Origin of the sequence: Pseudoxanthomonas sp. Root630 (genome assembly GCF_001427585.1) — a bacterium.
GTDB lineage: Bacteria > Pseudomonadota > Gammaproteobacteria > Xanthomonadales > Xanthomonadaceae > Pseudoxanthomonas_A.
The window spans coordinates 1-114,151 of record NZ_LMGY01000002.1 but is presented as its reverse complement, the minus strand read 5'-3'; the positions used below and the strand labels follow the sequence as shown (position 1 = coordinate 114,151).

101 protein-coding genes, 1 tRNA gene and 3 pseudogenes (1 of these 105 cut by a window edge) are annotated in these 114,151 nt (G+C 66.9%); 52 read left to right on the top strand and 53 right to left on the bottom strand.

From position 1 onward, the window contains the following. Positions 1-279, bottom strand: the start of a protein-coding gene (locus ASD72_RS03465) for a hypothetical protein (protein WP_081420111.1). Its footprint begins 390 nt before the window's first position; the window shows 279 of its 669 coding nt (coding positions 1-279); the start codon lies at positions 277-279; its stop codon lies beyond the left edge, outside the window. A 126-nt stretch (positions 280-405) separates the two neighbouring features. Here ASD72_RS03465 and ASD72_RS03460 point away from each other — a divergent pair, with 126 nt between their 5' ends. The 4 genes from ASD72_RS03460 to ASD72_RS21275 all read left to right on the top strand — a co-directional run bounded on the left by ASD72_RS03460 (position 406) and on the right by ASD72_RS21275 (position 6,036). Further along, complete coding sequence (locus tag ASD72_RS03460) at positions 406-966, top strand: sigma-70 family RNA polymerase sigma factor (protein ID WP_056878585.1); 561 nt, start codon at positions 406-408, stop codon at positions 964-966. After that, complete coding sequence (locus ASD72_RS03455; RefSeq protein ID WP_056878584.1) at positions 950-2,008, top strand: hypothetical protein; 1,059 nt, start codon at positions 950-952, stop codon at positions 2,006-2,008. Before ASD72_RS03460 ends, ASD72_RS03455 begins: the two co-directional genes overlap by 17 nt. Next, positions 2,005-2,586 carry an isoprenylcysteine carboxylmethyltransferase family protein gene (locus ASD72_RS03450; RefSeq protein ID WP_056878583.1) on the top strand — a complete coding sequence of 194 codons (582 nt, stop codon included), beginning with the start codon at positions 2,005-2,007 and terminating at the stop codon, positions 2,584-2,586. Before ASD72_RS03455 ends, ASD72_RS03450 begins: the two co-directional genes overlap by 4 nt. A gap of 252 nt (positions 2,587-2,838) precedes the next feature. Then, positions 2,839-6,036, top strand: a complete 3,198-nt coding sequence (locus tag ASD72_RS21275; protein WP_056878582.1) for a hypothetical protein — start codon at positions 2,839-2,841, stop codon at positions 6,034-6,036. Positions 6,037-6,239: 203 nt separating this feature from the next. Here ASD72_RS21275 and ASD72_RS21380 read toward each other — a convergent pair whose 3' ends face one another. Continuing rightward, positions 6,240-6,431, bottom strand: coding sequence for a hypothetical protein (locus tag ASD72_RS21380; RefSeq protein ID WP_056878581.1), 192 nt, complete (start codon positions 6,429-6,431; stop codon positions 6,240-6,242). A gap of 798 nt (positions 6,432-7,229) precedes the next feature. On the opposite strand from ASD72_RS21380, the gene ASD72_RS20815 reads away from it, so the two are divergent. Further along, positions 7,230-8,960, top strand: a complete 1,731-nt coding sequence (locus ASD72_RS20815; RefSeq protein ID WP_155944442.1) for a hypothetical protein — start codon at positions 7,230-7,232, stop codon at positions 8,958-8,960. A 115-nt stretch (positions 8,961-9,075) separates the two neighbouring features. On the opposite strand, the gene ASD72_RS03435 is transcribed toward ASD72_RS20815, so the two are convergent. Continuing rightward, positions 9,076-10,374: a tetratricopeptide repeat protein gene (locus ASD72_RS03435; protein ID WP_056878580.1), complete on the bottom strand. Its 1,299-nt coding sequence runs from the start codon at positions 10,372-10,374 to the stop codon at positions 9,076-9,078. Between the two features lie 124 nt (positions 10,375-10,498). Between ASD72_RS03435 and ASD72_RS03430 the strand changes: the two genes are divergently transcribed. Continuing rightward, positions 10,499-11,977 carry a S41 family peptidase gene (locus ASD72_RS03430; protein WP_056878579.1) on the top strand — a complete coding sequence of 493 codons (1,479 nt, stop codon included), beginning with the start codon at positions 10,499-10,501 and terminating at the stop codon, positions 11,975-11,977. A 180-nt stretch (positions 11,978-12,157) separates the two neighbouring features. Here the strand turns inward: ASD72_RS03430 and ASD72_RS20810 are convergent, their stop codons facing one another. From ASD72_RS20810 to ASD72_RS03400, 8 genes are all read right to left on the bottom strand, one after another. Then, positions 12,158-12,376, bottom strand: a complete 219-nt coding sequence (locus tag ASD72_RS20810; protein ID WP_155944441.1) for a hypothetical protein — start codon at positions 12,374-12,376, stop codon at positions 12,158-12,160. A 164-nt stretch (positions 12,377-12,540) separates the two neighbouring features. Beyond that, positions 12,541-13,758, bottom strand: a complete 1,218-nt coding sequence (gene chrA, locus ASD72_RS03425; RefSeq protein WP_155944440.1) for a chromate efflux transporter — start codon at positions 13,756-13,758, stop codon at positions 12,541-12,543. 109 nt (positions 13,759-13,867) lie between these two features. After that, positions 13,868-14,599 (bottom strand): arsenical resistance protein ArsH, encoded by a 732-nt coding sequence (arsH, locus tag ASD72_RS03420; protein ID WP_056878578.1) that lies wholly within the window; start codon positions 14,597-14,599, stop codon positions 13,868-13,870. Beyond that, positions 14,592-15,239, bottom strand: coding sequence for an MIP/aquaporin family protein (locus ASD72_RS03415; protein ID WP_056878577.1), 648 nt, complete (start codon positions 15,237-15,239; stop codon positions 14,592-14,594). Before ASD72_RS03415 ends, arsH begins: the two co-directional genes overlap by 8 nt. Beyond that, a complete protein-coding gene (locus ASD72_RS03410; protein ID WP_056878576.1) occupies positions 15,236-15,739 on the bottom strand; it encodes an arsenate reductase ArsC in 504 nt (167 codons plus the stop codon). The genes ASD72_RS03415 and ASD72_RS03410 overlap by 4 nt, the downstream gene beginning before the upstream one ends. A 21-nt stretch (positions 15,740-15,760) precedes the next feature. Further along, positions 15,761-16,081 carry a metalloregulator ArsR/SmtB family transcription factor gene (locus tag ASD72_RS03405; RefSeq protein WP_056878575.1) on the bottom strand — a complete coding sequence of 107 codons (321 nt, stop codon included), beginning with the start codon at positions 16,079-16,081 and terminating at the stop codon, positions 15,761-15,763. A gap of 197 nt (positions 16,082-16,278) precedes the next feature. Continuing rightward, positions 16,279-16,551, bottom strand: coding sequence for a hypothetical protein (locus ASD72_RS20805; RefSeq protein WP_155944439.1), 273 nt, complete (start codon positions 16,549-16,551; stop codon positions 16,279-16,281). A gap of 59 nt (positions 16,552-16,610) precedes the next feature. Continuing rightward, complete coding sequence (locus ASD72_RS03400; protein WP_056878574.1) at positions 16,611-17,087, bottom strand: Hsp20/alpha crystallin family protein; 477 nt, start codon at positions 17,085-17,087, stop codon at positions 16,611-16,613. Positions 17,088-17,446: 359 nt separating this feature from the next. On the opposite strand from ASD72_RS03400, the gene ASD72_RS03395 reads away from it, so the two are divergent. From ASD72_RS03395 to ASD72_RS03385, 3 genes are all read left to right on the top strand, one after another. Further along, positions 17,447-18,073 (top strand): tyrosine-type recombinase/integrase, encoded by a 627-nt coding sequence (locus ASD72_RS03395; protein ID WP_056878573.1) that lies wholly within the window; start codon positions 17,447-17,449, stop codon positions 18,071-18,073. An 86-nt stretch (positions 18,074-18,159) separates the two neighbouring features. Further along, complete coding sequence (locus ASD72_RS03390) at positions 18,160-18,501, top strand: cupin domain-containing protein (RefSeq protein ID WP_056878572.1); 342 nt, start codon at positions 18,160-18,162, stop codon at positions 18,499-18,501. Positions 18,502-18,529: 28 nt separating this feature from the next. Beyond that, positions 18,530-19,012, top strand: coding sequence for a YetF domain-containing protein (locus ASD72_RS03385; protein WP_155944452.1), 483 nt, complete (start codon positions 18,530-18,532; stop codon positions 19,010-19,012). 39 nt (positions 19,013-19,051) lie between these two features. On the opposite strand, the gene ASD72_RS03380 is transcribed toward ASD72_RS03385, so the two are convergent. Further along, positions 19,052-19,672: a hypothetical protein gene (locus ASD72_RS03380; RefSeq protein ID WP_056878570.1), complete on the bottom strand. Its 621-nt coding sequence runs from the start codon at positions 19,670-19,672 to the stop codon at positions 19,052-19,054. Positions 19,673-20,085: 413 nt separating this feature from the next. Here ASD72_RS03380 and ASD72_RS20800 point away from each other — a divergent pair, with 413 nt between their 5' ends. The 6 genes and pseudogenes from ASD72_RS20800 to ASD72_RS03355 all read left to right on the top strand — a co-directional run bounded on the left by ASD72_RS20800 (position 20,086) and on the right by ASD72_RS03355 (position 24,398). Continuing rightward, positions 20,086-20,250, top strand: coding sequence for a hypothetical protein (locus tag ASD72_RS20800; protein ID WP_155944438.1), 165 nt, complete (start codon positions 20,086-20,088; stop codon positions 20,248-20,250). A 166-nt stretch (positions 20,251-20,416) separates the two neighbouring features. After that, positions 20,417-21,168: pseudogene (locus tag ASD72_RS03375) on the top strand (hypothetical protein). Positions 21,169-21,231: 63 nt separating this feature from the next. Next, on the top strand, positions 21,232-21,633 hold the full coding sequence (locus ASD72_RS03370) for a host attachment family protein (RefSeq protein WP_056878569.1): 402 nt from the start codon (positions 21,232-21,234) through the stop codon (positions 21,631-21,633). After that, positions 21,630-21,977 carry a thioredoxin family protein gene (locus tag ASD72_RS03365; protein WP_056878568.1) on the top strand — a complete coding sequence of 116 codons (348 nt, stop codon included), beginning with the start codon at positions 21,630-21,632 and terminating at the stop codon, positions 21,975-21,977. The genes ASD72_RS03370 and ASD72_RS03365 overlap by 4 nt, the downstream gene beginning before the upstream one ends. Before the next feature lie 12 nt (positions 21,978-21,989). Then, entirely contained in the window at positions 21,990-24,086 is a 2,097-nt protein-coding gene (locus ASD72_RS03360; protein WP_056878567.1) for a catalase, read from the top strand. 54 nt (positions 24,087-24,140) lie between these two features. Beyond that, entirely contained in the window at positions 24,141-24,398 is a 258-nt protein-coding gene (locus tag ASD72_RS03355) for a hypothetical protein (protein ID WP_056878566.1), read from the top strand. Positions 24,399-24,411: 13 nt separating this feature from the next. Here the strand turns inward: ASD72_RS03355 and ASD72_RS03350 are convergent, their stop codons facing one another. Then, entirely contained in the window at positions 24,412-24,594 is a 183-nt protein-coding gene (locus ASD72_RS03350) for a hypothetical protein (RefSeq protein ID WP_056878565.1), read from the bottom strand. Positions 24,595-24,710: 116 nt separating this feature from the next. On the opposite strand from ASD72_RS03350, the gene ASD72_RS03345 reads away from it, so the two are divergent. After that, positions 24,711-26,411, top strand: coding sequence for an AarF/UbiB family protein (locus tag ASD72_RS03345; protein WP_056878564.1), 1,701 nt, complete (start codon positions 24,711-24,713; stop codon positions 26,409-26,411). A gap of 19 nt (positions 26,412-26,430) precedes the next feature. On the opposite strand, the gene ASD72_RS03340 is transcribed toward ASD72_RS03345, so the two are convergent. Further along, entirely contained in the window at positions 26,431-27,477 is a 1,047-nt protein-coding gene (locus tag ASD72_RS03340) for an SDR family oxidoreductase (RefSeq protein ID WP_155944451.1), read from the bottom strand. A 989-nt stretch (positions 27,478-28,466) separates the two neighbouring features. On the opposite strand from ASD72_RS03340, the gene ASD72_RS03335 reads away from it, so the two are divergent. Then, a complete protein-coding gene (locus ASD72_RS03335) occupies positions 28,467-31,352 on the top strand; it encodes an EAL domain-containing protein (protein WP_056878562.1) in 2,886 nt (961 codons plus the stop codon). A gap of 238 nt (positions 31,353-31,590) precedes the next feature. Here the strand turns inward: ASD72_RS03335 and ASD72_RS03330 are convergent, their stop codons facing one another. After that, on the bottom strand, positions 31,591-32,847 hold the full coding sequence (locus tag ASD72_RS03330) for an integrase arm-type DNA-binding domain-containing protein (protein ID WP_056878561.1): 1,257 nt from the start codon (positions 32,845-32,847) through the stop codon (positions 31,591-31,593). Positions 32,848-33,023: 176 nt separating this feature from the next. Continuing rightward, a tRNA-Met gene (locus ASD72_RS03325) sits at positions 33,024-33,100 on the bottom strand. Positions 33,101-33,216: 116 nt separating this feature from the next. Between ASD72_RS03325 and ASD72_RS03320 the strand changes: the two are divergent. The 3 genes and pseudogenes from ASD72_RS03320 to bfr all read left to right on the top strand — a co-directional run. After that, positions 33,217-33,696 (top strand): annotated as a pseudogene (locus tag ASD72_RS03320) (RNA pyrophosphohydrolase); the annotation flags it as partial. Positions 33,697-33,879: 183 nt separating this feature from the next. Then, positions 33,880-34,092 carry a (2Fe-2S)-binding protein gene (locus tag ASD72_RS03315; RefSeq protein ID WP_056878621.1) on the top strand — a complete coding sequence of 71 codons (213 nt, stop codon included), beginning with the start codon at positions 33,880-33,882 and terminating at the stop codon, positions 34,090-34,092. 119 nt (positions 34,093-34,211) lie between these two features. Continuing rightward, positions 34,212-34,688, top strand: a complete 477-nt coding sequence (gene bfr, locus ASD72_RS03310; RefSeq protein ID WP_056878620.1) for a bacterioferritin — start codon at positions 34,212-34,214, stop codon at positions 34,686-34,688. Here bfr and ASD72_RS03305 read toward each other — a convergent pair. From ASD72_RS03305 to ASD72_RS03295, 3 genes are all read right to left on the bottom strand, one after another. Then, on the bottom strand, positions 34,655-37,132 hold the full coding sequence (locus ASD72_RS03305; protein ID WP_081420107.1) for a hybrid sensor histidine kinase/response regulator: 2,478 nt from the start codon (positions 37,130-37,132) through the stop codon (positions 34,655-34,657). The two genes, bfr and ASD72_RS03305, sit on opposite strands and share 34 nt — an antisense overlap. 2 nt (positions 37,133-37,134) lie before the next feature. After that, entirely contained in the window at positions 37,135-39,015 is a 1,881-nt protein-coding gene (locus ASD72_RS03300; protein ID WP_056878559.1) for an EAL domain-containing protein, read from the bottom strand. An 82-nt stretch (positions 39,016-39,097) separates the two neighbouring features. Next, complete coding sequence (locus tag ASD72_RS03295) at positions 39,098-39,718, bottom strand: DUF4126 domain-containing protein (RefSeq protein WP_056878558.1); 621 nt, start codon at positions 39,716-39,718, stop codon at positions 39,098-39,100. Positions 39,719-39,816: 98 nt separating this feature from the next. Here ASD72_RS03295 and ASD72_RS03290 point away from each other — a divergent pair, with 98 nt between their 5' ends. From ASD72_RS03290 to ASD72_RS03265, 6 genes and pseudogenes are all read left to right on the top strand, one after another. Next, complete coding sequence (locus ASD72_RS03290) at positions 39,817-40,551, top strand: DUF6776 family protein (RefSeq protein WP_056878557.1); 735 nt, start codon at positions 39,817-39,819, stop codon at positions 40,549-40,551. Position 40,552: 1 nt separating this feature from the next. Further along, positions 40,553-40,906 (top strand): annotated as a pseudogene (locus tag ASD72_RS03285) (polymer-forming cytoskeletal protein); the annotation flags it as partial. Positions 40,907-41,022: 116 nt separating this feature from the next. Further along, on the top strand, positions 41,023-41,748 hold the full coding sequence (locus ASD72_RS03280; RefSeq protein ID WP_056878555.1) for a DUF6776 family protein: 726 nt from the start codon (positions 41,023-41,025) through the stop codon (positions 41,746-41,748). Positions 41,749-41,785: 37 nt separating this feature from the next. Next, positions 41,786-42,172 carry an iron-sulfur cluster insertion protein ErpA gene (erpA, locus tag ASD72_RS03275; protein ID WP_056878554.1) on the top strand — a complete coding sequence of 129 codons (387 nt, stop codon included), beginning with the start codon at positions 41,786-41,788 and terminating at the stop codon, positions 42,170-42,172. Between the two features lie 20 nt (positions 42,173-42,192). After that, positions 42,193-43,113, top strand: a complete 921-nt coding sequence (nudC, locus tag ASD72_RS03270; protein WP_056878619.1) for an NAD(+) diphosphatase — start codon at positions 42,193-42,195, stop codon at positions 43,111-43,113. Between the two features lie 66 nt (positions 43,114-43,179). Then, on the top strand, positions 43,180-44,070 hold the full coding sequence (locus ASD72_RS03265; RefSeq protein ID WP_056878553.1) for a cobalamin biosynthesis protein: 891 nt from the start codon (positions 43,180-43,182) through the stop codon (positions 44,068-44,070). Positions 44,071-44,088: 18 nt separating this feature from the next. Here ASD72_RS03265 and ASD72_RS03260 read toward each other — a convergent pair whose 3' ends face one another. The 3 genes from ASD72_RS03260 to ASD72_RS03250 all read right to left on the bottom strand — a co-directional run bounded on the left by ASD72_RS03260 (position 44,089) and on the right by ASD72_RS03250 (position 46,865). Continuing rightward, on the bottom strand, positions 44,089-44,493 hold the full coding sequence (locus ASD72_RS03260) for a DUF2752 domain-containing protein (protein WP_056878618.1): 405 nt from the start codon (positions 44,491-44,493) through the stop codon (positions 44,089-44,091). A gap of 5 nt (positions 44,494-44,498) precedes the next feature. Next, positions 44,499-44,834 (bottom strand): CD225/dispanin family protein, encoded by a 336-nt coding sequence (locus ASD72_RS03255; RefSeq protein ID WP_056878552.1) that lies wholly within the window; start codon positions 44,832-44,834, stop codon positions 44,499-44,501. Positions 44,835-44,969: 135 nt separating this feature from the next. Further along, a complete protein-coding gene (locus tag ASD72_RS03250; RefSeq protein ID WP_056878551.1) occupies positions 44,970-46,865 on the bottom strand; it encodes an MFS transporter in 1,896 nt (631 codons plus the stop codon). A gap of 142 nt (positions 46,866-47,007) precedes the next feature. Between ASD72_RS03250 and ASD72_RS03245 the strand changes: the two genes are divergently transcribed. Then, on the top strand, positions 47,008-48,114 hold the full coding sequence (locus tag ASD72_RS03245; protein ID WP_056878550.1) for an NADH:flavin oxidoreductase/NADH oxidase: 1,107 nt from the start codon (positions 47,008-47,010) through the stop codon (positions 48,112-48,114). A 1-nt stretch (position 48,115) separates the two neighbouring features. On the opposite strand, the gene purD is transcribed toward ASD72_RS03245, so the two are convergent. From purD to prmA, 6 genes are all read right to left on the bottom strand, one after another. Beyond that, positions 48,116-49,408, bottom strand: coding sequence for a phosphoribosylamine--glycine ligase (purD, locus tag ASD72_RS03240; protein ID WP_056878549.1), 1,293 nt, complete (start codon positions 49,406-49,408; stop codon positions 48,116-48,118). A 29-nt stretch (positions 49,409-49,437) separates the two neighbouring features. Further along, a complete protein-coding gene (locus ASD72_RS03235; protein WP_056878548.1) occupies positions 49,438-49,857 on the bottom strand; it encodes a hypothetical protein in 420 nt (139 codons plus the stop codon). Positions 49,858-49,862: 5 nt separating this feature from the next. Next, positions 49,863-51,449, bottom strand: coding sequence for a bifunctional phosphoribosylaminoimidazolecarboxamide formyltransferase/IMP cyclohydrolase (gene purH, locus ASD72_RS03230; RefSeq protein WP_056878547.1), 1,587 nt, complete (start codon positions 51,447-51,449; stop codon positions 49,863-49,865). Between the two features lie 64 nt (positions 51,450-51,513). Beyond that, complete coding sequence (gene fis / locus ASD72_RS03225; protein ID WP_056878546.1) at positions 51,514-51,786, bottom strand: DNA-binding transcriptional regulator Fis; 273 nt, start codon at positions 51,784-51,786, stop codon at positions 51,514-51,516. A 121-nt stretch (positions 51,787-51,907) separates the two neighbouring features. After that, the gene (locus ASD72_RS20400) at positions 51,908-52,933 is read right to left on the bottom strand and encodes a DUF3426 domain-containing protein (protein WP_081420106.1); all 1,026 of its coding nucleotides are present in this window, start codon (positions 52,931-52,933) and stop codon (positions 51,908-51,910) included. Positions 52,934-52,984: 51 nt separating this feature from the next. Continuing rightward, entirely contained in the window at positions 52,985-53,902 is a 918-nt protein-coding gene (prmA, locus tag ASD72_RS03215) for a 50S ribosomal protein L11 methyltransferase (protein WP_056878545.1), read from the bottom strand. A 139-nt stretch (positions 53,903-54,041) separates the two neighbouring features. Here prmA and ASD72_RS03210 point away from each other — a divergent pair, with 139 nt between their 5' ends. Together ASD72_RS03210 and ASD72_RS03205 are read left to right on the top strand one after the other, a co-directional pair. Further along, entirely contained in the window at positions 54,042-54,977 is a 936-nt protein-coding gene (locus tag ASD72_RS03210; RefSeq protein WP_235577922.1) for a hypothetical protein, read from the top strand. Then, on the top strand, positions 54,974-55,330 hold the full coding sequence (locus ASD72_RS03205) for a hypothetical protein (RefSeq protein ID WP_056878544.1): 357 nt from the start codon (positions 54,974-54,976) through the stop codon (positions 55,328-55,330). The genes ASD72_RS03210 and ASD72_RS03205 overlap by 4 nt, the downstream gene beginning before the upstream one ends. 89 nt (positions 55,331-55,419) lie before the next feature. On the opposite strand, the gene ASD72_RS03200 is transcribed toward ASD72_RS03205, so the two are convergent. The 7 genes from ASD72_RS03200 to cutA form a co-directional block, all read right to left on the bottom strand. Next, positions 55,420-56,649 (bottom strand): hypothetical protein, encoded by a 1,230-nt coding sequence (locus ASD72_RS03200; protein WP_056878543.1) that lies wholly within the window; start codon positions 56,647-56,649, stop codon positions 55,420-55,422. Positions 56,650-56,767: 118 nt separating this feature from the next. Beyond that, positions 56,768-58,135, bottom strand: a complete 1,368-nt coding sequence (accC, locus tag ASD72_RS03195) for an acetyl-CoA carboxylase biotin carboxylase subunit (RefSeq protein ID WP_056878542.1) — start codon at positions 58,133-58,135, stop codon at positions 56,768-56,770. Between the two features lie 10 nt (positions 58,136-58,145). Beyond that, a complete protein-coding gene (gene accB / locus ASD72_RS03190) occupies positions 58,146-58,628 on the bottom strand; it encodes an acetyl-CoA carboxylase biotin carboxyl carrier protein (protein WP_056878541.1) in 483 nt (160 codons plus the stop codon). A 49-nt stretch (positions 58,629-58,677) separates the two neighbouring features. Then, positions 58,678-59,118 (bottom strand): type II 3-dehydroquinate dehydratase, encoded by a 441-nt coding sequence (aroQ, locus tag ASD72_RS03185; protein ID WP_056878540.1) that lies wholly within the window; start codon positions 59,116-59,118, stop codon positions 58,678-58,680. Positions 59,119-59,332: 214 nt separating this feature from the next. Next, entirely contained in the window at positions 59,333-59,926 is a 594-nt protein-coding gene (locus ASD72_RS03180; protein WP_056878539.1) for a TlpA disulfide reductase family protein, read from the bottom strand. Further along, positions 59,923-62,205, bottom strand: coding sequence for a protein-disulfide reductase DsbD (locus tag ASD72_RS03175; protein WP_056878538.1), 2,283 nt, complete (start codon positions 62,203-62,205; stop codon positions 59,923-59,925). The genes ASD72_RS03180 and ASD72_RS03175 overlap by 4 nt, the downstream gene beginning before the upstream one ends. Before the next feature lie 4 nt (positions 62,206-62,209). Further along, entirely contained in the window at positions 62,210-62,542 is a 333-nt protein-coding gene (gene cutA / locus ASD72_RS03170) for a divalent-cation tolerance protein CutA (RefSeq protein WP_056878537.1), read from the bottom strand. A 204-nt stretch (positions 62,543-62,746) separates the two neighbouring features. Here cutA and ASD72_RS03165 point away from each other — a divergent pair, with 204 nt between their 5' ends. Together ASD72_RS03165 and groL are read left to right on the top strand one after the other, a co-directional pair. Continuing rightward, positions 62,747-63,040, top strand: coding sequence for a co-chaperone GroES (locus ASD72_RS03165; protein ID WP_056878536.1), 294 nt, complete (start codon positions 62,747-62,749; stop codon positions 63,038-63,040). A 104-nt stretch (positions 63,041-63,144) separates the two neighbouring features. Next, positions 63,145-64,782, top strand: coding sequence for a chaperonin GroEL (groL, locus tag ASD72_RS03160; RefSeq protein ID WP_056878535.1), 1,638 nt, complete (start codon positions 63,145-63,147; stop codon positions 64,780-64,782). 93 nt (positions 64,783-64,875) lie between these two features. On the opposite strand, the gene ASD72_RS03155 is transcribed toward groL, so the two are convergent. From ASD72_RS03155 to ASD72_RS03140, 4 genes are all read right to left on the bottom strand, one after another. Then, positions 64,876-65,727: an alpha/beta hydrolase gene (locus tag ASD72_RS03155; protein WP_162250337.1), complete on the bottom strand. Its 852-nt coding sequence runs from the start codon at positions 65,725-65,727 to the stop codon at positions 64,876-64,878. Between the two features lie 202 nt (positions 65,728-65,929). After that, complete coding sequence (locus ASD72_RS03150) at positions 65,930-68,569, bottom strand: serine/threonine-protein kinase (protein WP_056878533.1); 2,640 nt, start codon at positions 68,567-68,569, stop codon at positions 65,930-65,932. A gap of 70 nt (positions 68,570-68,639) precedes the next feature. Continuing rightward, positions 68,640-69,164 (bottom strand): ECF-type sigma factor, encoded by a 525-nt coding sequence (locus ASD72_RS03145; RefSeq protein ID WP_162250336.1) that lies wholly within the window; start codon positions 69,162-69,164, stop codon positions 68,640-68,642. A gap of 121 nt (positions 69,165-69,285) precedes the next feature. Continuing rightward, on the bottom strand, positions 69,286-70,599 hold the full coding sequence (locus tag ASD72_RS03140; RefSeq protein WP_200948818.1) for an aminotransferase class V-fold PLP-dependent enzyme: 1,314 nt from the start codon (positions 70,597-70,599) through the stop codon (positions 69,286-69,288). Positions 70,600-70,736: 137 nt separating this feature from the next. Here ASD72_RS03140 and ASD72_RS03135 point away from each other — a divergent pair, with 137 nt between their 5' ends. The 11 genes from ASD72_RS03135 to rarD all read left to right on the top strand — a co-directional run bounded on the left by ASD72_RS03135 (position 70,737) and on the right by rarD (position 86,410). Beyond that, the gene (locus ASD72_RS03135) at positions 70,737-71,348 is read left to right on the top strand and encodes a DUF6445 family protein (RefSeq protein ID WP_056878531.1); all 612 of its coding nucleotides are present in this window, start codon (positions 70,737-70,739) and stop codon (positions 71,346-71,348) included. A 219-nt stretch (positions 71,349-71,567) separates the two neighbouring features. Then, positions 71,568-72,632 (top strand): 3-deoxy-7-phosphoheptulonate synthase, encoded by a 1,065-nt coding sequence (locus tag ASD72_RS03130; RefSeq protein WP_056878530.1) that lies wholly within the window; start codon positions 71,568-71,570, stop codon positions 72,630-72,632. 124 nt (positions 72,633-72,756) lie between these two features. Beyond that, a complete protein-coding gene (locus tag ASD72_RS03125; protein WP_056878529.1) occupies positions 72,757-75,111 on the top strand; it encodes a bifunctional diguanylate cyclase/phosphodiesterase in 2,355 nt (784 codons plus the stop codon). Positions 75,112-75,207: 96 nt separating this feature from the next. Then, a complete protein-coding gene (locus tag ASD72_RS03120; protein ID WP_056878528.1) occupies positions 75,208-75,633 on the top strand; it encodes a DUF2141 domain-containing protein in 426 nt (141 codons plus the stop codon). Between the two features lie 10 nt (positions 75,634-75,643). Next, on the top strand, positions 75,644-77,161 hold the full coding sequence (locus ASD72_RS03115; RefSeq protein WP_056878527.1) for a carotenoid oxygenase family protein: 1,518 nt from the start codon (positions 75,644-75,646) through the stop codon (positions 77,159-77,161). A gap of 50 nt (positions 77,162-77,211) precedes the next feature. Beyond that, complete coding sequence (locus ASD72_RS03110) at positions 77,212-79,389, top strand: hypothetical protein (RefSeq protein WP_056878526.1); 2,178 nt, start codon at positions 77,212-77,214, stop codon at positions 79,387-79,389. A 475-nt stretch (positions 79,390-79,864) separates the two neighbouring features. After that, entirely contained in the window at positions 79,865-80,881 is a 1,017-nt protein-coding gene (lipA, locus tag ASD72_RS03105) for a lipoyl synthase (protein ID WP_056878525.1), read from the top strand. A gap of 206 nt (positions 80,882-81,087) precedes the next feature. After that, positions 81,088-83,268 (top strand): carboxy terminal-processing peptidase, encoded by a 2,181-nt coding sequence (locus ASD72_RS03100; RefSeq protein ID WP_056878524.1) that lies wholly within the window; start codon positions 81,088-81,090, stop codon positions 83,266-83,268. 181 nt (positions 83,269-83,449) lie between these two features. Then, on the top strand, positions 83,450-84,292 hold the full coding sequence (locus ASD72_RS03095) for a methylated-DNA--[protein]-cysteine S-methyltransferase (RefSeq protein ID WP_056878523.1): 843 nt from the start codon (positions 83,450-83,452) through the stop codon (positions 84,290-84,292). A gap of 292 nt (positions 84,293-84,584) precedes the next feature. Beyond that, complete coding sequence (gene yedA, locus ASD72_RS03090; RefSeq protein WP_056878522.1) at positions 84,585-85,493, top strand: drug/metabolite exporter YedA; 909 nt, start codon at positions 84,585-84,587, stop codon at positions 85,491-85,493. Further along, complete coding sequence (gene rarD / locus ASD72_RS03085; RefSeq protein WP_056878521.1) at positions 85,490-86,410, top strand: EamA family transporter RarD; 921 nt, start codon at positions 85,490-85,492, stop codon at positions 86,408-86,410. Before yedA ends, rarD begins: the two co-directional genes overlap by 4 nt. A 6-nt stretch (positions 86,411-86,416) precedes the next feature. Here the strand turns inward: rarD and ASD72_RS03080 are convergent, their stop codons facing one another. From ASD72_RS03080 to ASD72_RS03070, 3 genes are read right to left on the bottom strand one after another with little or no spacing between them, the layout of a single operon-like run. Then, positions 86,417-87,016 (bottom strand): hypothetical protein, encoded by a 600-nt coding sequence (locus tag ASD72_RS03080; protein ID WP_056878520.1) that lies wholly within the window; start codon positions 87,014-87,016, stop codon positions 86,417-86,419. Positions 87,017-87,024: 8 nt separating this feature from the next. Next, entirely contained in the window at positions 87,025-89,217 is a 2,193-nt protein-coding gene (locus ASD72_RS03075) for a xanthine dehydrogenase family protein molybdopterin-binding subunit (RefSeq protein ID WP_056878519.1), read from the bottom strand. 55 nt (positions 89,218-89,272) lie between these two features. Beyond that, positions 89,273-89,728 carry a (2Fe-2S)-binding protein gene (locus ASD72_RS03070; protein ID WP_056878518.1) on the bottom strand — a complete coding sequence of 152 codons (456 nt, stop codon included), beginning with the start codon at positions 89,726-89,728 and terminating at the stop codon, positions 89,273-89,275. Between the two features lie 169 nt (positions 89,729-89,897). On the opposite strand from ASD72_RS03070, the gene ASD72_RS21375 reads away from it, so the two are divergent. Beyond that, positions 89,898-90,857: an XdhC/CoxI family protein gene (locus ASD72_RS21375; RefSeq protein WP_056878517.1), complete on the top strand. Its 960-nt coding sequence runs from the start codon at positions 89,898-89,900 to the stop codon at positions 90,855-90,857. After that, entirely contained in the window at positions 90,854-91,459 is a 606-nt protein-coding gene (locus ASD72_RS21370; RefSeq protein ID WP_235577921.1) for a nucleotidyltransferase family protein, read from the top strand. The genes ASD72_RS21375 and ASD72_RS21370 overlap by 4 nt, the downstream gene beginning before the upstream one ends. A 39-nt stretch (positions 91,460-91,498) precedes the next feature. Here the strand turns inward: ASD72_RS21370 and ASD72_RS03055 are convergent, their stop codons facing one another. From ASD72_RS03055 to ASD72_RS03040, 4 genes are all read right to left on the bottom strand, one after another. Beyond that, complete coding sequence (locus ASD72_RS03055; protein WP_235577920.1) at positions 91,499-93,043, bottom strand: ABC transporter permease; 1,545 nt, start codon at positions 93,041-93,043, stop codon at positions 91,499-91,501. Positions 93,044-93,056: 13 nt separating this feature from the next. Beyond that, positions 93,057-94,217, bottom strand: coding sequence for an FtsX-like permease family protein (locus ASD72_RS03050; protein ID WP_056878515.1), 1,161 nt, complete (start codon positions 94,215-94,217; stop codon positions 93,057-93,059). 13 nt (positions 94,218-94,230) lie between these two features. Then, positions 94,231-94,923: an ABC transporter ATP-binding protein gene (locus ASD72_RS03045; protein WP_056878514.1), complete on the bottom strand. Its 693-nt coding sequence runs from the start codon at positions 94,921-94,923 to the stop codon at positions 94,231-94,233. A 198-nt stretch (positions 94,924-95,121) separates the two neighbouring features. Continuing rightward, positions 95,122-96,363, bottom strand: coding sequence for an efflux RND transporter periplasmic adaptor subunit (locus tag ASD72_RS03040; RefSeq protein ID WP_056878513.1), 1,242 nt, complete (start codon positions 96,361-96,363; stop codon positions 95,122-95,124). A 245-nt stretch (positions 96,364-96,608) separates the two neighbouring features. On the opposite strand from ASD72_RS03040, the gene ASD72_RS03035 reads away from it, so the two are divergent. The 5 genes from ASD72_RS03035 to ASD72_RS03015 all read left to right on the top strand — a co-directional run bounded on the left by ASD72_RS03035 (position 96,609) and on the right by ASD72_RS03015 (position 102,142). After that, positions 96,609-97,541, top strand: a complete 933-nt coding sequence (locus ASD72_RS03035; protein ID WP_155944435.1) for an ABC transporter ATP-binding protein — start codon at positions 96,609-96,611, stop codon at positions 97,539-97,541. Next, entirely contained in the window at positions 97,541-98,299 is a 759-nt protein-coding gene (locus ASD72_RS03030) for an ABC transporter permease (protein ID WP_056878512.1), read from the top strand. Before ASD72_RS03035 ends, ASD72_RS03030 begins: the two co-directional genes overlap by 1 nt. Before the next feature lie 28 nt (positions 98,300-98,327). Further along, complete coding sequence (locus tag ASD72_RS03025) at positions 98,328-99,518, top strand: sensor histidine kinase (RefSeq protein ID WP_056878511.1); 1,191 nt, start codon at positions 98,328-98,330, stop codon at positions 99,516-99,518. Positions 99,519-99,721: 203 nt separating this feature from the next. After that, positions 99,722-100,324 (top strand): response regulator transcription factor, encoded by a 603-nt coding sequence (locus tag ASD72_RS03020; RefSeq protein ID WP_056878510.1) that lies wholly within the window; start codon positions 99,722-99,724, stop codon positions 100,322-100,324. A 102-nt stretch (positions 100,325-100,426) separates the two neighbouring features. Then, the gene (locus ASD72_RS03015; protein WP_056878509.1) at positions 100,427-102,142 is read left to right on the top strand and encodes a diguanylate cyclase; all 1,716 of its coding nucleotides are present in this window, start codon (positions 100,427-100,429) and stop codon (positions 102,140-102,142) included. Here ASD72_RS03015 and ASD72_RS03010 read toward each other — a convergent pair. The 7 genes from ASD72_RS03010 to ASD72_RS02980 form a co-directional block, all read right to left on the bottom strand. After that, positions 102,124-103,500 (bottom strand): leucyl aminopeptidase family protein, encoded by a 1,377-nt coding sequence (locus ASD72_RS03010; RefSeq protein WP_056878508.1) that lies wholly within the window; start codon positions 103,498-103,500, stop codon positions 102,124-102,126. The two genes, ASD72_RS03015 and ASD72_RS03010, sit on opposite strands and share 19 nt — an antisense overlap. Further along, positions 103,497-104,237 carry an HAD-IA family hydrolase gene (locus ASD72_RS03005; protein ID WP_056878507.1) on the bottom strand — a complete coding sequence of 247 codons (741 nt, stop codon included), beginning with the start codon at positions 104,235-104,237 and terminating at the stop codon, positions 103,497-103,499. The genes ASD72_RS03010 and ASD72_RS03005 overlap by 4 nt, the downstream gene beginning before the upstream one ends. A gap of 1,066 nt (positions 104,238-105,303) precedes the next feature. Continuing rightward, complete coding sequence (locus ASD72_RS03000) at positions 105,304-106,401, bottom strand: AI-2E family transporter (RefSeq protein WP_056878506.1); 1,098 nt, start codon at positions 106,399-106,401, stop codon at positions 105,304-105,306. A gap of 140 nt (positions 106,402-106,541) precedes the next feature. After that, the gene (locus ASD72_RS02995) at positions 106,542-106,961 is read right to left on the bottom strand and encodes a hypothetical protein (RefSeq protein ID WP_056878505.1); all 420 of its coding nucleotides are present in this window, start codon (positions 106,959-106,961) and stop codon (positions 106,542-106,544) included. Further along, complete coding sequence (locus ASD72_RS02990) at positions 106,961-107,452, bottom strand: hypothetical protein (RefSeq protein WP_056878504.1); 492 nt, start codon at positions 107,450-107,452, stop codon at positions 106,961-106,963. Before ASD72_RS02990 ends, ASD72_RS02995 begins: the two co-directional genes overlap by 1 nt. A 9-nt stretch (positions 107,453-107,461) precedes the next feature. Next, positions 107,462-107,824, bottom strand: a complete 363-nt coding sequence (locus tag ASD72_RS02985) for a hypothetical protein (protein WP_056878612.1) — start codon at positions 107,822-107,824, stop codon at positions 107,462-107,464. 88 nt (positions 107,825-107,912) lie between these two features. Continuing rightward, positions 107,913-109,376 carry a Do family serine endopeptidase gene (locus ASD72_RS02980; RefSeq protein WP_056878611.1) on the bottom strand — a complete coding sequence of 488 codons (1,464 nt, stop codon included), beginning with the start codon at positions 109,374-109,376 and terminating at the stop codon, positions 107,913-107,915. Positions 109,377-109,933: 557 nt separating this feature from the next. Here ASD72_RS02980 and ASD72_RS02975 point away from each other — a divergent pair. The 3 genes from ASD72_RS02975 (at position 109,934) to ASD72_RS02965 (ending at position 113,887) form a co-directional block, all read left to right on the top strand. Next, the gene (locus ASD72_RS02975; protein WP_056878503.1) at positions 109,934-112,084 is read left to right on the top strand and encodes an adenosylcobalamin-dependent ribonucleoside-diphosphate reductase; all 2,151 of its coding nucleotides are present in this window, start codon (positions 109,934-109,936) and stop codon (positions 112,082-112,084) included. A gap of 266 nt (positions 112,085-112,350) precedes the next feature. Beyond that, positions 112,351-112,926 carry a hypothetical protein gene (locus tag ASD72_RS21175; RefSeq protein WP_056878610.1) on the top strand — a complete coding sequence of 192 codons (576 nt, stop codon included), beginning with the start codon at positions 112,351-112,353 and terminating at the stop codon, positions 112,924-112,926. A gap of 124 nt (positions 112,927-113,050) precedes the next feature. Next, entirely contained in the window at positions 113,051-113,887 is an 837-nt protein-coding gene (locus ASD72_RS02965; protein WP_056878502.1) for an NrdJb, read from the top strand. Positions 113,888-114,151 lie beyond the last annotated feature (264 nt).

The window sequence follows — 114,151 nt, the reverse complement described above, 5'->3', positions numbered from 1 at the left end:
CGCGTATACAACCACGCCGCGGCGCGGCCTGCCTTGCGCGTCGGTCACGCGTCCGGTCAGACGCAGGCGCTCGCCGGGTTCGTCATCGGGCGCCAGGCGGACAAGGGCGGGAGGATCGGCGGGCAGCCCGATCAGGGGCACGTCGCAGTCCTCGCAGGGCAACCCGACGACGGGCGTGGCGGCGGCGCCCGGCGCTGAGCAAGCGGCGAGCAGCGACGCGAGGAGCACGCGCGCAACACGGACAGCGAAGGGTCGAAACGAGGGCGTGGGATGGGGCATGGGCGGTCTCCGGAGGGTCCACAAGGGAAGAGCCGGCGTCGCCACGCTGCGTTAACCGCGTCCGGCGTGTTAACACTTCCGCTCGGACTGCCCTCTACTTCCAGGCCACCCCGGACCCCATGGGCCATGAAGGCCACGATCGATCCCGCTGACATCGCCAGGCAGGTGCAGGACGCGCGGCGTGGATCGCAGTCGGCGTTCGCGTGGCTCTACCGCAGCTTCGTGCCGCTGGTGCATGCCATCCACCTGGGCGTGGCGTCGCGCGCGCGGGCAGAAGAACTGACACAGGAAACCTTCGTCGTCGCGTTCGAGCGATTGGCGCAATTGCGCGAGCCTGCGTCCTTCGGCCCGTGGATCGCGATGATCGCCCGCAGGAAGCGCCCGGTTTCAATGGTCGAGGAACGGGACCTCGCAGAGGTCGACGATCCCGCGTGGCGTGGCGCGGGTCCCGATGCGGCCGCCCAGGCCAGTGAAGCGTTGCGTGCGATCCGGCGCTTGCCCGAAGCCTATCGCGAAACTCTGATGCTGCGCCTGGTCGAAGGCCTGAGCGGTCCGGAGATCGCGAACCTGACCGGACTGACACCGGAGTCGGTCCGCGTGAACCTTCATCGCGGCATGGCCCGGCTGCGCGATGCGCTGGGCATCGTCACGCAACACGAAGAGAAGGGTGATGATCGAACGACCTGATCCGCTGTGGGATCCGCAGCAACCCGGCGACGAGACGCTGGCGCATCTCGCGTCGTTGCTGGGCCGGTACCGGCATGTTCCGCCACCCGAGCGGGTGTGGTCGGCGGGGCCGCCGGCCGTTCCGCGCAGGCGCGCGCGGCGCGGCTTGCTTGCCGCCGCCGTCGCGCTTGCGGCGTGCCTAGCCGGCGTCGCCGTCTGGGTGCCCTGGCGCCTGCACTGGGAGGAGCGCCGGCAATGGGCGGTCGATGCCGACGCCGATCCGGCGCCGGCATCGCTGGGTGTCGGCGGTACGCTGACGACCCGTGCCGGAGAGTCGGCCACCGTCCGGGTGGCGCGCATCGGCCGCATGGACGTGCTGCCGGGAACGCGGATCCGGCTGCTGGACACGCGTGGTGGTCATCATCGTCTGGAACTGCTGGAAGGGCGCGTGCGTGCGCGCATCTGGGCGCCTCCCGGATACTTCGGCATCGCGGCGGGTACCAGCGAAACCGTCGACCTAGGCTGCGAATTCGAGATGAGCCGCAACCTGCGGGGTGAGGGGACGATTGACGTCACCAACGGCTGGATCATGCATCGCGTCAACGGACAGGAGACGCTGGTGCCGGCGGGATCGGGCCTCGACTTCGATGCGACGCGCAGTGGCATTCCCCTCGCGACCACGTCGAGCGCCGCGTTCCGCGCGGCCGTCCGCCACCTCGATCTGGCGATGGCGGAAGGAGGGCGCCCGCCGGGCGGCGAAGAGGCCGTCGTCCGCGAGGCGACGCCAGCGGACAGCTTTGCCCTGCTCAGTCTGCTAACACGTTATCCAGCACTGGCCAACGGGCCGGTCTATTCGAAGCTGGCGGCGCTGCTCGGCGTGCCGACGGATGCCAAGCACCAAGAGGCGTGGTCACGTGGCAGCATGCATGCGATGAATCTGTGGTGGGAGCGTATGCCGCGCCCCCCCAAGGCGTGGTGGCTCAACTGGCGGGATGCATTCCTCTGGACGGAGTCTGCGAATCAGAAGGCCGCCGTCTCGGTCACTAAACGGGAGACTCCATGACGCAGTACCTCATATCCATCGCGTTCAAGATCATCTGGGGGTCTGTCGGACTTTTCTGGCTGTGGAGCGCGCGCAACGTGAAGCGCTCCAGCCGCACTGAACCCGTGTTGCTTCAGCTTTTCGTCTACTGGACGCCATTGGTTGTCGCCTTTGTCCTGCTGGGCCCAGGCGATTGGTTCGAGGGTAGCTTCCTCAGGGAACGTTTCGTTCCCAAAGCGGTATGGGTCAAAGGGCTCGGCCTGGCGCTCGCCGTTTCAGGTGCAGGTCTGGCTTGCTGGTCGCGGCATCTTCTTGGACGCAACTGGAGCAGTGTCGTCCAGCTCAAGCACGATCATGAGCTTGTCGACGTCGGGCCCTATCGCTACGTTCGCCATCCCATCTACACGGGCCTGCTGCTCGCCTTCCTTGGCACGGCGCTGAAGGTGGGAGACTGGCGAGGTCTTGTTGCCGTAGCCATCGTACTGGCCTCATTCTGGCGCAAGCTCGGGGTGGAGGAGCGGTGGCTCAGCGAGAAGTTCGGTCACGTCTATACGGCATACAAGCGACGCACCAAGGCGCTAATTCCCGGCGTGGTCTAGATTGCTAATGCCTGATCTGAGCAGCCCTACCTCAATCCATTCAACGTATGCTTCCGACCCAAAGCGGACGCGCCAGCACCCTACGCTTCGCCTCGCGGAATTCCATGCCAATATTAGTCAGCGATCATGCACTGCGAAGGCGTTTCGAACGGGTCGAGGGACGGCTCAAGATCCTAGAGAGCCAGGCCATTCCCGTGGGAGCCACGCCGGGCCAGCCAGACTGGCATTCTTGATTCGTTCACCGGTGGAAGGATGCAGATGCAGGATCCCGCTAATCGCCCCACGCCGTCGCAATTCATGCGCACGTTGCGACCGGAGCTGTACTCGGACTCGGCGTCGCGGAGCCGGTACCGCCTCAACGCGGAGGTACTTTCGCACCACCTGGAAACCATCACGGAGCGAAACCAGACGCACGAATTCGAGCTGTTCTGCCGCAAGCTGTGCGAGCGAACCATTTGCCCCAATTTGCGCCCCGCAACGGGTCCTGAAGGCGGCGGTGACAGCAAGGCTGATACCGAAACGACACCAGTTGCGGAAGAAATCAGCAAGCTCACCTACGTTGGCACGGCCAACAGCGGAAGCGAACGCTGGGCATTCGCGTTCAGCGCGAAGAAGAAGTGGGCCGAAAAAGTCCGATCCGATGTGGCCGGCATCGCCGCCACCAATCGCTGCTACACGCGGATCATCTTCGTGACCTCCCGCGCGGCCCGGGCCAAGGGCCGAGCCGCGCTGGAAGACGCCCTCTCCAACGAATACGGTATCCCCGTGACGATCCACGACCGCTCCTGGATCGTCGAGGAAGTCGTCGATAAGGACCGTCGCGACCTGGCGTTCCACTATCTGGGGATCGGCGAGGAAACCAGCGACAAGGACCTGGGGCCGTCGGATTACTCGCGCTCCCGCCAGCTGGACGAGATCGAGCGGGAACTCGCGGACCCTACGGCGTTTGTCGGCATGCCCATGCAGCGAGCCACCGACGCCTTGGTGGCTGCCAAGCTGGCGCGAGGCGTGGAGTTGCCCCGCCCCGACGTCGAGGGTCGATTCTTGCGGGCGATCCGACTGGCCGATGATGGCGGTACGCATCGCCAGCGGCTGGCAGCCCGCTATGAGGCGCTCTGGACCGGGGTTTGGTGGTACGACGATATACCCTCCCTGCTTTCGGGCTATGACGCGTTCGAGGCCCTGGCGCTCGATGACACACAAGCGTCCAATCTGGAACTGCTTTGCAATCTGGCGCAGGTGCTTTTCACCACGGTGATCACCGGCCAGATGACACCAGAGCAAGTGCAGCTGGAGCCGCGAATCGGGCGGTTGTCCTCCAGGCTGGATGCCCTGTCAAAGGACGCGGAGCGACCGAACAACGCCCTCGAGGCGACTACCTCGCTGTTGGTCGTCCGGGTCAATCTGGCGCTGCTCGCGCAGGATCGGACGACGCTCGCGTCGCTGTGGCCCCAGTTCGGTGATGTACTTCTAAAGGCGGAAGGTCTGGGCGAATTCGACGCCGCACGCCTGTCGCAGTTGATCGAGCGGTTCGGCGACGTCGCGGGCGACGATCGAGGCTATCGCGATCTGGTGGACCAGTTGGCCGACTTCACCACCAAGCGCACGGGCGAGAGCGAAGGCGCGTTGGTCCTGCTGCGCCGCGCCCGGCAGCTCGACTTCGACCAGAACATGGAGATGATCCGATTGCTGGGTCGTGCGGCGCGGCTGCTCTCCAAGAAGGAGCATGCGCACGAGCAGGTGCGGGCGCTGGCGGAACTCTCCGTGGCATACAAGAGCGCCGGGTTGGCGTGGGCCGCCCGGGCGAGCGCGACATCCGCGGCCGTGACGATGTTCGTGGACGCGGATGATGGGAGCGAGCTCCCCGCCAGCGTCTTCCCGATCCTCATGAACGTCGCGTGGATGGCGTTAGCGTTGAAGTACCTGCCCGAGGTGCTCGACACCATTCAGGTAGCTCGCGGCTGTCTGGCCGGACTCCCGTTCGACCAGGAGTCCGCGGAGCGCGCCCGCGAACAGCTGCAGGAGTTCGATCTGGTGTTGGCCTGTCAGCTGGTCACGCTGTCGGAGGCGGAACTGTCGTGCTTGCAGTCGGTGCCGGACGTGCTTCGTGGTTTGGGCCTGCACCACAGTTGGTCCGCCTTGATGTACCGACTGGGCTACGAGGATCAGCTCCGGACGGACGGGTGGATTCCCGCCAGTGAATCGGCAGATGACGTCGCCAACCTCTTTGCGCAGATGGCCGGGCAGCCCACGGGCGTAGCCCGCTGGCGGCCAGCGGTGTTCAACGGCGAGACGACACAGACGTGTGCCACGGCCGTCTTGGGCGTGCGAATCAATGTGTCACACGAGCCCACCGACACCGCCATTATTGTCGCTGAAGCCATCGCGGGCTCGATCGAGGCGTTCTTTGCGACCGCCTTCGAGTTGGAGGCTTTCGGCCACGTCGAGCGATTCGATGTGCGCGTGGTGGAATCGGACACCAGCACATTCGTCGTCGAGACCGATCTCGACCACATGCGGATGACCGTGCAATGCTCCCAAGGGGTGTTCCCCGGGTCACCCGGCGCTTATGCAGACTTCCAGCTCATGTTGTTCGAAGTGGCAACGAGAATTTTCTGGGCGACCTGCCACACCAAGAGCCACGGCGATGCCGCGGATCGTCTCCTGGGGCCCGATGCGGCCGCCGACCGGCTCGCCATGATTGGGTCCTTATGCTTGAGCCGGCATCGCATGTTTGGCGGTGTCGCGCGGCTGAGCGAGTGGGATCAGCACGCTCCGCAGAAGTACGCATTGCGTTTTGATCGTCCCACGGTGATAGCGCGGCCCCGGGCCACGCGCCAGATCGAGCAGGACGACACCGACGAGGGCACGCCCCCGAAGGTCACGAACCATGATGCTGTCGTGGTGCGATCGGTAATCGACCTGCACCTGTGGGATCAGGCCGGCTGGACAGGCACGGCGTTCGGCAGCTTCGGCGACGCGGCGCCGCCATTCCTTGCCCTGATGTTCAAGAACCAAGTCGCCGCGATCAAGCTCTTCGAGCGCTGGCGGGAGCGATTCGGGAGCAGGGACAATGCCGAGGAGATCTACATCGGCGTCATCCGACAGTACTCAGCCGAGCATCCGGCGCACTACGGCCTGGTAGTGACGTCTCGGCTCCCGGACGATGGCGACTCACGGGCGCAATTCTCCACCCTCGTCTCGCGATCGCTGTCGATGGAGCCGGACGATGACGTCAACCTCAGCCGGTTCCTGAAGGACTACGAGCGCGTCGGTGCTTACTTACTGATGCCGATGGTGCTGGAGGAGGGTCAAGCGCAACCAACGCTCCTCAAGGATCTGTATGTTCTCAAGCGCATGCTCCATGTAAAGCGGGCCGCCGACGTGGGACCCTTCGACCCCGAGAATCTGTTTCTGGGGCCGCGGGGTCTGGGTCCACTGAAGCCTTGAACCGCGTGTCGCGCCAACAGGCCATCCCGGTATCAGCGGGTAGCAGCTCGAAACGCCGACATAACGGATTTCCAGCCCCCCGAACATGAAGTCCTCACCGGGCTTCGTCCGGTGCGTTTCCCCATTAGCAGCAATTTCGGTCCAGGTCCCATCGACTTGCCATTTCTGCATATGTCCGCTCCTGGCCGGAACCAGGCAAATAGTCATGAAGCTTGCCCTTGATTGCCGTCCAAGTGAGCAGGCAAAGGCAATTGCCGAAACTGTTCATCGGACATCTCAGCTAGATCAAAGCGAAGATCGTTCTCAACTTCGGACTTCAGTCGACCGACCAGCTCTTGAACAGTGGACAATAGCTCTGCAAAGTCCATAGCCTCCAGCTGCCCAAGTGCGAACATGGGGATTGGCTCGCAGCGGACGTGTAGAGCGTTGCTCGGATCTAGCAGCGCTTCGATTCTGTATGTACGTTCAATCCCACCAGGGTGGCTGACGAGGGTGTCTCTCAGACGCCTGAAGTGACGGTGTCGGGCAAGGAGTATGTCGGTTAAACCTACCAGTACCCTAGATGCACCCCATGCGGGTGCGCCCTTACCAAAGCACCGTCCATAGCGGACAAGCGCGTCCATCCAAGCCAACTCCAGTTCCTCCTTGGGGCCGCCCCCAAGAACTCGATCAATGCTGACAACCGATCGATCTAGATCATCCGAAATCCCCGTCAACAGCTCCAGCCGCCGCGCGTGGCCACCATCCAACAGTCTAATGTCAGCCACGTACCACCTCTCTGGAACTCACTCAGGCGAGCACTTTGCAGGTTCTAGCGGCCATCCTGAGTGAAATAGGTAGCCGCACATCGGAATATTTCAGTAAACGTAAGTAGTGAGCCTTATAGAGGCACGTGCGCAAGACAGGTATCGGCGGATAGACGTCAGCTCTCGGCCAGAAGCGGATGTCAGATTCATATGCTTCAAGGGAAGGACTATCGTGAAATTGGGAGGCCTTCCTGGCCGGAGCAGACGGAGAAGGACGTTCGTGGATATGGTTAGATGCGCCGTGGCGGTGCGCTTCCACTAGTTTTGGTCTCACTCGGCGTTGATTGACATAGGGAGATTGCTGGGCTTCAGAGGCCATGACTCTTCCTGCGGTGCCAGCAAAATTTTCACGTTTAGACGATTGTAGTGATCCGGCAGGAGGACATCTTGACCACCACGGCACCCCGGGATTGGCCCGTCGTCATCTCCCTACATGGAATTCGAACAACGGGTCGATGGCAGAAGGAGCTCACTGACGAGCTCGTACAGCGCGGGTTCCGTCATATTGCGCTGGACTACGGCTACTTTCCGGCTATCTCGCTCATCCTTCCCTGGACCCGTCGTCGCAAGATTCGCTGGCTGCTTGATCAGTACGACAAGGAGATGCTGGACCTGACAGCGCCGCCGTCGTTCATTGCGCACAGCTACGGCACGTATCTCCTAACTGAAGCGATGTCATCGAACAGCCTCATGCGTTTCGATAGATTGATACTCTGCGGATCGATCGTCCGGCGCGAGTTTCCATGGTCGACCATCTTGATCGACAGGCGTCAGGCAAACCTCGTCCTTCACGAAACTGGTGGCCGCGACTTCTGGTCAAAGGTCGTAGCATGGCTTGTTTCTGATGCCGGATCGTCTGGCGTAGATGGATTCAAGGACATCGCAAAAGCTGAAGTTCTTCCAGGCCGCGAGACGGAGCTGGTGCACGAGATCAAACATGCAAGGCACAAGCACAGCGATTACTTTTTTCGACAGAACTATCGAGAACGCTGGATACCGTTTCTGGAGGGTCGCATACCTGCCAAAGAAGTGCCGCTCAGGGCTGCGAAGACAAACTGGAAGTTTGCGACGATTGCAGGGGTTCTGTTCGGGACATTGGTTGGCGCCAGCGCTTTATACATGACGCATACACCACCTCGACCGGACCTTGAGCCAAGCGCTGACAGCAGCGAGTCGAGGTCTCAATCGAAGCCTTATGACTCCAAGAATTCACCGCTGATTTATGGCCGGGAGACCGAGCCTCAGGCAAATCAAGCAACCCCGCCCGAAGCCATTAGTCCAGTTCATGAAGACAAAGCCCGCAACGCATCGCAGGGTTCCCAGCCTGCGAACCCGGTTCTCCAACCGAAGCCTACGACACTGTCAACGTTAGTAGCTGTGGTTAACAGGTCGTGCGAATTGACATTCGATGACGAGAACGAAAGCCACTTATTGCATGCGGAGAATGGCACCTCGTTCGAGCTCAGCGCAGGTAGTCATACCTTGGTCTGCGAAGATGGAGCCTATTCAGCGTCAGCCGAGGTCGAGCTAAAGGCAGCAGAAGAGCAGCACGTCCAACTGACCCTTGAACTGTCAGAAGACGCTTTATTTATGCAGCAGTCTTTTGCCACTTTACGTGGCACATGGAGAGCGACCTGGAGCAAAGAATCAACTCCCTTTGCTCGTTGCTCGTTGCAGATGAGAGCGGAGTCGATCGTTAGGATAATCGAGTTTGATGATAGGAACAGTGTCATAGTTGGCGCATGGGAGAGTAGCGCACCAGTTGAAGCTGTGTTCGAACCTCGATCCAATCCGACTCAGATTGATCTAATGAGCGAAGAATTTGAGCGAAATAGATGCGAGAAACCGGACCAATGGGGTTTTTGGCTCAGTACTAGAGTTCCTTTGAGTGCGGAAGGTCGGGTCGTCTTGAGTCATGCTGATAGGGGTATTGCGTTCGAACTATCGATATCAGAATGTAGAGCCCACTCTGGCGGCGATTGTGAAAGTCAAATGATCGGAAAGAATGCAGATCAAATCTATCTCACTAAGCAAGGCTATGGGTCTACAGCGTTTGTGATCGAGCGAGTTACGGAGAACGTACTGAAAGTCGGTGATTTAGTGTTTTATAGGCAGTAGATTTCAACATGCAAGGACTGGGTATCGACACATTTGAGATGCGTGAAATGCGCGCCGAGCGAGGTTGAAAAGTGTCCGCTTCGGGTCGGAAGTAGACGTCACACCTCAGCCTTCACTATCGGCCTTGTGTTCCCGCCTGGCACGACTCGCTCTCGCCCACGCGACTGGCAAGTTCTGCGCATAGGCGGTCGGCCTGGGCGTCGTCCCCTCCCGCCCGCAAAAGGCGGGCGAGCCCGCGGGTTGATTCCGGATGCAAGGGCGAGTGCGCCAAGACCCGGCGATACCAGGCCTCTGCACGCGACGGCTCGCCCCGGCCGGCGTAGCGCCGCGCAATCAATGCGCCTAGCTGCGCATGCCATGGCCTGATCTGCACGCGGTTTTTCGCGTAACCGCGCTCCATCGCCTCATAGGCCTGCTCGAAATACGGCAGCGCCTCCCGTGTGCGGCCGCTGATCTCCAATACGTCTCCGATGTTGATCAAAGACCCCCAGGCATCCGCATCCAGCTGGACGGCCCGCTGATACGAAGCCAGCGCCGCGTCGAAGCGTCCTTGGGCGCTGGCGACGAAACCTGTCGCTTTGTGTGCAGCCGCAGACTCGGGATCCAGCGCGACCGCGCGCTCGGCAAGGAGGCGTGCGCGTTCCAACTGTTGTGAGGCCGGGGGACGTGCGAGATGCCCGTGCGCCAGCGCGTCACCTAGCCTGCTGAACTGCAGCCCTTGCTGCCCGGCCAGCGCAGGCCAGCGGACCGAACGCTGCACCAAGGCGTTCGCCAGACCGGCCAGCGCGGGCACATTGTCGGGCTCAAGACCCAGCACGCGCTGGTAAAGTTCGATCGCGGACTCATTGTCCCCGCGGGAGAACTGGAAGTAGAAGTCATCCGCCTGGGCGATCAGGCCTCCAGAGTCACTCTCGTGGGAGTCCGTCGTATGCGACCACCGCCCGCTCCACCACCAGGCGCCCCCGACGACCAATACCCCGACCATGATCGCCAGGGCGCCCCACATCCCCCGTCGACGCACCGCATTTGTTCGCAGCGCCGGCGCAGACACCCCGTCGGACGTGGCAAGATCCTCCACTGGGGTCGGCTCAGCCATGAGCCTGTAGCCGCGCTTGGAAAGCGTTTCGATGTACCGCGGTGATTTGGCATCGTCCCCCAGCGCCTGCCGGAGTTTGAAGACCGCCCTCGCCAGACTGTCCTCGCCCACCACCTGGCCCGGCCACAGCGCGTCCATGATCTCCTCACGCGTCACGGGCTGGCCGCGTCGCGCGGCGAGCAGGAACAGCAGATCCGCGACCTTCGGTTCCAGACGGCTTGCGCCCTGCGTGCCAATGAGTTCACCCGTCGCGCGGATGACCTGCCACTCACCAACCCGGACGGCATCTGGATAAGCCTTTGATTTCAATGTGGTCATGAAGCGGAGAGTGGGCGTCAGAAAAGCAGGAGGAAACCGTCATGGCGCCCACAGCATTGCCGCGTTCGTAATGCACGGCAACCGGCAGACAAGCCCCGGCCTCCGAAAAGACACAAGGATCGATATGCCCCCCATTCTCAAGCGCCCGCTCGTGCTCGTCCTGCTAGTCCTGGCGATGCTGCCGACGGCATGTGCGGCGCCTCCCCTGCCGCCCACCGATGCGCCATTAAGCCAATCCCAGGCGCGCAAGGAACTGGAGCACCTGTACGCAACGTTGCAGGCCTCTCATTACGACCTGTTCGCTCGCCGCCCACGCGCGGAGTACGACGCCCTGTACCACCAGACCTGGGAGGGATTTGACGGTCCAAGGCATTCGGACGCACTGCGGCGCGAGTTCCAGCGTTTCGTCGCATACGGCAATGTCGCCCATGCCCGCATCGATCCGCCCATGGCCGAGTGGGAGGCGCACCGGGCATCGGGAGGGCGCGCGTTCCCCCTCTATCTTCGTGTCATCGATGGGCGAGTGTTTGTCCAGGATGACTACAGCGGCGTGGCGGACATCGCACCGGGCGACGAGGTGCTGTCGGTGGCTGGCGTTCCTGCGCTGCAATGGATGAACCGCGTCCGCACCCTGGTTTCGGCCGACAACGATTACCTCGCCTACACGCAGATGGAGACCCAACTGCCTGTGCTCATATGGTGGTACGGCGAGCGCGCATCGAAGTGGGACATCGCGATAGCGAAGCCGGCTGGACAACGCAGAACGCTCGTTATACCCGCCCGAAGTCGCTCCGAGTTCGAGGCCACCGCCGCTGCCCGGCCCTCAGGGTTCGAGCTCGACTGGAATGCACGCACTTGGCGCATTGCCGACGGCGGGATCGGCTACCTGCGCCCCGGCCCGTTCTACGACAATCGACCGGATGCATCGGACCCTTGGGACCCCTCCGCGTTTCGCACGTTCATTGATGAGGCCTTCGCGAACTTCATCGATGCAGGCACCCGGGCGGTGCTGATCGACCTGCGCAACAACCCGGGGGGCGATAACTCCTTTTCCGACCCGATGATCGCGTGGTTCGCCGACAAGCCCTTCAACTTCAGTTTGCAATTCGATATCCGCGTGAGCGAAGCCGCCATCAGGTCCAACGCAGAGCGCCTGCTCGCGGCTGGAAACGACCCTGACACCACGTCGGCAAGATTGGCTGCGGCATACGCGGAAAAGCCCGTGGGTAGCCGCGTCCACTTCTCGATCCCGCTGGTACACCCGCGTAATGGAACTCGCTATGCGAAGCCGGTCTATCTGCTGATCAACCGACACTCGTACTCCAATACCGTGTTGGTGGCCGCAATTTCCCAAGACTATGGGTTCGCAACGGTGCTTGGTGAGGAAACTGCCGACCTCGCCAGCACATATGGCGCTGCGGAGAAGTTCAGGCTGCCGGCCACTGGTCTCGAGGTCAGCTTTCCGAAAGCCCGAATCCTCCGGCCCAACGGTGACGGAAGAGCAAGAGGAGTCATCCCCGACAAGCTCATACCAACGTCCGCGTTCGCTACAGGAACGGATGAGGTGCTGGTAGAGGCGCTACGCATCGTGACCGAGGAATAATGTGCCGAACCCGGCTTCTGAAGGGCAACGCGTCCGCGCCGGATGCACAACCAATGACAGCTGGCTGCCCCGCTATTTCCCAGGCGTCCGCTTCGGGTCGATAGCAGACGTCCTCGGTTCTAGGTCAGCTATCGACTTAGAACGGAGCATTGCGGTACCACTTCGAGATTCTGGATGCGATCAGACCCAGCCCTGCTTTCGTGCAATTCTGACAATTGCGAGTTCAGCAGACTCAAGAGTCTGGTGCGCCTCACGAGTTGCGATGTGGATAGTGCAGGGTGCTTGGGTACTTCGAAAGCTGGCTCTTGCTTGGAAATATGCGGAACCTGATGCTGTTCTTCGCTCGTAAAAAGCGATATGAAGCGCCACGCCGGCTTCGTAGACTTTCTTGGATTCCATGATTGGCGCTCGTAGCGCCAAGGGTGTGCGCAAGCACGTTGTACGCCCCGCATCCGCATTCCGCAAGGGCCGTCAGATCGACAGGAGCCTGTATGAGAGTCGCCTGCGGCCTTCTAGTCAGCAGTGTGGCCATTGGCCAATAAGATCGGCGACGTTTGTTAGGACTATCTGAAGAAGCTCACCACGATAGACGCCGTTACACACCAGAGCACGACCCACAGAGCGGAAACTCGCATGGATGCCAGCAGCGCGAAGCCAATCACAGCAGTGGCGAAGTCGGCTGAGTCGCGTATCCCTTCAGTCAAAATTGGGTCGTAGAACGCGGCAACTAGTAGTCCCACGACGGCGGCATTGATGCCGGTCATCGTGCTAGTGGCCCAACGTCTTTGCGAGAGGCGCTCCCACATCGGGAGCACCGCCAACAGCAACAGGAAGCCTGGCAGAAACACGGCTACCAAACCGATCGTCGCGCCCAGCGCAGCCGGAAAGCCCAAGGGCACCTCGGCGCCAAGGAAAGCTGCCAGGGAGAACATCGGCCCCGGCATTGCCTGTGCCGCACCGTAGCCGGCAAGGAATTCATCCTGACTCACCCAGCCAGTGTCAACTACAGCGTGCTGCAGCAGTGGAAGCACGACGTGGCCGCCGCCAAACACCAGTGCGCCCGCTTTGTAGAACGCGGCCCACAGCCCCCCGGCGGTGGGCGCATTCGTGAGCGGAAACATCAGAGAGCCAGCCAAGCCAATCAGGAAAACGGCCAGGAACGCGGCTCCGCCTTGATGACCGTAGCGTACGGGGAAGGTCGCAGTTGCCGGCGCTGTCACATGGCGGCAAAGCCAGGCTCCGAGCATCCCGCCTAGTGCAATCGCGATTAGTTGCGCCCAAGCATTGCCGGTCAGCACGATCAGCGCGACCGCGCCCGACGCAATCAGGGCACGTGGTGCATCCGGTGCCAGTGTCCGCACCATGCCAAGCAGGCCGTGAGCAACCACGACAACCGCGACCAGCTTCAGGCCGTGCACGGCGGCCGCACCAAGGTCTTGCCCAAGATGCGGCGCCAACTCGGCGAAGGCGAACATCAGAAGTGCCGACGGCAGTGTGAATGCAACGAAGGCGGCCAGCGCTCCCAGCCAGCCGCCACGGAAAAAGCCAATCGCGAAGCCCATCTGACTGCTAGCCGGTCCTGGCAGAAACTGGCACACGGACAGCAACTGCGCGAAGTGAGCGTCGTCCAGCCAACCGCGCCGCGAGACGAACTCCTCGCGAAAATAGGCCAGATGGGCGATGGGACCACCGAACGATGTCAGCCCCAAGCGCAGGAAGACGCGGAACACTTCGCTCGCGCTACCCTGTGCCAGCGGAGCCTGTGGGGATATGGTGGACACAGCGACTCGCTTGAGCTGCCAATGTTGCGAAATGCTATCAGCGCGCCTGTGCGCATGACAGGTCCAGCGCTCCGGCTCGATCGGCCTATGCCGAACTAACCACTAAGGATCAGAAGCGGACATGGGCAGAGAGGGGCGGCACATCACTTCCACGCCTAGATGGCGCGGAGGCTGACCCGCTTGGCAAGCTGACCAGGTAGGGCGAGACATCCCGCGTCAGTAGCGTGAATTTCACTAGCTCTTCCATGACGTCCACGACGCGGTCATAGAACGCGGAGGGTTTCATGCGTCCATCCTCGTCGAACTCGTTGAATGCCTTTGCGACGGATGACTGGTTGGGGATCGTGATCATGCGCATCCAACGTCCAAGCACACGGAGCTGATTCACCGCATTGAAGGACTGCGAGCCGCCAGAGACTTGCATGACGGCCAACGTCTTGCCTTGAGTTGGCCGTACGGCGCCTTGAGATAGCGGAATCCAATCGATCTGCGCCTTCATGATGCCGCTCATGGAGCCGTGCCGCTCGGGCGAGCTCCAGACCATGCCCTCCGACCACTGCACCAGTTGCCGCAGTTCCTGCACCTTCGGATGCGTGTCGGGCTCTGCATCCGGAAGCGGCAGGCCAGTCGGATCGAAAAGCCGGGTCTCGGCCCCCATCGCCTGCAGTAGTCTTGCGGCCTCCAGCGCGAGCAACTTGCTGTATGACCTCTTTCTCAGCGATCCGTAGAGCAGAAGGATCCGCGGGGCGTGCATAGCGCGCGGCGTCGGGGATAAGCGGTCGACCTCGGGCAGATGGAACAGTTCGGCCGAGATGTTGGGCAGATCTCCGGGATTAGACATGAGGCTTTCCAAGTAGCTGGTGGATCATGGCGCCCAGAGCAGCCCCAATGACCTGCGCCACAACGAAGGCGGGCACGTCGCCAGGCGAGATGCCGGCGAAGCTGTCACTGAACATGCGACCGAAGGCTGCTGCGGGATTCGCGAACGAGGTCGATGAAGTGAACCAGTAGGCGGCACCGATGTACGCAGCCACTATCACAGCTACACGGGACGCGGGTGCCCGCAGCACCACCAGCAGCAAGCCCGCTGTTGCAACCACCTCGCCCAGCCATTGGCCTGCGCCAGTTCGCACTTTCGTGGAGAGCTCCAGCATCGGAAGATCGAACATGGCGTTCGCTAAGAGAGCACCGCATACCGCGCCCGTGAGCTGGGCCAGGATGTATGCCGGCAGCAGGGCCTTGGGCAGTTCGCCACGCGCAGCCATCACGGCGCTGACTGCAGGATTCATGTGCGCACCACTGATCTGGCCAAACACCTCAATGAGAACGTAGAGTCCGCCAACGGTCGCCAGGGTATTTGCCAGCAAGGCGACGGCGTCGTTTCCGTCGGAGAGGCGCTCGGCCATGATCCCGGAGCCCACCACCGTCACCAGCAGCAGGCCCGTCGCCAAGAACTCGGCAAAGAGACGCTGGCGGATCATTCAGCGCCGACGCGTCCGATCTCGCCAAGCTTTGCTTGTGCTGCCAACCGGTCGAGGCTTTGCAGCGGCAGGGACAGCAGTAGCTCAATACGGCGGCGCAGTGTTGCGAACGCTGCCGTATAGGCTCGACGGCGATCTTCTTCGTCGCCCGTCGCGGCTACCGGGTCGGGCACACCCCAGTGCGCGAGTGCAGGATGGCCCAGCCATACCGGGCACGCCTCTCCAGCGGCGTTGTCGCAAACCGTGATGACGATGTCCATCTCGGGCGCACCCTCCACCGCGAACTCGTCCCAGTTCTTGCTGCGCACCTGGCTGGCGTCATAGCCGATCGCCTCGGCAAGCTCACGCGCCATCGGCTGGACTTGTCCGCTGGGATGACTGCCGGCGCTATAGGCCTTGAACCGGCCGTGGCCCAGCACGTTGAGGATCGCCTCGGCCATGATGCTGCGCGCAGAGTTGCCGGTGCATAGGAACAGTACGTTGTAGGTCTTGTCGGTCATGTCGTACCTCTGGAATGCGGATCAACGGAGCTTCTTCTTGACTGCCGGTGCGCAGGATTTCCCTCCGCAGCAGTTCTCCGTCAGGAAGCCGATCAGACCGTTCATGCGGTCGTAGTCGGCACGTATCCGGATGACCCGTCCTTCCCGCTCGTCAGTAACAAGCCCTGCGGCGCGCAACTGGTTCAGATGCGCCGTAAGGGTGGCAGGCGGCAAATCGAGTTGATCGCGTAGCTCGCCAACGGACATCCCGCCTGGGCCGGCTTGTACGAGAGCGCGGTAGGCGGCAAGCCGGTGGTCGTGCGCGAGCGCACGAAGCGCTTGAACGGTCTGGGGCGTATCCATACTTCTATATTTCCGGAATATTAGAAGTATTGCAACCCATTATTGCAGGCAGATGTCAGCTTTGGGTCGTAAGCGGCCTCGGGAGCCGAGCCCAAAGGCCGCCTGGGAGCCGTTTGCTACCTAGGCCTCCGTCTGCTCGGCCATCTCCTACGCGAAGGAGATCGACCAATTGCCTCAGCCCCCTGCGTCACGAGGAGTTAATTGGTTGTTCCGTGTCGCGGCACGGCCAGGTCGGCCAACTCCGCTGTCCAATCCTCGGCAAATGCCTCGCACCGCTCGGCAAGATATTCGCTGCGACGCGCATAGGCAGGCACTACCGGGCCTAAGGAGGCAATCTCCAATGCTTCGCGCCAACTCGCCAGCAGTGTCTTTGAATCTCCATGAGCGCGGGCTAAGGCCTGCAAGGCAACCCGCAGCACATAGACCTGCGCTTGCAGGTCGCAAATGACCTCTTCATTCTCTCTGTCCACGACCGTTCCTCCTCGACGAGCTCGCTGCCCGGGCCAAGCCCGGGCAACGAAAGTCGGCATCACGAGTTGTATACCGCGCCCACCTGAATGCGCCGAGGCGTGGTTTCCGGGCGCTTGGGAATGACGATCTGCAACACGCCATTGTGACCAGAGGCAGTGATGCCATCGGGATCGGCGCTGTCGGGCAAGGCGAACCGGCGGTAGAAACTGCCGTGGCGGCGCTCAATGCGCGAGAAGCTATCTGTCTCGAGCCTCTCTTCGCTACGTCGCTCGCCTTTAATCGTCAGCATGCCTTTTTCCATTTGCACATCGATCTCCTGAGGATCGACGCCGGGCAAATCGGCAAAGAGCACGAAACGATCAGTTTCTTCCTTGATGTCTACACGGGGCACCCATTGGCTGGTGACCACTGAGGACTCATCCGTAGAGTCGTTTTGGAACAGGCTCCCTTCGAAAAGTCGGTCGAGTACTTGCTTGATCGGGTCATGCGCAACACCTTGGCCAGCCCATGGGGAAGAGCGAACTAAATTCTTCATGGCAGGGGTCTCCTATTAGCGTATGAGGGCAGCCGATACGCCGCCCATTCCGCAGATAGAATCGACCCCATATTTTTCAAGAATCGAAAAACGCTACGAGCTCGATATTAAGTATTTATTCAGGCATGCAAAGACAGCGTTAGACATGCCTCACAGCTGCCTAGCAGGCAGGAAAGTCGAAGTGCGGCTCGCGTCTGGTTTAAGCGAAAAGGAGCCGGTACCCAAGTCTGGCTGGACATGGGCAGCAATGACTGCCATGGGTCGGAAGCTGCCACGGCTGACCACCCCGCGGGTTCATAACGACTACAACACATAGGCAACTTGAGCCTCTCCTTCCCATCCGGGAATAGGAGACAGCTATGAAGGGCTTCACCAATCACTCTCCGGCTCGGCCGGCTTGGAACCTTGGCAAGATCGTCGGCCAGAAGGCGCCACTCAAGCTTAAGGAAATCTGGTCAGTCAGGGTCCGGCTTCAGCTGAAGGGGGATAAGCGTCAGCTGGCACTCTTTGATCTCGCAATCGATAGCAAGCTTCGGGCGTGCGATCTGGTTGGACTACGCGTCCGTGACGTTGCACATGGCTCCCACATTGGTACTCGAGGATGCGTCATCCAACGGAAGACGAAGCATCCCGTACAGTTCGAGATCACTCAACAGACCAGAGAGGCCTTGGCTACATGGATCGATAGCCAAAAGCTCGGGCTAGACGATCACCTCTTTCCAGGCGGTCAGCGTGGCTCTCCTCATCTGTCTACGCGCCAGTACGCCCGTCTAGTGAAGGCCTGGGTCTCAAGCATCGATCTGGATCCCGTGAACTACGGCACGCACTCCATGCGTCGCACCAAGGCATCACTCATCTATCAACGGACCAAGAACCTGCGTGCTGTCCAACTGTTGCTTGGGCACAGCAAGATTGAGAGTACCGTCCGCTACCTTGGCGTGGAGGTGGACGACGCCCTGCTGCTCGCTGAGCAAACCGAAGCATAGTTCGTCCAAAGAAAGCGCCCTCGCGCTCACAGGATCCTGACGCAATCCGTCGCAAGCTTGAACTGCATCCGTCCTGACGTGAGCCAATGAAATCCCGACATCTCCGCATGGGCAAGGGCTTCCTGCCCATCTTCACATGCCATGGCGTCCAGGCCGCGCAAATGGTGATCCCGCCGGGCGGCCGCGAGGGCGGGCCGCACAACTGTCACCGGGGTGCAGACCAGTGGTTGTTCGTGATGGCGGGCAATGGCCTCGCCATCGTGGAGGGCGCGCGACGGGTCCTCAAACCCGGCAGTCTGCTGCTGATCGAGCGGGGCGAAGTGCACGAGATCAGGGCGACCGGGCGCACGCCGCTTAAGACGGTCAACTTCTACGCTCCGCCTGCCTACACGGTCGCCGGCAACGAACGCGCCGCGGGCCGGCCGTGAAGAAAGGTGCGGCGACATGACCGGCGTAGTGCGAAGCCTGTTCGAACTCGGCATGCCATGGTGGGAATTCGTCCTCAGGGCGGTCGCGGTGTATGTCGCGGTGCTGCTGATGGTTCGCGTCACCGGAAAGCGTACCATCGGACAGTTCACGCCCTTCGACCTGCTGGTCGTGGTGCTGCTGGGCACGGCGGTACAGAACTCCCTCATCGGCAGCGACACCTCGCTGCTCGGTGGGCTGATCCTCGCCGCGACCCTGTTGGCGATGAACTGGGCGGTAGGGCGGCTTTCCGCCAGAAGCCGGCGCTTCGACCGCTGGGTGGAAGGTCGGCCGGTCATCCTGGTGCGGCACGGCGAGCTGTTCCGCGACGAGTTGCAGCGACAGGCGGTGAGCGAACAGGATTTCGCCATCGCGCGACGGTCTGCCGGTTACGCGACGCTCGCCGATGTGGAGCTGGCGGTCCTGGAAACCTCGGGCGAGATCACCTTCATCGGCAGCAAGGGCGATCGCTGACCGCCCCCGCGCCGGATCAATGCCGGTCGCCCGGCAGCTTCAATGCTTGCGACCCAGCATCTCGTCGCGGCTCTGCTCGGCACGCGACGCGCCAATGGCGGTTTCCACTTTCTTGACCTCTTCCGGCGGCGGCAGCACTGCGGGCATGCCAAGGGACTGAATCCACAACTCCCGGCACCATCCCATCGTGTGGTAGAGGTGGTGGTCCTCGTCGCTTTCGACCGCCTTGTAGGCTGGCTCCAGGATCTTGGCCAGGGTGCGGTCGTGTTCCACCACCTTGCCGATGAGCTCCCAGTTCTGGTGGTCCTTGGTTTCGGCCAGCACCACGCACTCGGCCGCGACGAGCTCGGCACCGGCCTTGTCGCCCTTCTGCATGGCCATCTCGATCGCGCGGACCAGCGAGGCGCCCATGTGCGCCACGACCTCGCGCCCGGGCGACATCTCCTCCGTGTCCATCTCCAGTTGTTCGAAGACGCGTGTCAGCACCTGCTCGTGCGTGCGGGTCTCCTCCAGGTATTCGCCCCATTCCTTCTTCAGGTCCTTGTTCACGGCGGCCTTGATGGCGGCGGTGTAGATCTGGATGCCGCCACGCTCGGTCTCCAGCGCTTGCAGGAGCAACTCGTGGACCTGGTCTGAACTGACTTTGCCGGCGCGTGCCATGGCGATAATCCTCGTGTTGGAAAGAACGTACTTGATAGCGCTCACCTCGCGAACTGCGTGTGAGTGCATCGTGAGCGTCGACTTCACCAAGCTAAGCAGGCGTGGTGCGTGGTTCGTCCATGCAGACATTTCGCGACTTAGCGCGACCGCACAGCAAGAGATTGGACGCGATTAGGCGATCGTGGATATCGCGTTGCATGCGCTCGTCGTCGCAGCGACCTGCATCGCACGATGCGAAAGCGCGTGTCCACGCATCGCGCGATGCGATGCCCGTCGTGATGTGCAGCTTTGTCGACGAAAAGTGAGTTCAGTGAAGTCGATCTTCATTAACTCAGCGTGCATTCCGCGCTCACATGCAACGGCGCAGAGTGGCTTCGCGATCACATGAGATCGCGTCCATCAGGAACACCGACATGCCGAACCAGACACAAAACGACAAGCAGCAGACGCCCGGTCGCAACCAAGACCAGACCACGCAGGGCACGCAGCACAATCGCGGCAAGGATGAGCAGCAGGGCCAGCAGAAGCCGCAGGGCACCCTGCAGCAGAAGCCGCGCGACGATCGCGACGACGCCTGAGCGCACGCCGCAGCGAGGGAGGCGAAGTCTTCCTCGCTCGTGCCGCACAGCGAGACTCTCGCACACACCGAACCACCCGCAGGGCGCTAAGGCGCCATCGCGACTCGCACACATCCATACCCCTCCGGCATGCCGATGCATGCCGTCAGCCCCAAAGGACACGCACATGGCACGCGATACTTCTCAGCGAGATGCAAACAGGGATCCCATCACCGGCGCACCGGGCTCGCACCCGGTCGGTGTCGGCGTAGGTGGCGTAGCAGGCGGCGTGGCCGCCGGTGCGCTGGCGGGCACGGTATTCGGACCGATTGGCACGCTGATCGGGGCCGCGGCGGGCACGCTCGCTGGCGCCGCAGCCGGAAAGGGCGTCGCCGAGCGCATCGATCCCACCGGCGAGGTCGAATACTGGCGCACTACCGCGCCGTCACGTCCGTACTACACGGGCGAGTACGATTTCCAGCGCGACTACGCGGGCGTCTATCAGGCCGGTGCCGTGGCGCGCGGCGAATACCCAACGAATCCTGGGAAGACGCCGAGCGTCGCTTGCAGGCCAGCTGGGATGCTGACCGCGGCGACTCGCGCCTTGACTGGGATCGCGCACGTCCGGCCGCGCAGGATGCGTGGGAGCGCGCCGACCGCACGTACAACGCCTACGCCTGGAGCGACGATACCTATTCCCGCCGCTTCGAAGCCGCGGATTACCGCAAGGAAGGCGACGAGTACGACGATTACCGCCCTGCGTATCGCTATGGCACCTATGCGCGCGGCGAGTACGCGGACCGCGACTGGGACGACAACCTCGCGTCGGACCTGGAGCGTGGTTGGGATCGGTTCAAGGGCTCTTCGCGCCTGACCTGGGAGCGCGCCAAGCACGCGGTCGCCGATGCGTTCACGCTGGATCGCCAGCGTCCGCACTGATGAGGGGAACGTCGCCGCCTCCCCGTGTGGGGGCGGCGTCGGACTTTCGACGAGGAGAACGACATGACGTCATTACCGCTGGACGCGCTGGTCGTGGTCGCCGATGGCGAGGGAGCGCGCGTGTTCCGCAATCGGGGCGAGCAGGGTGTGGTGTCGTTGCACCAGTACGATCTGCTCGAACTGTTGAACGTGAACGACGACGGGCCTGCCCGCAGCATGCCGGGCGAGTCGACGAGCCGGCAGCTCGACGAGGCTACGTTTGCCAAACAACTGGCCAAGGGTCTCAACGAAGCCGCACTCAAACAGCAATACGAACATCTGGTGCTGGTGGCGGATCCGACCACGCTGGGCCGCGTTCGCCCGCTGTTGCACAAGGAGGCCACGCAGCGCCTGCTCGCCGAAGTGGGCAAGGACCTCACCAACGTGCCGCTGGAAAACATCGAACGCGCGATCGCCGCGCCATGAGCTACCAGCCTCACTACGCCACGCGCGAACCGCTGCGGTCCGGGGTGGACGGCGAACCGGGCCTGGTCGTACTGGAGTTCGGCGCGCCATGGTGCGGCCATTGCCATGCCGTCCAACCGTTGCTGGACGAATTGCTCACCCAGCATCCGGAGGCCACCCACGTGAAAGTGGAAGACGGCAAGGGACGCCCGCTGGGCAGATCGTTCGGGGTCACGCTCTGGCCCACGGTCATTGTCATGGAGCAGGGCAAGGAACTTGCCCGTGCCGTGAGGCCCACGACGCTCCATGACCTGCGTTCCCTCGATGACGCGCTGTCCGCGCGCGTCGTGCCCCCTGTCCGATAGAACGGAGACGCCATGGCCACCCGGAAGAAGCCGACGACCGCATCCAAGACCTCGGCGAAGCGCGCGTCTGCCCGCGGCGCAGGCGACGAACGCCACGATCAAGCGGGAGGCCGCCATCCTCCGCTGACCACCAATCAGGGCATTCCCGTCGCCGACAACCAGAATTCCTTGAGGGCTGACCCGCGCGGCCCCACGCTGCTGGAGGACTTCATCCTCCGGGAGAAGATCACCCACTTCGACCACGAGCGCATCCCCGAGCGGATCGTCCACGCACGCGGCTCGGCCGCGCACGGCTATTTCGAACTCAAGAAATCGCTGGCCAAGTACACCACCGCCAAGGTGTTGACCGAAGTGGGCGCGCGCACGCCGGTGTTCACCCGCTTCTCGACCGTCGCCGGCGGCGCGGGCTCGGTGGATACGCCGCGTGACGTGCGCGGGTTCGCCGTCAAGTTCTACACCAGCGAGGGCAACTGGGACCTGGTGGGCAACAACATCCCGGTGTTCTTCATCCAGGACGCGATGAAGTTCCCCGACGTGGTCCACTCGGTGAAGATGGAGCCGGACCGCGGCTTCCCGCAGGCCGGCAGCGCGCACGACACGTTCTGGGACTTCGTATCGCTGACGCCGGAAACGATGCACATGATCATGTGGGCGATGAGCGACCGCACGATCCCGCGGTCGCTGCGCACCATCGAAGGATTCGGCGTGCACAGCTTCCGGCTGTTGGACCACTCCGGGACGTCAACGTTCGTCAAGTTCCATTGGCGGCCCGTGCTGGGCATCCAGTCCACCGTCTGGGACGAGGCGGTGAAGCTGCAGGCTGCCGACAACGATTTCCACCGCAGGGACCTGTTCGAGGCGATCAAGTCCGGTGCGTTCCCCGCATGGGACCTGGGCGTGCAGCTGTTCACCGAGGAAGAGGCGGAGGCATTCCCGTTCGACCACCTCGACCCGACCAAGCTGATCCCGGAGGAAACCGTCCCGCTGACGATCATCGGCCGCATGGTGCTGGATCGCTGGCCCGACAACTTCTTCGCCGAGACCGAGCAGGTGGCGTACTGTCCGGCCAACATCGTGCCCGGCATCGACTTCAGTGACGATCCGCTGCTGCAGGGTCGGCTGTTCTCCTACCTGGATACCCAGCTGTCGCGGCTGGGCGGGCCCAATTTCCATCAGATCCCGATCAATGCGCCGAAGTGCCCCTTCGCCAATCTGCAGCGCGACGGTCACATGCAGATGGCCGTGCCGAAGGGACGGGTGAACTACGAGCCCAGCTCGCTGCAGGCGGACTCGCCGCGCGAAACGCCTGCAGGATTCCGTAGCCATGCGACGCCGGTGGAAGCGGGTGGAAAGCAGCGCCTGCGCCCCGAATCCTTCGCCGACCACTACAGCCAGGCGCGCCTGTTCTTCCGCAGCCAGAGCGCGCATGAGCAGGCGCATATCGCGTCGGCGCTGGTGTTCGAGCTGTCGAAGGTACAGACGCCGCATGTCCGGGAAGCGGTCGTCGGTCATCTGCGCCATATCGACCCGGCACTGGCGAAGCGCGTGGGCGCCGGGCTCGGGATGGCCGGACTGCCGGAAGCGCCGCCGACTGCGGTTGCACCGAAGGATCTGCCGGCCTCCCCGGCGCTGCGCATCATCGACCGCATGCGCGACACGCTGGAAGGGCGCGCCGTGGGGCTGCTGGTCGATGATGGTTCCGATGCGGGCTCGGTGAGGGCTCTGCGCAAGGCGATCGAGCGGGAAGGCGCCACCGTCAAGATCGTGGCCCCGCGGGTGGGTGGCGCCACCCTGGATGACGGCGTGTTGCTACCCGCCGACGGACAGCTGGCGGGCACGCCGTCCGTCGTGTTCGACGCGATTGCGGTCTTGCTGAGTGCCGAGGCGGGCAAGCGTCTGGCGAAGGAAGCAGCCGCCGTCGATTTCGTGCGCGACGCGTTCGGCCATCTGAAGGCGATCGCTGTCGATGCCGGCGCGCAGGCGCTGGTGAAAGCGGCGGGGATCGGTCGCGATGCGGGGGTGATCGATGCCGATCTGACCGACGCCTTCATCGCCGCCGCGCGCACCCGGCAGTGGGATCGCGAGAAGAAGGTGCGGACATTGACTTAGGCGCGTAGCGCGTCCGCGCACGCATGACACCCACGACAGATCGAGGACTCGCACATGGAAAACCTGACCGCCGGCTATACCTTCCTGGGCTTCTTCCTGTTCGCACTGGGGCTGGTGCTCTCGGTGCTCTGGATCCTGGTGCCGTTCGCGGTATTCGGCATCAAGGGCTTGCTGCGGCGGCAGATCGAAGAGCAGCGACGCTCCAATGAGCTGCTGGCTACGATCGCGCAGCGGCAACAGATCTTCGCCGACACCTATGCGGCGACGCCGACCACCGTGGTACGCGAGCGACCGGTCGTGCCGCCGCTCTGAGGCGCGCTACCGCTCAGCGCGGGACGCCTTCGCGCGCATCCGGGTAGTCCTTCTCCGGGTCGGGCCGATCTTTCCGAGGTGCGTCGGGTTGATCGTGCTCCTTCCAGCACGCCTTGTCGTTGCGATGCTTGTCCGGCGTGTTCGCCTTCTCGCCGTCGCTGCGCGGGTTGGGCTTGTGCGTAAGAGGCTGGCTCATCGGGTTCACCCAAGGTATCGACCGATGCGATTGCAACCCTTGCCGGGTGAGCAGGGCGTGAGCCGTGACCTTTCGCATTCACTTCGCACTCACTGCCCGCGCGCGACAACATCTGCATGACGGAAACCAGCACGCGCACCTCGCCTTCGACAGCCGCTGAAGAGAGCAGGCTCTCACGACGGGCCGCGATCCTCGGCTTCCTGTTCCGCTACCGGAAGTCGGGCGTGTTCAACGGCCTCTCGTTGGAACCGACGATGCTGGACGAGGACATCGTCGACGACGGCAGCCCGGAGAAATTCGCCGACGAACTGGAAGCGTTGGGCCCGACATTCGTGAAGCTCGGCCAGATGCTGTCCACCCGGCCGGACCTGGTACCTGCGGCCTATGCCGCTGCGCTGGAGCGGATGCAGGAGAAGGTCACGCCCGTGTCGTTCGAGGTGATCCGCGACCAAGTGGAACAGGCGCTCGGCGTGCGCATCAGCAAGGCGTACGCGAGTTTCGACGAGACGCCCTTGGGATGCGCATCCCTGGCACAGGTCCATCGGGCGACGCTGCGCGACGGTCGGGAGGTGGCGGTCAAGGTGCAGCGGCCCGGCGTGGCGCAGCAGCTGATGGCGGATCTGGAGCTGTTGCGCGGCATCACCGGCACGGCGGACCGGTTCACCGACGTCGGCCGGCATGTGCGCTTCTCGGAATGGCTCGGCGAGTTCGCCCGTTCGCTGACGGCCGAACTGGACTACGTGGCGGAAGCCGAGAATCTCGAACGCTTCCGCAACCATCTGGCGCCCTTCAAACAGTTGTGGGTGCCCGCGCCGGTCTGGGACTACACCGCCAAGCGCGTGCTGACGATGGAACTCGCCGACGGTCGGCGCGTGGACCAGATCTCCGGACTGCGCCGGACCGAGCAGGGCATGACGCCGCTGGCGGAGGATCTGCTACGCGGCTATCTGGACCAGGTGTTCGTGCACGGCGAGATCCACGCCGATCCGCACCCCGGCAACCTGCGCGTGACCGACGACGGGCGCCTGGCCATTTTCGACTTGGGGATGGTGGCCAATGTGCCGCCGCGCCAGCGCGATCGCCTGCTCAAACTGCTGTTCGCCGCCGTCGACGGGCGCGGGGAGCAGGTCGCGGAGGAATGCATCGCACTCGGCATCCGGCTGGAGGACTACGACGAGCCCCGCTTCCTGCGCGAAGTCGGCCAGCTGATCGCGCGCTACGGCGCGCACCAGGCCTCCATGTCGGAGGGCAGGGTGGTGCTGGAGCTGGTCCGTATCGCCACGCAATGCGGGCTGCGCCCGCCGCCCGAACTCAGTCTGCTGGGCAAGACATTGCTCAATCTGGACACGGCCTGCCACCTGCTGGCGCCGGACCTGGACACGCAGCGCGTGGTGGAAGACCAGTTGCAGCACGTGATGCGCGCGCGCCTGCGCAAGTCGTTGTCCTCGCCGAGCCTGGCCAGCGAGCTGATGGAAGTGCAGGCACTGCTGCGCGATGGGCCGCGGAAGCTGTCGGACATCCTGTCACTGGTGGCGGAGAACCGCTTCCAGATGCGGGTGACCGGCCTGGAGGAATCCCGGCTGATGGAGAACCTGCAGAAGATCGCCAACCGCATTTCGGTGGGCGTGATCACGGCCTCGTTGATCCTCGCCTCCGCGATGATGATGCGCGTGCCGTCATCGCATACGCTGTGGGGCTACCCCGTGGTGGCGCTGGTGCTGTTCTTGCTGGGCGTGGCGCTGGGCGCCAGCATCATCGTCAGCTCGCTGCTTAACGACCACCGCGCGCGGTCGCGCGAGGAGCGCGGACCGCGCTGATGGCAACCGTATGCTCCGTTCAGCCCTTCGGTCCGCCCATTACCGGCAAGACAATGCCGTTGACGTAGGACGACATCACCGGGGACGCGAGGAAGACGAACGCGGGCGACAGTTCCTCCGGCTGCGCGGGCCGTCCCATCGCACTGTCCTTGCCGAACGCGGCGACCTCATCGGCCGGTTTGTCGGCGGGGTTGAACGGCGTCCATACCGGGCCGGGTGCGACGGCATTCACGCGGATGCCGCGTTCCAGCAGGTTGGCCGCCAACGCCTTGGTGAAGGCGTGCACGGCACCTTTGGTGGCCGAGTAGTCGATCAACTGCGGGCTGCCGAACAATCCGGTGACCGAGCCGCAGTTGACGATGGATGCGCCGCGTTCCATGTGGGGCAGGCACGCCCGGGCCATGTGGATGTAGCCCGCCACGTTGGTCTGCAGGGTTTCCTGAAGGTGTTCATCAGTCAGGTCTTCCAGTCGCTCGGCGTGCAATTGGAATCCCGCGTTGTTCACCAGCACGTCGATGCCGCCGAACTGTTTCGCCACTTTGTCGGCGGCGCGCTTGCAGAACGCGGAATCCCGGACGTCGCCGGGGATGAGCAGCGCGTTGCGACCTTCCTTCTCGATCCAGCGTGCCGTTTCCCTCGCATCGACGTGCTCGTTGAGATACAGGACAGCGACATTCGCGCCCTCGCGCGCGAACAGCACGGCGACGGCGCGGCCGATGCCCGAATCGGCTCCGGTCACGATCGCGGTAAGGCCTTCCAGCTTGCCGCTACCGCGGTAATCCGGCGCCTCAAACGCGGGAGCGAGCGCAAGGTCCGCTTCAGCACCTGGCTTGCGCAAATGTTGCGCAGGCATGTGTACCGGCTGAGTTCGCACGCCGGCCTGCATGGCCTTCTTTGGAGACTTCTTTTCCTTGGCGGCGACGTCCTTGCGGTCTATCTCGGTCTGCAGCTTGCGTTGGCGCTTGACGGTGTTCTGCGCGGCCGAAGACGAAGCACTTTTCCTCGATGCGGTCTTCTTGGTTCCCATTGCGTAGCCCTCCGGATGACGATGCCATGATGGCGCCATCGTGCGTCGCCAGCATGTGATCGCAGCCGGCTTACATCCCCACGTGTGCCGACAGAGCGCCGCGCCTCGCAAGAGGTACTTTGTGGCTCCCCATGCATTGGCGTTGAGGCCGACCCTGATGGAGCACAAGATCTTAAACGTGGTGAGCCCAACCAACTTCGAGATAAGGACTGCATATCCGACAAGGCTGCTGGCGGGGCAGATCCGGTACCACTCATCTACTTGATGTAGGTTTGCTCTCAGGGTTGGTATCCATGCGGTCCAGACGGCCAGGGCTTAAAGACCTGACACGGGCCTCATGCAACCAGTCTGAATCGTTCAGCTAGCGCCCCAGCCGTTTCTACGCGCGAGAGCGAGCACAGAAGCTTCGGCGCTCTTGGACGTCTGGTGACGTGCGGAGGTAACTACGTCAACGCGTGCTCGCTCGCCCGCAACCCGAAACATTGCGCGGCCTTGCCAGTATGTGGCGCCTAGGTGATCGGTCTTCTCGATGGTCTGGACTGTGACCTGGTGCCCGTTTTCCGTAATGGTCGTGACGCTCATCGGCCAGCTACCTCCGTTCACAACGGAGCGTACCTCAAGATTCGGCGTCAAAAAGAACAGCCGAAGCGCGCGCTAGATACCAGAGGAGGCGGATGTCCATTTCCGGCCGGAAACCGAGTTGCGAGTATCAGTTGATGGGCGCATCCGCGCAGTGCGGATGCGCCGACGGTAGCTGAGGTGCCCCGGAGGCCGTTTCTCGAGTTGCGATGGAACCGACCATCAAGGCGTCCCGATGCATGCCGCTATCGTGGAGTACGGTGGTGTTCCGCCGTACTCAAGAAAGAGGGCTTCACGCCGATCGTGCGCACTCTCAGTTAGCTTCCCGCCACCATGAAGCCTCTCTTCGTGTCATGGACCTATCACGAAAAAGACAAACCGGCGGCGCTTTCGAACCCAGAGGGGAAAGCACCATGGATCCCGGCGGACGTTCATGGAGGCGGCTGGGTGTGGCTCTGGGTCTGGTGCTGTCGGTGGCCGTGGTGGCCGCCATCTATCACGATCGCACTACGCGCATCGAGGCAGCGGAGCGGCGTGCGCTGGGGGTGGCAAAAGGCATAGACCGGTTGCTCTTCTACGAGATCCGCAATCTCGAGCGCGCGCTACGGGGCATGGCGAGCGTGGCGGACGGTTTCGCAGCCCAGGGCGGCGCGGCCGGGCCGTGGGATATCGCGAGCGAGATACGCGGCGTCATCGGGCGTAATACCGAGATCCAGGATATCGATCTCTTTGCGCGCGACGGCACGCCGATACGCGTGGGTGTCAGCATCGATACCGCGCCAGCCTCCCTGCCACGATTCGAGGGCCGGGACTTCCTGGTGGGGGATCTTCAGGCCGGCGGGCGCGGCGAGCCTGTGCTTCCGTTGTACTTCCGGACGCCGGAACACCATGTGCTGGCCGCCCGCCTGAGGACGTCCGAGTTGTCGCGCATGCTCGAAGGCGCCGACATCGGTACGTGGGGAAGCGCCGTGATACTCGACGAGAGTGGCCGCATCCTCGCACGCACCGGCAACAGCTACCGCTTTACCGGGCGGGTGGTGGACGTGCCATTACTGGGTCGCGACGGTACGGCGCAGGCGACCCTGGTGAGCCCGTTGGACGGCGTGAAACGCCGCGCCAGCTTCACCTCGACGAGCCAGTATCCCTTCGTCGTCGCCGTGGGCATTGCCGAGCGCGAAGTCTTGGCCGCCTGGTGGAACTACAGCGGCGCGGTCGCCCTGTTCCTGCTTGTGTACTGGACGGGCTTCTTCTACTACACGTACGCGCTGGAGAGGACGGAGCGCGCCCGCATCGCGACGCAGGCAGAGCTGTTGCGGCACGCCGACTGGCTGAGCAAGGCGCAGGACGCATCGCACGCAGGCGTCTGGGCGCTGGACGTTGACAGGGAACTCGTGCGCGCGACGGCGCAGGCGGCCTCGCTGTTCGGTTTCGCGCCGAAAGATGCGGTCATCCCGCTCGAGGATTTCTTCTCGCGCATCCATGGGGACGATCGCCACCCTGTTCAGGTCCAACTGTCGGACGCGCTGGCCGACCGGCGCAATTTCCGGTCCGAGTACCGCGTGGTTCTTCCCACAGGAGAGACCCGCTGGATCGAGGCTGCAGGTGCGATGGTGGGGCTGGATGAAGGCGGCCAGCTGATGACGGGCACGATCGTCGATATCACCGAGCGTCGCGAAGCGAGCGCTCAGGTCGAACGCGCCGAACGGCAGTTCCGCGAGTTGTTTGATCGCAATCCTCTGCCGTTCTGGGTGTTCGACGGCGCGACGCTGCGTTTTCTGGCGGTCAACCATGCCGCGGTCGCTCGCTACGGGTACACGGCGGAAGAGTTCCTGGCCATGTCGATCCTCGATATCAGGCCGGAGGACGAGCGTGCCGATGTGATCGACGATGCCATGCGCCTGAATGGCAGGGGCGACCCCGGCCGCGTGTGGGTGCACCGGCGGAAGGATGGCAGCACCCTGTTCGCCAGGGTCTACAGCAGCGACATCGTCTTCGATGGGCGTACCGCGAGGCTGGTGCTTGCCGAGGATGTCACCGAGCGCGTTGAGCACGAGAGATTGTTGGCGTGGCGCGCAACCCACGAAGAATCCATCGGCCTCTTGAAGCTGAGTGCATTGACGGCGGAGGTCGATGCCTGGCGCGCGCAGCAGGCAGCGGCCTTTGCGGTCGTCTACGTGCAGCTGCGGGACCTGGAGATCGTCGCGCCGACGCTGGGTCGCCGGCTGGGCCTGGCCCTGCTGACGGACATCGCGGATCGCCTGACACGCCTAGGCGCAGCCCACGGACCAGTCGCATACGTGCCCTCCGATGCCTTTGTGCTGGTGGCGAAAGACGCCGCTCAGGCGGGGATCCTTTGTGCCGCGATTGCGCACGCATTGTCCCTGCCCGTCGAGTTCGAAGGCGGCAGCTATCGCGTGGACGGGTCACTCGGCGTCGCGCACGCCGCTGCCGGCGATCCGTCGACGGCGGAACAGGTGATCGATCATGCGGCGCTGGCCGCGCTGGAATCGCGGGCGACCGGCCAGAAGGAAGTGGCTTACTCCGAAGGGATGGCGGAAATCGCCGCGCATCGGCTCGCCATGGTGGAAGGGCTGCGTGCGGCGATCGCGGCAGGAACGCTCGATCTCCACTTCCAGCCTATCGTGGATATCGCGTCCGGCAAGGTCGTCGCCGCGGAAGCGTTGTTGCGCTGGGACAGCCCACGGTGGGGCCAAGTCTCGCCCGCCACGTTCGTGCCGCTAGCGGAGGAATCCGGACTGGTCGTGCCGCTCGGGTGCTGGGTCATCGAACAAGCGGTGCGGGCGCGGGCGCAGCTGCGCGCGCAGGGGCATGGAGACATTGCCGTGGCGATCAACATATCCGCACAGCAGTTGTCAGCCGGGGGCGTGGCGGAATGGTTGACCCGCGTAGCAGGGGAACACGGCATCGACGGTCGCGGCTTCCATGTGGAGATCACCGAAACCGCCATGATGCAAAGCCCGGAGGAAGTGCGTCGCTCGCTTGAGGCGCTGCGCGATGCGGATGTCTGCATCTCGGTCGACGACTTCGGTACCGGCTTCTCCAGCATGACGTACTTGCGCGAACTTCCCCTGGACTATTTGAAGCTGGATCGGAGCTTCGTGCGCAACGTCCACCAAGATCAGCGCAATGCCGCGATCTGCAGGGCGCTGATCGAACTGGCGCATGGCATCGGACTGAAAGTCATCGCGGAAGGCGTCGAGGTGGAAAGCGAGTTCCATTGGCTACAACAGCACGGGTGCGACCAGGCACAAGGCTACCTTCTCGGCCGGCCAGCACCCTTGGATACTCTGATGGGACGCCTCCCTTCCGCATGAAGTTGTCCGATCTGCGAGGTAGCGATTGAAAGTCACGCCACCGGCGGGCGGCATGAGAGCCGCATAGCGAGCCTGCCAATGCCTTCTTCCTTACCAATGTCCCAGCGCAGCGCAGACAACCTTCCACACTAGTGGAGAGATCATCCTGCGGAGGTTTCCCAAGCGCGGGGGGGGGACGCATCGCCGATACCGATGCGATGGCCGCTTCTGGCCGGAAGCGGACCTGCCTTTGATGAAATCAGGCTGCTTTGGAATCGAGCTGCGCTTCTATTCCCATCGCTTTGCACGCGTCCAAATAGTCCGCCCACGCCTGCATCATCTTCTTTCGTTCAGGCATATGCTTGGCGAGGTTATAGATCGCCCGCACGCCTTGTCCCTTATGGGCGAGCTGACGCTCGATCGCGTCCGGATTGAATCCGAGTTCGTTGAGCAGAGTGGAGGCCATGTGGCGAAACCCATGGCCAACAATGGTGTTGCCATCGTAGCCAAGGTTTCTCAAGGCTGCGTTTACCGTGTTCTCGGACATGCAGCGCTTGGGGTCGCGCACCCCGGGGAAAACGTATTCTCGATGTCCGGTCAGTGGCATTAGGTCTCGGAGGATGGCTACCGCTTGCTCTGCGAGTGGCACAACGTGTGGCTCGGTGTTCGGATCCTCCTTGTCCGCCTTTAGCAACTTCCTCCGACTGGCTGGAATTACCCAGCGCGCGCCATCAGGATGATCAAGGTCGAACTCGGCCCAGCGGGCGCCCCGGAGTTCGCCAGGACGCACGAAGGTCATAGGGGCCAACTTCAAGGCCGCAGAGGTAGCGGGTTCACCCCGATATCGGTCCATTGCCCGCAGAAGTCCGCCGACCTCTTTCGGATCTGTGATCGTAGGAAAGCTGCGCTTCCGACGTGATGGAAGGGCCGCACCCAGGTCCGCAGCTGGGTTGCGGTCGGCTCGCTCCGTAGCTACGGCGTACTTGAACACGCTGCTCATCGCTGCCATGACCCGATGAGCCTGTTCATGATGACTGCGCTCAACCATACGGGTCAGTAAGGGGCGTAGATCCGAAACTCCGACTTCTGCAATCGGTTTTTTGCCAATCCAGGGAAAGACATGAGCTTCAAGACGCACTTTTTGCTTGGCATGGTGGCTGTCGGTCCAGCCGTGCGCTTTCACGGCCAGCCATTCACGTGAGATGACTTCGAAGCTATTGCCGGCCCGCTCGACGCCGGCAGATTGCTCTGCCTTCCGGTGCTCGCCGGGGTCGATCCCTGCGGCGAGCTGCTTGCGAGCCCGATCGCGCTCGGCGCGGGCTTCTGCGAGGCCTGTGTCAGGGTAGGTGCCCAGGCTAAGGGTGTTCCGCTTGCCTGAGACAGGGCGCCGGTAATCCAGTCGCCACCAGCGCGCGCCATCTGGTCGGAGAATTAGGTAAAGACCGCCGCCGTCGCGCAACTTGAGCGGCTTTTGTTCAGGTTTTGTTTTGCGGATGGCGGTATCGGTCAGGGGCATGCGGTAACGATCTTGGCGGTAACAGGTTTGGCGGCATGCCGCCTACCGCCAAAGTTACCGCCCCTTACCGCCGGCTTGCAACGGATGTCCCCGGACTACTCGGGACACAAAAAAGGCCGGAAGCCTTGATATATCGGGGCTTCCCGGCCTTAGTTGGACTTGCTCGTACTATCACGTGGTGGCTATGGGTGGACTCGAACCACCGACCCCAGCATTATGAGTGCTGTGCTCTAACCGGCTGAGCTACATAGCCGCGTGAACCGCGTATTCTTCATTTCTGCCCCCTCCGTGTCAACCGGGCGGCGCGTGCTTGTCGCTTCCGGCGGGGCGTGGCAGAGTCGGGGGCAGTAGATTTCAGGAGTCCGCATCGTGATCGATCCGGACGGCTACCGACCCAATGTCGGTATCGTGTTGATGCGGCCGGATGGCCGGGTGTTCTGGGCGCGACGGGTGCGCCGGGATGGCTGGCAGTTCCCGCAAGGCGGCATGAACACGGACGAGACGCCGGTCGAAGCCATGTACCGCGAATTGCGGGAAGAAACAGGCTTGTTGCCCGAACATGTCGAAGTGTTGGGTGTCACGCCCGGCTGGCTGCGTTATCGGTTGCCGCCACGGGCGGTGCGCCGGAACGAACGCCAGGTATGCATCGGCCAGAAGCAGGTCTGGTTCCTCCTCCGCTTGGTCGGGGATGAGGCCCATCTGCGTCTGGACCTGACCGAAAGCCCCGAGTTCGACCACTGGCGCTGGGTGGATTTCTGGTACCCGGTCGAGCACGTGGTCCTGTTCAAGCGTCGCGTGTATGCCAGTGCCCTGGGCCATCTGGCTCCGTTCGCACGGGGGGTGGCGGGAGTGCAGGCGATTCCGCCGCCCTTGCCAGCCGTCCGGCCGCAGGAGGGTGTGCGCCGGCGCGGACGTAACCGGCCCGGACGTAAATGGGGCGGCGGCAGCGAACCCGTTCAGAATTGACAATCATTCTCATCTCGGGTGCAATAGCCACGGGCCGTTCCGCGCCCGCCGCGCTTGCTCCATACCGTGTACGTCTGTGTCTGCAATGGCGTGACCGACCGCCAGATCCGTGAAGCCGCCAACGCCGGCTGCACGACCGTGGCCGAGCTGACGATGCGGACGGGTGCCGGTGCCAACTGCGGCAGTTGCCTCGACATGGCGATGGATGTGCTGCAGGCCGCGCAGCCTGCGCCGCGTGAGTCCTTGTTCCCGATCCTGACGCTGTCCCACGCCGCCTGATTGTCGCGGCGACCGTCTGTCGGCGGCGCCCATCCTTCCGAATGATCACGATTCGCGTTCCGTCACCGAGCGCGCGCACGGGCTAACCTTTGCCGTCCTTCCGCCCACGGAGCATGGCCATGAAAGGCGACGCCAAGGTCATCGAGTACCTCAACAAGGCGCTCTACAACGAACTCACCGCCATCAACCAGTACTTCCTGCACGCAAAGATGCTGAAGAACTGGGGCTTCAAGGAACTGGCCGAGCACGAGTACAAGGAATCCATCGACGAGATGAAGCATGCCGACAAGCTGTCGGAGCGCATCCTGTTCCTCGATGGGCTGCCGAACTTCCAGGCGCTGGGCAAGCTGCGCATCGGCGAGACGCCGCGCGAGATCCTCGAGTGCGACCTGGCGTTGGAGCAGGAAGCGTTGCCGGTGCTGCGCGACGCCATCAAGTACTGCGAATCCGTGGCGGATTACGTCAGCCGCAAGCTGTTCGCCGACATCCTGGATTCCGAGGAAGAGCACATCGACTGGCTGGAAACGCAGCTGTCGGTGATCGACCGCATCGGCGAGCCGAACTACCTGCTGACGAAGCTCGAAGGCGACGACTGAGGCGTGGTGGCAGGCTGCGGGATCAGCGGCCTGCCCAACTGCTGGGCGGCGTAGCCCTGCAGCGCCATCCGGGCGCGCGCATATTCCGCGATGACCAGCGCAACCGCGACGGCCGGGCGCTCGAGCTTGCGTGCACGCGCGCCGAGTTCGACACGCTTGGCCGCAGCCGACAGCGCCATCGCGCCGACGTTGGCGCTGGATGATTTCAGCGTATGCGCCGCATCGCGCATCGCATCCAGGTCGGGTATCGCCGCGGCCTTCTCCAGCGTGGAGATCAGGCGCGGCGCGTCTTCGAGGAAGACCGTGATGATGCGGGCCGTCTCGTCGCCAGCGATCTCACGCAGCTCTTCCAGCATCGTCTGGTCCAGCACCGGAAAGCTCGGCGCCGGCGCGCGTGCGGTGGCGACGGCGGGTGCCGCAGGCGCGGGTTCGGCCGGCGCGGCGAGAGCGGCATTGCGTAGCACGAAGTTCATCCGGTCGGGCAGCCAGCGATTGAGGCAGCCTTCCAGTTGCTCGCGCGACACGGGCTTGGCGAGGTAGTCGTCCATCCCGGCGTCGAGGCAGCGCTGGCGATCGCCGGCCATGGCGTTGGCCGTCATCGCGACGATGGGGAGGCGGCCCCCCGTGTCGCGTTGCGTCTCGATCTCGCGCCAGCGGCGTGTCGCGGCATAGCCGTCCAGCACCGGCATCTGGCAATCCATCAGGATCAAATCGAAATGTTCCACCTGCATGCGCTTCAGCGCGATGTCGCCGTTCGCCGCCGTCTCGCATTTGAAGCCGAGAGCCGACAGCAGCTTCTGCGCGACCAGCAGGTTGACCGGGTTGTCTTCCACCAGCAGTAACCGGGGTTCGATCCGCATGGCGCTGACGACTGCAGGTTCGGGCGCCGAGGGAATCTCGATCGCGGCATCCGGCGTGGCCGGTGTCGGCGCGAACGCCGCGGTACCGGCCTCGGCGACGTCGGGGCCCGACGTGACGGGGTAAATCTCCTCCACCTCGGGTGCGGTCACGTCCGCGTCCTGCTCCGGTGCCGCGCCGATGAGTGCGGCGCGCAGGTCGGCGTCCGGCGATTGCCGCGAGAGCAGCGTGGCGCGGGGATGCAGTTCGGTCGGTACGGTCTCGTCGCCGTACAGCCATACGAGGCGAAGCGAGTCGGGCAGGGGGCGGCGTGTGATCGCGCGGTGCAGCGCAAGTGCCGTGCTGCGGATGCTGCCGATGTCGGCCAGCACCGCCAGGTAGTCCTGTTGTGCCTGTTCGGACACCAGCCTGAGGCGGTCCAGCGCTTCCTGCGTCGTTTCCACGGCTACCGGCTGCATGCCCCAGTTGGTGACCAGCAGGGTCAGGCGCTGCCGCAGGCGCGCGTCGGGCGAGACGATCAGCACGCGTCCGTGGTCCAGCACGCCGTTGTCGCGCTGGCGCAGATCGCCGATGACTTTCATCAGCGGGACTTCAAACCAGAAGGTCGAGCCACGGCCGACCTCCGACACCACGTCGATGCGACCCCCCATCAGGTCGACGATGCGCCGGCAGATCGCCAGCCCCAGACCCGTGCCGCCGTACAGGCGCGTGGTCGATGCGTCGGCTTGGCTGAAGGAATGGAACAGGCGGCCGCGCGCGTCCTCGTCGATGCCGATGCCGGTGTCCCGCACCTCGAAGCGCAGCAGGTGCTGCGCGGCGGTTTCGCCGAGACGGCGGACGACCAGCGTGACGGAGCCGCGGTCGGTGAACTTGATGGCGTTGCCGACCAGGTTCGTGAGGACCTGCCGCAAGCGCACGGGGTCGCCGCGCACCGGAAGCCGCACGGCCGGATCGAGCTGCAGGCTGAGTTTCAGCCCCTTGTTCTCCGCCGGGCGGTACATCAGCTGGAGCACGCTATCCAGCAATTCGCGCAGGTTGAAGCCGGTGATCTCGAGATCGAGTTTGTTGGCCTCGAGTTTCGAGTAATCGAGGATGTCATCGACGATGCGCAGCAACTGGTGCGACGAGGCCGTGGCGGTGGCCAGCATCTCGCGCTGGTCCGGCGCCAGCGGCGCGCGCGACAGCATCTCCAGCATCGGCACGATGCCGTTGAGCGGCGTGCGGATCTCGTGGCTCATCGTGGCGAGGAATTCGCCCTTGGCCATCGCCGCGGATTCGGCGGCCTGCTTCGCACGCACGAGTTCCTGCTCCAGCTGATCGTGCCGCTGCAGGTCGCGGCGCAGGCCGTCGCGTTCGGATTCGGCCATCGCTGCGCGGGCCTGCACGCCTGTGTGCTGGTGCGCCTGCGTACGTGCGCGCAGTGCTTCCGCCAGCGCGGTCGCCAACGTGGCGCCACCTGCGCCGAGCGCCACCGGCAACCAGGGGCCGTCGACTCCCGCTGCGTGCAGGCCGCCTGCAGCGACGGTGGCGGCGGCGAGCGCCGTCGTCAGCCAGGGGACTACCGGTGTACGCCCCGTGGCGGGCATGCTTACAGCACCGCGTTGTGGAAGTCGAAGCCGAGTTCGCTGCCGACGGCCTGCACCAGGTTGCCCTGGATGAAGTCGACACCGCCCATCCACATCGCGGCGGCGGCCTGCGGATCCTCGATCTGCTGGCCGATGACCTGCAGTCCCTGCCGGTGCGCTGCATCGATGACGCCACGCAGCTGGTCACGCAGCGCCGGATCGGCATGCGCGCTGGCGTACTTGCTGGAGACGCGCACGAAGCCCAGCGGGAGTTGCGTCAGCAGGGCGTCGGCCTCCGTGCCGGGCTCGAACTGGCTCAGGCAGAACTGCACGCCGGCCGGCATCAACTGTTGGCAGAACTGGCGCAGCGTGACGGTGTGGATCAGCGCATCGGCCAGGCGCAGGTCGATGACCAGCGATGTGCCTTCGATGCCGCGCGCGCGCAGGGCGTCGAGCAGCCACTGCGCGTGCGACTCGCGTGCCAGCGAGCGCGGCGACTGCGAGACGAACAGGCGCAGCGACGGACCTTCGGTCTGGCGTTCGGCCAGCACATACAGCGCGTGCTCGAGCACCCAATGGTCGATCTGGGCGATGCCGCCGGCGGATTCGGCCGCCGGGATGACCTGCGAGGCGGGAAGCAGCGACCCATCCGGCTGGCGCATGCGCAGCAGTACCTGGTACTGCGCCTGGTCGCTGCCGGCAACGGCGACGATCGGTTGGTAGGCGAGTTCGAACTGGCCGTCTTCGAGCGAAATGCTCGGTGCGTCCTCGTCCACCTGCGCGGGCTCGTAGGCGGCGAGGCTTTCCGCCTTGAGGCGGGCCTGCAGCACGGCGCGTTCGGTCGCTTCCAGCGCGCTGCCGGCATCGGCGAAGCCGAGCGACAGGGCGGTGTAGCCGACCGAGCCGCGCAGCTTCAGCGGCTCGTTGGCGCGGGCCTGGAAATCATGCGCCGTCAGGCCGTCGCGCAGCTGCTGCGCCAGTGCGGCCAGGGTGCCTTCATCGACGGCGTCGGCGAGCATCAGGAAACTGTTGTCGTTCAGTCGCGCGACCGGGTGCGGGGACGCGGCGGCAGCGAGTTGGCGGCCGGCCTGGTTCATCAGGTGCTCGAACACCGCGTAACCGTAGCGCTCCCGCAGGCTCAATGCGCTGCTGACCTCGACGAAGAACAAGCCGCCGCCGGCGCTTCGTTGCAGGTTGTCGGTGAGCTGCTGCAGCACGAACGTGCGCGTGGGCAGGCCGGTTTCCGTATTCAACGTCGCGCGCGGAAGCGCCTGCTGGCGCTGGCGTGCGCGCAGGATGCGATTGGAAACGGCGGCGATCAGGTGACGGGGGCGGATCGGCTTGTTGAGGAAGTCGTCCGCGCCGCTCTCCAGCACCTCGAACTGGCGCTCCGGGTCCGGATCGCCGGTGAGGAACACGATCGGCAGGTGCAGGTACTCGGGCTGCTGACGGATCAGCATCGTCAGCGACATGCCGTCCTTGCCCGGCATGTGCAGGTCCATCAGGACGAGATCGGGGTGGAAGCGGCGTATCGCATCGAGCACGCCGTCGGACTGCATCTGCACCTCGGCCTGCATGCCGGCGCCATGCAGCACGCTCTGCGCGAACAAGGCCTGCCCGCGGTCGTCCTCGACGATCATCACGCGGTAAGGGGACTCCGGATCGGCCGGCGGGGGCGGGGTGCCGGCATCATTCGCCACGGGGTTCGGTGGCGTGGATACAGCGTTGGGCGTGGGGGGCGATGGGGTCATCTCGACGGGCTCTCCGGCTCCGGGCAGTTCCGCGTCTTCCGGGGCGGCATCGCCCGTCCAGCGGCGCCAGTAATGCGCCGGCGGGGTTTCGGCACGCTGGCGTGAGCGCGGGGGCTCATCCTGCATGCGGGACGTGGCATCGATGGCGGACATCAGGCTTCCCCAAGCTGAGCCCCATTATGCGATGAAGTTCACAGGTGAGGCAGACCCATGATCCCCGATGCGCTGGCGCCTGTCACGGGCCAGAGGTCGGGGGTGATGCCTCCGTCGCAGGGAGTGGCTGCAGCAGCCGTTTCAGTCCGCGCGACAGGGTGCGCCAGACCCACCACACCGCGATGGCGACCAGCAGCGATACCCCCACGACAAGGAACAACGCAATCCAGGGGTGCGCAAAGGCCAGCGACAGGCCGCCGACCACCGCGGCATCCTCCGCCACGGAGGCGGTCCAGTTGCTCACGGGCTCGGGCGAGGTGTTCATCAGGGCGCGCGAACCGCTCTTCAGCAGGTGGCTGGTCAGCGCCACGCCGGCGCCCGCCGCCAGGGCGCCCCCGCTGAGCTGGCCATCCGGGGAGAGGGTGGCCGCGGCCAGGAAGGCGCCCGCCGGCACGCGGGCCAGGGTCTGCAGCAGGTCCCAGCCCGAATCCACGCCCGGGATCTTGTCGGCGAAGAATTCGGTCAGCGCGAGGGCGCCGGAGGTGCCGAGCACCCACCAGGATTCGGTCACCTGCAAGGCCGGCGGCAGGTCCAGCCAGCCCAGCGCACCGGCCAGGCCCAGGCCGAATACGGTCAGGTAGACACGGATGCCCGCCATCCATGCCAACAGGATCCCAATTACGAAAAGATGCGCTTCGGACATGTCTGCCACTCCCGGTAAACTCGAGGGCTCGCGCCACTGCGGCGAGTATAGGGGTCCCATCGGGGTGCCGGCTGAGTGCCGGACGCCGTCTGTCCGTCATGTCAGAGCGTCTTCCGTCCCGCTTCCGCATCGTGCCGCGCGATGCGGCCGTGCGTCGCCGCAGCACGTCGTTCCTGTTCGTGCTCGCGTGGGCGGGCACGCTGGCGGCTGCCTGGTTCATCGCCAGCCACACCGCGGCGCCGCGGCTTGCGCAGGCCGACGCCGCGCGCAAGCGCGCGGAACAGGCGCTGGCCGCCGCGCGGGGCACCCTGGATTCGCTGCAGCAGCGCGAATCCACGCTTGCGCGTTCGGACCAGATCAGCCGTGCGGCGAATGCCGAAGTCCAGGACGCACTGGCTGAGCGCGATGAGGAAATCGCCGCGTTGCGGGCCGACGTGGCCTTCTACGAACGCCTGGTGGGCTCGACCAGCCAGCGCAAGGGCCTGGGTGTGCACGTGGCCGAGTTCGAATCGGCCTCGGGCGGGACATGGCGCTACCAGATCATGTTGACGCAGACGCTCAACCGCGGCGCGATCAGCCAGGGGCAGATGCGTTTCACCGTGGAGGGCGTCCGCGACGGCAAGCTCGCCGCGGTGGCGTGGGACGAACTGCACCAGCAGCGGAGCGCCCCCGGCCAGGCCTATTCATTCCGATATTTCCAACAGTTGGATGGCAGCGTGATGCTGCCGCCGGGCTTCACGCCGCAGCGGGTCAAGGTGACACTGCACGGCGACGACGCGGCGGTGGAACAGGCCTTCGACTGGAAGACCGCTACCGCCGCAGGAGGCAAGTGAGATGTTCAAGACCAAGCCCATCCGCCCGGACGTGGGCGCCATCGACACCTTGATCGGCCCCCAGGTGACCATCCGCGGCGACGTGGTGTTCAGTGGCGGCCTGTACGTCGAAGGCCACATCCAGGGCAAGGTGATCGCCGAATCCGGCGAGCGCGCCGTGCTGACACTGGCCGAACAGGGCAGCATCGAGGGCGAGGTGCAGGCGCCGGTGGTGGTGATCAACGGCCGCATGGTCGGCGATGTGCATGCCCATGAACGCATCGAACTGGCCCCCAAGGCCCGCATCCACGGCAATCTGCATTACAAGGTGGTGGAAATGAGTGCCGGCGCGCAGCTGACAGGCCACCTGGTGCACGCCGACGCCGCCGCCGTTGCCCCCCGGGAAGGCAGCGCCCTGCCCGAAGCCTGGGCCGCCGACGCCTGAGGCGGTCATTCAGAGCCTGATGTGAGACGCCGCGCTATCCTGCGGCCATGAGCACCAGGCCCGTCCCGCCGACCGTACCTCCGCCCCGTGCGGTGGGGTGGCCGGTGCTGGTCGCCGTTCTGGTGCTCGCGCTGGGCTTCGGCGTCTGGGGGGCCTGGCAGGTGTTCGCGCGCCACTCCGGCGACACGCCCACGCCCGGCCAGTTGCGGGCCCAGCAGCAACGCATCGAAACGCTGGAGCAGCGTGCCGCCACGTTGGCGCGCTCGGACCAGATCAGCCGCGACGCCAATCGCGACCTGCAGGCCACGCTCGGCGAGCGCGACGAGGAGATCTCCGGTCTGCGGGCCGACGTCGCCTTCTACGAGCGCTTCGTCGGCGCGACCGCCCAGCGTCGCGGCCTGTCGGTGCACGAGCTCACCCTCGTTCCCCAGGACGCGCAGGCCTGGCACTTCACCGCCACCTTGACCCAGAACCTCAACCGGGGCGCGGTGAACGCCGGCCGCCTGCTGGTGTCGGTGGAAGGCACCGAGGGCGGCAAGCTGCGGCGCCTGGGCTGGTCGGACCTGCGCCAGCAGGCCAATGCGCCAGGCGTGGCGTATTCCTTCAAGTACTTCCAGCAGGTGGAAGGCGACCTGCTGCTTCCCCCGGGCTTCAAGCCGGTGCGGGTGATCGCGCGCGTGGTGCCGCAGGGCGGCACGGCGGTGGAACAGTCGTTCCCATGGGCACAGGCCGCCGCGAAGGAAGGCGCCGGCGAAGGCGCCGCGGCGCGCTGAACTTGAACTGCCCCCGGCCAGCCCCCATCCTTTCGCCATGACCACCGTCGTTTCCCTGCCTATCGCGCCTGCCGCGCCGGACTACCAGTCCATCGACCGGCCGCTCAATTTCACCCCCGCTGCGGCGGCCAAGGTGCGTGAGCTGATCCAGGACGAAGGCAACGATGCGCTGGCGCTGCGCGTCTACATCCAGGGCGGTGGCTGCTCCGGGTTCCAGTATGGTTTCGAGTTCGACGAGAACCGCGCCGAGGACGATGTGGCGGTGGATACCGACGGTGTTTCGCTGCTCGTCGATCCGCTGAGCCTGCAGTACCTCATGGGCGCGGAAGTCGACTACAGCGAGAGCCTGCAAGGCGCGCAGTTCGTCATCCGCAACCCCAACGCGAAGACCACCTGCGGCTGCGGCAGCAGTTTCAGCATGTGACCCCTGGCCTGCCGCGTTCCGTGACAGGTCTTCCGCTTTCCTCCGCTCCGCTGACCGGGTTCGCCTTTGCCGGCGATACGCTCGATCGTGCCGATGCGCTGCGCGACGACGCCGATGCACTGGCCCGCCTGTGGCCTGGTGCGCGGGTGCTGCTGCTGGAGGACGATGGGCGCGCGCTGACCGATGCCGAGGGTGCGCTCTTCGCGCTTGACGGCGCCTCACTGGGCGGCGGGCCGGGCGCGAGCCTCTTCCTCGGGTTGAAGGACGGGGTCGCATGGTTCGCGGCGCATGCGCGTCATCACGCCGTACAGGCACCATCGCATGTCGACCTGCGCCGTGCGGCAGCGTCCTGGCCGCCGTTCGAATCCGGTGTCTTCGCGATGGCGCGCGCGCTGTTGCACTGGCAGGCGTCCACGCAGTTCTGCAGCGCCTGCGGTGGCGCGATCACGTTCAAGCGCGCGGGCTACACCGCGCACTGCACGCAGTGCGGCAAGGACCACTATCCGCGCGTGGATCCTGCGGTCATCGTCGCGGTCAGCGATGGCGAGCGGCTGTTGCTGGGGCGCCAGGCCGCATGGCCGCCGAGGCGCTACTCGGTGGTCGCCGGGTTCGTGGAGCCCGGCGAAACGCTGGAGCAGACGGTCGCGCGCGAAGTGTTAGAAGAGACGCAGGTGCGCGTGCGCACATGCCGTTACCTCGGTGCGCAGCCCTGGCCGTTCCCCGGTGCGTTGATGCTGGGCTTCAGCGCGGAGGGCGAGCCCGATCCGCCGCAGGTGGATGGCGAGCTCGAGGATGCGCGCTGGTTCACCTTCGATGAGGTGGATGCAGCGCTGCGCGGCGACGATGGCGACGAGGCTCCGCTGCTGCTCTCGCCCTCCATCTCCATCGCGCGCGCGCTCATCGAACACTGGCATGCCACCCTGCGGGCGCGGCGCGCATAGGCATGCCGCCCGCGCAGACCGGTCTTTAACGCCCGGTCGCGCTAGAATCCCGGCCCGGAGGACGTCATGTCGATCACCCTCGTCGCGGTCGTGATTGCACTGGTACTGGGCCATGTCGCGCCCACGCTGGTCATTTCGCTGCGCCAGTACGCCTGGTATCGCGCCTGGCTGGAATGGCTGACCCGCAATACGGGGCAGGGCGCTGCGTGGCAGGGGCGCTACGGCATCGCGCTCGCGATGGTGCCGGTGCTGCTCGTGGTCGCCATCCTGCAATGGCTGCTCGATGGCCCGGTCTACGGCCTGGTGGGATTGCTGTTCGACATCGCGGTACTCGTCTACGCCTGGGGGCCGCGCGATCTCGACGTGGATGTCGAAGCGGTCATCGATGCGCATGATGCGCCGACCCGGCGCGCGGCCATCGCCCGGCTCGGTCTCACCGGCGAAGCCGCCGCGCTCGATGGCCCCGCGCTGGTGGAGGCCGTGTTCCGCAATGCGCTAGAACGCTGGTTCGGCGTGCTGTTCTGGTTCCTGCTGCTCGGCCCGGTGGGCGCGATGCTGTACCGGTTGACGGTGCTCGCGGCACGGGACGCATGGGCCGACCTGCCGCCCGCGAACCGCGAAGGCGCGCGCCGTTTCAAGGCCGCGCTGGAATGGCCCGTGGCGCAGCTGATGACCCTGGCGATGGCGCTCGTCGGCAATTTCGACACCGTGTTCTCCACGTGGCGCGAAGCCGGCGGTGCGCGATTCGCACTGGATGCGGGTTTCCTCGGCAGCGCAGCGCGCGCCAGCGTGCGCTGCGAGCTGGCGGAGGAAGCCGAAGAGTACGCCGAGGAAGGCATGGTGCAGGCGATGCGCGAACTGCCCGAACTGCGCGATGCGATGAGCCTGGTGTGGCGGATCCTGCTGCTGTGGCTGGCGTTGCTCGCCGTGTTCGTGATCGGCGGCTGGGTCAGCTGAGCGCAATCGCGCGCGCGGTCAGCCAGGTGCGAGCAGGGTGAAGGGAAACCACGGCAGGTTGCGCGCGATCCAGTAGGCCGGCAGCAGCACGAGCCAGAACTTCGGCGCCGTCAGCACGCGCATCAGCGGTTCGATGGCGCGGGGGCGCCAGCCCCGGCCGTGGGCGATCATCATCGGAACGATGGGAAGCAACAGGACGCCCAGCGGGTTCATGGCGAATGCGCGGAGCAGGTCGCCGTGGACCAGGGCGTGCAGTGCGCGTGTCAGGCCGCAGCCCACGCAGTAGTAGCCGGTTATCGCACGGAAGATGCAGCCAGGAAACGGGCTATCCGCTGCGTTGGGATCGAATTTCAACAACAGCAAGACGCCAGCGGCGGCCACGAGGGCCGCCGCTGCGAGTGCTATCCAGTGCGAGAGTCGCAGCGAGGTCACTGCGACTGCTGCACCTGCTCCATCATCATCATGTACTGCTCCATGCCGCCCGTGGCGAACACGGCGATGTTGGCAAGCAGGCCGATGATGGCGAAAGCGGTGGCGACCCAGCACCAGATCTTGGCGTTGGCCGAGGCGCTACGGGCACCTTCCAGATCACCCTGGTTGAGCTTGCCGTTGACCTGCGACGAGAACACGATCGCGACGATACCGATCAGGCCGAGCGGGCAGCAGAGGCAGGTCGCGAGCACCGTGGACACGATCGCCCAGGCGAGATGATTCGGGATGCTTTCCGGCGCGGAGGTGGGGGGCATCGGAGGTACTGCGCTCATGCGGGCATTCCTTGTACGGGCTGAAGGGGTTGAGGGCCGCGTTGCTTGCGTCCCGGACGCTCCAATAGTGCCAGACCACCAGGCAAAAAGGTTCGTCCGGCGATGGGCGCAGGCCTCAGGGAGACGGCGCCTGCATCACGCCGCATCCCCGCGCAAGGCACGCACGCGCGCTTCCAGCACTTCCGCCGTCGCGGCCGCACCGTCCATCGGTTCGCCCGCCACGACATCCACGTTCGCGCGGAAGCGCCGCGGTACGCGCATGCGGCCCAGGCGTGTGTCGCGGCGGCTCCACATGCTGGACCACATGCCCTTCAGCGCCATCGGCACCACGGGCACGGCACGCCGCTCCAGGATCTTCTCGACACCGGACTTGAATGCGGCGATGTCGCCATCCTTCGTCAGGGCGCCTTCGGGGAAGATGCCGACGATCTCGCCTTCGGCCAGCGCCGCGTCGATCTCGTCGAAGGCGCGTTGCATCAGCGCGGGATCCTCGCGTGCGCCGGCGATCGGGATCGCCTTGGCGGTCCGGAAGATCCAGCTCATCACCGGGATGTTGAAGATCTTGTAATACATGACGAAGCGCACCGGTCGCGGAATGGTCGCGGCCAGGATCAGCGCATCCATGTAGCTGACGTGGTTGCAGACCAACAGCGCCGGGCCTTCGTCCGGCACGTGCTTCTCGATACCGTGCAGGCGCAGCCGGTACAGCGTGCGCACCAGCAGCCAGCTGAGGAAGCGCATCAGGAACTCGGGCACGATCGTGAAGATCCAGATCGCGACCACCGCGTTGGCGATCGCCAGCGCGAGGAACATCTGCGGGCTGCTCCAGTCCAGCGCGTGCAGGCCCAGGCCGACCAGCGCCGCCAGCACGATGAAGCCGGAGTTCTGGATGTTGAGCGCGGCGAACACGCGCGCCATCTGCGTACGGTCGGTGCGGCTCTGGATCAGCGCGAACAGCGGCACCACGAAGATGCCGGCGAACATGCCGATGCCCACCAGGTCGATCATGATCCGCACGCTGCCGGCATGGCGGACGAATCCGGCGATGTCCAGCCCCGTGGCGGGCGCGAAACCCGGGCGGGCGAAGTACAGGTCGAGCAGGAACGCGCTCATGCCGAAGGCGCCCACCGGCACCAGGCCGATCTCGACCGTGCGGCCCGACAGTTTCTCGCACAGCAGCGAGCCGATGCCGGTGCCCACCGAGAACAGCGCCAACGCGAACACGTACAGGGTCGATGAGCCGTCGGCGGCACCCAGGTGCAGTTTCGCGTACGCCGGCAGTTGCGACGTGAGCAACGTGCCGAAGAACCAGAACCACGACACGCCGAGGATGGCGTTGCGCACCGCCAGTTGCTGCCTGGCCATGCGCAGCACGGCCAGCGATTCGGGAATCGGGTTCCAGCGGATCTTCAGATCGGGTGCGCCGGCATCCATGCGCGGGATCATCCGCGACATCACGTTGCCCAGCACCGCCAGCAGCACGATGGCGACGGCCGCAGCCTGCGGTCCGTGCGCGCCCGCGATCTGGAAGATCATGCCGCCGGCGATCATGCCGCACAGGATCGAGATCGAGGTGCCCATCTCGACCAGCCCGTTGCCGCCGGTCAATTCCTCAGGCTTGAGGATCGACGGCAGCACGGAATACTTCACCGGTCCGAACAACGTGGACTGCACGCCGGTGCAGAATAGCGCCACCAGCAGCAGCGGCATGTTCTGCAGCAGGAAGCCGACCGCGGCCAGCGACATGATCACGATCTCCATCGTCGTGGTGATCACGATCAGCCGGTGCTTCTCCAGCTTCTCGGCGAACTGGCCGGCGATGGCGGAAAAGAGGAAGTACGGCAGGATGAAGATCGCCGGCGCCAGGGTGGCGTACAGCGAGAGCTGGTCGTCGCTCGCGCCCAGGAAGAACAGCAGCGCGATGATCGCCTGCCGGTAGACGTTGTCGTTGAAGGCGCCCAGCGCCTGGACGGTGAAATACGGCAGGAACCGCCGTTGTGTCAGCAGCGAGAACTGGCTGTAGCTGGACATGCGCCCTCCGTGGGTTGCGCGCAGCCTAGCAAATCGATGTGGCGGTGCCATCCTGCCTGCCCGACAGCGTTCCACTGCTGGCGTTGATGGGGTGGGCGAGCGGGCGGATAGTGTCGGCCCCACGTCGTTCCCGTCCTCCCTCATGAGCCTCCTGTTCTCGCCTGTCGACCTCGGGCCGCTGCGCCTGTCCAACCGCATCGTCGTAGAACCCATGTGCCAGTACTCCGCCGAGGAGGGCCGCGCCACCGACTGGCACGCCTTCCATTGGCCCAACCTCGCCCAGTCCGGCGCCGGGTTGGCCATCATCGAAGCAACAGCGGTCGAGCCGCGCGGACGCATCAGCTGGGCCGACATCGGCCTGTGGGACGACGCCACCGAACAGGCCTTCGCGAATGCGCTCGCGGCCACGCGCCGCCACTCGGCGATGCCGCTGGGCGTGCAACTCGCGCACGCAGGCCGCAAGGCGTCGACGCATCGCCCGTGGGACCACCACGGTGCGGCCATTCCGCCCGATGACGTGCATGGGTGGCAGACCGTCTCCGCGTCCGCCACGCCGTATGCGGAGGGCGGCGTGCCGCCGATCGCGCTGGACCAGGCGGGTATCGACGATGTTGTCGCGGCATTCGTCGCGAGCGCACGACGCGCGGTCCGGTTGGGCCTGGACCTGATCGAGATCCACGCTGCGCATGGCTATCTTCTGCACCAGTTCCTGTCGCCGTTGAGCAACCAGCGCGACGATGCCTATGGTGGCTCGCTGGAAAACCGCATGCGCCTGCTGCTGCAGGTGTTCGATGCGGTCAAGGCGGCCGTACCGGCGACGATGGCGCTCGGCGTGCGTATCTCCGCGACCGATTGGGTGGAAGGTGGCTGGGACCTGGCGCAAAGCATCGTGCTGGCGAAAGCGCTGGAGGCGCGCGGCTGTCATTTCATCGACGTGTCCAGCGGTGGGTTGCATCCGGCGCAGCGCATCACCGCAGTACCCGGTTACCAGGTGCCGTTCGCGGATGCGATCAAGCAGGAAGTGGCGATGCCGGTGATCGCGGTGGGCCTGATCACCGAGCCGCAGCAGGCGGAAGACATCCTGCAGCAGGGCCGGGCGGATGCCGTCGCGCTCGCGCGCGGCATCCTCTACGATCCGCGCTGGCCGTGGCACGCGGCCGCCGCGTTGGGCGCCGATGTCGCGGTGGCGCCGCAGTACCTGCGCAGCGCGCCGCGCGAACACGCCGCGCGCTTCGTGCAGGCGGCCTGACTCAGCCGGCGTCGCGCTCGCGTGCGATCGCACGCCAGCCGATGTCGGTGCGGTGGAATGCGTGGGTCCAGTGGATCTTCCCGACACCCGCATACGCCTGGCGCTGCGCGTCCGACACCGATGCCCCCAGCGCGGCGACGCACAGCACGCGGCCGCCTGCGCTGGTCACGCGACCCTCGGCGTCCAGCGCGGTGCCGGCATGGAACACCTTAGCGGAGTCCGGTACCTCGTCCAGCCCGGCGATGACATCACCGGTGACCGGCGTGTCCGGGTACGGCGCCGCTGCCATCACCACGCCCAGCGACGGGCGCGGATCCCACTCCGCCTGCGTGGCGTCGAGGCGGCCGTCGATGGCCGCTTCCACCAGGTCGACCAGGTCGGACTGCAGGCGCAGCATCACCGGTTGCGTCTCGGGGTCGCCGAAGCGCACGTTGAATTCGATGACTTTCGGTGCGCCGCTGTCGTCGATCATCAGGCCGGCGTAGAGGAAGCCGGTGAAGGGCACGCCGTCGGCGATCATGCCCTGCACGGTCGGATTCACGACCTCGCGCATCACGCGTGCGTGCACCTCGGGCGTCACCACCGGTGCGGGCGAGTACGCACCCATGCCGCCGGTGTTGGGGCCGGTGTCGCCGTCGCCCACGCGCTTGTGGTCCTGGCTGGTCGCCATCGGCAGCGCCGTGGCGCCGTCGACCATGCTGATGAAGCTGGCTTCCTCGCCTTCGAGGAACTCCTCGATCACCACGCGCGCGCCGGCATCGCCGAACGCATTGCCCGACAGCATGTCGCGTACCGCGGCCTCGGCTTCGTCCAGCGTCATCGCCACGATCACGCCCTTGCCGGCGGCCAGGCCGTCGGCCTTGACCACGATCGGCGCACCTTTTTCGCGGAGATAGGCGAGCGCGGCGTCCACATCGGTATGCACGGCGTAGAACGCAGTGGGAATGCCATGGCGTGCGAGGAAATCCTTCGCGAACGCCTTGCTGCCTTCCAGCTGCGCCGCGGCCGCGGTGGGGCCGAAGATACGCTGGCCGGCCAGGCGGAACCGGTCGACCACGCCGGCCACCAGCGGCACCTCCGGGCCGACGACGGTCAGGCCCACGCCTTCGTCCTGCGCCAGCGCGAGCAGGCCTTCGATATCGGTGACCTTGATCGCCGCGTTGCGACAACCGGCTTCCGTGGCGGTGCCCGCATTGCCGGGCGCGACGATCACTTCGTCCACGCGCGGCGACTGCGCCAGTTTCCACGCCAGGGCATGCTCGCGACCGCCGGAACCGATGACCAGGACTTTCAAGGGGACTTCCTCAAGACGTGACCGGCGGATCAGGCCGGCGGGGCGGGGCACTCGTGTGCGGGGAGGGTCAGTTCGAAGATCAGGACATCGTGGCGATCCACGAAGCGTCGGACGAAGACGGCATCCGTTCCCGCGAGCGGCTGCAATGCGGACTGCGCGCACAGCGCCGGCATTTCCCGCTGTTCGCTCTCACGCAGTGCGGCGAACTTCGGATGCGCTTGCAGGCTGCCGGCATCGCCTTCCGGCGTACGTACGACGAACACCAGGTGCGTGCCGTCCACGGCGACCGATTCGGTCACGAGGCCGTCGAGGTAAGGGGCGGGCAGCGTCGATGCCGCCTCGGCACGCGCCGTTTCCAGCTTGCCCGGCAACCCCCGGCAGCCCATGAGCGCCATCGCGCCGATCACCGGCGCGAAACGTACGACCTGCGTCCAGCCCTGGCGGCGCATCGCGGTCAGTGCCGGAAATGCCGCACGCCGGTGAACACCATCGCGATACCGTGTTCGTCGGCGGCCGCGATCACTTCGCTGTCGCGCATCGAGCCGCCCGGCTGGATGACCGCCTTGATGCCGGCGGCAGCGGCGGCATCGATGCCGTCGCGGAACGGGAAGAACGCATCGCTGGCCATCACCGAGCCTTCGACCACCAGGTTCGCATCCGCCGCCTTGATGCCGGCGATGCGCGCGGAGTAGACGCGGCTCATCTGGCCGGCGCCGACACCGATGGTGCGGTGGTCCTTCGCGTAGACGATGGCGTTGGACTTCACGAACTTGGCCACCTTCCACGCGAACAGCAGGTCGGTGAACTGCGCGTCGGTCGGCGCGAGCTTCGTCACCACCTTCAACTCGTCGCGCGTCACCACGCGATCGTCGGCCGTCTGCATCAGCATGCCGGAACCGACGCGCTTGGTGTCGATGAAGCCGTTCGAAGAAGGGGCGAGCGGGATGCGCAGCACGCGCACGTTGGCCTTCTTGGCCGCGTAGTCGAGCGCCCCTTGCTCGTAGTCGGGTGCGATCAGCACTTCGACGAACTGGCGATCCAGGATGACCTTCGCCGTCGCTGCGTCCAGCGTGCGGTTGAACGCGATGATGCCGCCGAAGGCGCTGGTCGGATCGGTGGCGTAGGCCAGTTCGTAGGCATCGCCGCAGGCCACGCCCACCGCCACGCCGCAGGGGTTGGCGTGCTTGACGATCACGCAGGCCGGCGCATCGAACTGGCGCACGCATTCCCACGCCGCGTCGCTGTCGGCGATGTTGTTGTAGCTCAACTCCTTGCCCTGCAACTGGGTGAGCGTCGCCAGCGAGCCGGGGGCGGGATACAGGTCGCGGTAGAACGCGGCCTGCTGGTGCGGGTTCTCGCCGTAGCGCAGATCCATCACCTTGACGAAGTTGCCATTGGCCTGCGCGGCGAAGGCGGCGCGCGCCGGCACGTCGCCCGAGGTATCGGTGACGGCGGAGAGATACGTGCTGATCGCGGCGTCGTACTGGGCCACGCGGTTGAACGCGGCTACCGACAGCGCGAAGCGCGTCGCCGCCGGCAACGCACCGCCGTTCGCGTCCAGCTCGGCGACCAGGCCCGCGTACTGCGAGGGATCGGTGGCCACGGCGACGCGCGCGAAATTCTTGGCGGCCGAACGCAGCATCGCCGGTCCGCCGATGTCGATGTTCTCCACCGCATCGGCCAGCGTGCAGCCGGCCTTGGCCGTGACCGCTTCGAACGGATACAGGTTCAGCACCAGCAGGTCGATCGCGCCGATGCCGTGCGCCGCCATGACGGCGTCGTCCAGGCCGGCGCGGCCGAGCAGGCCGCCATGCACCTTCGGGTGCAGCGTCTTGACGCGGCCGTCCATCATTTCCGGGAACCCCGTGACATCGGCGACGTCGCGGACGGTCAGGCCCGCGTCACGCAATGTCTTCGCGGTGCCGCCCGTGGACAACAGCTCCACGCCATGGCGCGCCAGCGCGTGGGCCAGTTCGAGCAGGCCGGACTTGTCGGAAACGGACAGCAGCGCCCGTCGCACGGGCTGGAAATCGAGGGTCATGGGGAGGGCGGTACGAAGCGGGGCGCGAATTATAACGCGCCGCAGCAACCTGCCCGGTGGCCGATCAGGCCAGCCCGTAGTCCTTGAGCTTCTTGCGCAGCGTGGCGCGGTGGATGCCCAGCATGGCCGCGGCGCGGCTCTGGTTGCCCTCGCAGTGGTTCAGCACTTCGACGAACAGCGGGATCTCCATCTCGCGCAGCACGATCTCATAGACATCGTCCGCGTCGCTGCCGTCCAGGTCGCGCAGATAGCGGCGCACGGATTGCGCCACGTGCTCGCGCAACGGCGGGCGCTGCGCGCCGCGCGGATGGTCCTGTCGGGTGGAGGCAGCGTTCAATCGGATCCCCTGGTGCCACGGATTGCTGAGGCCCGCCTTGTGCTTGTCGGTTTTCGGCGGGGGGACGAGTCTAGCGCCTGATCGGGGCGCGTGCATCCGCTTTTTTGATGAACTGGCGCGATTAACGGAAGTCGAAGGAAAACGCGACGACGCTGGCGCTGGGTTCCTTCACGTGTACCGCCATCTGGGCGCTCTGGCCAGGTCCGATCGAGGAAGATGCCTCGCCTCGCGGCAGGTAGTCGGCGGGCTCGAGTGCGCGAGCGCCGAGCGTGCGGCCATCGGCGTCCTTCAAGGTGAGCAGGATCACCGGCCACGCCTGCGACCAGCGTGCCTCGTTGCGGAACGTGGCCTGTGCCTGCAGCGTGCCGGGACTGCCGATGATCGGGCGCACATCGCGGCTCAGCATGGTGAACGCAGCCGGTTCGCGCCAGGTGGGCACATCGCAACGGAACACACCGCACAGCGCGACCACGATCGGCCGCCAGCCCGCTTGCGTGGCGAGACGTGCGCGGTCCGCAAGCAGCACCTGCGCGCACAGCAACAGCGACAGTGCGACTACCGCGAACCACTGGACCCTCGCGTGCCGCGCGTGCACCGACGTGGTGCGCGTGCGCTGCAGGAAGCGAGGGCCCGCCGGCCCCCGTGGTTTCGGTGGCGCGCCGACGATGGCCGCAGCCGGTGCCTCGACGGCAGGTTCTTCGTTGTGCAATACCGCATCCGCATCCGCATCCGCATCCGCAGCGACAGGAGCGGCGCCGTGCGCATCGGGTGGAGTGATCGCGTCGGCTGCCGACGCCTCGAAGGTTTCGGCGACGTCGATGGGCGCAAGGGTATCTGCCGTCGTGGGAGCTGGTTCGGGCGCAGCTGCCTCGGTATCGATGGCGTCCGGCGTCGTCGTATCGGCGAGCTGATCCCGCGTCTCGTCAGGCGACGCTCCTGCTTCCACCCCTTCAACCTCGGGTTCCTCAACCACCGGCGTGGCGGAGGGAGCGGGATGCAGGAACGTGGCCAGGCTGGGCGATGTCGTGGTGCCGGTCGCTTCATCCGACGGCAGTGGCTTGCCGCAACGCGTGCAGGCAACGGGCAACGCGTGCGTCCGCGGATCGCGGGCGACCAGAAACTGGCAGTGGGGACAGGCGACGAACATGAGGCCTATTCAACCACGCAGGCCCGCGCGCGTGTTGTGACCGGCGTGGCCTCAGCGGCGGACGCCGTCGATGCGCATCCAGTCGCCGTCCTGGGTGGCCTGGAGTGCGTCGAACCAGGCGGCATAACGGACCAGCAGGTCGTCTTCCTGGCCCTTGAGGATCCCGGACAACGCGATGCGGCCTCCGGATGCCACGCGTGCCGCGAGCGTTTCGGCCAGCGCGTCCAGCGCGGAGGCCAGGATGTTGGCCACGACCACCGGATAGGCGGCCACGGGTTCTTCTTCGGGCAGGAAGACGCGCAGGCGCTCGTCGATGCCGTTGCGTTGCGCATTGTCGGCGCTGGCCAACAGGGCCTGCGGGTCGTTGTCCACGCCGACCGCACCGGCGGCGCCGAGTTTGAGCGCGGCGAGCGCGAGGATGCCCGAGCCGCAACCGAAGTCGAGCACCTGGCGGCCCTGCAGCTCGCCGTTCGCGGCCAGTCCATCCAGCCAGCGCAGGCACAGGGCGGTCGTGGGGTGCGTGCCGGAGCCGAAGGCAAGGCCGGGGTCCAGTCGCACGACGGCGGCATCGTCTGTCTGGGCTTCGTCCGGCACGGCGTGGTTCCACGGCACGATGAAGGTGCGCGTGCCGAAACGCATCGGCTTGAACTGGTCCAGCCAGGCCCGCTCCCAGTCTTCATCGGCCACGGTGCGGAAGCCGACCTGCGTCCAGTCCAGCCCGGGGTCGAACGCTTCCAGCGCCGCGAGCAGGGTCAGCGCATCGGCATCGGCGTCGAACAGGGCGGTGAGCACCAGCGACTTCCACAACGGCGTTTCGCCCACGCCGGGTTCCAGGATCGCGTGTTCGTTGCCGGTGTCGGCATCGGCGTCCAGCAACGTGACCGACAGTGCGCCGACGTCTTCCAGGGCGTTCTCGTAGCGCGGCTGCTCGGCTTCGGTGCAGCGCAGGGAGAGTTCCAGATAGGGCATGGCGCGGGGCTGTCGCAGGGGCGGTCGCCTAGTGTCTCACGCGTGCCGGGGACGGTGCCGGCGACGGAAGGCTTGCCCGGGCCGCCCGGCGCGCGCCCGGTTCGTTGAAAGCCCGCGGATCGGCCGGGATAATGGCGATGTGCCCCGGAAGCTGCTACTGCCGATCCTGCTGGTGGGCCTGCTGGGCGCATTGGCGTGGATGCCGCTGCGCCAGGTGGGCTGGGACGACGTTGTCTCCGGTGGCCCCGCCGATGTGGCCGCCATGGCGTCTCCGGACGACGGTACGGGCCCGCGGTCGGCGGCGCGGCTGCGCCCGCTCGCGTATCGCACGGTGCCAGGGCTGTCCCCGCTGCGGCGCGGCTTCGAGGAAAGCGATGATCTGTTCGCCTATTCGCGCGAACTGATGGCCGGTGTGGCGGTTGGCGATGCCGACGCGATGTGGCTGCTCAGCCTGGTGCAGGATTACTGCGCCGGTTTCGCCGCCGATCCGACCGGCTATGCGCAGGACTCGCGCGTGATCGCGAAGCTGGGGCTGTCTGGCGGCGCGGCGATGCTGTCGGCGCGTCAGCGCGTGCAGCAACGGTGCGCGCGCTTCGTCCCGCAGGACGGGTTCTCGCTGCCGATGATCGTCAACCAGCGTATGCAGGCGGCACGAGCGGGCAGCCTCGCCGCGGAAGCGGCGCTGCTCGCGATGGATCGTCCGCTGGAGGCCGGCGATGAATACCGGCGCGAACTGGTGCAACGCGTGCTGGATTCCGGCGACCCGTTCGCCTTCGTCGCCATCGCACCGGCGATGGGCAGCGTCGGCAGCGGCCGCAGCGAAACCCTGGGCGACGTGTCCGGCAGCGATCTGAGCGAAATCGCATGGCGCATCGCGTCGTGCCGGCTCGGCATGGACTGCAGTCCGGCCGGCTCGATGATGACCAACTACTGCGTCAACGGCGGCATCTGCTCGCAGGACGAAACGCAGGATTTCAGCACCTTCGCACGGGACGCAGGCGTCCCGCGCCAGGGTGAGGACAACGTGGACGAGATGGTGGGCACCTTGCTGTCCCACACGGGAGTCGAAGGATGAAATACAAGCGCACGCGGCCCGGGGTGAATCTCCTGGTCTGGGGGCTGGTGGTGGTGGCGTATGCGGCGGCGGCGGCAACGATCGTCTTCGATACGCGCAATCCGGAGTACCGGGACCTGTCCCGCGTCGGGCACATGACGCTCCACGCCCCCGACGATGCGCGCCGCCTCGGCGCGGCCCAGGTCGCCGCGCTGTATCGCGCGCGCAGCGGCACGCCGTTCTCCACGCTCGCGCCGGGCAGCACCATCAAGGTAGTGTGGGCCGATGGTTCGGCCGAAACCGTGCGCATCACCGATCCGGCCTCGCCGCTGGGCACCGAGCCGGTGCCGGGCACGCAGCAGGCGCCCGAATAACGGTACGCACGCGATCTCCGTCGCGCACAGGCGAAGGGCCGGGAGAGAAACTCCCGGCCCTCGTCGTTTCTGCGTTCCGCACGCGCCCGTCAGCCGCCGATGAGGCCTTTCAGCAGGCCACGCAACGGCTTCTTCTGTTCCTGCGGTTTCTCTTCGTTGTCCTGGTCCACGTCCTGCATCTGCGACAGGTCCATGCCCAGCATCGCGCTGCCGGTGGACTTGGTGCGCACGCGCACGTTCCATTCCGGGTTCCACGGTTGCTTGGGGTCGGCCGGCTTGGGCGGCCACGCGATGTGGCTTTCGGGGCCATAGGCGATGATGCTGAGGAGGCCGCCTCCGCCGTCGCGGCCGCCTTCGCCTGGCGTGGCGAAGATGCCCTTCGGCACTGCGCACTGCGTGGTGGCCGGCGGCAGCAGCACCTTCTCCTTCGTCCAGCGATCGATCAGCGAGCCGGTCAGGTAATCGAAGATGCCCTGGCCGGCATCGGGCACTTCGGCGCTGCTCCACAACACCACATCCTTGCCCTGCGTGCCGATGGCGTGGAGGAAGTACGCCTGCGCCCGCTCCACCGGTGCCCAGCGCCATGTCTGCCCGTCGGCGAGTGAACCGGTGCTCTGCAAGTCGATCTTCGGCATGAAGTCGGCGACCTGCTTCAGTTCGAACTTCAGCGATTCCGGCACGCCGGCCCCGGTGATCTGGTGTGCGCCCTGCAGCGAGGCGCCGTCGGGCACGCGCTTGCCGGACTTCGGATTCGGCCACAGCGCGTAGGCGGGATCCGATTCGATGTCGCGGTCCGGTGCGTAGCGGCCCTGCATCGAGCCGCTGACCTCCACTTTGCCGCCGCTCGCGCTGATGCTGATGATCTTCGGCTGGCCCTTGCGCACGGTGGTGCCGCAGCCCCAGTAGATCAGCAGGCGTTGCTGGCCTTCCGGTGGCTTGTACTCACCGGTGTGGTCGGAGGGCGCGGCGGTGCGCACGGGCGGCACCAGCGGCAAGGCCTTGCCGAGGCGGAGTCCGGCCGGAATGCGCTGCTCGGCTTCCTTGCCCGGGTTGGGGCGGTTGTACAGCGCGATGTCGAGGTACTGCCCCGTCATCATCGGCATCCGCGTCTGCCCGTAGTGCGCCTGCTGTCCGCCGCCGCCCATCATGCGCGAGGCCATGCCGCCGAGCGGCCCCAGGTCGGGCATGCCGGCCATCTGGTGGGTGGCGACGTCGATCCAGACCTGCGTGGGCGGGCCGGAGGTGGGCGCGCTGGCGGCGGGTGCGGCCGCGATGACGGTGGCGAGGGCCAGGAACAAGGGGCGGGGCAGGGGACGCATCGTGCGTTCTCGTCGGGGGATCCGTTTCCTCCAACGCCGGAGCGATGCCCCGCCGGACACGCGCCCCACCCAGCTTTCGCCACATGCGGCCCCGCGATGGACGCGGGGCCGGGACGTGTCAGACCAGCGAGATCGCCTTGTTCTTGCGTTCGGCCAAGCGCTTTTCCAGGTAGTGGATGTTCTGGCCGCCGGCCTGGAAGCCCTGGTCGCGCATGATGCGCTGCTGCAGCGGGATGTTGGTCTTGATGCCGTCGATGACCATCTCGCTGAGCGCCACGCGCATGCGCGCGATCGCGGTCTCGCGGTCCGGGCCGTGCACGATGAGCTTGGCGATCATCGAGTCGTAGTTCGGCGGCACGCGATAGCCTTCGTAGATGTGCGTGTCCACGCGCACGCCAGGACCACCCGGCGGATGGAAGTGCTGGATCAGGCCCGGGTGCGGCATGAACGTATCCGGGTCTTCGGCATTGATCCGGCATTCGATGGCGTGCCCGCGCAGCACCACGTCGCTCTGCTTGATGGTCAGCTTCTGGCCGGCGGCGATGCGCAACTGCTCGCAGACCAGGTCGATGCCGGTAATGCGTTCGGTCACCGGATGCTCCACCTGGATGCGGGTGTTCATCTCGATGAAGTAGAAGCGGCCGTCCTCGAACAGGAATTCGAAGGTGCCCGCGCCGCGATAGCCGATGCGGATGCAGGCTTCCACGCAGACCTTGCCGATCTCGTTGCGCTGTTCGTCGGTGATGCCCGGCGCCGGTGCTTCCTCGACCACCTTCTGGTGGCGGCGCTGCATCGAGCAGTCGCGTTCGCCCAGGTGGATCGCGTTGCCCTGGCCGTCGGCAAGGACCTGGATCTCCACGTGGCGCGGATTCTCCAGGAACTTCTCCATGTAGACCTCGCCATTGCCGAATGCGGCCTTGGCTTCCGACTTGGTCATCTCGATCGCGGCCTTGAGCGCGCCTTCGACATGCACCACGCGCATGCCGCGGCCGCCGCCGCCGCCCGCGGCCTTGATGATGACCGGGTAGCCGATCTCGCGCGCGATCTTGGTGTTGGCGACGATGTCGTCGCCCAGCGGACCGCCGCTACCGGGCACGCACGGCACGCCGGCGGCCTGCATCGCGCGGATCGCTTCGACCTTGTCGCCCATCATGCGGATGGTGTCGGCCTTCGGGCCGATGAAGATGAAGCCGGACTGCTCCACGCGCTCGGCGAAGTCGGCGTTCTCCGACAGGAAGCCATAGCCGGGATGGATGGCTTGCGCGTCGGTCACCTCGGCCGCGGCGATGATCGCCGGGATGTTGAGGTAGCTGTCCTTCGACGCAGCGGGGCCGATGCAGACGGACTCGTCCGCCATGGCGACGTGCTTGAGGTTGCGGTCGACGGTGGAATGCACCGCGACCGTGCGGATGCCCAGGGTGTGGCAGGCGCGCAGGATGCGCAGCGCGATCTCACCCCGGTTGGCGATGACGACTTTGTCCAGCATGGCGCGGGCCTCAGCCGATCACGAACAGCGGCTGGTCGAATTCGATCGGCTGGCCGCTCTCGGCCAGGATCGACAGCACCGTGCCCGACACGTCGGCCTCGATGGGGTTGAACATCTTCATGGCCTCGATGATCGCCAGCGTCTCGCCGGCTTTCACCGACTGGCCGACGGCGACGAAGGCGGGCTTGTCCGGCGACGGCGAGGCATAGAAGGTGCCGACCATCGGCGCGCGCACCACATGGCCGTCGGGCAGCGCGTTGCCGGGCTTGGCGGTGCCGCCGGTCGAGGCTTCGGTGGGCGAGCTCATCGGCATCGGTGCGGCCGGGCGGGCTTCCACGGGGGCCGCCATCATCGGCGCGACGGCCTGCATGGCGTAGCCGCCCTTCGGCGCACGCGCCAGGCGCACGGACTCTTCGCCTTCCTTGATCTCGATTTCGGCCAGGTTCGACTCTTCCAGCAGGTCGATCAGTTTCTTGATTTTGCGGAGATCCATGGGAGCCTCGTGGTTGAACGCTGTTCCCCGCGGGGAACAAAAAGGAAGGTCAGGCCGGCAGCCGGCGCAGGGCGGCATCCAGCGCGTAGCGGTAGCTGTCGGCCCCGAAGCCGCAGACCACGCCCACCGCCTTGTCGCTGAAGTAGCTGGTGTGGCGGAAGGGTTCGCGGCTGTGCGGGTTGGACAGGTGGATTTCGATGAAGGGCAGGGCCACGCCGGCCAGGGCATCGCGGATCGCGACCGAGGTGTGGGTGAACGCCGCGGGATTGATCAGGATGAAGGCGGTGCCATCGGTGCGGGCGGCCTGGATGCGATCGACCAGGGCGTGCTCGGCATTGGACTGGAAGGTTTCCAGTTGGTGGCCGGCGGCCTGCGCCTGCGCGGTCAGCGCCAGGTCGATATCTGCCAGCGTCGCATGGCCATATACCTCCGGCTCGCGGGTACCGAGCAGGTTGAGGTTGGGGCCATGCAGGACCAGCAGTGTCGCCATTCGCGCCTCCAGCGGAAGGGCGGCAGTCTGCTCGAAGCGGGTGATGCTGTCCAGTTCGCCGAAGTTCGGCGCGTTTCAAGCAATTGTTTGATTTTCCTGCCCCGTCATGTCAGATCAAGGGCTTGCAGCCAGCGGTGATGCTGCGGGCAAGGTCTGCACTCTCGGCCCAAGGTGCGCGTTGATGGCGGGTTCGCCGACGTTGAGAGCAGAACCCCTACTGCGCCCAGCCGCTGATCTCGCCATGGGTGAACGGGCCGATCTTCTGGCGCGCGATGCGGCCATCGGCATCCACCAGCACGGTGTAGGGCAGCACGCCCTTGGCGTTGCCCAGCCAGACGCTGGCGTCGGCCGGGCCTGGCGTATCGAGCACGATCGGGTAGCGCACCGGGATTCTCGCAGTGAAGTCGCGCACGCCCTCCGGCGTGTCCAGCGCGAGCCCGATCACCTGTACGCCTTCGGCGCCCTGCGAAGCGGCGAAGCGATCGAGTTCCGGCATCTCCTCGATGCACGGCCCGCACCAGCTCGCCCAGACGTTGATCAGCAGCCGCTTGCCCGCGTAGCGGGTGCGCAGGTCGACGATGGCGCCATCCAGCCCCGGCAACGCGATGGCCGGCATGGGGTCGCCGATGCCGGCAGGCGTGACGCCCGCGGGCGGTGCGGGCGCCGTGGCGTTCGTCGCCGCATGCAGGGCGCGTTCGCCCACCTGCGTGCGCCAGAAGGGATTGCCGTTGAACCACAGGCTGGCGAGCAGGCCCAGGCCACCCGCGGCCACCGCCACGAGCAGCACGCGCGAGGTCGTCGCCTTCATCGTGCGGCGCGCTCGAGGGCCTGGCGCATCCCGTCCTGGGTCAGCACCGTCGGCAGGACTTCGCCGGCACCGCCACCACGCGGATACATCACGTAGAGCGGGACGCCGACGGCGCCGTGTTCTTCGAGGAAGGCGGTGATGGCCGGGTCCACGTTCGTCCAGTCGCCGGTCATCATCACGGCGTCGTGGGTCGTCAGCAGGTCGCGGAACGCGGGCGTGTTGAGCACCGCCTTCTCGTTGGCCTTGCAGGTGACGCACCAGTCGGCGGTCATGTCGACGAAGACGATGCGACCTTCGGCGCGCAAGCTGCCCAGCGCTTCGGCGGAATAGGCCACATGGTCATCGCCGCGCATCGTGAGCGTCGAGGCTTTCGGCATGCGATGCGCGACGACCAGGGGCAGTACCGATGCCGCGACCAGCAGCCCGGCGAGCACGCGCTGCAGGGGCGCGGCGCGCAACCGCAGGCGTTGCCACCACCACAGGCCGAGCGTCAGCACGACCAGGCCCGCGAGCGCGAGGCCCATGGCATCGACGCCGCGCTGGTTGCCGAGCACCCACAGCAACCACGCCGCAGTGAGGTACATCGGGAAGGCGAGCACCTGCTTCAGCGTGTCCATCCACGCGCCCGGGCGTGGCAGCCGGTTGGCGAGCGCCGGCACGAAACCGATCAGCAGGAACGGCAGCGCCAGGCCCAGGCCGAGCACCGCGAACACCAGCAAGCCCAGCACGCCCGGCGCGGTGAACGCGTAGGCCAACGCCACGCCCATGAACGGTGCGGTGCACGGACTGGCCACCACGACAGCCAGCACGCCGGTGAAGAAGTCGCCGGCCGGGCCGCTGCGCGTCGCCAGGCCGTGACCGGCACCTGCAAGGCGATGGCCCACGGTGAATACGCCCGACAGGCTCAGGCCCACGGCGAACATCACGTAGGCGAGCACGCCGACCACCCACGGCTGCTGCAACTGGAAGCCCCAGCCCAGCGCCTGACCCGCGTAGCGCAGCGCGATGGCGATCGCGCCGACCGCGATGAAGCTGACCAGCACGCCGGCCGTGTACCAGAGCGCACGATTGCGGGCGTCGTTGCCGCCGCGGCCGCTTTCGGCCAGCGACAGCGCCTTCAACGAGAGGATCGGCAACACGCACGGCATCAGGTTGAGCACCAGGCCGCCCAACAGCGCGAACGCGAAAGCGGTCAGCAGCGAGATGGACCCGTAGCCCTTGGTGCTTGCGATCACGTTCTTGGGCGGACGCGTGCGCTCGACATCGGCGGTCGCGGCGGGAGTTTCCTCGGTCGTCGTCTCTGCCGGCGCATCGACAGGCGTAGCCACGGGCGCCACGACGGCCGGCGCTTCGCTCACTACCGCGTCGGCGGGCGTCACCGTGCCGGCGGGGATGGCGAGCTTCACCCGGCGTGTCATCGGCGGATAGCAGATGCCATCGGTCTGGCAGCCCTGGAACGTCACCCGCAACGTCGCCGTCACGGCCTTAGCGGTATCGCGCTTCAGCGGCACCGGCACTTCGGCCTGGTCGAAGTACACGGTGACGTCGCCGAAATGCTCGTCGTGGTGCGCCACGCCCTTCGGCCAGCGCGGGGCCTGCAGCGAGACGCCCGAGGCGCCTTCCAGCGCCATCGACGTGCGGTCGCGATACACGTAGTAGCCGCGCGCGGGAGTGAAGCGCAGCAGCAGCTGATTGCCGTCGAAGGCGATGGCTTCGAAAGCGAACGCCTGTTCGGCCGGCAGTGGCAGCGCATCCGTGCCGGCCTGCGGCTTCGGGCCCAACAGGCTGCCACCGGTCGCACCCGCGCCCAGCGGCACGAACGCCTCGTCCTCGGCGGGCGGCAGCGCGACCTTCAGCGTGCGCGTCTGCGGCGGGTAGCAGATGCCGGCGTCCGCACAGCCCTGGTACTTGATCTTCAGGCTGACGCTGTCGATGCCGGGCGCGGGCCGGCCGGGCAGGGTGGCGACCAGTTCGCCGCGATAGGTTTCGACATCGCCGAAGAACTCGTCGCGGTATGCCTTGCCCTTGGGCAGTTGCAGCGGCTGCGCGGCGAAACCGGCATCGGCGTCCACCCCGGTGCGATGGCGGTACAGGTAATAGCCGTCGGTGATCTTCCAGCGGACCTCGATCCTGTCGCGGGCCGGCGCACTGACGGTCAGCATGAAAGCATCGTCCACCGGCAGCAGGTCGTCCTGGGTGATCGCGGCCGAGGCGGCGGGCGCCAGCAGCGAGGCCAGGGACAGCAGCAGGAGGGCGAGCAGGGCGCGGATCGGCGTCATCGGGTCACTCGGGTCGGGCGTCGGTGCGGGTTTCCGCGGTCACCCAGTCCAGATAGGCGGGCAGGCCGGCGGCGGTTTCGACCGCCAGGATTTCCGGCAGTTCATACGGATGGAGTTCCGCCAGCCGGGCCATCAGGGCCTCGCGCCGGTCGGCCGGGGTCTTGGCGAGCAGTTGGACCTCGGTGGCCTGTTCCACCTGGCCCTGCCAGCGATAAGTCGATGCCACGCCGGGCAGCAGGCTCACGCAGGCCGCCAGGCGCTCTTCCACCAGGGTCCGCGCCAGCCGCTGGGCGGTGTCGGCGTCCGGGCAGGTCGACAGGATCAGGAAGACAGGCATGGGCCGCCGATTATTGCAGACCCGCCCCGGCGGGCCCCTGCGACAAAGATGCGCACCCGCCCTTGAAAGCCCTGCGGCACCCCCAATATCCCCTGCATCCCGGCCTGGCCGGGTTTTTGTACCTGCGGCGTTGGCAGTCCCCTGAGGCGAGTGCTAACATCGCTGCCCCTTTCCCAGTCCAATCAATCACTTAAGAGGATTGACATGAGCAATATCAAGCCGCTGTACGACCGCCTGGTGGTCAAGCCGATCGAAGCCGAAGAAACCTCGCTCGGCGGCATCATCATTCCCGACGCCGCCAAGGAAAAGCCCACCAAGGGTGAAGTCGTCGCCGTCGGCGAAGGCAAGTTCATCGACGCCACCGGTGGCGTGCGCGCCCCGAAGGTCAAGGTCGGCGACAAGGTGATCTACGGCCAGTACTCCGGTTCGCCGTACAAGTACGAAGGCATCGAGTACAAGATCATCAAGGAAGACGACGTCCTCGCGATCCTCGGCTGATCGCGCGCGGCGGCCGCGTGCCGTCGCCCACGTCACCGCAATCCTCTTGATGGCGGGCCCCGTGCCCGCCGCACGACCCACTCTCAATATTCCCGGAGTTGCACATGGCAGCCAAAGATATCCGTTTCGGTGAAGACGCCCGTTCGCGCATGGTGCGCGGCGTGAACATCCTCGCCAATGCCGTCAAGGCCACCCTCGGCCCGAAGGGCCGCAACGTCGTGCTCGAGAAGAGCTTCGGCGCCCCGACCATCACCAAGGACGGCGTCTCCGTCGCCAAGGAAATCGAACTGGCCGACAAGTTCGAGAACATGGGCGCGCAGATGGTCAAGGAAGTCGCTTCCAAGACCTCCGACAACGCCGGTGACGGCACCACCACCGCCACCGTGCTGGCGCAGGCGTTCATCCGCGAGGGCTCCAAGGCCGTCGCCGCCGGCATGAACCCGATGGACCTGAAGCGCGGCATCGACCAGGCCGTGAAGGCCGCCGTCGAAGAGCTGAAGAAGCTCTCCAAGCCGACCGCCGACGACAAGGCGATCGCCCAGGTCGGCACCATCTCCGCCAACTCCGACAGCAACATCGGCGACATCATCGCCGAGGCCATGAAGAAGGTCGGCAAGGAAGGCGTGATCACCGTTGAAGAAGGCTCGGGCCTGGAGAACGAACTCGACGTCGTCGAGGGCATGCAGTTCGACCGCGGCTACCTGTCGCCGTACTTCATCAACAACCAGCAGTCGCAGCAGGTCGAATTCGACGACCCCTTCATCCTGATCCACGACAAGAAGGTCTCCAACGTCCGCGAACTGCTGCCGGTGCTGGAAGGCGTCGCCAAGGCCGGCAAGCCGCTGCTGATCGTCGCCGAGGAAGTGGAAGGCGAAGCGCTGGCCACCCTCGTGGTCAACACCATCCGCGGCATCGTCAAGGTCGCCGCCGTCAAGGCGCCGGGCTTCGGTGACCGCCGCAAGGCCATCCTGGAAGACATCGCCACGCTGACCAACGGCACGGTGATCTCCGAGGAAGTCGGCCTGCAGCTCGAGAAGGCCACCATCAACGACCTGGGTCGTGCGAAGAAGGTCGTGATCTCGAAGGAGAACACCACCATCATCGACGGCGCCGGCGATGCCGAGCGCATCCAGTCGCGCATCAAGCAGATCAAGGCGCAGATCGAAGAGACCTCTTCGGACTACGACCGCGAGAAGCTGCAGGAACGCGTGGCCAAGCTGGCCGGCGGCGTGGCCGTGATCAAGGTCGGTGCCTCGACCGAAATCGAAATGAAGGAAAAGAAGGCCCGCGTCGAAGACGCCCTGCACGCCACGCGTGCGGCCGTCGAAGAAGGCGTGGTCCCGGGCGGCGGCGTCGCCCTGATCCGCGCGCTGCAGACCATCGGCAACCTGAAGGGCGCCAACGAAGACCAGAACCACGGCATCCAGATCGCCCTGCGCGCGATGGAAGCCCCGCTGCGCGAGATCGTCACCAATGCCGGCGAAGAGCCGTCGGTGATCGTCAACCGCGTCAAGGACGGTTCGGGCAACTTCGGCTACAACGCCGCCAACGGCGAGTTCGGCGACATGATCGAGTTCGGCATCCTGGACCCGACCAAGGTCACGCGCTCCGCGCTGCAGAACGCCGCTTCGATCGCGGGCCTGATGATCACCACCGAAGCGATGGTGGCCGAGGCCCCGAAGAAGGACGAGCCGGCCGCGCCGGGCGGTGGCATGGGCGGCATGGGCGGCATGGACTTCTAAGTCCCGCTTCCCGCGTCACCGTTCCAAGAAGGGCCCCGCAGCGATGCGGGGCCTTTTGCTTTCCGCGATATGCGGATCGCGGCGCGTGTTCTCTTACCCCAGACCGTAGGGCAGGTTCGGCGACGACACGACCTTGTCGCCGATCGCTTCGCCTTGCAGGAAACGGACGCAGTCCCGTAGCACCACCGGCTCGTTGAGCACGCCGTGGTGGCCGAGGTCGAGCGTGGTCAGCAGGCGCGCTGCCGTGAGATGCCGCGCGAAACGCTCGCCTTCGTCCCACGGCACTTCGTCGTCGAGCAGGTCGTGCACGACCAGTACCGGGATGCCGATGGCCGGCGCGATGCGGTGTGCCTGCAACGCGTCCAGGCCTTGGCCGATGCGGGATTCGAGCAGTGCCAGCATGCGTGCGCCGACGCGCGGTCCCATGCCGGAACGATCGACGAAGCGCTGCAGCGCGGCGCGCGGATCGGCCTGCGCGGAGACCAGGATCGCCTGCTTCGCGCGCAGGCCCTGGTGCAGCGCGAGCACGACCGACATGGCGCCGAGCGAATGGCCGATGACGGCGGCGGCTTCGCCGCAGCGACGGCCCACTTCGAGCATGTCGCCGGTGGTGTCCAGCAAGGTGGACGTCTGCGTGGTCGCCGTGCGGCCCTCGCGGGCGAAGGCGACGACCGCATACCCGCTCGCCGTCAGGGCGCGCACCCAGGCGGCCATCGCATCGCGTCCCGTCGCGTCCAGCGGCGGCAACAGCACGTACGGCTGCCGGCGCGGATCGCCCCAGGACACCATCTGCACGCGCCGGCCGCGCAACACCAGCGTTTCCTGGTGTTCCGGGCAGCCTTCGATGTGTCGAGGGTAACCGGCAAGGGCGGCTTCATCATCCAGCTGCAGCAATCCCTTGCGCGCGGCGTGGTGCGGTGCCAGCAGACTGGTGAGGCGTCGCATCGCACGCGTCCATGGGCGGAGCGGTGTCGGAAGCGTACGTTCGGGATCGGCGCCGCGTGCTGCGGTGTCGGGCGAGGCGGGGGCGTCGGTCAGCGGGTCGGCGTGGCGGGAAAGCAACATGGAAGTCCGGTCTCTGCGGGTGGGTCCACAGAAATGAGCGCTTTCCTGCCTGTCGCACTGACACGCAGCGGCACCGGATGGTTCAGGGGGCGTTGGCCATCGTGACGGTTGCGGGTGCTACCAACGCGCGGCGCGCAGGATGCGCCCTGGGGATCTCCATGCGGTCGGCGAAGGCGAGGCCTTCGCGGCGCGCGCGTGCCGCGGCCGCAGTATCGCCGGCGCGCTCGTACAGGTGCGCCAGCGTGGCGTACCACGCGATCAGGTCGTGCGGGAACGCGCGCGGACGCGCGCTGATCTGCAGGGCCTGCCGGATCATCGAGATGGCGCGCGCATCCTCGCCCTGCCGCGCGTGCGCCAGGGCGCGCACGTACAGCGCAGTCGCGGACAGATAGGGCTCCTGTAGCGCATCGACGCGCCGCTGCAAGTCGATCGCCTGCTCCCGCAGATCACGATCGAGGCCGGCGACCAACTGCAGGCGGAGGACACGGAGTTCGGCATCGAGGCGTTGCTCGTGCGTCGGCGGTAGCACCCTGTCCAACTGCGCCCGCGCCTCATCGGCCAGGGTGCGCGCACCGGCCAGATCGCCGCGCAGCTCCTGGATACGGGACAGCTTCGCCAGCGAGAACCCGATGCCGGGGGCGCGCTCGCGACCGATCGCATGCTCGATGGCCATGGCCTCGCGCAGCAGCGGCTCGGCCCGGTCGAGGCGACCCAGCGCCAGGTAAACCCCGCCGAGGTTGTGCACACGCGGCGCGACGTCCGCATTCGGGCCGCGGTAGATGCGGCGCGCGATGCCGACGGCTTCGAGGAGCGGCGGCTCGGCGTCCGCCATCTGCCCGGCCGCCATCAATGCGATGCCGTAGTTGCTGAGGCGTCGCGAGGTTTCCGGATGGTCGTTGCCGTACGCCGCGCGCGTCAGCGCCAGGGCATGCCGTTGCCAGCGCACGGCCTGGTCGGCCTGGTGCGCGCGCGTGTACGCGGTGCCGAGCGCGCCGTAGCTGCGGATGAGGCGGGGATCGCGCGGCGGCAGGCGCGCCTGCTGGAGGGCGATGGCCGCCAGATGGTCGGCGATGGCGGCCTGGTGCTCGTCCATCTCGCTGCGCACGATCGCGCGGCGGTGGTAGGTGAGCGCGGCGGCGAGCCCGTGCGGGTCCACGCTGCGCTGTACGGTGAGGGCTTCGTTCAGGAGTGCCAGCGCCGCCGGATAGTCCTTCTCGCTGGAGGCGAGCTGACCCTGCTGGCTCAGGGCCATGCCGAGCGCGGCATGGTCGCGCGCGGGCAGCGTGCGCGCGGTGGCGACGGCGCGCGCCAGCAGCGGCCGCGCATCGTCGTAGCGCGACATCTGGTCGTAGATCCGCGCGATCACCACCAGCATTTCCACCTGCAGTGCGGGCGAGGCCACCAGGTCGGTGCGCGCGCGCTCGGCGCCGCGTTCGAGCAGTGTGGCGGTGTCCGGCAGCGCGGCGCGCGGGCCCCGCGGGACTTCGTTCTCGAACAGCTGCACCAGCAGGTCGCGCACGGCGTTCGCGCGCTGCGCTTCGTTGCGCGCGCGCCACGCCTGCTCCTGCGCGTCGGCCGCCGCCACGCGGGCGGTGTGCGCCTGCCAGAGCGCCGCCGACAGGCTGGCGAGCACGGCGACCATCAGCAGGGCCGCGACGGCGACGCCACCGCGGTGGCGGCGAGCGAACAGGCGCACGCGATGGAACGGCGACGGCGTGCGCGCGCGGACGGGCTCGTGGCGCAGGTGATGTTCCAGGTCGTCGGCGAGGTCGCCCGCCGATGCGTAGCGGCGCGCGGGGTCGGCGGCGGTGGCCTTCGACAGGATCGCGCCCAGGTCGCCCTTCAACGCGATGTCCGGGCGCGCGGTGTCGCCGGGGCGCTCGCCGCTGAGCAACTCCTGCATCAACACGCCGAGCGCGTACACGTCCGTGGCCGTGGTGACCGCGGCGCCGGTGTACTGCTCCGGTGCCGCATATCCTGGGGTCAGTCCGATCGCCGCCGCGCCTTCGCCTTCGCCGTCGCCGGTGGCGTCGATCAGGCGCGCAATGCCGAAATCCAGCAGCCGCGGTGCGCCTTCGGACGTGACCAGGATGTTGGAGGGCTTGAGGTCGCAATGGACGACCAGTTGCCGGTGCGCGGCATCCACTGCGCGGCAGACATCGCATAGCAGTTGCAGGCGTGCAGTCTGGTCGAGGCTGCGACGTTCCGCGTGGCGTGTGATGGGCAGGCCGTCCACGTGGTCCATGACCAGATAGGGCACGCCTTCGTCGGTGACGCCGCCGTCGATCAAGCGCGCGATGGCCGGATGCGTGAGCGCGGCCAGCGTCTGTCGTTCGCGCCGGAACAGTTGCTGCTGCAGTTCGGAGTAAGGCCCGCGGCGCAACAGCTTGACCGCGACGCGCTGCTGGAAATCCACATCCTCGCGTTCCGCGAGGAACACGCTGGCCATGCCGCCCTGGCCCAGCGGGCTGATCAACCGGAACGCGCCGATGCGCTCGCCGATCCAGGCGTGCGGTGGGCGCATATCCTCCGCCTTCATCGCGTCGATCACCGCGGCAACGGGCGTGTCCAGCAGCAGTGGCTCGGTGCGCGCGTGCGCGGCGAGCAGGGCTTCCAGGTCGCGACGATCGGTCGGGACGGGGCAGTGCCGGTCCATCCAGTCGCGCCGTGCCTCCGGGGGCAGGTCCACGACCGCATCGAACGACTGGCGCAGGGAAGGCATGGCGGGGGTCTGCGGAAGAGGGTCTGCCATCAAGCGTCTTTCGGGGCCCGACCCTGACATGCCGGCGCGCTTATGCGGCCAGCTGGGCGCCCAGGAACGCCCGCGCGTACTGCCAGTCGCGGTAGACGGTGCGCACGCTCAGGTCGCAGAGCGCGGCGATGCGTTCCAGCGGCAGGCCGGCGAAGTAGTGCAGTTCCACCACCTCGGCGGCGCGCGCATCATCCAGCGCCAGACGGCGCAGCGCCTGGTCCAGTTCCAGCGCGTGCTGCGGATCGATCGTCACCTGGCCGGCGAGGGTGTCGCGGTAGTCGGTGCGACGCAGGTCGCCGCCATGCTTGATGCGCGCGCGTTCACGCGCACGGTCGACCAGCATGTGCCGCATGGCGCGCGCCGCATACGCATAGAACTGCCGCGTATGGGTGAACTGCGGCTGCTGGTGGCTCATCTGCAGGTACAGCTCGTGCACCAGCGCCGTGGTGTCCAGCGTGGCGCCGTCGCGGGGAAACCGTTGTTTGTGCGCCAGCCGGCGCAGTTCCTGGTAGACCTCGCCGAACATGTCGTCCAGCGGGCGGGGGGAAGCGTCGTTCGGGGGCATGACGATCCGGGGAGAGCGGAGGGGACAGCGGGTCATCGCCTTGCGACGACCGGCAATGGGAACCAACGCGCAAATCCTGGCGCAGGGGCCATCGCGCGCGGTTGCCGTTCGTCGGGCGCGTTCAGCCCGCGATCGCACGCACCGCGCGCACCGCCTCGTCCACCTCCGCGGGCGTGTTCACCAGGCTCGGCGCCAACCGCGCGTAACTGACCGCATAGGGACTGGTGCTGGCGACAATGCGACGTGCGAGCAACTGCTTCACGATGTCGGTCGGCGCCACGCCCTCTATCTCGAAGGCCACCAGCCCCGCCGACAACGCCGCAGCGCGCGGCGTGTGCACCTTCACCTTCGACAGGCCGGCCAGGCCCTGTTTCAGTTGATCGTTCAGCGCGCTGATGCGCGCGGCCACGCGTGGGCGCTGCATCTGCCGGTGCATGCGGAACGCCGCGGCCATCGCCCACTGGTGCTCGAAGGCATGGAAGCCGCCGGGCATCATCCGCGCCGCGTTGGCGGGACCCGAGGGCGGACGTTCTTCTGCCCAGGCCTTGTAGCTTTCCAGTTCGGTGAAGTTGGGCACCAGCGGCTGCAGGCGCGCCCAGTTCGCCGCACTCGCCCATACCAGGCCGGTGCCGCGCGGCGCGAACATCCACTTGTGCGTGCCCGCGCAGAAATAGTCCGCGCCCATCGTGGCGACCGTATCGTCGGCCGCGCCAAGTCCGTGTACGCCATCGACCACCAGCAGCGGCGGCGAAGGCAGGCTGCGCAGCATCGCGGCGATTTCACGGATCGGCAGGCGGATGCCGGTGCTGGAATGCACCCAGGTGATCCCGACCACGCGCGTGGCGGGACGTACCGCCGCCTTCAGGTGGCCGACGATCTCATCGACGCTGGCCGTGGCAGGCGAGGCGAACAGCGCGATCTTCCGCATCGAGGCACCTGCGCGCGCGGTCGCCAGCCGGATGGATTCGTGGTGCGAGTAATGGTCGTGGATCGTGGTCAGCACTTCATCGCCGGCCTTCAGCGGCAGGCCGTGATAGACCAGTGCGAGGCCTTCGGTCGTGCTCCGCGTCAGGCAGACCTCTGCCGCTTGCCCGCCCAGGTAGTCCGCGGCTTCGGTGCAGACCTGCAGCGGCAGGTTGTGTGCGTCGTCCTCGAACATCGCGCGTTCGACGAACAGGAACGGGTTCGCATCCATCGCGCGCCGATAGCCCTCCAGTGCCTCGCGCACCGGCGTCGGGTGGCTGGCGATGAAGAACGAGGCGAAGTGCAGGTAGGCCGGGTCGAGCGCGAACTGCGCGCGCACGGCTTCCCAGTCGGACAGGTCGGGCAGGGTGGGGGTCTGCGCGGCGGCGGCGGCGAACAACGAGCCGGGCAGCAGGGCCGTGGCGGCGAGGGCGGCGGGGGCCGCAAGCAGGTGTCGGCGGGACAGGGCCATGGTGCACGGGAGGTGGCGTCGCTGGCTGCGACAAGGGTGCCAACGCGACCGCATGCGGCACGCGGTCACCGTTCGGCGGCGGAGGCGGCGATCAGGGAGCTTGTCGGCGTTCGGGCGTCCGGATAGCCTCGACGTCCATGCCTACCTCACTGCTGGTCGTGGACGATTTCCTGGGAACCCGTGATGCGCTCGCGTTGCGCGAGGCGGGCCTTCGGCTGACCTACCCCCCGGACCAGAAGGGGGCGTTTCCCGGCCGCAATTCGGTCGAACGGGTCGAGATCGACGGGCTCACCGAGGCGGTCTCGCAGTTGGTGGGCGAACGCTTGCGCCCAGCGCCGCCGCCGCAATCGCACGCCAAGTTCAGGATCACGCTGGCCGGCGACATCGGCCGGGCGAAGGTGCACATCGACAAGGCGCACTGGTCCGGCGTCCTGTACCTGAGCCGGCCGGAGGACTGCCGGGGGGGCACCGAATTCTTCCGGCACCTGCCCACCCGGAGCGACCGCGCGCCGATGACCCACGAGGAACTGGCCGCCGCCGGCTTCGCCTCGCAGGAACAGATGTACCAGGAGATCGTCAGCAAGCACACGGTGGACGACAGCAAGTGGGAAATGACGATGCGCGTCCCCATGCGCTTCAACCGGTTGCTGATGCTGCGCCCGTGGATGTGGCACACGGCGGGCGAAGCATTCGGCGATTCCCTGGAGGACGGCCGCCTCGTCTACCTGCTGTTCTTCGAAGTCGCCTGACCCGGGTCCGCCACGTTGCAGATGAAACATTCGCGCGCCCGCGAATGGCGTGGTATCACTACGCCCCGATGAACCCGACCCGCGCCCGCTTTTGGTTTTGGTATTACCGCGATCCCACGGCGGTGGCGAGGCTGCGTTCATTCTAGGTAGACACCAGAAGAATCCCCTTGAAGCCGCCAGCGAACCTGGCGGCTTTTTTATTGACTCCGGAGAACCCCCATGGCCCCCCATACCGACGACCTGCGCATCAGGAAGCTCGATGAGCTGGTCACGCCCGCCGCGATCATCGGCGAACTGCCTTGCGACGATGCGGTGTCGCAAACCGTGTCCGAAGCGCGCGATGCGTTGCACGACATCCTGCACGGACGCGACGATCGCCTGGTGGTGGTGATCGGTCCGTGCTCGATCCACGATCCCGCCTCCGCGATGGAGTACGCCGCGCGCCTCAAGCCGCTGCGCGACGCGCTGGCGGGCGAACTGGAGATCGTCATGCGCGTCTACTTCGAGAAGCCGCGCACGACGGTGGGCTGGAAAGGCCTGATCAACGACCCCGCGCTCGACGGCAGCTTCGACATCAACCGCGGCCTGCGCCTGGCGCGTGGTCTCCTGCGCGACATCAATGCGCTGGGCCTGCCGGCCGGTTGCGAGTACCTCGATACCATCTCGCCGCAGTACATCAGCGACCTGGTGGCCTGGGGCGCGATCGGCGCGCGCACCACCGAAAGCCAGGTGCACCGCGAGATGGCCAGCGGCCTGTCCTGCCTGGTCGGTTTCAAGAACGGCACCGACGGCAACGTGAAGATCGCGGTGGACGCGGTGGGCGCGGCGTCGCATCCGCATCATTTCCTGGCGGTGACGAAGGAAGGCCGCTCGGCGATCGCGGCGACGGCCGGCAACCCGGATTGCCACGTGATCCTGCGTGGCGGCAAGGCGCCCAACTACGATGCGGCCAGCATCGAGGCGGCGAGCCAGGTGCTCGCCAAGGCGGGGCTGCCGGCGCGCTTGATGGTCGATGCCAGTCATGCCAACAGCGGCAAGAATCCCGACAACCAGCCCGCAGTGATCGACGACATCGCCTCGCAACTCGAAGGCGGCGAGCGCCGCATCGTCGGCGTGATGGTGGAAAGCCACCTGGTCGGGGGGCGGCAGGATCTGGTCGACGGCCAGCCGCTCCGGTACGGCCAGAGCATCACCGACGGGTGCCTCGGATGGGAGGCGTCGGTGCAGGTCCTGCAGCGGCTCGCCGAAGCGGTCCGGATCCGGCGATTGGCCAAGGCCGCCTGAGGACCCGCGCCGCGATGTCCGCTCACGGGGCGGCGCACCGAAAGTGAGGGTGTCGATCACGGGCGCCGTCGTGATGCCGGCATGACCGGCATCGCGGGCGTCCCTCGCCGGAAAAGGGACGCTGATGCTGTGGAAGCAACTCCGCAAGTGCTGGGCGCTGCCGCATGCAGATGCGGCCACACGTGCGGCATTGCTGGACCGGCAACTGCGCAACCTCTTCCGGGTCATCCCCTGGTACGTCGCGTCCAACCTGTTCACCGGCTTCGGCGTCTTCCAGGTCATGACCCCTTTCCTGCGGGGGCATCGGTGGCAACCCTGGGCCCTCGCCTTCATCGTCGTCCACGTGGGCTGGGCCGTGCATGCGGTCGGCCGGTGGGGGTGCGCCCGACGGCCGGCGACGCAAGGGCACCGGTTGTCCGACCTGTGGGTGTCGGCGTGCTGGTGCAGCCTGGCGGCCCTGGCCTGCGGCGTCGGTCTCTACCTCGGTGCGCCTCTCGCCGCCAGCGATGGCAGCCGGCTGCTGTTGGCCGCCTACACCCCGGGACTGATCGCGACCGGGGTGCTGGTGGGCGTCACCGCACCGCTTGTGTCGTTCGTGTGGCTGGTCATCCTGACCGTGGCGTCATGCCTGATGGTGGCGCGATTGGGCTTCCTGGCGCAGGGCATGACGGTCCTGCAGCTGTGTTGCTACGCGGTGATGCTGACGGTCGCCCTGTTGTTCGTATCCCGGACGCTGGTGAAGCGGATCGAGGCGGAGACGTCGGCGGCGCGGCAGAAGCACATCGTGGGCCTGCTGCTGCGCGAGTTCGAGAGCAATGCCAACGACTGGCTGTGGGAAAGCGATCGCGCTGGCATCCTCAGCCGGGTAGGGCCCGGCCTGGCGCGGACGCTGGGACGGGACGAGACGACCCTGGTGGGGAAGCACCTTTACTCGCTGTTCGCACGGAAGCGCCTGATCGCCGTCGCCAGTGACCGGGAGGTCGGCACCGAGGCGCTGCAGCGGCGGCTGGATGCCCCGGTACCGTTCGGCGGCGTGGTGGTGGAAGCGGCGACCGCCGAGACCTGCAGCTGGAAGATCAGCGCCCGCCCGCTGCATGCGCCTTCCGGTGCGTGGACCGGCTGGCGTGGCGTGGGCTGCGATGTTTCCGATGCGCGCCTGCGCGAAGCGGACGCGTTGCAGCGCGAGCGCCACCTGCATCACCTGGCCCACCACGATGCGCTGACCGGGCTGCCGAACCGGCGGGCTTTCATGGGCCAGCATGCTGAAAGCGCAGCGTCGACCCGGTCGGCGGCGATGGCGCTGATCGACCTCGATCACTTCAAGAACATCAACGACAGCCTCGGCCATCCGGTAGGGGACCAGGTGTTGTGCCTGGTGGCGCAGCGGCTGCGGCGGACATGCCGACCCGGGGATGCGCTGGCGCGACTGGGCGGCGATGAATTCGCGCTGTTGCTGCGCGATCTGCCGGCGGAGACCGCGCAAGACGAGGCCCGTTGCAGGCTCGAGGACGTGCTCCACGCCCTGCGCCAGCCGGAATGGGTGGACGGCTTCCGCGTGGACGTCCGCGCCAGCATCGGCGCAGCGCTGTTCCCGGCTGTGCCGACCTCGCACGACGAACTGCTGCGTCGCGCCGACACCGCCCTGTATGCCGCCAAGCGCGACGGCCGCGACACGCTCCGTCTATATGAGCCGGCCATGAGCGAGCACCTGCGCGAACGCTTGGCGCTGGTCAGCGACCTTGCCATCGCGGTCGACAGCGACCAGTTCGAGATCGACTACATGGCGGTGCACGCGGCCGATACGCTCGAGGTGCGTGGGTACGAGGCGCTGCTGCGGTGGCGGCAACCCCTGCATGGACGCATCAGTCCGGCCGACTTCATTCCTGAGGCGGAGGAGTCCGGACTCATCCTGCCGGTGGGTCTGTGGGTATTGGAGCGTGCCTGCCGCGATGCGTTGCGCTGGCCGCCGTCCACCCTGGTGGCGGTCAACGTGTCGGTGGTGCAACTGGCCTGGCCGCCGCTGGCCGATGCCGTGCTGGATATCCTCCACCGGGTCGGCCTGCCTCCTTCGCGGCTCGAGCTGGAGGTTACCGAATCGGCGCTGGCGAAGGATCCGGCGTCCACGCGCGCGGTACTCGCGCGGTTGCGTGGCATGGGCATCCGCATCGCGATCGACGACTTCGGCGTGGGCTATTCCTCGATGGCCCAATTGCGCGAACTTCCGTTCGACCACATCAAGCTCGACCAGTCGTTCGCAGCGGGCCTGCTGCAGGACGCACCTGGCACGACGATCGCGATCATCGCCGCCATCCTCCAGCTCGCGCGCACCATGCAGGTGTCGGTGACCGCCGAAGGCGTGGAGCAGCAGGCGCAACTGGATGCGCTGCGTACGCTGGGCTGCGTTTCGGTACAGGGCTTCCTGTTGGGGCGGCCCACCCCCGCGAACCGGCTGCCACTGGCCGGGCATATGAAGAAGTGACTTCCGGCAGGTCGGATCGATGACCGTTGGCAACTGACCCGGCGCAGGGTGCGGACGAGACTGGCGACACGTTCCCGCCATCCACCGGAGTCCGCCATGAACCGCTTCGCCTGCCGCGCCTTCCTCCTGTCCGCCCTGCTCACCGCCACCGCGGGTGCGCAGGCCGCGGAACTGACCGTGGTCCTGCAGGACGTCCGCGCGCAGACGGGCCTGATCAAGGTCGCGCTGGTCGATTCGCAGGCGGGGTGGGATGGCCAGGCCGCGCCGGTGCAGGCCACGGGCGCACCGCCCAGCGGTGAGCAGGCCACATTCGTGTTCAAGGACCTCAAGCCGGGCGCTTACGCCGTGCTGATCACCCACGACGAGAACGGCAACGGCCAGCTCGACACCAACATGATGGGCATGCCGGTCGAGGGCTACGGCTTCAGCAACAACCCGCGCGTGATGCGCAAGCCGACCTGGGACGAGGCGCGCTTCGAGCTGGCCGGCGAAGCGACCCGCATCGACGTCGCCCTGCGCTGAGGCCGCCGCCATGGATCGCCGCCGCTTCCTGCGCAACCTGCTCTCCGGCGCCACCGCGCTGGCCATCGCGCCCGCGCTGCTGCGGGGCGAGCACGCCTTCGCCGGCGACCCCGCCCGCTTCGCCGACGGCCTGCACGAACACCCGTGGTTGGCCGGTTGGAAATCCGTCCAGTCCGAGACCCTCGGCCCGGCGACCGTGTCGCTCGAAGGCCGGCTGCCGGCCGGCTTCGCCGGCACGCTGTACCGCAACGGCCCGGCCTGGACCGAGCGCGCCGGCTTCCGTTACGAACACTGGTTCGACGGCGACGGCATGGTGCACGGCTGGCGCTTCAACGGCGACGGCACGCTGACCCACCACGCGCGCATGGTGGCCACACCGAAGTTCACCCGCGAGCAGAAGGCGGGGAAATTCCTCTACCCGGTGGCCGGCACGACCATCCCCGGCATGCAGGCCATCCGCAACAACGATGACGCGAACACGGCCAACACCTCGGTGACGATGATCAACGGTCGCCTGTTCGCATTGTGCGAGGCCGGCTCGGCGTTCGAACTCGATCCCGACCAACTGACCACCCTGGGCCCGGTGACATGGCGGCCCGACCTGGCCGCGATCCCGTTCTCGGCGCACCCGCTGGTCGATCGCGACGGGTCGTCGTGGAACTTCGGCTCCATTTCGATGCTGGGCGGCAACGGCCTGATGGTCTGGCATATCGGTCGCGACGGCGCGCTGGCGTCCGCCGATGTGCTGGAGACGCCGGTGCCCGGTTACCTGCACAGCTTCGCGATGACCGATCGCCACCTGGTGTTCGTGCTGATTCCGTTCCGCTATGCGGAAGGTTCCGGTGCGTTCTTCGAACGCCTGCGCTTCCAGCAGGACCAGGCGCTGCGGATCGCGGTGGTCGACAAGGCATCGCCGTCGGTCGCGCGCTGGTTCGAGGCCGACTTTGCGGCGATCTATCACTTCGGCGATGCCTTCGAGCGCGACGGACGCATCGTGGTGCGCGCCGTACAGCACCCCGACGTGGACGATGCGCGTTCGCCGATGAAGGCGGCGATGAGCGGACAGGCGGAGGCGCATGGCGGCGAGGGGCCGGTGCGCGAGCTCGTGCTCGACCTGCGCAGCGGCCACGCGCGCTGGGAAGACACCGGCGTCGCCGGCATCGAGTTCCCGGTGTTCGACGCGCGCACGCCCTCCCGCGGTCCGGCGCGACTGTACGCACCGGTGCGCGCCAGTGCATCGACGGCGCCCTACTTCAACGGCCTCGGTGCGTTCGACATCGCGCGTGGGCGCCGGCAGGTGCACGATTTCGGGCCGGACGTGCTGGTCGAAGAGCATCTGTTCGTACCGCGCCCGGGCAGCCGGCGTCCGGATGATGGCTGGCTGGTCGGCACGCTGCTGGACGGCCGGCGCGGCCGCAGCGGCGTCGCGGTATTCGACGCGCGACGCGTCGATGCCGGTCCGGTCGCACAGGCGTGGCTGCCCTACACGGTGCCGTTGGGCTTCCACGGACACTTCGCCGCGCGCTGACCCGTCGGGTCGTGCCTTGTGCGCGGCCGGAGATACGGCATCCTGTGCGGATGGAACGGACATCCTTTCGCACCGTCGTGCGGCGCAGGTGGTGGTGGCTCCCGGTCGCCCTGGTGGCGCTCTACGTGGCCTATCTGCTCGCCGCCGCGATCTTCCTCAATACCTCGCTGGGGCCGTCGGTCATCAACCGGCAGCCGGAGCGTTTCCAGATGCAGTGGGCCTCCGGCCACAGCTGGTGGCCGGGACGGGTGACGTTGACCGACGTGCGGCTGCAAGGCCAGGCGCGGCGCGTGGCGTGGCAGGCGCAGGCCGCACGCGTGCAGGGCAGGATCGCACTGCGGCCATTGCTGGACAGGCGGCTGCAGGTGCCGGAGGTGCGCGCGGACGATGTCGAAGGCGGCGTGCGCCGGACGGCCACGGAGCTGGCACCGAAGCCCGCGCGCGCAGGCGGCTGGGAACTGCAGTTCGATGCCATCGCCAGCGACAGCGTGCGACGCGCGTTCTACGACGGACTGGAGCTGACCGGACGGGGCACGGCGCGGGTCGGGTTCTACAAGCAGTTGCGCGGCGGGCCGATGGAGCTGCTGCCATCGATCGCGGATTTCAAGCAGGCGCGGCTGACCCGCAACGGCGCCGAAGTACTGCGCGAAACGACGCTGCATGCGGGGTTCGCGATCGACCGGCACCGGCGCGAGGACGCCGCCGGCATCGACAAGCTGCGCAAGACCCGGATCGACCTGGTGCTGGGCGGACGCACCGCCGGGCTCAACGTCGTGGTGAGTCCGCGCGGCGACGTGTCGCTGGCGCTGGCGCCCGGAGAAGGTCGCGCGGATATCGACCTGGGCTTCGAACGCGGCCAGTTGAAGCCCGGTGGGCGACTGCAGTGGACGATGGCCGTGGCCGGCAACGACATCGCTGGCGCCGCGCGCCACGACATCCTCGGTATCGATCTCGCCGTCGACCAGGACATCGTCGTGAAGGCGATCGTGCCGCCGCAGGCCGACGGACGACTGGCGGTGGAGGCCGACCTGCGCCTGCGCGGACGCGAGGTGCCGTTGCGCGAGTTCGCCGGCGTGTTGCCGCGTGCGTCCGGCCATGTGGTCGGCGCCTGGCATTTCGATTCGCTGCGCTGGCTGTCGGATCTCTTCCCGCAGGCGCCCTGGCTGACACTCGACGGCGCCGGTGCCGTCAGTGCCGATGTGCAGGTGGTGGACGGGCGCCTGGCTGCGGGCAGCCGCATCGTCGTGCCGGGCGTGGATGCGGTGGCGGACGTGATGGGTAACCGCATCCGCGGGCGCGCACGCGCCGACATCCGCCTGGAGGCGGGGTCGCAGGGCGAACTCGTGCCACGCCTGACCGCGGTGATGGAGCACTTCGACGTGGCGTCGGTGAAGGCGCCGGCACGCGCCTACGTACGCGGGCGCAACCTGCGCTTGTGGCTCAATGCGGACGGGCCGGTGGCGCAGCTGCGCGATACGCTCAAGGCGCGGGTCGCCTTCGAGGGTGCGACCGTGCCCGACCTGCGCGTCTACAACCCGTTCCTGCCACGCCGGCACATGCGCTTCGACGGCGGCGCCGGTGTGTTGAGCGGCGACCTGTCGCTGGATGCGGCTGGCGACGTGGGCCACGGCACGCTGCGGATCGCCGGTCGCGGCACGCGCATGTACCTGGCCGGCCTGCAGCTGCGTGGCGACGTCGATCTGGGCGTGCGCCTGCGCCGCGCAGACCTCAAGCGTCGCGCGTTCGTGGCTGACGGCAGCACGCTGCAGGTGCGCCATGTCAGCTTCACCGAGCCGGGTGGCGAGGCGCGCCGCGGCTGGTGGGCGCGCGCGCGCTTCGCCCGGGCCAGGCTGGACATCGATGCACCGCTCGATGCCGGCGGCCAGGCCGAGGTGACGATGAAGGACGTCGGCTTCCTGCTGGCGCTGTTTTCCCGGAAGAAGGAATACCCCGGGTGGGTCTACACGCTGCTCGATGCCGGCCAGGCCCAGGTGCAGGGACGCGTGCAGTGGCGGGACGATGTGCTGGTGCTGGACCGGCTGCAGGCGCGCAACGACCGCTACGAAGTGCTTGCCCGGCTGCGGCTGCAGGGTGGCCAGCGCCAGGGCGACCTGTACGCCAAGTGGCGGGCACTGAGCCTGGGGGTGGAAATGCAGGGCACCCAGCGCACCTTCCATCCGGTGCGCGCGAGGGCGTGGTACGACGGGCGGCCGCACTACCTGAAGTAGATGGCGTACAGCCGGCTTCGCGCGCGCGATCGGGGTGAGCCCTGTTCAGGTAAATGGAGTGAAGAACGTAATGATGATTTCCGGACTCGCCTCATCAATTGGTCTGATATCGGTAACACCCTTTCCAGGCTTGGGTTTTGCTCGCATTCATAATCGTGACATCACACCTGAACGTACTGAACCCATCGGTTCTGTTTTGCAGTGCAGCGTGCATGGCCCGTAACGGACCCTTCACGATGGCCCCGCATCCCGACGTGGGGGAGGGAGCAAGCCCGCAATTGGCCTAGCCTTTGCGGGCTTTTTTATTCCTGCGCCGCAGGAATGAGAACCCAAGATTCGCTGCGCAAACCTTGGGCCCCGAGCTGCGCTACCGCACCCCGCGGCTTCGCCGCGCCCCCTGACTCAGGGGGCTCGCATCAGCAGCGGTCCCGGCGAGGCCGAGGGCAGCCTGGCGAAAGCGGCTAGAATTGCCGTCATGGCCGACACCCCCGCACGCGTCATTCCCCTCGAAGTCGTCAGCTCCTCGTCCGCCCCCCTCGAGGCCGGCGCCAAGCAGCTCGGCGGCGACAAGATCGGGCGCTCGCCGGTCCAGTTCGCCGATGCGCCGGTGCTGCGCAAGCCGTCCTGGATCCGTGTGCGCATCCCCTCCGACGGCTCGGTCGCCAAGCTCAAGGCCAAGCTGCGCGAGAACCGCCTCGTCACGGTGTGCGAAGAAGCCAGCTGCCCGAACATCCATGAATGCTTCGGCCACGGCACCGCCACCTTCATGATCCTCGGCGAGGTCTGCACGCGGCGCTGCTCGTTCTGCGACGTCGCCCACGGGCGGCCCAAGCCGCCGGACCCGTCCGAGCCGCTCAGCCTGGCGAATACCGTGGCCGACATGGGCCTGAAGTACGTCGTCGTGACCAGCGTGGACCGCGACGACCTGCGCGACGGCGGCGCCCAGCACTTCGTCGACTGCATCGCGGCCATCCGCGAGCACTCGCCGACGACCCGTATCGAGATCCTGACCCCGGATTTCCGTGGCAAGGGCCGCATGGACCGTGCGCTGGAGATCCTGGCGGTCAACCCGCCGGACGTGTTCAACCACAACATCGAAACCGTGCCGGACCTGTACCCGAATGTCCGCCCCGGCGCCGACTACCAGTGGTCGCTGACCCTGCTGCAGCGCTTCAAGCAGCAGCACCCGCACCTGCCGACCAAGAGCGGCATCATGCTGGGCCTGGGCGAAAACATGGAGCAGGTGCAGGGCACGCTGCGCGATCTGCGCGCGCACGACGTCGACATGGTCACCATCGGCCAGTACCTGCAGCCCACGGCGCACCACCATCCGGTGCTGCGCTACTGGACGCCTGAAGAGTTCAAGGCGTTGGAGGAGTACGGCATGGCGCTGGGCTTCAGCCATGTGGCATCCGGTCCCCTGGTCCGCTCCTCGTACCACGCCGACCAGCAGGCGGCGCAGGCCGCCCACGCCGCCCGCCAGGCGGTCTGAACGTCGCCTCCCGTGATGCCGGCCCCCTTGGGCCGGCGTCGCCGTGCGCCCCTGCGGGCCTTGGCACGGGCGCGGTTCACCTTTCCCTACGCCAGGGCCTTTAGGCTGCCGAAAGGCAGATGACAAGGCGCGCAACTTTGTGCACTGTCATCGTGTCGAACCCGCCATCGTTCCAGCCTGACGGTCCCCCGGGACCACGAGTGCCCATGAAACTGAAGAAAGCCCCCCTCCTGCTGCTGGCCCTGGCCCTGTCGACCCCGCTGGCGCTGCTCGCGCGCGGCGACGGCGATGCGGTCGCCGTGGCGCCCACGGCGGACCAGGCCAACACGTCCAAGCTCGTGTACGGGCTGCTGTCGGACAGCCGCTACGCCTACCGGCCGCGCCCGCTGGACGATGCGCTCTCGCAGGATGTGTTCAAGCGATACCTCGATGCGCTGGATGGCGGCAAGCAGTTCTTCACCGCTGCCGACGTGGCGCGCTTCGCACCGTACAAGACCAAGATGGACGACGCGATCCGCAGCGGCGACCTTGCGGCCGCGTACGAGATCTTCACCGTCTACAAGCAGCGCGTGGGCCAGCGCGTGGCGTATGCGCGCGCGCTGCTCAAGCAGGATTTCGACTTCACCGGCAGCCAGCGCTGGGATTACGACCGCGAAGACGCGCCGTGGCCGACCGATGGCAAGGAGCTGGATGCCATCTGGAAGAAGTCGGTGATGAACGACTGGCTGCGCCTGAAACTGGCCGGCAAGAAGCCCGACGACATCCGCAAGACGCTGGACAAGCGCTACGCCAATCTCCAGCGCAGCATCAACGAACTCAAGACCGAGGATGTCTTCCAGACCTTCCTCAACGCGTACACCAGCGCGATCGATCCGCATACCGATTACTTCACTCCGCGCACCGCCGAGAACTTCAACCAGTCGATGTCGCTGTCGCTGGAAGGCATCGGCGCCGTGCTCCAGCGCCAGGACGACCTGGTCGCGATCCGCGAGATCGTGCCCGGCGGTCCGGCCGACCTGAGCGGCAAACTGACGGTCGGTGACCGCATCGTCGCGGTGGGCCAGGGCAAATCGGGGGCGATGACCGACGTGATCGGCTGGCGCATCGACGATGTCGTCGCGCAGATCCGCGGCAAGAAGGACACCCAGGTGCGCATCGAGTACATCCCGGTCGAAGCCGGCATCGATGGCAAGCACCAGACGGTGACGATCACCCGGCAGAAGGTGAAGCTGGAGGAACAGGCGGCCAAGGCCGAGACCATCACGCTGCCGGCCGACGCGAGCGGCCCCGCGCGCCGCATCGGCGTGATCAAGCTGCCGGCGTTCTACCAGGACTTCGAAGGCCGCCGCCGCAATCCGAACGACTTCAACTCCGCCACCCGCGACATCGCAAAGCTGCTCGCCCAGTTCAAGGCGCAGGGCGTGGATGGCGTGGTGATGGACCTGCGCAACAACGGCGGCGGTTCGCTGGACGAGGCGGTGGAACTTACGGGTCTCTTCATCGACAAGGGTCCGGTCGTGCAGGTGCGCGAATCCGGCGGTCGCGTGACCGTCAACAGCGACCGCAAGACCGGCGTGTCGTGGGATGGCCCGCTGGCGGTGCTGATCAACCGCGCGTCGGCCTCGGCGTCGGAGATCTTCGCTGGCGCGATCCAGGACTACGGTCGTGGCCTGGTGATCGGCGAGACCAGCTTCGGCAAGGGCACCGTGCAGAACATGGTGGACCTGGATCGCTGGCCGGCGAACGAAGCGCCGCGCTTCGGCTCGGTGAAGCTGACCATCGCGCAGTTCTTCCGCGTGGCCGGCGGCAGCACCCAGCACAAGGGCGTGGTGCCCGACATCGCGTTCCCGGTGAGCGTGGATGCCAGCGAGTACGGCGAGAGCACCTACGACAACGCGCTGCCGTGGACGCGCATCGCCGCGCTGCCGCACACCACCTACGGCAATTTCGCGCCGCTGCTGCCTCGCCTGCAGGCACTGCACGCCGCGCGTTCGGCGAAGGACAAGGAATTCCAGTGGTGGTCGGAAGACGTCGCCCAGTTCCGTGCCGAAGCCGCGAAGAAGTACGTCTCGCTCAATGAAACGGAGCGCCGTGCCGAGCGCGATCGCCAGGATGCGCAGCGCAAACAGCGCCAGGCCGAACGCAAGGCGCTGGGCCTGGCGCTCGACCCGCTCGCCGACGACCTGGCCGACGACGGCCTGGGCGCGTCCGAGCGCGACATCGTCCGGGACGCGCAGCGCGAGAAGCTGGCGGACAAGCGCCCGGATCCGCTGTTGCGCGAATCGGCCGCGATCCTCGGCGACGCGATCGAGATCCTCGGCCAGGACCGCAAGCTGTCCGCGCAGGTCCTGCCGGATTCGCCGGGCCCCGGCCGCTGGGCCGAATGACCTTGCCCTTGTAGGAGGGGCTTCAGCCCCGATGCTTTTCGATCCGATTTCATGCGATCTCGAAAAGGCGGTCGGGGCTGAAGCCCCTCCTACAGGAAATCCCCGGGACCGAAGCCGCTTCAAGCGCAAGATCCGGATAGCGCGCCCGCTACGCCCGGCCTAGTCTGGGCGCATGGACACCATGACGCGCCGCCCGCCCGCTCTCCACGTGCCTTCGCCCGACCCGCTCGAGGTCGCGCGCCGCCTGCTCGACCACGGCGAGCCTTCGCTGTCCGATCTCGCCGCGCGCACCGGCCTCAGCGCTTCGCATCTGCAGCGGCGCTTCCGTGCGCGCTACGGTCTCAGCCCCGCGGAGTACCTCGCGCGCCGGAAGCTCGGCACGCTCAAGTCGGCGTTGCGCGACGGGCATGACGTCACCACCGCGCTGTACGACGCCGGCTACGGCTCGCCTTCCCGTCTGTACGAAAGCGGCGCCGCCCGCCTGGGCATGACCCCGGCGACCTATCGCGCCGGCGGGCGCGGCGTGGAGATCCGTTGGACGCTGGTCGACACCATGCTCGGGCGCGCGTTGGTCGCCGCCACCGAGCGCGGCATCTGTGCGATCGAACTGGGCGACGATGACGCGGCGCTGGAGCAGCGACTGCGCGAGGAGTTCCCGCAGGCGCAGCTCGAACGCGTGGAAGCCGGGCGCGATGATTTCCTCGCACCGCGTCTGCAGGCCGTGGCTGAGCGCCTGGCCGGACGCGAGGCGGAAGTGCCGGTGGACCTGCTGGGCACCGGCTTCCAGCAGCGTGTGTGGGATGCGTTGATGAAGGTGCCCGAGGGTGAGACGGTGAGCTACGCCGGGCTCGCGCGCCAACTGGGCGCACCACGCGCCGCGCGTGCCGTGGCCAGCGCCTGCGCACACAACCGCATCGCAGTCGTGGTGCCATGCCACCGCGTGATCCGCGGCGACGGCTCCTTGGGCGGTTATCGCTGGGGCCTGCCGCGCAAACAGCAGCTGCTGGAGCGGGAGCGCGGGTGATCCTGCGCTGTATTGTCTGTGGGAGCGGCGTGAGTCGCGACGCGTGCTGAAGCAGGAGCGCCTGATCGGACAGGGCCATGCTCCGATCACCGCAATCCTGTCGCCTCCGGATACCAAGCTTGGCCGTCGTTCCCGTCGCGACTGACGTCGCTCCCATAGCAGGACCAGCGACAGGCTTGAGCGGAATTCAAGCCGGGGCGGAAAGGTTTCAAACGATCGAGGGCATGTTCGCCATGCCGTTGGTCCGCGCCTGGCCTAGAATTACGGCATACCGCACTCCCCACGGTTTCCCATGAACTCCTCCGTTTCCGCCGCCGCGCCTGCGCGTGGCGGCCTCGCCGTCGCTGCCGCCCTGGCCATCGTCTACGTGGTGTGGGGCTCGACCTATCTCGGCATCCGCTTCGCGCTCGAAGGCGGGTTCCCGCCGCTGCTGATGGTGTCGGGCAGCCGCTTCGTCGCGGCGGGCCTGGTGCTGTTCCTGTTCCTGCGCTGGCGCGGTGTCGCTGCGCCGACGCGCGCGCAGTGGAAGAACCTGCTGGTGATGGGCGCGCTGTTGCTGTTGATGGGCAACGGCATGGTGGTGCTGGCCGAGCAGACCGTGTCCTCCGGACTCGCGGCGGTCGCGGTGGCTTCGATGCCGTTGTGGATGGGGTTGTTCGGCGCGATGCGCGGACAGCATCCGACGCGCGGCGAATGGCTGGGCATCATCGTCGGCTTCGCGGGTGTTGTCTGGCTCAACGCAGGCAGCTCGCTGACCGGCTCGCCGGTCGGGCTGGTGCTGTTGCTGATCGCACCGATCGCCTGGGCCTACGGCTCGGTGTGGTCGCGCGGGCGCGACCTGCCGTCGCCGTTCATGACGGCCGCCGCGCAGATGCTGGCGGCGGGCGTGATGCTGGTGGCGGCGGGCCTGCTGCACGGCGAGCGCTTCAACGTCGCGGACTGGACGGTGAACGGCGCGCTGGCGGTCGCCTACCTGGCGGTGTTCGGGTCGATCATCGCGTTCACCGCCTACGTGTGGTTGCTCCACCATGCGCGTCCCGTGCTGGTCGGCAGCTATGCCTACGTCAATCCGGTCATCGCCGTGGCGCTCGGCGCCTTCATCGCCAACGAGACCTTCACTGCGCATGACCTCGGCGCGATGGCGGTGATCCTGTGCGGCGTGGTGGTGATCACCCTGGCGCGCGCGCGGCAATCGAAATGACCCCGCAGCCGCTCGACCGCAAAGGGCTGGCGATCACCGTCGGCACCTTCCTGATCTGGGGCGTGGTGCCGCTGTACTGGCATCTGCTCAAGGTGGTGCCGTCCTTCCAGATCATCGCCCACCGCATCGTGTGGAGCGCGGTGCTCGTGCTGGGCTGGTTGCTGCTGAAGAACGGCCTCGGCTGGTGGCGGCAGATCCGCGCGCAACCGCGCGCCGTGCCGCTGCTCGGCGTCAGCAGTCTGTTGATCGCGTTCAACTGGGGCCTGTACATCTGGGCGGTGAATGCGGGCCATGTGGTGGAAACCAGCCTGGGCTACTTCATCAACCCGCTCATCAACGTGGTACTGGGCGTGCTGGTGCTGCGCGAACGCCTATCGCCCGCGCAGTGGGTCGCGGTGGCGTTCGCGCTGGCGGGCGTGGCGTGGCTGACGCTGGAGGCCGGCTCGCCGCCGTGGATCGCGCTGGGCCTGGCGTTCTCGTTCGGCCTGTACGGCCTGGTGCGCAAGCTGGTGGCGGTGGATGCCGTCGCGGGTCTGGGCGTGGAAAGCCTGTACCTGTTCCTGCCGGCACTCGCGTACGTCGTGTGGGGCGAGTTCGGTCATGGTGGCGGCTTCATCGACGGCTTCGGATGGAAGACCGACCTTCTGCTCATCCTCGGCGGCGTGGTGACCGCGGTTCCGTTGATCGGCTTCGCCTACGGCGTGCGCCGCATTCCGCTGTCGGTGGTGGGGCTGCTGCAGTACATCGCGCCCAGCCTGCAGCTGCTGATCGGCGTACTGGTGTTCAAGGAAGCCTTCGATGCCACGCGCGCGGTCGGCTTCGCCGCGATCTGGGCGGGCCTGGTGATCTTCGCCAGCGACGGCCTGTGGCGTGCACGTCGCCGCGACACGCTGGTCGCGGCTCCGTCGAGCAAATAGCGGCGCTCAGTGCGCCGCGCCGCCTGCGGCGGCGGCGCCCGGCGCGGGGCAGGGTCCGCCGGCATCCACCCACGTCTTGAAGGCGGCGACGAACTGGTCGTGCGGCACCGGCACCGGTGCGCGTTCGCCACCGGGATTCCAGCCCCACAGCACCAGCTTGTCTTCGGCGACGTGCTTGAGCAGCGCGTCGAAGTCGCGGCCGCCGTTGCGGTCCTTGTCCTGGATCATCGCGCACAGCTGGTCGGCGGGCAGGCCGATCCACGCCATCTTGTGGTCGGGTGGCGGCAGCTGCCAGTGCGGCGCGCCCGGCGGCGCATGCGGGCCGTAGCTCGCTGGCGAGTTCTGCTCGTTATGGCAGGTCGCGCAGGGCAGGCCGGGTGCGCCCTTGCCGTCGGGACCGCGCACGACGTTCATCGCATGCGGCGTCTGCGCGTCGAACTGCAGCGGCGCGTCGCCCGGGATGTGGCAGTTGCTGCAACGCGGATGCTGGAACACCTTTTCCACCGTCGCGAACGCGGTCAGCGCCTGGGCTTTCTGTTCCTCGCTGACGCGCGGCTTGCACGCCACCAGCAGGAGCACGGTCAAGAACATCATCAGGATGCGCATGGCGGGCCTCAGGCGACGGGTGTGGTGGACGCGGGCGTCGGCAGACGCAGCGGCAGTTCGCGCAGTCGCTGGCCGGTGAGCGCGAACACGGCGTTGGCGACGGCGGGTGCGATCGGCGGCGTGCCGGGCTCGCCCACGCCGCCCATTCTCTCGGTGCTCGGCACGATGTGGACCTCCACCTTCGGCATCTCGTTCATCCGGAGCACCTGGTAGTCGTGGAAGTTGGACTCCTGCACCTGGCCTTCGCGGAGCGTGAGCGCCGAATGCAGCGCCGCGCCCAGGCCGAAGGCGATGCCGGACTCCATCTGCGCCTGCACGCCCGCGGGATTGACGGCCACGCCGCAGTCGATCGCGCACACCACGCGATGCACGCGGATCTTTCCGTCCTCGATCGACACTTCCGCCGCCTGAGCCACGTAGCTGCCGAACGATTCGTGCACGGCGATGCCGCGGCCACGGCCCTGCGCCGGTGGCGTATTCCAGCCGAACTTCTCCGCGGCCAGGTTCAGCGCCGCGAGGTGGCGGGGATGATCCTTCAGCAGCTTGCGCCGGTACTCCATCGGATCCTGGCCCGCGGCATGCGCGAGTTCGTCGACGAAGCTTTCCATGACGAAACCGTTGACGCTGTGGCCGACCGAGCGCCACCACAGCACCGGGATGCCGGTGACCGGCGAGTGCAGGTCGACGCGATGCGCCGGCGTGCCGAGCACGTAGGCCGAATCGGCCACGCCCTCCACCGAGGTCGCGTCGATGCCGTTCTTGACCATCATCGCTTCCATGAAGGTTCCCGCCATGATCGACTGCCCGACCATCACGTGGTGCCACGCGACCGGGTTGCCGTCCTTGTCCAGGCCGGCCTTGATCTTCTCGACGAAGGCCGAGCGGTAATAGCCGCCGCGGGTGTCGTCTTCGCGCGTCCACACCGTCTTGACCGGCGCCTTCGCCGCCTTGGCGACTTCGACCGCTTCGGACACCACGTCCGCCGTCGGCGTGGCGCGGCGGCCGAAACCACCGCCCAGGAACGGCGTGTGGATGCGGATCTTCTCCGGCGGCATGCCGAGGATGCGCGCGGCGCTGTTCTGGTCCAGGGTCGGGAACTGCGTGCCGCACCAGATGTCGCACTCGCCATCGCCGATCTTCACGGTGCAGTTCAACGGCTCCATCGCGGCGTGTGCGAGGTAGGGCACGGCGTACTCGGCTTCCAGCGTCTTGGCGGCCTTGGCCAGCGCGTCGCCCACGTCGCCTGCGCGCGCAGCGACGGCGCCGTCCGTGCGCGCGAGCTGCGAGAACTGCTCGCGCAACGCGGTGCTGTCGAGCTTCGCGTTCGCGTCGCCTTCCCAGACCACCTGCAGGGCGTCGCGGCCGAGCTTGGCGGCCCAGTAATGGTCCGCGATCACCGCTACGCCGCTGGGCACCTGCACCACGTTGCGCACGCCGGCCACGGCGCGCGCCTTGGTGGCGTCGAACGATTTCACCGTGCCGCCGAACACCGGCGAACGCAGCACGACCGCGGTGAGCAGGCCTTCGAACTGCACGTCCATGCCGAACTTGGCCTTGCCGGTGATCTTCTCCGGCGTATCCAGCCGCTTGGTCGGCTTGCCGATCAGCTTCCAGTCCTTCGGGTCGCGCAGCTTCAGCGTGTCCGGCGCGGGCGGGGTCTGCTTGCCGGCGTCGTTGGCGAGTTCGCCGTAGCGCAGCCGCGTGGTGCCGGACACCACCGCGCCGTTCTCGGTGCGCAGTTGATCGACGGGAACCTTCAGTCGCGCGGCCGCCGCCTGCAACAGCATCGCCCGCGCGGTGGCGCCGGCCTGCCGGTAGCGATCGAACTCGGACCAGGTGGTCGTCGAGCCGCCAGTGCCCTGCATGCCGAACACAGGACTCGTGTACGCCTTGTCGGCCGCACCGTGTTCGACGCGGATCTTCGACCAGTCGGCGTCGAGCTCCTCGGCGATCAGCATCGGCAGCGTGGTCCAGATGCCCTGGCCCATTTCGGCATGCGCGAGCTGTACGGTGATGGTGTCGTCGGCCGCGATGCTGAGGAACGCATTCGGTACGAACGTGGTGGGCGCCGTTGCCGCGGCCTCCTGGGCCATGGCGAAGCGGCGCGCGCCGGGCACGAGGAAGCCGATCACCAGGCCGCCGCCGCCGAGTGCGGTGGCGCGCAGGAAGTCGCGGCGCGAGGAAGAGGTTTCGAGGTTCACGGAACAGCCTCCGTCGAACGAGGGGGAAGGCGGCGACCTGCGTCGCCGCACCGGATCACGCCTTGCCGATGTCGGCGGCGCGATGCACGGCGGCGCGGATGCGCTGGTACGTACCGCAGCGGCACAGGTTGCCGGACAGCGCCTGGTCGATGTCGGTGTCGGTCGGCGCAGGCACCTTCGCCAGCAACGCCGCGGCCGACATGATCTGGCCGGACTGGCAGTAACCGCACTGGACGACGTCCAGCTCCGCCCAGGCTTTCTGCACCGGATGCGAGCCGTCGGCCGAGAGGCCTTCGATGGTGGTGATCTTCTTGCCGGCGACGGCCGACGCGGGCGTGACGCAGGCGCGCAACGGTGCGCCGTCGACATGCACCGTGCAGGCACCGCATTGCGCGATGCCGCAGCCGAACTTGGTACCGGTCAGGCCCATCAGGTCGCGCAGGACCCAGAGCAGCGGCATGTCATCCGGCGCGTCGATTTCGCGCTCGGCCCCGTTGACGTTCAACTTCATGGCGTCTCCTGGCGGCGGCGTGGGACCGGACGACGATACTCCGCGCCCCCGTTGCATGCCAGTGAACGCGCGGGCCGATGCTTGCACGATCCTGCGGCATCGTTGCCTGATGCCCCGACCGGCGCGCCGGACGTTGCCTTCGCCCCGCGGCTTGCGCCATCGTGGTGCCATGACGGCCTTCCGCTCCCCGCTCGACGCCTCCGCGCATGCCAGCGACGCCGCCGACGGCCGCGTACTGGCCGTGGTGATGGCGACCGAAGGCTCCACCTATGTGCGGACGGGCGCGCTGGCCGTGTTCGGACCGGGCGATGCGCAATTGGGCTGGCTCAGCGGCGGTTGCCTGGAACCGGAGATCGCGCGCCGCGCACGGCACGTGGCCGAAGCGGGTGCGCTGGACGCGATGGAGATCGACACGCGCGACGACGAAGACCTGTTCGCCGGTTCCGCCGTCGGCTGCCGCGGCCGCCTGCGGCTCGCGTTGTTGCCATTGGACCGCATGCCCGGCTGGGCGCAGGTCGTGCGCGCATGGTGGAACGGGCAGGGTGCGTTGACGCTGCAGGTGTCGGCGGAAGGACAGGTGCGCGCCAGCGCGGGCGACACCACCTGCCACTGGGCGATGCAGCGCCTGGCGACGGAAGGTGTGGATGCGGCGGGTGCGGTGCGGATCGCGCCGCCGCCGCGCGTGGCGATCTTCGGCGCGGGACCGGAAACGCAGCGGCTGATCGACGCGCTGCGTCCGCTCGGGTGGCACGTCACCGTGGTCGAACGGCGGGCGCGCTGGATTCCCGATACCGATATCGCCGACGCGTGGTTGATGCAGGCGCCGGCCGATGCGTTGCAAAGCACGAAACCCGCGCCCGATGCCGCGTTGGTGATGCACCACCATTTCGAGCACGACCGCGAAGCGCTGGAGGCGCTGGCGCACACCGACATTCCCTTCATCGGCCTGCTCGGCCCGGTGCGGCGACGCGAGGATCTGCTGCGCGTGTTGCCGGCTTCGCTGCATGCCCCGTTGTTGTCCCGCCTGCGTTCGCCGGTGGGATTGAAGCTGGGGGGCGAAGGCCCCGAAGCCATCGCGCTGAGCATCGCCGCGCAGTTGCAGGCGTGGCATCACGGCGAGGCGTCGTGACGTCGGCGCTGGTCGCGGTGGTGCTGGCGGCAGGCGGCAGCACGCGGTTGGGCCGGCCGAAGCAATTGCTGACGCGCGACGGCGAGACGCTGGTGCATCGCGCGGCGCGGCTGGCGCTGGCCGCAGGCGCTTCGCGCGTGCTGGTGATCGTCGGTGCGCAGGCAGACGATGTCGTTGCCGCGGTGCGCGACTTGCCGGTGGAATACGTGGTCAACGCGCGATGGCGCGAGGGGTTGGCAGGAAGCGTGCGCGTCGCCGTGGATGCCCTCGCCCCACACGATCACGCGACGTTGCTCATGACCTGCGATCAGCCGGCGCTGGATGCCGCACATCTCTGGGCGCTGCGGGAGGCCTCCCGTCGAGCGACGTCGGGTTCCGCTGCGACACGTTTCGGCGACCGCGTGGGTGTGCCCGCTGTCGTGGCGCCGACGATGTTGCGTGCCGCATTGGCCGCGCAAGGAGATCGCGGCCTGCGCGATGCGCTGAATGCCGCCGGTGCCGATGTCATCGCGTGCGATGCACCGGATCTCGGAGTCGATATCGACACGCCGGAGGATCTCGCGGCGGCGGTGGCGCGGGGGTGGCTCGATCCGCTGGAATGAAGAGGGTGCCGGCAGGCGCCGGCACCCCTTCGACCGACGTCAGATCGCGCGCAGGGCCTGCGTGATCGGCAGGCGTGCCGCGCGCAGGGCCGGGAACAGCCCGCCGACCAGGCCGATGCCCAGCGCCCACTTCAGCCCGCTCCACAGCAGTTCCGGCGTGACCTTGAACTGGAACACCACCTGGCTGAAGTTGCTGCCCAGCGTGGCCACGCTGTAGCCGTTGAAGACCACCCAGGCGATCAACCCGCCCAGCAGGCCGCCGAGCAGCGCCAGCAACATCGTCTCCAGCATCACCGCCATCACCACCGGCACGCCGCGGAAACCGATCGCCCGCATCGTGGCGATCTCGCGGGCACGGCCGGCGACGGCGGCATACATCGTGTTCAACGCGCCGAACACGGCGCCGATGGCCATGATGGTGCCGATGATCATTCCAAGCCATTTGATCAGCCCGGTTAGCTGCGTCGATTGCTTGGTGTAGTAATCCCGCGTGGTCAGCACATCCAGTTTCAGGCGCGGGTCGTTCTCCATCGCCTGCTTGAACTGATCGAAGCCCGCCTTGCCTTCCGTGCGCACCGTGACCGACTGGTAGGCGCGACGGTCGTACGCCGACGACAGGGTGTCGATGTCGGTCCACAGCTCCGAGTCGTGCGCGTCGCCGGAGGCGAACACGCCGACCACCGTCCATTCCTGGTTGCCCAGTTTCAGCGTCTTGCCGACATCAAGGCCGCGGTACTGGCCCTTCGCACCCTGGCCGACCACGATCTCGCGCACGCCGACGTTGAACTTGCGGCCTTCGGTCAGTTTCACCTGCGGGCGGATAGACCAGGCGGCTTCGCTGACGCCGCGGAACTGCGCGTTGGCATCCTCGCCGGTGCTGGCCGTCGGCAGGTTGACGATCTGCGACAGCTCCGGCGACAGCAACGCGCGACCGTCCTTGCCCTTGGCCACGCCGGCCAGCGTGGAGATCAGCGGTACCTGATCGCGGCTGATGACGGAATTGGTCTCCGCCTGCGATCCGCCGCGCAGCACGATGGCGGTGTCTTCGCCGCCGGTCTGCTTGAGCGTGGCCGAAAAGCCTTCGCCCATCGCCAGCATCGCGACCAGTACGCCGACCACGCCGGCGATACCCACCACGATCACCGACGAGGCGCCCCAGCGCTGCGGCAGACTGGCAATGCCGATCTTCGCGATCTCGATTGCATTCTTTCCCTGTCGGGTAAGGAACAACCAGAGGGCGATCAGGCCCAATAGCGAGATCAGGGTGATGAGCGCAAATGTACTGGAATCAAAAAACAAGAAAACCAGTACTGAGATCAGTGTGAAGAATAACCAGGAAGAGGACACGTTCCGCAGCAGCGATGACAGGAAGCCATCCCCTTTTGTCCATTTCGAGAAAGCCTCCAATGCCCGGGGGGCCAGCAGCGTCAATGCTGCAAGAACTACGAGGAAGAACAGGGGGTAGGCCAGCATATGCGTGACCTTCCGGAACATTGCCAGTTCCGTTACGAACGGCGTGGCAGTTAAGAGGAGTGCGATCGTCCAGCGGATCGTGGTGAGGATCGTGCTAAGAATTGATTTCATGGGTTCTTTCTCCTTAGCGTCCAGCCAATGCATCGACGATTCTCAAGCGCATGGCGCGCATGGCAGGTAGGGCGCCTACCACCATTCCAATCAACAGCATCAGTGAAAGTCCAAGCGCCCAGGTTTGGCCCGGGATGTTGGGCAGCGCGATCGCGCCATTACTTGCTTGGCTCAATGTCGGAATGATCAAAGAGGCGATCGCCATGCCCAGCACGCCGCCCAGCACGATCAGCAGCACCGATTCCACCAGCACCAGCACCAGCACGGTGCCGTTGGTGAAACCCAGCGTCTTCAGGACCGCCAGTTCCGGGATGCGCTCGCGCACCGCCTGCGCCATGGTGTTGCCGGTCAGCAGCAGCAGGGTGAAGAACACCGCCGCCATGATCGCGGTGACGATCAGGCCGATGTCGGCGAACTGCTTCGCGAAGGACTGGTTGAAGGCTTGCTCGGTCTGGGTCTTGGTCTCGTGCGCGGAGTTGGCGGAGATCGCGTCGATCGCGTTGGCCACGCGGGTGGCATGGTTCACGTTGTCCAGCTTCACCATGTACCAGCCGATCTGGCCGTTGACGTACTGGTTGGCCTCATCGAAGTACTTCCAGTGGAACAGCAACTGGTTCTCTTCACCCTTGCGCTTGCTGTCGGACAGCTTGAACGTGCCGCGCAGCGTCAACGGCCAGGCATTGCTGCCGTCCTTCTGGGGGAAGATCGTCGCCTGCAGCGGGATGGTGTCGCCGATCTTCCAGCCGAAGCGCTTGGCCAGGTTCTCGCCGACGATGGCGCCGGTGCGGTCGGCTTCCCAGGCCTTGAGTTGCGCGGGGTCGATGATGTACTCCGGATACATGTCCATGTAGCCGGGGCCGACCGAGAAGTTGGGGAAGAAGTTCTTCGGGTCCTTGTAGATGCCGCCGAACCAGGCGGCGTAGGCGCTCTTCTTCACGCCGGGCGTCGCATCGATGCGGCCCAGCAGGCTGTACGGCAGCATCTGCGTGATCGACAGGCGCGACGCCACCACCAGGCGGTCCGCGCCGGCGACGCTGCCGCCGGAGTTGAACGCCACGCGCACCGAGTCGAGCAGGCCGAACAGCAGGAAGGCCGCGACCACCGACAACAGCGTCAACGACGTCCGCGTCTTGCTGCGGAACAGCGCCGACCAGATCAACGAGAAATATTTCATGTCCGTCTCCGGATCAGTGCGCGGCGGCTGGGGCGTCGACCAGTTCGCCCTTGTCCAAATGGATGGTGTGGGTGGCGTACTCGGCCGCCTTCGGGTCGTGCGTGACCATGATGATGGTCTTGCCGTGCTCGCGGTTGAGCATCTTCAACAGGTTGAGGATCTCTTCGGCCGAATGGCGGTCCAGGTCGCCGGTGGGCTCGTCGCAGATCAGGAAGGTCGGGTCGGAGACGATGGCGCGGGCGATGGCCACGCGCTGCTGCTGGCCACCGGACAGTTCGTTGGGGCGGTGCGATTTGCGGTCGGCCAGGCCGACCAGCTGCAGCGCGATTTCGGCGTTGCGCTTGCGCTGCGCGGCGCCGAGCTTGGTCAGCAGCAGCGGCAGTTCGACATTGCGTTGCGCGGTGAGCGTCGGCATCAGGTTGTAGAACTGGAACACGAAGCCGACATGCGAGCTGCGCCAGTGCGCGAGCTGCCCGTCGTTCATCCGGTCGATGCGCTGGCCCTCGATCTCGATCTCGCCGCCGGATGGCGTGTCCAGGCCGCCGATGAGGTTCAGCAGGGTGGTCTTGCCCGAGCCGGACGGGCCCATCAGCGCGACGAAGTCGCCGTGCGGGATGTCCAGGTCGATGCCGTGCAGCACCTGCACCTTCTCGGGGCCGCGCTGGTAGGTCTTGGTGACGTTGCGGATGGAAACCAGGGAAGACATCGGCAGGATCCTTGTTGGAGACGGGAAGGCGAACGGCGATGCTGCGGTTCAAACAGGGCGGATCCCGTCCTCGATGGACATGGCCCCCCCGTCAGGACGACGAAGGGCGTCGCCCGGAATCGACAGGCGCCGGTGGGGCGGCGCCGGGTGTTCGGTGGTTCGCCGCGGCGAGGCAATCCTCACGCGGCGTCTTGCGGCTTACTCGGTGTCTTCGGCCAGCACGACCTTGGCACCGTCCTTCAGTTCGGCCGGCGGGTCCAGCACGACAGTCTCGCCGGGGGCCAGACCGTCGGTGACGTGCACGTCGTCGCCCAGCTTGCCGGCGACCTTGAGCGTGCGTTGCTCCACGGTGTCCTCGTCGCCGACGACGAAGGCGACCTGGCTGGCGCCGCGTTCGACCACCGCGGCGCCCGGCGCGCGCACGCCCTTGGGCTGCTCCGCCTGCTGCGGCTTGGCCGCTTCCAGGAAGCTGACCCGCACGCCCATGTCCGGGACGATCCGCGCGTCCTTGGCGTTCAACGCCACGCGCACCTTCACCGTCGCCTTGCTGCGGTCGGCGGTGGGGATGATGGCGATCACCTCGCCGGGGATCTGCCAGTCGGGATAGGCGTTCAGCGTGGCCTGGATCGGCATCTTCGGTTGCACGCGGCCGATGAAGGACTCGTTGACCTCCACTTCCACTTCCAGCGATTCCATGTCGACGATGGTGCCGATGCCGGTGCGGGTGAAGCCGCCGGTGGCCAGCGGCGATACGATCTCGCCGGGCTGCGCCGCCTTGGCGATCACCACGCCGGCGAACGGCGCGCGGACGATGGTGTTGTCCACGCCGTTGTCGGAAATCGCCAGGCTGCGGCTGGCCACGGTGACGTTGCGCTGCGCGGCCTGCATCTGCGCACGCAGGGCGTCGCGCGTGGCGACGGCCTGGTCGTATTGCGAGCGGGCGACCAGTTGCTGCTGCACCAGCGAGGCGAGGCGTCGCGCATTGGCCTCGGCCTCGGTGAGCTGGGCCTGCACGTTCGCCACCTGCGAGCGCGCCGACTCGACCTGCGCCTGCGACAGCGCGCGGCTCGCGTCGGCGTCGACCGGGTCGAGCGTGGCCATGACCTGGCCAGCCTCGACCTTCATGCCTTCCTCGATCAGGACTTCGCGCACCTTGCCGGTGATCTTGGCCGACACCGTGGCCATGCGCCGCGCGACCACATAGCCGGAGGCGTCCAGCACGGACGAGGACGCGCTGCCGTTGCCCATCGCCACGGTCGGCGCGGTGCGCACTTCGATCGGCTTCTCGCGCCCGAAGAACGCCCAGCCCGCCGCGGCCAACGCCAGCAGCACCACGCCCACGCCCAGGGTGATCCACAGGCCACGACGCGACCGGGGTTCAGGCGGCGGCGCCTTGCGGTCGATGCGGAGTTCCTTCAGCAAGTCGGCAGACGTATTCATGCGTATCCAGACGGTGAATGCGGGGAAGTGTGACCAGCAAGGGTAACGGAAGCCTAGTTGCCGGAAGTCACTTCATGCGGGAACCGGCGGATCCGGGTGAAGCGGGGCCGGGACGGTGCGCATCATGGGCGTGGCGGGTGGCGTGGCCCAGTGACAACTGTCACCTGATTCGCCTGAGGGGCGCCACTGATCACGGGCGGGGCGGCGGCGCAGGCTGTGTCCATCTTCCGACAAGGCCCCCCGGCATGGACATGGCGACCCCTTCTTCCCACGCACTCGCCCGGCTGCGCGGCGTGCGCCACCAGTATGGCCGCACGCTGGCGCTCGATGGCCTGGACCTCGCGCTGCCCGCCGGCCAGGTGCTCGCGCTGCTGGGCCCCAATGGCGCGGGCAAGACCACGGCGATCGGCCTGCTGCTGGGCCTGCAGCGTCCGCAGGCCGGGCAGGCGGAACTGTTCGGCCTGCCGCCGCAGGACCTGGCCGCGCGCCGTCGCGTCGGGGTGATGCTGCAGACGGCGGCCGTGCCGGACACGCTGAAGGTGCGCGAGCTGATCGACCTGACGCGCAGCTACTACCCGCGGCCGCGCAGCGTCGCCGACTGCATGGCGCTCGCGGGGCTGGATGGCCTGATGGATCGCCGCTACGGCCAGCTGTCCGGCGGGCAGCAGCGGCGCGTGCAGTTTGCGCTGGCGGTCTGCGGCCGGCCCGAGCTGCTGTTCCTCGACGAACCCACCACCGGCCTGGACATCGATGCGCGGCAGACGCTGTGGAAGGCGATCCGCGAACTGAGCGCGCAAGGCTGCGCGGTGCTGCTGACCACGCACTACCTGGAAGAAGCCGAAGCGCTCGCCGACCGCGTCGTGGTGGTCAACCACGGACGCGTCGTCGCCGAAGGCACCGTGGCCCAGGTGCGCGCGCATGTCGCGCAGCGGCGCATCCGCTGCAGCACCATCCTGCCGGCGGCCCTGGTGCAAGGCTGGCCGGGCGTGCAACTCGCCCAGCACGACGGCGAGCGCCTGGACATCGTCGTCGACATCGCCGAGCCCATCGTCCGCCGCCTGCTGGCCGAAGATCCCGCGCTCACCGACCTGGAAGTGCAGCGCGCCGGCCTGGCCGACGCCTTCCTCGCGCTGACCCGCGATGCCACCGCCCCCGACCTGCACAAGGAAGCCGCCTGATGGACACCGCCGTCCCGCTGCCGTTCTCGTCCACGCGCGCCTACCTGCTGGAAGCGCGCTACGAATTCCTCCGCCTGCTGCGCACGCCCTCGTTCTCGCTGCCGTGCCTGCTGTTCCCACCGGTGTTCTATCTGCTGTTCGGCGTGCTGCTCGGCGGCAAGGGCGGGCCGATGGCGGCGCACTACATGCTGGCCGGTTACGGCGTGTTCGGCGTGATCGGCGTGGCCCTGTTCGGCTTCGGCGTGACCGTCGCGATGGATCGCGAACAGGGGCTGCTGACGCTCAAGCGCGCGCAGCCGATGCCGCCGGGTGCGTACCTCGTCGCGAAGATGGCGATGGCGCTGCTGTTCGCCGCCATCATCCTGCTGCTGCTCGCCGCGCTCGCGGCCGGCGTGGCGCACGTGCACTTGTCGGCCGCGCAGTGGGCCGCGTGGGCGGCGACCTGCCTGGTCGGCGTGCTGCCCTTCAGCGCGCTGGGCTTGTGGCTGGGTACGCTGGTCAGCGGACGCGGCGCACCGGCGCTGATCAACCTGGTCTACCTGCCGATGGCCTTCCTCTCGGGCCTGTGGGTACCGCTGACGATGCTGCCGAAGCTCTTGCAGACGTTGGCGCCCGCATGGCCGGCGTATCATCTGGCGCAGGTCGCGCAGCAGGCCGTCGGTGTCGGTGCCGGGCGTCCGCTGGGGCTGCACGTGGCCGTGCTGGCCGTCATCACCGCGGTGTTCTTCGTGCTGGCGCGCCGCCGCCTGGTGCAGTGAACCGGCACGCCGACGCAAGGAGTCGTCCATGAACCATCCGTTGCCGTCCCTGCTGGCCTGGCTGACCCGCCAGCGCGATCGCCTGGTGCCCGAAGCGCTCGGCCTGGGCTGGATGCCCATCTTCCTGCTGGGCTACCTGGTGTTCCTGTTCGTGCCGGTGCTGGTGCCGTCCAACGCCGACTGGGGCGATGGCGTGCGCTGGTACCTGTGGCCGACGCTGCTGTCGATCGCGGTGTTCCTGCCGATGTACTTCCTGGCCTACCGCGCCAGCGCGATGACGCGCGTGCTGTGCACGCTGGGCATCGCGGCGCTCGGCTATGGGCTGATGCCGTTCAACGCGTTCTCCAACACCTACGTCATCTATGCGGCGGCCTTCGTCGCGCTGCTGCCGGGCTCGATGTGGATCCGGCTGGAAGTCTTCGCGGTCCTGATCATCGCGTACTGCGGCATGGCGGCGTGGCTGGGCTTCCCGGTGTTCGTGCCGGTGGTGACCGCAATCGTGTCGGTGGCGGTGTTCACCGGCAACTACTTCCAGTCGGAGACCGTGCGCAAGCGCGCCGAACTGAAGCTCTCGCACGAGGAAGTGCGCCGGCTGGCCGCGCTGGCCGAACGCGAGCGCATCGGCCGCGACCTGCACGACCTGCTCGGCCACACGCTGTCGCTGGTGGCGCTGAAGTCCGATCTTGCGGGACGGTTGATCGACCGCGACCCGCAGGCCGCGCGCAACGAGATCAACGAAGTCAGCCGCGTTGCCCGCGATGCGCTGGCGCAGGTGCGGCGCGCGGTGACCGGCATCCGCGCGGCCGGGCTGGCGGCCGAACTCGCGTCCGCGCGCCTGCTGCTGGAATCGGACGGCGTCACCCTGCGCTACGAAGCGCAGGAAGTCGCGCTGCCCGCCGACCTGGAGACCGTGCTCGCGCTGAGCCTGCGCGAAGCGGTGACCAACATCCAGCGCCATGCGCGCGCCAGCCTCGCGGAAGTCGTGCTGTCGTCCACGCCCGATCACGTCACCCTGCGCGTCCGCGACAACGGCGTGGGCAGTGCGGGCGTGCCCGGCAACGGCCTGGCCGGCATGCGCGAGCGCGTAGAAGCGCGCGGCGGCCGCCTGCGCATCGATTCCACGCTGCGGCAGGGCACCTGCGTGGAGATCGTGCTGCCGTTGCCGTCGGCTGGCGAGGTACTGGCGGCCCCCGAGAAAACCCCTGTAGGAGCGACGTAAGTCGCGACCGCACGGCCGGAACATCCATCGACCTCGGCATCCCTTCTATGCGAGCCCCCGGCCCGCTGTTTTCTGTAGGCCCTCTAGGCATGCGGTCGCGACTTACCGGTGCAGACTTGCCTGCACCACTCCTACAACGAGCGGTGCACTTCCCCGCGACGATTTGCTAGCGTGTCGTCCGACTCTTCCTTCCCGGCCTTCCGATGATCCGCGTGCTGCTTGCCGAAGACCAGGCCATGGTGCGTGGCGCACTCACTGCGCTGCTGGGCATGGAAAGCGACATCGAGGTGGTCGGCAGCGCGGCCGATGGCGAGACCGCATGGCGCGAGCTGCAGCGGCTTTCGCCGGACCTGCTGGTCACCGATATCGAAATGCCCGGCCTGACCGGGCTGGAACTCGCGCAACGCATCCAGCGGCATGAGCTGCCGTGCAAGGTGGTCATCGTCACCACGTTCGCGCGCAGCGGGTTCCTGCGGCGCGCGCTGGAGGCCGGCGTGTCCGGCTATCTGTTGAAGGACGCGCCCGCGGAAGACCTCGCCGAGGCGCTGCGCAAGGTGCACCGTGGCGGCCGCGCGATCGATCCGCAGCTGGCGGTGGAAGCCTGGTCCGAGGCCGATCCGCTCAACGACCGCGAACGCCAGGTGCTGCGGCTGGCCGGCGAAGGCCAATCCGCTGGCGATATCGCCAAGCAGCTCAACCTCTCGCAAGGCACGGTGCGCAACTACCTGTCCGAAGCGATCGGCAAGCTCGGCGTAGCCAACCGCATCGAGGCCTATCGCCTGGCGCGTCAGCGCGGCTGGCTGTAGCGGCGCCAAGATGTGCCGTGGTTGGCAGTTCCGGTGTGCGCCGGGTTGTCCTTGCAGGCACGGCCCCCTAGGCTCCCCCTGACCCCCGCGCTCCGGACCGGCATGCCCCTGCGCCGCCCTCACGCCAACCGTATCGGCCTGCTTGTCGCCGCCGCGATTTTCGTGGTGATCGGCGTGGGCGTCGTGCTCGGCGCACAGCGCTTCATCGGCGACGCGAACCGGGTCTCGCACACCAACGAAGTCATCGCCCTGGTCGGTGCCATCGAAGCGCACCTGCGCGATGGCGAATCCGCCCAGCGCGGCTACCTGCTCACCGCCGATGTCGACTACCTCGCCGATTACCGGCGCAGCCGCGGCGAACTGCCCGAACGGCTCGTGCAATTGCAGCAGCTGGTCCGCGACAACCCCGACCAGAGCCGCCTGGCATTGGCGTGGAAGCTCGAGATCGAGCGTCGGCTCGGCCAGATGGACGCCACGCTGGGCAACTACGCCACCGGCGGCCTGCCGTCGGCGCAGCGTTCCATCGGCCAGGAAGTGCGGCGCACCTCCGGCGCGCTGCGCGCGCAGGCGCGGCAACTGGTGGCCAACGAGCGGCAGCTGCTCGTGCAACGTGCGGATTCCAGCCGCAACAGCGCCACCCTGCTGCGCGTGCTGGCGTTGCTCGGCATTCCACTGGGCCTGGCCATCATCGGCGTGGTGTACACGCTGCTGGTCGGCGAGATCCGCCGCCGCGCGCGCGCCGAAGACGCCGGCGACGAGGCGCGCGCACAACTGCTCGACAACATCGACGCGCTGGAGCGGCAGGGCGCCGACCTCAACGAATTGAGCCGCTACGGCGGCATGCTGCAGAGCTGCGTCAGCGTGGAAGAAGCCGTCGGCCTGGCCACGCAGTACTTCTCGCGCCTGCTGCCGGAAGCCGGCGGCACGCTGTACCGCGTGCGCGCCTCGCAGGACTACGCCGAGGAAGTCGCGCACTGGGGCGAGCACGCGCTCAATGGCCCGGCGATGTTCCCGCTGCAGGATTGCTGGGCGCTGCGCCGCGGCCAGCCGCATGTGCACCGCGCCCACCACGAGCTGCTGCCGTGCGCGCACGTGACCACGCCATCGCTCAACGCCACGCCGACCTACGTGTGCGTGCCGTTGATCGCGCAGGGCACCCAGCTCGGCCTGCTGTACCTGTCCGGCCACGACGACACCTTCCTCGTCCGCATGGACCTGGTGAAGACCGCCGCCGAACAACTGTCGATGGCGCTGTCCAGCCTGGAACTGCAATCGCGCCTGCGCGTGCAGTCCATCCGCGAACCGCTGACGGGCCTGTTCAACCGCCGTTACCTGGAAGAGTCGCTGGCGCGCGAGCTGGCGCGCTGCGAGCGCCGGCACATGCCGCTGGGCCTGATGATGCTGGACCTGGACCACTTCAAGGGCTTCAACGACGTGCACGGCCACGCCGGTGGCGACGCGCTGCTGGCCGAGTTCGGGCGCCTGCTGCAGGCGTTGTCGCGCGACGAGGACATCGCCTGCCGCTACGGTGGCGAGGAGTTCACCCTGATCCTGCCCGAAGCCGATCCGATCACCGTGCAGGCACGTGCCGAAGCGATCCGCGCGGGCGTGGAAGGCATGCGGGTGATGCACCTGGGGCAGGAGCTGCCGCACGTGACCGTGTCGATCGGGATTGCGATGTTCCCGCAGCACGGCGGGTTGGGCGAGACGCTGCTACGGCAGGCCGATGCCGCGCTGTACCGGGCCAAGCACGCCGGCCGCAACCGGGTGGAAACCGCGGCGAACGATGTCGCCGTGGTTCAGGCCGTGGCGCCGTAGCGCGCCTTCAGCATCGCGTAGGCGCTGCGCAGTGCGAGCGCTTCGCCGCCGGCCGGACGACCGGCGCGGTCGCTGTCGTTCCACGCATAGACGTCCAGGTGCGCCCACGGCAGGCCATCGGGCACGAAGCGCTCCAGGTACAGCGCCGCGGTGACGGCACCGGCCATCCGCGAGCCCGCGTTCGCGAGGTCGGCGATGCCGCTGGTGAGATAGCGCAGGTAGGGGCGCCACAGCGGCATCCGCCACACCGGGTCGCGCATGCGTTCGCCGGCGGCGATCCAGTCGTTGGCCACGCTGTCGTTGTTGGCGAACAGCGCCGGCAGGTCCGGGCCCAGTGCGATGCGTGCGGCGCCGGTCAGCGTGGCGAAGTCCAGCAGCAGTTCCGGCGACTGCTCGCCAGCATAGGTCAGCGCGTCGCAGAGGATCACGCGGCCTTCGGCATCGGTGTTGTCGATCTCCACGCTGACGCCCTTGCGGGTGGCGATCACCTCGCCGGGACGGAACGCGTTCGGGCCGATGCTGTTTTCCACCGCCGGCACCAGCAGGGTCAGCCGCACCGGCAGCTGGCGCGCCATCACCAGGCGGGCCAGCGCGATCGCGTGCGCGGCGCCGCCCATGTCCTTCTTCATATTGCGCATGCCGTCGGCCGGCTTGATGTCCAGGCCGCCGGTGTCGAAGCACACACCCTTGCCGACCACCGCGACGTGCGGCGCGGCGGCGTCGCCCCAGCGCAGTGCGATCAGGCGCGGCGCGCGGTGCGAGGCGCGGCCCACGGCGTGGATGGCGGGGAAGTTCTGGGTCAGCAGCGCGTCGCCGGCGATCACCTCGATCTCGGCCCCGTGGGTGGTAGCGAGCTCGCGCACCGCGGCTTCGAGATCGTCCGGGCCCATGTGCTCGGTGGGCGTGTTGACCAGGTCGCGCACCTGCAGGCTGGCGGCCAGCAGGTCGAGCGCTTCGGCATCGGCCTGCGGCAGCACCAGGCGCGCGGGCTTGCGCGCGGGCTGCTTGTAGCGGTCGAACTTGTAGCTGCCCAGGCCCCAGCCCAGTTGCAGCGCGGTGCGCGCGTCGGCCGGCAGGTCGGTGGCCAGCTGCCAGTCGCCGGCCGGCAGGCCGAACGGCGCATGCGCGTACGCATACGGGTCCAGCGCATCGCCGATGCCGATGACCGCCCCCGCGAGGCCGTCATCGCCCGGCAGCAGCACCAGCGAGCCCGCGCCGGCCGCGAAGCCCTGCGCGTCGATCCACGCGTTCACCGCGGGCGACTGCGTGGCGCGCCAGCCGGCCAGCTGCGTGCGGTCCAGCACGTGCAACGCGCGGGCGGTGGTGGAGGCGTCGGTATAGGCGAGGGCAGCGCTCATGCGGCAGCGTGTTCCGTGGCGAAAGAAGGATGCGCGTCCAGCCAGTCGGCCAGCGCGGTGAGGGTGGCGAATTCCAGGTCCGGGCGCAGCGTGGCATCGGTCCACACTTGCGGCCGGCCGTCGTGGTCTTCGGGCCGGTTGATCCAGCAGCTGCGCAAGCCCGCGCGCGCGGCGCCCAGCACGTCCATCTCGATGTGGTCGCCCACATGCAGTACTTCGGCCGGCGGTACGTCCAGCAAGCGGCAGGCGGCGTGGAAGATGCTGGCCTCGGGCTTGGCCGCGCCGTGTTCGCGCGAGTGGATCTGGTGGGCGAACAGGTGGCCCAGGCCGATCCGCTGCAGGTCGGCGTTGCCGTTGGTGACGGCGGCCACGGGCAGGCGGGCGGCGATGCGGTGCAGGGCGTCCAGGGCGTCCGGGTAGTACTCGACCTGGTTGCGGGCGGCGTAGAAGGTTTCGTACGCGGGTTCGAGCAGGGCCATGTCGGCGCCGCTCTCGCGCAGGGCGTGTTCGAGGGTCATCCGGCGGAGGATGCTGAGGTCGTGTTTGTGTTCGGGGTGGGCGGCGAACACGGCTTCGCGGACGGCGCGCATGCGTTCGACGGGGAACAGGGCGGCGGTGGCGGGGCTGTGTTCGTGCAGCCAGTCGTCGAGCACGCGTTCGATCCGGGCGCCGATGGGGGCGAACGGCCACAGGGTGTCGTCGAGGTCGAGGGTGATGGCGCGAACGGGAAAGCTCATCGGGGTGATTTTACACGGGGTCTTCGGGGGGCTTTCACCGGGGGCGGCTCAGGCCCCGCTCCCAGGCTTCAAGCCCCTCTCCCGCCGGGAGAGGGGTTGGGGTGAGGGGCAACGAAGCCGGTCCATTCCAAACGACCGGTGTGCCAGCAGCATGCGCCATGAGCGTGGTACGCACATGGGGGTGTGAGCGCATCGGGTTCATGGCCTTCGAGAGGCACGCGGGTGTTCATGCATGGCGCCGCTCGCCGCGGGGGCCCTACTTTTCTTTGCTTGTGCAAAGAAAAGTAGGCAAAAGAAACACGCCCCGGCGGTCCGCCCGCCGCATGCGGCGGGTGCGCAGTCCCGGCGGGAATTTTCGTAAGGGGCATCCCCGTATCAAGTACGGGGCAGGCTCTGCCCCATACGAAAACGGCGCACGTCCTGTGCGCCGCCCTGCGGGTTTGACCCGCCGTGACTGCCGGACCTCAGGGGCCCCGAGAGCCGACACGGACAGATCCGGCGTGCACGCCTTTGACGTGGCTCTTCAGGGTCCCCATGAGGCACGGCGAGTGGGCCGGGTAAAACCCGAAGGGCGCCGCCCTGGATGGGTGGCGTTTTCGTATGGCACATGGATGTGCCTTACGAAAATTCCCGGTCCGCTCGCGGACCCGGAGCGAAGCGCAGGGCGTGCCGCCTGGGGTGTGTTTCTTTGATTCTTTCTTTGCACAAGCAAAGAAAGAATGCCTCCGCGGCGAGCGGCACCATGCTTGAACCGACTGAACGCATCCAACGAGCGAACGTCGTGCGCTCAGAATCCATGAGCGCATCGCGCTCATGGTGCNCGGAGCGAAGCGCAGGGCGTGCCGCCTGGGGTGTGTTTCTTTGATTCTTTCTTTGCACAAGCAAAGAAAGAATGCCTCCGCGGCGAGCGGCACCATGCCAAGAAAATGAAAGTCCATCCCGCAAGGCCATCAAACCATAAGCTCCAGCGGACGTGGTGGCCGTCAAGGCAGCGCGAAGACACGGGCTTCGTTGGCTCTCTCCCCAACCCCTCTCCCGCCGGGAGAGGGGCTCAGGGATGCAGCGGTCACTCCAACAACCGCGCCCACCCCTCCATCCCTTCCACCCGCGCCAGCACCAACTTCACGCACACTAACAGCGGCACCGCCAGCAACAACCCGATGATTCCCCACAACCACCCGAACAACATCAGCGCCAGGATCAACACCAACGGCGACAACGCCATCCGCTTGCCCAGGATGATCGGCGTGACGATCTGCCCCTCGATCGTGTGCAGTACCAGATAGGCGACCGCCGGCAGCATCGACTGGAACGGCTCCTCGAAACTGATGAAGCCCACCAGCAGCATCGCCACGATCCCGATCAACGGCCCCACGTACGGCGCGAAGTTCAACAGCGCCGCCATCGTGCCCCACAGCAACGCCTCGGCCAGCGGCAGGCCCAGCAGGTACAGCACGCCGGCGAACACGAACCCCACCACCGTGTTGATCACGCTGATCGTCAGCACGTAGCGCGACACCTCGCGCTCGATGGAATGCAGGATGTCCACGGTGAACTTCTTCTGCTGCCGCCCCGGCAACAACGCGATCGCGTTGCGCTGCAGGTTCTCGCCATAGACCATGAAGAAGAACGTCAGCAGCACCACCGCCAACAGCGACGCCAGCACGCGCGGCGTGGCCAGCAGCTTGCGGTAGGGATCATCTGGCGCCGTCTGCACCACCTGCGGCGCCTTGCTGGTCTGCGTGCCGGCGGCGGCGCGGGCGAAGCTCTCGGCGGCCTTGTTGGCGTCCTGCACCGGCTTGGTCAGCTCGCGCAGCTTGGGTGCCAGCTGGCGCATCTCGCGCGGCGCCTGCTGCGCCCAGTCCATCGCCGACGGCAGCATCTTGTGCGCGAGCAGGCCCGTCACCGTCATGCCGCCGAGCAGCACCAGCAACGCGCCGACGAAACGCGGCACGTACATCCGCCGCAGCACCCGGATGATCGGGTTGCCGACCAGGGCGAAGAACATCGCCAGCAGCACCGGCAGCAGCACATCCTGCGCGGCCCACAACGTGTAGCCCACGGCCAGCGTCGCCAGCACCAGCAGCGGCACGGAAGCGCGCGGCCGGGACGGTGGCGGCGCGACGGGGGCGGGGGATGCGTCGGGTGGCGCAGGTGTGCTCATGGGCAGGAGGCCGCCTGATGGGATGCGCGATTGTGGGGGCAATCCTGTGGGAGCGACGTGAGTCGCGAAGAAGAATGCGGCGCCGCGGTGGCGGCATCGCGACTTACGTCGCTCCCACATCCCCAGACCAGAGGGAGCTTTCAGCGCTCGGACAACTCGGTCGCCGCTTCGGCCGGGCGGGGCGCGGTGACGACGATGTCGTCGTCCTCGAACGCTTCGTCGACCAGCGGCTCTTCGGCCTCGGCCTGGTCCTGCACGTCCTGCGCGGTGTCGGCGGCCTGCTCGGCCTGTTCGGCGGCGGCCGCGGCCTGGGCGGTGGCCAGCAGGCTGGAAACCGCGCTGAACATCTGCATCCAGCGCGCGCCGGTCAGCGTGCGCAGCGGTTCGGCGCGGCCCACCAGGAAGCCGCTGACCACGCCGGCGATCAGGATGCGCCCCGGCGTCCAGCCCTCGCGCCAGGCTTGCTTCAGCGTGGTCCACTGGGTCTGCGTATGCGTCGCGCGCAGCTCCACCCGCTGTTCCGCGCGCTGCACGTGCTGCAGGAGTTTCTCGAAGCGCATCAGGCGCCCCCGTGGTCCGACGCGCGCGGGTCGTGCGCGGTGCCGGCGGCGGGCGGGTCGTCGTCGATCGCCGCGTCCTCGTCGAACAGGCCCAGCTTCGACAGCTGTCGGCGCGTGGCGTGCATGCCGGTGTAGTCGAAGTAGCGCCCCACCTTCCACACCGCGAACGCGGTGACGGCCAGGCTCAGGAATGCCGCCAGCGACAGCGACTGCAGCCACGAAAAACCGAAACGCTGCATCAGCGCGATCAGCGCGCCGGTCACCAGCAGCCAGGCCGATGCGCCGAACACGATCGCCACGCCGGCCCACGCCAGCGCGCGGCCGAAGGCGCTGCGCGCCAGCGCGAAGTCGGCCGACACCAGTCCGCGCAGCGCGCGACCGGTGTCCTTCGCCGAGCCGTACGCCGCACGGCCCGCCGCACCGACCTCCTTCAGGGTGTCGGCGAGGTCGGGCGGTGCGGGGGCGTCGGTGTCGCGGGGCGCGTCGGACACGCGGCGGGCTTACTTGTCGCCGCCGCTGCGCGCGAGCTTGGCGATGATCCAGCCAGCGGCGAAGGCCACGCCGAACGAGGCCAGCGGACGTTCGCGGATCAGGTCGGCGGCACTGTCGATCAGGTCGCGGCCCTTGTCCATCAGCGCGTCCACCTGCTCGCGCGCGGCGCCACCACCGGCCTCGGCCGCGGCGATGCCGGACAGCGCGCTGTCGGCCAGTTCGGATTTGACGTTCGCCTTGCCCAGGCGCAGCTCGTCGCCCGCGGCGCTGGCGGCGCCCTTGATCGCTTCGCCAGCGGCGGCCGCCGCGGAGGCGAGGTGCGAACCGGCTTCGCCCAGGTTGGACTTCAGCGCATCGGTATTCGTCGGCATGGTCATCAGGTGCTCCTGCGGGCGGGGGATGGGGGCCACTCTAATGCACGGCGGTGAACGGGCTGTTATCCCGTCCACCGCGCACGCTTCACTGCATCAGCACGCGCCCGGTGCCGCGTCCGCGCAGGATCTGCAGCACCAGCTGCGGCGGCGAGCGCTCGAAGGTCGCGCGGAAGCCGGGCAGGTCGCCGAATTCGCCGCTGCTGCTGGCCACGATCACGTCGCCCGGACGCAGGCCGCTCTTCCATGCGCGGCTGTCGCGCGTCACGTTGCTGACCTGCACGCCGCCATTGGCGCCCTGGCTGCGCAGCACCTGCCGCGCGGATTCGTCCAGTTCCTTCAGCGTGGCGCCGGTCAGGCGCGCGTCGATCGTCGCGCCGTCGGCCGAACGCGCGCCTTCCTTCAGCGCCACGTTGAGCTGCACCGGCTTGCCGTCGCGGCGCACGTCCAGCGCCACGCGCGTGCCGACCGGTTGCAGGCCTTCGAAGTTGTGCAGGGCCGCGCGGTTGTCGATGCGCTGGCCGTTGGCGGCGGTCACCACGTCGCCGGGCTGCAGGCCGGCGGTGGCCGCGGCCGAGCCGGGGTAGACGCGCGTGACCAGCGCCCCGCGCGGCGCGTCCAGGCCCAGGCCGCGCGCGGTGCGCTCGTCCACGTCCTGCGATTCCACCCCGAAGGTGCCGCGCTTGACCACGCCGCCGTTGGCGATCAGCTGCTCCATGATCCCGCGCGCCATGTTGATCGGGATCGCGAAGCCCAGGCCGATGTTGCCGGCCATGCTGCCGCGCGGGTTGAAGCTGGCGGTGTTGATGCCCACCAGCCGGCCCTGCAGGTCGACCAGCGCGCCGCCGGAGTTGCCCGGATTGATCGAGGCGTCGGTCTGGATGAAGTTCTGGTAGCCCGCCACCGGAATGCCGCTACGGCCCACCGCCGAGACGATGCCCGAGGTGACCGTCTGGCCCAGCCCGTACGGGTTGCCCATCGCCACCACGAAGTCGCCCACCTGCAGCTGGTCGCTGTTGGCCATCTGCACCGCAGTCAGGCCCTGGGTGGGGATGCGGATCAGCGCGATATCGGTGTCCGGGTCCGAGCCGATGAACTCGGCTTCCACCTGGCGCCCGTCGCTGAGGGTGACCGACACGCCGTCGGCGTTCTCCACCACGTGGTGGTTGGTCAGCACGTAGCCGCGTGCGGCATCGACGATCACGCCCGAGCCCAGCGCGCGCTCCACCCGCTCGCGCGGCATGTCGGGAATGCCGAACAGCCGGCGGAACACCGGGTCGTCGCCGAACGGCCCCAGCGGGCTGGCCACCCGCACGGTCTGGCGGCTGTACACGCTGACCACCGCCGGGGTGACCCGCTTGAGCATCGGCGCCAGCGAGGGCAGCACCTGGCCATCGACGGCGGTGGGCAGGGCGGCCGCCGCCGGGACCGCGGCGGCCGCGCTGGGCGCGGCCTCGGCCGGTTGCTGCAGCAGCTCGTTGAGGCCGGTGGCGGCGAACCCGCCGAACGCGGCGGCGGCGGTCAGGGCCAGCAGGGTGGGGAATGGGCGCATCGCGTTCTTCATGGTCGGTCGGCGGGTCGTCGCATCAGGAAGGGGGTGGGCCGGGCCGGGAGCGGCCGGCGGCGAACCTGAATGAGTCTGCTGAGGGACCCCTAAACCGGCAATGAAGTTCAGGCCGGCGCGGCCGCCGGGCGGGCGTCATGACGTGATGACGGACGGTGCCTTGGCGTCACCGGAATGTCATGTCAATCCGGTTGACAGGGGGCACCCCCGGGCGTAGTTTGCATCCCTCGTGCGGACACAATATGTTGCGGTCCAGCACGTGGCGGACCCAAGCGATGGTGTTTTCAGGCGGTTTTGCTTGGGAATTCGGGCGCCTTTGGGGATTGGCGCATGAGGGCGAGGGAAGCAGTGGGCGACACGGCGATTTCATGGTCGATGGCACGGCCCACTTCCACAATCCGGCAACCCGGGCGGCGCATCCTGAGCGACTGCCTGCGGCGCCGTCCCCGTCGTCCGGGTCCGCGTTGAGATACAGGGGGTGGGCCCGGCGCCCACCCGGCACAGCCATTACGGGTTCCAGTCGTTTTTAGGAGAACAACAAAACCATGAGTACGGTGCGCCTCGAGGCGATCAAGACGGAACAGCCCACCCTGATCCCCATGCAACCGGCGTCCCAGGACATCTGGGACAAGAAGTACCGGTTGAAGACCAAGCAGGGCGAGGCCCTCGACGCCGACATCGACGGCACCTACCAGCGCGTGGCCCGCGCCCTGGCCGACGCCGAAGCGACCCCGGAGAAGCGTGCCTACTGGTACGAGCGCTTCGTGTGGGCGCTGCGCCGCGGTGCCATCCCGGCCGGCCGCATCACCTCCAACGCCGGCGCCCAGCAGCACAAGCCGGCCACCAGCACGATCAACTGCACCGTGTCCGGCACCATCGAAGACTCGATGGACGGCATCCTGGAAAAGGTCCACGAAGCGGGCCTCACCCTGAAGGCCGGCTGCGGCATCGGCTATGAATTCAGCACGCTGCGCCCCCGCGGCGCCTTCGTCGCCGGCGCCGGTGCGTACACCTCCGGCCCGATGTCCTTCATGGATATCTACGACAAGATGTGCTTCACCGTCTCCAGCGCCGGCGGCCGCCGCGGCGCGCAGATGGGCACGTTCGAGATCTCGCACCCGGACGTGAAGGACTTCATCCGCGCCAAGCGCGAAGACGGCCGCCTGCGCCAGTTCAACCTCTCGCTGCTGATCACCGACGGCTTCATGGACGCCGTGGACACCGACGCCGACTGGCCGTTGGTGTTCCCGGTGAACATCAAGGAGAAGGGCGACATCGACGTCGAGGACGCCGCCCAGGTCGTCTGGCGCGAGTGGCCCACCCACAAGAACTACATCGTCCGCGACGACGGCCTGGTGGCCTGCAAGATCTACGGCCACATCCGCGCCCGCCACCTGTGGGACATGATCATGGTCTCGACGTACGACTACGCCGAGCCGGGCTTCATCCTGATCGACCGCGTCAACGAGATGAACAACAACTGGTGGTGCGAGACCATCCGCGCGACCAACCCGTGCGGCGAGCAGCCGCTGCCGCCCTACGGCGCCTGCCTGCTGGGCTCGGTCAACCTGACCACCTTCGTGCGCGACCCCTTCACCGACCAGGCGCGTTTCGACTGGGAGGAATACAAGGAAGTCGTGCGCGTGTTCACCCGCATGCTCGACAACGTGGTCGAAGTGAACGGCCTGCCGCTGGAACAGCAGCGCGCCGAGATCCTGCGCAAGCGTCGCCACGGCATGGGCTTCCTGGGCCTGGGCAGCACGCTGACCATGCTCAAGCACAAGTACGGCAGCGCCGAATCCTGCGAGTTCACCGAAGCCATCGCCCGCGAGATGGCCGTGGCCGGCTGGGAAATGGGCCTGGCCCTGGCGAAGGAAAAGGGCGCTGCCCCGATCATGGACGAGCTGTTCACCGTCACCGCCGCCATGCTGCGCCAGCGCCCGGAAATGGCGAAGGACGGCTGGAAGGCCGGCCAGGAAATCCCCGGCAAGGTGCTGCACGCCAAGTACAGCCGCTACATGCAGCGCGTGGCCGAAGTGGCCCCGGACCTGGTGGACGAGCTGGCCGAGATCGGCAGCCGCTTCACCCACCACAGCTCCATCGCGCCCACCGGCACCATCAGCCTGTCGCTGGCCAACAACGCCTCCAACGGCATCGAGCCCTCCTTCGCGCACCACTACAGCCGCAACGTGATCCGCGAAGGCAAGAAGTCGAAGGAGAAGGTGGACGTCTATTCCTACGAGCTGCTGGCCTACCGCGAGCTGGTCAACGCCAAGGCCATGCCGTTCTCGGACGACGCCGACGCCAAGCTGCCGGAGTACTTCATCGCCGCCGACGACATCAGCCCGAAGGAACACGTCGACGTGCAGGCCGCCGCGCAGAAGTGGGTGGACAGCTCCATCTCCAAGACCGCCAACGTGCCCACGGACTACCCGTACGAGCAGTTCAAGGACATCTACCGCTACGCCCACCAGCAGGGCCTGAAGGGCTGCACCACGTTCCGCTTCAACCCGGCCGCCTTCCAGGGCGTGCTGGTGAAGGAAGCCGACCTGGAGAACACCACCTACCGCTTCGAGCTGGAAGACGGCAACGTCATCGAGGTGAAGGGCAACGAGCAGATCGAGTACGACGGCGAGATGCACACCGCCGCCAACCTGTTCGATGCGTTGAAGGAAGGCTATTACGGCAAGTTCTGAGGCATCCCCTCAGCGCGAGCTTGAGCGTTACCCCTCTCCCCTCGCGGGAGAGGGTGCCCCGAAGGGGCGGGAGAGGGGGGGGCGAGCGCAGCGAGTTGCGTTTGCTCCCAGCGAAAAGCATCCCCTCATCCGGCCTTCGGCCACCTTCTCCCCGCTTGCGGGGAGAAGGGAAAAGCAACAAGCGATTCATGAGCTTCACCGTTCCACCCCGCGCCATCGGGTATAGCATCGGCAGCGTCAACCAACCTCGCCCACAGGAGGGCAACATGAGCAACGGTAATGGTGTCACCGCGACGCTTTCCGGCGCCGCCGAGAGCGTGAAGGACAAGGCCGTGGAAATCGGCGAGGCCGTCGCCGCCACCGCCAGCCAGACGGTCGCCAAGGCGAAGAAAGCCGCCAAGAAGGCCAAGAAGACCGTGACCGCCGACATCGCCAAGGCGAAGAAGGCCGTGGCCAAGCGCACCGACAAGGCCGCCAAGGCGGTGAAGAAGACCGTCGCCAAGGCGAAGAAGAAGCTGGCCGCCGCCAGCACCGCCGCCAAGGCCGAAGCCGCCAGCCTGCAGAAGAAGGTCGCCGGCAAGAAGCCCGCCAAGAAGACGGCGAAGAAGGCAGCGAAGAAGGCCACCAAGAAGACGGCCGCCAAGAAGGCGGTGAAGAAGGTCGCCAAGAAGGCCGCCGCCAAGAAGGCGCCGGCGAAGAAGGCCGCCAAGAAAGCCGTGAAGAAGGTCGCCCGCAAGGCGCCCGTGAAGAAGGCGGCGAAGAAAGCCGCCCCGAAGAAAGCGGCCAAGAAGGCCGTGAAGAAAGCCCCGAGGAAAGCCGCGAAAAAAGCGGCCCGTAAGTAAGACCTGATGCTTCACCCCACCTCCCCCGGTTTCGGGGGAGGGTTGGGGCGGGAGCCGGCCCGGAAGGCCATCGCCCCGCCCGTCGTCGTCACCATCAACAAGACAAGAACAGGATTCCCCCGTCATGGCCGTCAAGATCGACAAGAAAATCAAGGGCTACAGCGTGCTCACCCCGGAAGACAAGGCGCGCGAAGCCGCAGCGCCGGTCGCCACCGCGTCGGTGCCGCGCGAGACGGTGGAAAAGGAAACCCCGCAGGACAACATCATCCAGATGCACGAGCGCATCGAGCGCCCGGAAGTCCTGATCGGCAGCACCTACAAGATCAAGTCGCCGCTGGTGGAGCACGCCATGTACGTGACCATCAACGACATCGTGCTCAACGCCGGCACGGAGCACGAGCTGCGCCGTCCGTTCGAGATCTTCGTCAACAGCAAGTCCATGGAGCACTTCCAGTGGATCGTCGCGCTGACGCGCATCATGTCGGCCGTGTTCCGCAAGGGCGGCGACGTGACGTTCCTGGTGGACGAGATGAAGGCCGTGTTCGATCCGCGCGGTGGCTACTTCAAGGCCGGTGGCGTGTACATGCCGTCGCTGGTGGCCGAGCTGGGCGCCATCGTCGAAGAGCACATGAAGTCGATCGGCCTGATCCACGACCCGGAAATGAGCGCCCACCAGCGCGCCATCCTGGCCGAGAAGCGCAAGCAGTACGAAGACCGCGCAAAAAAAAACTTTGACGTAAGCCTGTCTCCTTCTCCCGCCCCTGCGGGAGAAGGTGCCCGAAGGGCGGATGAGGGCGCTTCTGTCGTCATGCCCGGCTCTTCGGAAGACATCGCCGTCACCGGCGATGGCGCCAGCTTCCCGCCCTCTGCCACCCTCTGCCACAAGTGCAGCACCAAGGCCCTCGTCATCATGGACGGGTGCGCGACGTGCTTGAACTGTGGGTATTCGAAGTGCGGGTAATCAAGCCGAAAACGCCTTCGGTTAGAGCGGCAGGCGCGCGCCGCATGAACATTTGGAGTGTTAGCAATGCTGGATGAGCAGATCAGTTCGAAACGACGTGAGATCAAGACGGATGGCTATCCCATGTCTGTCGGTGAATGGGTGAGCATGTACGAAAGCTTGGTTCGCCCCCGCTTTCGTAGACGGTTAGGGGCTTTGTTTTGAGTTAACCGCCTCAAACATCATTGGCGCAAGGCCTCCCAGATGTCCATGGCGGCGCTGTCG

Coding starts and splice junctions, on each gene's coding strand:
- ASD72_RS03050 (WP_056878515.1), bottom strand. CDS start 94,217: ATGAAATATTTCTCGTTGATCTGGTCGGCGCTGTTCCGCAGCAAGACG.
- ASD72_RS20810 (WP_155944441.1), bottom strand. CDS start 12,376: ATGGAATCCAAGAAAGTCTACGAAGCCGGCGTGGCGCTTCATATCGCT.
- ASD72_RS02980 (WP_056878611.1), bottom strand. CDS start 109,376: ATGCGCCCATTCCCCACCCTGCTGGCCCTGACCGCCGCCGCCGCGTTC.
- ASD72_RS03165 (WP_056878536.1), top strand. CDS start 62,747: ATGAGCAATATCAAGCCGCTGTACGACCGCCTGGTGGTCAAGCCGATC.
- ASD72_RS20400 (WP_081420106.1), bottom strand. CDS start 52,933: ATGTTCGTCGCCTGTCCCCACTGCCAGTTTCTGGTCGCCCGCGATCCG.
- ASD72_RS03330 (WP_056878561.1), bottom strand. CDS start 32,847: ATGCCCCTGACCGATACCGCCATCCGCAAAACAAAACCTGAACAAAAG.
- ASD72_RS03150 (WP_056878533.1), bottom strand. CDS start 68,569: ATGCCTTCCCTGCGCCAGTCGTTCGATGCGGTCGTGGACCTGCCCCCG.
- groL (WP_056878535.1), top strand. CDS start 63,145: ATGGCAGCCAAAGATATCCGTTTCGGTGAAGACGCCCGTTCGCGCATG.
- ASD72_RS03365 (WP_056878568.1), top strand. CDS start 21,630: ATGAGCTACCAGCCTCACTACGCCACGCGCGAACCGCTGCGGTCCGGG.
- ASD72_RS03430 (WP_056878579.1), top strand. CDS start 10,499: ATGCCCCCCATTCTCAAGCGCCCGCTCGTGCTCGTCCTGCTAGTCCTG.
- ASD72_RS21275 (WP_056878582.1), top strand. CDS start 2,839: ATGCAGATGCAGGATCCCGCTAATCGCCCCACGCCGTCGCAATTCATG.
- ASD72_RS03435 (WP_056878580.1), bottom strand. CDS start 10,374: ATGACCACATTGAAATCAAAGGCTTATCCAGATGCCGTCCGGGTTGGT.
- purH (WP_056878547.1), bottom strand. CDS start 51,449: ATGACCCTCGATTTCCAGCCCGTGCGACGGGCGCTGCTGTCCGTTTCC.
- ASD72_RS03140 (WP_200948818.1), bottom strand. CDS start 70,599: ATGGCCCTGTCCCGCCGACACCTGCTTGCGGCCCCCGCCGCCCTCGCC.
- arsH (WP_056878578.1), bottom strand. CDS start 14,599: ATGTCTAATCCCGGAGATCTGCCCAACATCTCGGCCGAACTGTTCCAT.
- ASD72_RS03415 (WP_056878577.1), bottom strand. CDS start 15,239: ATGATCCGCCAGCGTCTCTTTGCCGAGTTCTTGGCGACGGGCCTGCTG.
- ASD72_RS21175 (WP_056878610.1), top strand. CDS start 112,351: ATGAGCAACGGTAATGGTGTCACCGCGACGCTTTCCGGCGCCGCCGAG.
- ASD72_RS03235 (WP_056878548.1), bottom strand. CDS start 49,857: ATGCGCCGCCAGGGCTGGACGCAGGTCGTACGTTTCGCGCCGGTGATC.
- ASD72_RS03020 (WP_056878510.1), top strand. CDS start 99,722: ATGATCCGCGTGCTGCTTGCCGAAGACCAGGCCATGGTGCGTGGCGCA.
- ASD72_RS03295 (WP_056878558.1), bottom strand. CDS start 39,718: ATGTCCGAAGCGCATCTTTTCGTAATTGGGATCCTGTTGGCATGGATG.
- ASD72_RS03070 (WP_056878518.1), bottom strand. CDS start 89,728: ATGAAGTTGAACGTCAACGGGGCCGAGCGCGAAATCGACGCGCCGGAT.
- ASD72_RS03300 (WP_056878559.1), bottom strand. CDS start 39,015: ATGTCCGCCATCGATGCCACGTCCCGCATGCAGGATGAGCCCCCGCGC.
- ASD72_RS03350 (WP_056878565.1), bottom strand. CDS start 24,594: ATGAGCCAGCCTCTTACGCACAAGCCCAACCCGCGCAGCGACGGCGAG.
- ASD72_RS03400 (WP_056878574.1), bottom strand. CDS start 17,087: ATGAAGAATTTAGTTCGCTCTTCCCCATGGGCTGGCCAAGGTGTTGCG.
- ASD72_RS03035 (WP_155944435.1), top strand. CDS start 96,609: ATGGACATGGCGACCCCTTCTTCCCACGCACTCGCCCGGCTGCGCGGC.
- ASD72_RS03120 (WP_056878528.1), top strand. CDS start 75,208: ATGAACCGCTTCGCCTGCCGCGCCTTCCTCCTGTCCGCCCTGCTCACC.
- lipA (WP_056878525.1), top strand. CDS start 79,865: ATGGCCGACACCCCCGCACGCGTCATTCCCCTCGAAGTCGTCAGCTCC.
- ASD72_RS03205 (WP_056878544.1), top strand. CDS start 54,974: ATGAAATACAAGCGCACGCGGCCCGGGGTGAATCTCCTGGTCTGGGGG.
- ASD72_RS03360 (WP_056878567.1), top strand. CDS start 21,990: ATGGCCACCCGGAAGAAGCCGACGACCGCATCCAAGACCTCGGCGAAG.
- ASD72_RS03455 (WP_056878584.1), top strand. CDS start 950: ATGATCGAACGACCTGATCCGCTGTGGGATCCGCAGCAACCCGGCGAC.
- ASD72_RS03095 (WP_056878523.1), top strand. CDS start 83,450: ATGACGCGCCGCCCGCCCGCTCTCCACGTGCCTTCGCCCGACCCGCTC.
- ASD72_RS03245 (WP_056878550.1), top strand. CDS start 47,008: ATGAGCCTCCTGTTCTCGCCTGTCGACCTCGGGCCGCTGCGCCTGTCC.
- ASD72_RS03305 (WP_081420107.1), bottom strand. CDS start 37,132: ATGCCCGCCACGGGGCGTACACCGGTAGTCCCCTGGCTGACGACGGCG.
- cutA (WP_056878537.1), bottom strand. CDS start 62,542: ATGCCTGTCTTCCTGATCCTGTCGACCTGCCCGGACGCCGACACCGCC.
- ASD72_RS03145 (WP_162250336.1), bottom strand. CDS start 69,164: ATGCCCCCGAACGACGCTTCCCCCCGCCCGCTGGACGACATGTTCGGC.
- erpA (WP_056878554.1), top strand. CDS start 41,786: ATGACCACCGTCGTTTCCCTGCCTATCGCGCCTGCCGCGCCGGACTAC.
- ASD72_RS03010 (WP_056878508.1), bottom strand. CDS start 103,500: ATGAGCGCTGCCCTCGCCTATACCGACGCCTCCACCACCGCCCGCGCG.
- rarD (WP_056878521.1), top strand. CDS start 85,490: ATGACCCCGCAGCCGCTCGACCGCAAAGGGCTGGCGATCACCGTCGGC.
- ASD72_RS03055 (WP_235577920.1), bottom strand. CDS start 93,043: ATGAAATCAATTCTTAGCACGATCCTCACCACGATCCGCTGGACGATC.
- ASD72_RS21375 (WP_056878517.1), top strand. CDS start 89,898: ATGACGGCCTTCCGCTCCCCGCTCGACGCCTCCGCGCATGCCAGCGAC.
- ASD72_RS03025 (WP_056878511.1), top strand. CDS start 98,328: ATGAACCATCCGTTGCCGTCCCTGCTGGCCTGGCTGACCCGCCAGCGC.
- ASD72_RS02985 (WP_056878612.1), bottom strand. CDS start 107,824: ATGCCGACGAATACCGATGCGCTGAAGTCCAACCTGGGCGAAGCCGGT.
- ASD72_RS02975 (WP_056878503.1), top strand. CDS start 109,934: ATGAGTACGGTGCGCCTCGAGGCGATCAAGACGGAACAGCCCACCCTG.
- ASD72_RS03290 (WP_056878557.1), top strand. CDS start 39,817: ATGTCAGAGCGTCTTCCGTCCCGCTTCCGCATCGTGCCGCGCGATGCG.
- prmA (WP_056878545.1), bottom strand. CDS start 53,902: ATGCCCTATCTGGAACTCTCCCTGCGCTGCACCGAAGCCGAGCAGCCG.
- ASD72_RS03460 (WP_056878585.1), top strand. CDS start 406: ATGAAGGCCACGATCGATCCCGCTGACATCGCCAGGCAGGTGCAGGAC.
- ASD72_RS03045 (WP_056878514.1), bottom strand. CDS start 94,923: ATGTCTTCCCTGGTTTCCATCCGCAACGTCACCAAGACCTACCAGCGC.
- ASD72_RS03100 (WP_056878524.1), top strand. CDS start 81,088: ATGAAACTGAAGAAAGCCCCCCTCCTGCTGCTGGCCCTGGCCCTGTCG.
- ASD72_RS03405 (WP_056878575.1), bottom strand. CDS start 16,081: ATGGATACGCCCCAGACCGTTCAAGCGCTTCGTGCGCTCGCGCACGAC.
- ASD72_RS03380 (WP_056878570.1), bottom strand. CDS start 19,672: ATGGCACGCGCCGGCAAAGTCAGTTCAGACCAGGTCCACGAGTTGCTC.
- ASD72_RS03125 (WP_056878529.1), top strand. CDS start 72,757: ATGCTGTGGAAGCAACTCCGCAAGTGCTGGGCGCTGCCGCATGCAGAT.
- ASD72_RS03390 (WP_056878572.1), top strand. CDS start 18,160: ATGAAATCCCGACATCTCCGCATGGGCAAGGGCTTCCTGCCCATCTTC.
- ASD72_RS03265 (WP_056878553.1), top strand. CDS start 43,180: ATGTCGATCACCCTCGTCGCGGTCGTGATTGCACTGGTACTGGGCCAT.
- ASD72_RS03180 (WP_056878539.1), bottom strand. CDS start 59,926: ATGAAGGCGACGACCTCGCGCGTGCTGCTCGTGGCGGTGGCCGCGGGT.
- ASD72_RS03395 (WP_056878573.1), top strand. CDS start 17,447: ATGAAGGGCTTCACCAATCACTCTCCGGCTCGGCCGGCTTGGAACCTT.
- ASD72_RS03155 (WP_162250337.1), bottom strand. CDS start 65,727: ATGCGACGCCTCACCAGTCTGCTGGCACCGCACCACGCCGCGCGCAAG.
- ASD72_RS03410 (WP_056878576.1), bottom strand. CDS start 15,739: ATGACCGACAAGACCTACAACGTACTGTTCCTATGCACCGGCAACTCT.
- ASD72_RS02965 (WP_056878502.1), top strand. CDS start 113,051: ATGGCCGTCAAGATCGACAAGAAAATCAAGGGCTACAGCGTGCTCACC.
- ASD72_RS02995 (WP_056878505.1), bottom strand. CDS start 106,961: ATGCGCTTCGAGAAACTCCTGCAGCACGTGCAGCGCGCGGAACAGCGG.
- accC (WP_056878542.1), bottom strand. CDS start 58,135: ATGCTGGACAAAGTCGTCATCGCCAACCGGGGTGAGATCGCGCTGCGC.
- ASD72_RS03015 (WP_056878509.1), top strand. CDS start 100,427: ATGCCCCTGCGCCGCCCTCACGCCAACCGTATCGGCCTGCTTGTCGCC.
- ASD72_RS03280 (WP_056878555.1), top strand. CDS start 41,023: ATGAGCACCAGGCCCGTCCCGCCGACCGTACCTCCGCCCCGTGCGGTG.
- aroQ (WP_056878540.1), bottom strand. CDS start 59,118: ATGGCGACACTGCTGGTCCTGCATGGCCCCAACCTCAACCTGCTCGGT.
- ASD72_RS03345 (WP_056878564.1), top strand. CDS start 24,711: ATGACGGAAACCAGCACGCGCACCTCGCCTTCGACAGCCGCTGAAGAG.
- ASD72_RS03355 (WP_056878566.1), top strand. CDS start 24,141: ATGGAAAACCTGACCGCCGGCTATACCTTCCTGGGCTTCTTCCTGTTC.
- bfr (WP_056878620.1), top strand. CDS start 34,212: ATGAAAGGCGACGCCAAGGTCATCGAGTACCTCAACAAGGCGCTCTAC.
- yedA (WP_056878522.1), top strand. CDS start 84,585: ATGAACTCCTCCGTTTCCGCCGCCGCGCCTGCGCGTGGCGGCCTCGCC.
- ASD72_RS03110 (WP_056878526.1), top strand. CDS start 77,212: ATGGAACGGACATCCTTTCGCACCGTCGTGCGGCGCAGGTGGTGGTGG.
- ASD72_RS03130 (WP_056878530.1), top strand. CDS start 71,568: ATGGCCCCCCATACCGACGACCTGCGCATCAGGAAGCTCGATGAGCTG.
- ASD72_RS03200 (WP_056878543.1), bottom strand. CDS start 56,649: ATGCGTCCCCTGCCCCGCCCCTTGTTCCTGGCCCTCGCCACCGTCATC.
- ASD72_RS03080 (WP_056878520.1), bottom strand. CDS start 87,016: ATGCGCATCCTGATGATGTTCTTGACCGTGCTCCTGCTGGTGGCGTGC.
- ASD72_RS03250 (WP_056878551.1), bottom strand. CDS start 46,865: ATGTCCAGCTACAGCCAGTTCTCGCTGCTGACACAACGGCGGTTCCTG.
- ASD72_RS21380 (WP_056878581.1), bottom strand. CDS start 6,431: ATGTTCGCACTTGGGCAGCTGGAGGCTATGGACTTTGCAGAGCTATTG.
- ASD72_RS03370 (WP_056878569.1), top strand. CDS start 21,232: ATGACGTCATTACCGCTGGACGCGCTGGTCGTGGTCGCCGATGGCGAG.
- ASD72_RS20800 (WP_155944438.1), top strand. CDS start 20,086: ATGCCGAACCAGACACAAAACGACAAGCAGCAGACGCCCGGTCGCAAC.
- ASD72_RS03255 (WP_056878552.1), bottom strand. CDS start 44,834: ATGAGCGCAGTACCTCCGATGCCCCCCACCTCCGCGCCGGAAAGCATC.
- ASD72_RS03030 (WP_056878512.1), top strand. CDS start 97,541: ATGGACACCGCCGTCCCGCTGCCGTTCTCGTCCACGCGCGCCTACCTG.
- ASD72_RS03175 (WP_056878538.1), bottom strand. CDS start 62,205: ATGACGCCGATCCGCGCCCTGCTCGCCCTCCTGCTGCTGTCCCTGGCC.
- ASD72_RS03000 (WP_056878506.1), bottom strand. CDS start 106,401: ATGAGCACACCTGCGCCACCCGACGCATCCCCCGCCCCCGTCGCGCCG.
- ASD72_RS03005 (WP_056878507.1), bottom strand. CDS start 104,237: ATGAGCTTTCCCGTTCGCGCCATCACCCTCGACCTCGACGACACCCTG.
- ASD72_RS03040 (WP_056878513.1), bottom strand. CDS start 96,363: ATGAATACGTCTGCCGACTTGCTGAAGGAACTCCGCATCGACCGCAAG.
- ASD72_RS03115 (WP_056878527.1), top strand. CDS start 75,644: ATGGATCGCCGCCGCTTCCTGCGCAACCTGCTCTCCGGCGCCACCGCG.
- ASD72_RS03340 (WP_155944451.1), bottom strand. CDS start 27,477: ATGGCGCCATCATGGCATCGTCATCCGGAGGGCTACGCAATGGGAACC.
- ASD72_RS03135 (WP_056878531.1), top strand. CDS start 70,737: ATGCCTACCTCACTGCTGGTCGTGGACGATTTCCTGGGAACCCGTGAT.
- accB (WP_056878541.1), bottom strand. CDS start 58,628: ATGGATCTCCGCAAAATCAAGAAACTGATCGACCTGCTGGAAGAGTCG.
- ASD72_RS03450 (WP_056878583.1), top strand. CDS start 2,005: ATGACGCAGTACCTCATATCCATCGCGTTCAAGATCATCTGGGGGTCT.